The following is a 106,730-nucleotide window of genomic DNA, read 5'->3' as shown; positions in this document are numbered from 1 at the left end:
AAGAACTACTTCGAAAACGCCGGGTACGCTTCCGTCAAAACATGAAACGCTCTAGATAGCCTCCCGAACTGGTCAGCCAGTACGGCCATCACTGACGAAACGGCAGAGCCTCACCTCGGAAACAGGCTGGGCAGCGGCATGTGCGCCTTGACGATGGGAGACTTCAGCACCACGAAGCTGAAATACTTGTCGATGCCGATATCCATGTCGGTCAGGCGCTCCATGATCGTCTGGTACTCGGCGATGCCGGCGGTCACAAATTTCATCAGGTAGTCGTAGCCGCCCGAGACGAGGTGGCATTCGATGACCTGGTCGATCTTCTCCACCACGGCGAGAAAGCGGGCGAAGTCCACCTGGCGGTGGTTCTTCAAGGTGATTTCGGTGAACACGGTCAGCGTCTGGCCGAGCTTGCCGATATTGATCTGCGCGGAATAGCCTTCGATGTAGCCTTCCGACTGCAATTTCTTCACCCGCATCAGGCACGGGCTCGGCGACAGATGCACGAGATCAGCCAGTTCAACGTTGGTGATGCGGCCGTTCTTCTGCAATTCGTGCAGAATTTTGATGTCGATCCGATCCAGTTTCATGGCCGTCTCCGCAGAACACATGCCACAGCACAAAATGCTGCCGTACGAACATCCATTGACACTACCACAGCCCGCTGGCCTGTCCATGCAAGCCGACACCGCTTTGAAACGCAGTGGCTCCCGATTTTAACCGAGCTACCGGAATAAAATTCTGCTTCGGCCGCAACTGCGGCAGCGGCTGCCTGCGCAACGCGTTAAATTGGCGCTTCACGGTAGAGAGACAATGCGCGCGCCGCTGCAGCAAATCGAGACATCTGGCGAACTGCCACAGACCGCGGACGCGGTGGTGATCGGCGGCGGCATCGTCGGTGTTTTCGCGGCCTACTATCTGGCCAGGCGCGGCATGAAGGTCGCGCTTGTCGAAAAGGGACGCATCGGCGCCGAGCAGTCCTCGAGGAACTGGGGGTGGTGCCGCCAGCAGAATCGCGACGCCCGCGAGCTGCCGATGGCGACCCGAAGCCTCGATCTTTGGGACAGCTTTGCGGCTGAAACCGCCGAAGACACCGGCTTTCGCCGCTGCGGCCTGCTCTATCTGAGCAACGACGAGGCGGAACTGGCCGGCTGGGCACGCTGGCGTGACTTCGCCAGAACGGCCGGCGTCACCACGCACATGCTCGACGGCGCCGAGGCCAGCGAGCGAGGCCGCGCCACGGGTCGGACATGGAAGGGCGGTGTCTTCTCGCCGACCGACGGCACCGCCGATCCGTCGCGGGCCGCGCCCTCGGTCGCCCGCGCCATCCTCGATCTCGGTGGTTCCGTGCACCAGAATTGCGCCGCGCGCGGTATCGAGACGGAAGGAGGGCGCCTGAGCGGCGTGGTCACGGAAAGCGGCACGATCCGGACGAAGATGGCAGTCCTGGCCGGAGGCGCCTGGGCCTCCTCCTTTTGCCACCAGTTCGGGTTTCGCTTTCCGCAGGCGTCGATCCGCTCTTCCATCCTGTCGGTATCGCCCGGTGCGAATGGCCTGCCGGATGCGCTGCACACGGCAAGGATCTCCGCCACGCGTCGCAGCGATGGCGGCTACACGCTGGCCATAAGCGGACGCGGCCGCGTGGACATGACGCCGCAACAGCTTCGCTTCTCCCCGCAGTTCCTGCCCATGTTCCTGAAACGGTGGCGCAGCCTCGCGCCCGGCGGCCTGCAGGGCATGCGCTCCGGACACGAAACGCTCCGACGCTGGCGGCTCGACCAGCCGACGCCGATGGAGCGGATGCGCATCCTCGATCCGGCTCCTGATCGTGCGACCATCCGCCTGACCCACGCTCGGGCGCTCGAGCTGCTGCCGGCACTGCGCCAGACCAGGATCAGCGCGGCCTGGGCCGGCTACATCGACAGCACACCGGATGGTGTGCCCGCCATCGGCGAGATTGATGCCGTTCCGGGATTCTTCCTGGCCGCCGGGTTTTCGGGACACGGGTTTGGCATCGGACCCGGCGCCGGGCACCTCGTCGCCGATCTGATGAGTGGCTCCAAACCGATCGTCGATCCGCAATCCTATGATCCTCGGCGCTTCGACGCTTCGGCTTGGGGGAAGGTAGCCGACTTCTGATCCAAAGCTCCACATATTCCGACACCCTCGGGAGATCGCCTGTGAAACCGCATCAAGCGTCCCGCAGAAAGGCGCCGATAGGGGCTGGCCGGACGGGCGCCTGCGCGCGAAATCGGCCGACGGCGCCGGGTGTGCAACCGGCCTGCCCAGCCACAAGTTCGACCGCAGCCAACTGACAATAGCGCCCCTGGCAGCGGCCCATGCCGACGCGTGAGAGCGCTTTCACCCTGTTGGCCTCGCCGCCGCCGAAATCCGCGCCCTCACCTATGGATCCTGCGGTCACATTCTCGCAGCGACAGACGACCGCGTCGTCGGGGAGTGCCCGCACCATCGCAGCCGGCCAGGGAAAAGCGCAAGCCAGGCCGCGGGCGAAGCGTTCGAGCCGCGCAAGCTTGCGCAGATAGGCGCCGGTGGAGGGCGCCGGACGTCCGAGATCGGCAAGGCATGCCGCCGCAGCGAGACACCCAGCGATCTCCGCGCCGTCCGCTCCCAGAAGACGAACCCCATCACCCGCAAGATAGACGCCGTTGCCGGCCCGACCCATCCGGTCGGTCTTCGGCAGCCATTGCCGCCACTGCTCGTCATAGGTGAAGTCGCATCCCGCGAGGTCGGCCAGATGCGTCTCCGCCCTCAGGTGCCAGCCCATGCCGATCATATCACATTCAGTGAGGCGTTCCCGGCCGCCGGCGTCGCGCCAGTGCATCGCTGTGACACCCGTCCCGTCGGCCTCGATCCGCTCGAGCGCAACGCCCGCATGATAGCGGCCGCCGAGCCGCGCCCGCAGGACCAGGCCGCGCATCGCGACGAACGGCCGGGCCGCAAGCTTCCAGAGCCCTCGCATCTGCTGATGCCAGGGAGAAGTGTCCAGCACCGCCGCCACATCCGCTCCAGCCTTTACAAGTTGGGCGCCGACCAGCGTGAGCAAAGGCCCAGATCCGATGAGGACGATCCGCCGCCCCAGCGCCACGCCTTGCGCCTTGAGCGCGATCTGCGCCGCGCCAAGACTATAGACCCCGGCATTCTGCCAGCCAGGGACCGGCGCGACACGGTCGGACGCGCCGGTCGCAAGGATCAGGCGATCGTAGCTGATCACCTGCACGCCACTCTCCCCCAGCACGTGCAGCCGACCTTCATGCACTGCGATGACCGAACTCGCCGCACAATGGGTAAGACGCCCCTCTTCGGCCAGCCGATCGAAGAGCGCATGCAGTGCGCCCGCCTTCGCCGCCTCCGGCCCGTAGAGCTGCTTTGCGGTGCGGGTGAACCCGGCCGGTGGGCGGCGATAGATCTGGCCACCTGCGCGCTGCCCTTCGTCGATCACCACCGGATGGAGCCCGGCCTCAACCAGCGTAGCCGCCGCCCTTATGCCGGCTGGACCGGCGCCCACGATCATGATCCGCGGCGACAAGGCCTGGCTCACGGCCAGTTCTCCGGTGGTGTCGTGCGCAACCGCATGCCTTCAGTGATCAGGGCCGAGCACGCCCGGATGCGCGGTCCCTCCTCCTGCCACACCCAGCAATCCTGGCAGGCTCCCATCAGGCAGAACCCGGCTCGCGGCTCGGGTCCGAACTCGGACTTTCGCAACGCGTGCCCTGATGCCAGCATGGCGGTCAGCACCGTGTCGCCCGCAAGCGCGCCACACATCTGCCCATCGAGAGAGAAATGCACCGCTGCCCGGTCGCTCTCTGCCAGCCGGACGACGCGGCCAGCCGTGATCATTCCGCCGCCTCTCGCACCGGGCCAGGACGAGGCAGTTCTGGGAACCGTTCGCAGACAGCATCGAACGCAGCCTGGACGCCATCCGCCCCCGAGCGCCCCTTCATGCGACGGAAGATTTCCGTCTTGGTGAAGAACCGCCAGTGGATCGGCAAGTCCCTTAGTATGGCCGTGAGACGGTCATAGGCGGCTGGCGTCCACTGCGCTTCGTAGCCTTCGCGCTCCGGACCGAAATGAAAATGGCCGCCGGCCGGCACTTGCCGCTCGCGCAGCCCTTCCGTCGCCTGTTCGTCGACCTGGCCGCCGCGGATGACGACCCCATAGTCGCGTTCGGCCGCAGCCAGCGAGACATAGCCGCGCCGCACATCCTGCGCGACCCGCCAGGGTTCGCGTTGATGCGGATCGCCGCGCCCGCCACCTCCGGCGGAGCGGATCTCGAGCACGTCGCCGGGCTGCAGCACAGTGGTGTCAACGTTGCCCAGCCGCCGCTCGTGCTCGGTCGCCGGATTGACGACCATGTCCGACAGGCCGGCCGCCTTGCCGCCCAGCACGCCCCAGGGACGAAAGAAGCTGCGGTCGCGGTTGCGCGCCGTGATCCTGGAATCAGGGGCAAAGACTCGGAACGCCATCTCGGTCGCCAGTCCGCCGCGCCAGCGACCCGCCCCGCCGCTGTCCTTGGCGAGCCCGTATTTCACGAATTCGACCGGGGTCTCGGTCTCGGTGATCTCGATCGGCGTGTTCTTGAGATAGGCGGCATCCGCGCCCGATCCGTTGGTCCCGTCACGATGCGGCATCGCCCCGCCGCCACCGACCACGGGATTCACCGCTGTGATGACGGTCCGGCTGCTCCGCTCGTCCGTGGTCATGACGTTGACGATGCAGTTGTTGCCGGCCGGAGCCGCGGGCAGGCGCTCCGGCACTGCTTGCGAGAAGGCGCCGAAGATCACCGACCGCAACCGGGCGCAGGTGAGCGAGCGCATGCCCACGGCGGCGGGGTGTACCGGGTTCAGCACCGAACCCCGAGGGGTGATGCAGGTGAACGGCCGGGTAAGGCCGGTGTTGAGCAGGATCTTCGGGTTCAGCGTGTAGAGCACGTAGTAGACCCCCACCAGCAGCATGGTGTGTCGCGGGTCGCCGCCCGAAGGAACGTTGAGCGAGGAGCCGAGTTGCGGATCTGAGCCGGTGAAGTCCAGCACCGCCTCCTCGCCCTTGATCGTCAGCGTGAGCTTCAGCCGGCAGGGATTGGCCTCGACCGAATCCTCGTCGGCATAGTCGCAGAATTCCCATCTGCCGTCGGGCATGGAGCGCAGCACGTCGCGCGCCTGTGCCTCGGCATGGTCGAGAAGCGCGGAAACGCCCTCGATGAAACCGGCCTTGCCGAACTTCCTCACCATTGCCTGGACCTTGCGCTCACCGGTGTTGAGCGCGCCGACCAGCGCCTTGATGTCGCCGATGTTGAGGTCGGGCTTGCGCACATTGGTGCTCATGATCCGCAGGATCGTCTCATCCAGCACGCCTTCCCTCACCAGCTTCATCGGGGGAAAGCGGATGCCTTCCTGATGGATTTCGGTCAGCGCCCGGCTGAGCGAAGCCGGCACGGCCCCGCCCATGTCGGTGTTGTGGATGTGCCCGCCAGTCCAGGCGACGATCTCGCCATCGACAAAGACCGGCTTCCACAGATGCGTGTCGGGTGCGTGCGTGGCAACGTGGCCGGAATAGGGATCGTTGGTGAAGGCAATGTCTCCCGGCCGGTAGTCGTCGACCATCGCGATGGCGCGGTGATACGAAAGCCCCGGATACCAGGTGGCGCCGAGTTCCATCGGCACGGCGAAGGTCGCGCCTGAACGGTCCATCAGCATCACGGTGAAGTCCTGCGTCTCCTTGACGAAGGCGGAGTGCGCGGTGCGGTGCAGCGTGTGGGCCATGTTCTCGGCGGCCGCGCGGGCATGATTAGCCAGAACCTGAAGGTTTGTGCGGTCAAACAAGGCATCACTCCGGGAAGGTCAGCAGAAGGTTGAGATGGCGGTCGACCCGTGCCTGCGCTCCAGCGGGAATGGCGAAGGTGGTGTCTTCCTGAACGACCACGGCGGGCCCGTGGAACGTACTGCCGGGTACGAGCGTCTGCCGGTCGTGAAGGTCGACGGTTTCGACGCTCAGGCCCGTATAGACCGGGAGCCGGCGCGCCGGAATGGCCGGGACATCGATCTCGTCGATCTCCGGGAAGGAGAGTTTCGGCCCCGCGCCTACAGCCGATAGCCGAACATTCACAAGCTCGACCGCACCGTCCGCGTCGTGGAAATCGTAGAGCCGCTCATGGGTAAGATGGAAGGCCTGCTCGATGGCAGCCACATTGCCGTCCGTCAGCCATTCCGGAAGAAGGACGACCTCGATTTCATAACTCTGCCCGATATAACGCATGTCGCAGGAGAGATTGAGTTCCGCCGCCGCATCGTGCCCCTGCGCCGCAAGCCAGTCGCGGCCCTCACGCGCGAGCGCCTCGAAGGCGTCGCGAATTGCGAGGTGCGTCGCGCCCGTCAGCGGGCTGAAGATGGTGCGAATAAAGTCCCCGCGCAGGTCCGCCACCAGTCCGCCCAGCGCCGACACCACGCCGGGACGGCGCGGCGCCATGACACGCTTCATCCCGAGTTCGCGGGCAAGGAAAGCGCCGAGCATCGGGCCGCCGCCGCCGAAAGGCATCAGCGTGAAATCGCGCAAGTCCACGCCGGCGCGTGAGGCAAGTTTCTCAACCTCGACGAACATCTCCGACACCGCGATGTCGAGGATCGCCTGCGCGGTCTGCTCGATGGGACGGCCGAGCCGGGCGGCAAGCTCGCCGACGGCGCGATGCGCCAGGCCGGTATCGATCCGCAACTGGCCATAGGCCATTTCACTGTGGCCGAGCCATCCGCACACCACCATGGCATCCGTCACCGTCGCCCGCTCGCCACCTCTGCCGTAGCACGCCGGGCCTGGCGTCGAACCGGCCGACTCCGGCCCGACCCGCAGCACCCCTTGCGCATCGACACTGGCGATCGAGCCGCCGCCGACACCGATCGAGCTCACCGATACGGAGGGGATATGGAGCGGAAATTCCCCGATCAGTTCGCCGGTGCCGAACTGTGCCTCGCCGCCGATGATAAGCGCGAAGTCGGCCGAGGTGCCGCCGATGTCGAGGGTAAGAACCTTGTCTTCGCCTGCCTGACGCGCCAGCCACGAGGCGCCGATGACGCCGGAGGCCGTTCCCGACAGCAGCATGTTGACGCAGGCGCGCTTGCCTTCTGCAGCGTTCATCAGCCCGCCGTTTGACTTCGTCAGCATGGGGCGGGCCGGCACGCCGTGGTCTTTCAGCCGCTCTTCCAGTGCCGTCAGATAGCCCGAGACGCGCGGATGGACATAGCCATTGAGGATGGCGGTCGAGCTGCGCTCGTATTCGCGGATGACCGGCCAGACCTCGGCCGAGGAGAAGATGAAGAGATCGGGCGCAAGACGCGCGATCGTCGCCTTCACGGAAGCCTCCTGCGCGGCATTGCGCCAGGAATGGAGGAAGGACACGATGATCCCTTGCGCCCCGTTCGCTTTCGCCACTGCCACCGCCCTTTCCACCACCGCCATGTCCGGCGCCTGGGATTCGCTCCCATCGGCGCGCATGCGCGCCGGAATGCCGAAAACCATGTCGCGCGAGATCAGCGGGTCCGGCCGCGAGCAGAACAGCGAATACATGTCCGGCATGCGAAGCCGCGCCAGTTCGATGACGTCCTCGAAGCCGGCATTGGTGAACAGCGCGAGCGCTGCGCCTTTGCGCTGGATGATCGTGTTGATGCCAACGGTCGTGCCGTGCACGAAGCGCGTCATACGGGTAGGATCCAAGCCTTCGCGTTCAGCAAGAAGCCTGAGACCCGTCATCAGCTCGGCGCCCGGATCCTCCGGCGTCGTCAGCACTTTCAGCGAGGCTACCCGTCCGGAACGGGCTTCCAGCGCGCAGAAATCGATGAATGTCCCGCCGATATCGACGCCGACCTTCCAGTCGGTTTCGTTTTGCGCCTCATCCGCCGCGCAAGCGATGGCACCGTCCATGACGCGTCCCTTCCTGTCTGCCTGCCGGAAGCTGGCATGGCCGGGTGGCAGCGGTCCAAGACGTATGATGGGCAAGGATATAAGTCTTGCTTATGCCTTTGCCCTGTCACCGCCCAGCACGGCGGAACAGGCCGCACGGATCTGGTCGCGCATCATCTCATCGGCCCGCGAAAGGGCCCGTGTGCGCGAGGTCAGCAGCGCGATCGGAAATTCCGGCCCCGCTGCGAGCGGCCTGACGGCAAGTCCGGCAAACTGGTGCCATGGCAGCAGCGCGTCGACCAAGGCGATGCCCAGACCGGCCTGGACAAAACCGACCGCGGAGATCGACACGTCGATCTCGAGCGATGGCGAAAGCGTCACGCCTTGCGCGCGCGCAGCATGGGCCAATTCGTCGGCGGGGCGGGTGTTTCCGCGATAGGATATCAATTCTTCGCCGACGAGATCGGCGAGCGTCAGCTGGGTCTTCCCGGCCAACGCGTGCCCGGCGGGCAGCAGGCATGCGAAGCCGACACTGCCGATCACCTCCGCCTCGATATCCGGAGGGAGCCGGTCGTCCATGGCCACGCCGAGGCTGGCGTCGCCCGCTCGCAGCATGTCGACGATCGCGGCGATCGGCGCGCTATGAGCACGCAACATGATGTTGGGATGCTGGGCCCGGAATTTGGTGAACGCACGCGGCAAGATAGCCATGGCTGGCGGCGGTGAGGCAGCGACCCGCACCAGTCCTGCCCGACCAAGGCGTAGATCGGTGGTCTTGCGGCGCAAGCCTTCAAGCCCCGCCGACAACCTCTCGGCATCGGCGAAAATCTCGAGCGCCTCCGGGGTCGGCCGCAGCCGGCCCTTGACGCGCTCGAACAACGTGAAGCCGAGTTCGTCCTCGGTGTGGATCACGATCTGGCTCAAAGCGGGCTGGGAGATGTTCAGCATCCGGGCCGCGCCAGTCACGGTGCCCGCGCGCATGACGGCGATGAACACTTCGAGTTGCCGGGCCCGCATTGCCACTCCATAGGTAAAGCTTATGGCTCTTGTCCAAACCCATCTTTGACGCAATGCCACGGCGCCGACAAGATTGGTCAAGGATTCACTGCAAGAGGGCGCCATGGATGTGATCGTTCTGGGCGGCGGACTGATGGGAACGGCTTCGGCCTATTTCCTGGCCCGGCGCGGCGCGCGCGTGACGTTGATCGAGCGCAACCGGATCGGTGCTGGAGCCACGGTTGCCTCCTTCGGCAACATCCGGCGTACGGGGCGTCATCTGTCCCAGCTTCCGCTGGCCCATCGCTCGCTCAGGCTATGGGGCGAGGCCGAAAAAATGCTCGGCCGCGACGTGGAATTCCGTGCCACCGGCCATCTCAGGCTGATCTTCGATGAAGGAAGCCTTGCCGACATGCAGGCCTATGCTGGTGCAGCGTGGCCTTGGGGGCTCGAGCTGGAAGAACTCGGCCCGCGTGAGATCCGCTCCCGGTTTCCCGGCCTCGGCCCCGAAGCGATCGCCGCGTCGTTCTCTCCGCAGGATGGCAGCGGAAATCCGCGGCTGATCGCGCCCGCCTTTGCCGAGGCAGCCCGCAAACTGGGGGCGCAAATCATCGAGGGAGCCGAGGTCGAGAAGATCACTCACACGGGCTCCGGTTTCCTTGTCGCCAGTTCGCAAGGTGCATTCGCCGCCGACTGCTTGCTCAACACCGCCGGAGCCTGGGGCGCGCGCATCGCCGCGCAGTTCGGCGAAGAGGTACCGCTCGACGCCCGCGGCCCGCAGATGGGCGTAACCGAGCCGCTGCCGCATCGGATCCTGCCCGTGGTGGGCATCTGGACACGCTACAAGGACCACGGCGCCTACCTGCGTCAGGTCGAGCGGGGCAACATCGTCTTCGGCGGTGCGGCCGAAAGAGTAGCGGTGGAGCTCGATCCAGGCCACGCGGCCGCCAACCCCATGCGCCTGCCGACGCAGTTGCGCGCCGTCGCGCGACTGCTGCCGGCGATCGCCCAGGCTACGGTCATCCGCACCTGGTCCGGCTGCGAGGGCTATGTCAGGGACATGCTGCCGGTCATGGGACGCTCGGCGACGACGCCAGGCCTGTTCCACGCCTTCGGCTTCAGCGGACACGGCTTCCAGCTCGGTCCGGGCGTGGGCGACGCCATGGCCGAACTCATCACGACCGACCGTTGCGAAACGCCGCTCGACGATTTCAGGGTCGATCGCTTCAGCCGCACTGCCTGAAGGAGCAACTTCCGACATCCGCGCAACGATGGCTCCTTTGGCCGCGAAAGGCAGGGGATCACTCTCGCATGAGCCTTCGAGCATGACGGTCTCAAGCGAGCGGGCCGATCTAGGCACGAAGATTTGTCGATGATCTTGGCCACCAGCGGCCAGTCCTCGCACCGGAGGGCGTGCACGACCGAAGTCAGAATCCGCCTAATTGCACTTCGTTGCCGCCGATCACCGCATGCATCGCTGGAAGGTCTTTCGACGCCGGTGTTGAGTTACGTGTGACGGGTGCCATCAACGAGACGGAGAAAATTGACGAAAGGGCCCAAAACCATTTCACCTAAGAGGCAGAGACTTACCCGACAACGCTCAATTAAAACTCAAATGAGCGGAAGACATTGATTTATAATAAGTTGGTGGGCCCGGAGGGTCACCGTTTTCCACACAAAATCAATACGTTAGCGGATGGTTCGCCAACCCGTTTCCTTCGTATTCTCTCGTATGGTCTGGCGAACCTAAGGATCAGGAGGAGGACTAGTTTCCATGCACGCGGTGTCTCTTTCATCCCACAAAAAGGGTCGATGAACCCTGTTGACCATAAGGGTGCGAGCGTGGCTGTTTTTGGGCCGCAGAACGAACCCGCTGCGCGGGATGGGTCGCGTGGGGTGAGGTATAGATCACGAACCGGACGTCGCGCTCACATTGAGGGTGGTTCGGCAGCGGCAGAGCATCACGGGCTTCTTCAACAAGGAGCCTGACCATGCCCTATCCTATTCTTGATGCACCTATCAGTCCACTTCGTCAGCGGTGCCCAGTGGACGAGCGAGATATGTAGCGACCTTTCTGGTTGCGAAAACCGCTAGAAACGCGAAGCCTGTCCTCAGCAAAAACCTAGAGCAGACCCGCGGTTAGCCACGCTCGCGATACGCCAATATGCAAACGTCCGGTTTTGGCAGTTCGTGCGACGAGTTAAAGGCGCAACAGGTCGTTCGCCATTCGATGCGTCGGAGGACCCTGTGGTCGTCAAATCCGCCGCTCCGATGCCGCCGAAAAGAGGGATGCCTTGGCCATGTTGAAGCGGAGGCCGACGTCCGTTTGCATCGCCCGTGCTTCGTTCACACCAAGCCGAACACTGAAACGCTTGCCCAGGCATTCGAACCAGCCGAGCGCATCCGCGCCTAGCAGTTCGGTAAACGCAAGCGCTGCGGGAATACTTTCTGGCGCCCCCTGCCCCACCACGCTTATATCCTCGCTGCGGATGCCAAGCACCACATCGCGCTCTCGCGATGAATCCTCGAAACCGTAGGCTGACGTGTCGATCCCAATATCGCCAATCTGGAACCTGCCAGCGTGGTCCAGTCGACCTTGCAGAAAGTTCATCGCCGGCGAACCCACGAAGCCCGCGACGAACAGGCTCGCTGGCTTTTCGTAGATCGATTGCGGCTGGGCAAATTGCTCGACTTTGCCCTTGTGCATCACCGCGACACGATCGGCCATTGTCATGGCCTCGATCTGGTCATGCGTCACGTAGATCATTGTCGACTTAAGAGCCTCGTGCAACTGCTTGAGCTCAACGCGGGTCTCCGCGCGCAATTTCGCATCGAGGTTGGAAAGCGGCTCGTCGAACAGGCAAATGCTCGAGGATCGAACCAGAGCCCGGCCGATCGCCACGCGTTGGCGCTGGCCGCCGGACAGTTGGCTTGGCTTGCGGTCTAGAAGCGCTTCGATCTGCAGGAGCTTTGCCACCCAGGCAACCTTCTCTGTAATTGTCGTCTTGGGCCTGCCAGCGATCTCCATGCCGAAGGAGAGATTTCGCCGCACCGTCATTGCGGGAAAGAGCGCATATGACTGGAACACCATGGCAAGGCCGCGCTGGCTGGGGTCCAAGTCGCTGACATCGGTACCGTCGATAAAGATCTGGCCGGAGTCGCATTCGTCGAGGCCGGCGATCACGTTGAGAAGCGTCGACTTCCCGCAGCCGGACGGGCCGAGGATGACAACGAACTCGCCGGGTGCGATTTCCATATCGACCGAATTCAGAACGGTGAGGCCCGCGAAGGACTTCCTGATCTGGCGGACGGATACACTGGACATGTTCAGCCTTTCACCGCGCCAGCGGCAATGCCGCGCACGAAATAGCGACCCGAGAGGAAATAAACGAGCAGCGTCGGAATGGCGGTGATCAGGGCTGCTGCCATATTGACGTTCGGGAATGCGGCGCCACGTGAATTGTTGACGATATTCGTCAGCTGCACCGTCATCGGCATGCTGTCGTTGCCGGCAAAAATCAGACCGAGAAGGTAGTCGTTCCAAATGCCTGTGAACTGGAGAATGCCCACGACAACGAGGATGTTGGTCGAAATCGGCAGAATAATCGACCAGAAGGTCCTGAGAAATGTCGCGCCCTCCATGCGTGCGGCCCGGCTGATCTCATCCGGCACGCCGATGTAGAAATTGCGAAACAGCAGTGTGGTGTATGGCAGGCCGTAGATCACATGCACGAAGACGATGCCAGCGTAGGACCGAAACATGCCGACGTTGCTGAGGATCTTCACCGTCGGGTAGAGCATCGCCTGATAGGGTATGAAAAGTCCGACCGTCACCAGCAGCATGATCAAGTTCGCGTGCTTCGATTTCCATTGCGCCAGCGCATATCCATTCAATGCGCCGGTCAGCGTGGAGAGCACCACGGCGGGGACGGTGATCTTGATCGAGTTCCACAAACCCGGACGGACCCCTCCGCAGTCGAGACCGGAACATGCACTTTGCCACGCCGCGACCCAGGCGTCGAAATTCGGGTTGATCGGTAGCGCCAACAAATTGCCCTGACGGATTTCCTCCATCGGCTTCAGCGAATTGATGAGGACCAACAGAAGCGGCAACAGGAAGAAGATCGCCGAGACGACGAGGAATACGTACATGCCGATACGCGCGGCACGAGACCGGACACTGGAGTTGCGGGACGAGACAGCATAGCTCAAGTGCGCCTCCTGAACTCTGTGTAGAAGTAAGGCGCGAGCAGAACCAGAGACAGCACCAGCATCGTGATCGATGCAGCGGAAGCCAGGCCGAGATTAACGCGGGCGAAATAGAAATCGACGGCGAATTTTGCGGGCATTTCCGTCGAGATCCCGGGACCGCCCTTAGTCATAGCAATGATCAAGTCATAGCCGCGAATGACTTCCGACATCAGCAGCACAACGCAGGATGCCATGATCGGTCGCATGCCGGGAAAGATAACCTGCAGATAGGCGCGCCAAAGCGGTATGCCTTCCATGCGGATGGCTTTCCATAAATCGTTGTCGATGCCACGCAGACCAGCAAGCACGATGACCATCACAAGGCCGGCCGAATGCCAAATACTGGCAATGACCAGCGTATAGATTGCTCGGTCGGGATTGGTTAGCCAATCGAAGGTGAAGCTCTCCCAGCCGGCCTGGCGAACCAGCGCCTGCAGGCCGTTGACGGGCTCGAGTACCCAACGCCAGGAGAGGCCGGTGACGATCAGAGAGACTGCAAGCGGATAAAGGAAGATCGTTCGGAACAGGGATTCCGCCGCGATGCGACGGTCAGCAAACACAGCGAGCAGCATGCCGAAAGCAAGCGTACCGACGATATAAAGCACACCGAAGATCACCATGTTGAGGCATGAAACCAGCCAACGGTGGTTGGTGAACAACTTGATATATTGGTCAAACCCGATCAGCTGGTAGTTCGGCATCAGCGTCGAGCGCGTCAGCGACATATAGAAGGTCCAGAAGATCGAACCGTAGAAGACGATGGCGACCACAGCGAAGAACACTGCAACAGCAAAGTCGGGCCGATAGACTTGTCGCTGCAACCAGCTTGTCATCTCGCCTCCTGTCGTGGAGTGTGGAGCGCACGCATCGCATTCATCCCGCATTGATCTTGAATCGAAGTCTTTGTCGCGCTGCCTGCTCCGGCCCGATCTGGCAACCATCAAAGCCGGGCAGGCTTATCGCCACACCCGGCCGAGATCATAGTATTACTCGCTCTGCAGAATAGCCGTCAGGCGCTCGACCGCGGCTTCGCTGGTCATAGATGGATCGGTCCAGAACTGCGTTGCCAGATCAGTCATCTGGCCATTCAGGTCGCCCGGCAGCGCGTCATAGGTTCCCGAAACCGCTACGCCCGGTGTGGCCAACGCCTTCACGCCCTTGGCGGCGCAGACATCCAGCGTGCTGGTGTCAACGTCGGAGCGGGACGGAACAGAGCCCTTGACGGCGGCGATCTTGGCCTCGATCGCCGGATCCATCACGGTCTCCGCCAGCATGGCCTGGCCCTTGATGCGATCCTCGTCCGAGTTGAGCGGGAAGGCGAAGATGTCGACGATGATAGCGTAGGCGGGTTTGTCGGTCGGCACGAGGAGACAGCCAAAATCCTTGCCGGCCACCTGGTTGGCGGCCAGGAATTCGCCACGCGCCCAATCACCCATGAACTGCATGCCCGCCTTGCCGGTGACCACCATATTAGTGGTGTCGTTCCACGAGCGTCCGGCGCTGGCCGGGTCGGCATAGGTCGAGACCTTACGGTATAGCTCGAAGGCCTTTGGGATGATTGGCGACTTCATGGCTTCAGGATCGCGCTTGACGAACAGCTCGTTCCAGTATTCGGGGCCACCTAGCGCGAGGATGAAGTTGGTAAGGATGGTGACCTCCTGCCAAGGCTCGCCGCCCACGGCAAAGGCTGTATGTCCGGCGGTCTTGAGCTTGTCTGCGGCCGCGAACATCTCGTCGAGAGACTTGGGCTCTTCGATCTTCAACTCGTCGAAAAGCGGCTTGGAGTACCAGATCCAGTTGTCGGCATGGATACCGACCGGCAGGCCAACCAGATGGCCGTCAACGTTGAGTTTGTCCCAGACCAGCGGCGGCATCACCTTCTGCCATCCATCTGCTGCGGCCATATCGTCGAAGTTCCGCAACTGGCCCGACTTGGCAAGATCGCGCATCGCTGCACTCGGCGTCATCAGCACGGCTGAGGCGGGTTCGCCGCCAGCAATACGGCTGGTGGCCGCTGCGAGCGTCGAGTCAAAATCGGCAGACGGGCTGTCAATCCACTTGCCGCCCTTGGCCTTGTAAGCGTCGGCGATGGTATTCATCGCCTTGGATTCACTGGCGCTGGTCCAATATTGCTGGACATCGACTGTCTGGGCGTAGGCGGAAGTGGAGGCCGCAAGCAAGCCAAGAAGCGCCATCGTGGATGAAAGATATCGGAAATTCATATCAATTCTCGCTTTCCCTGGTGTTGTTGTTGATTGTAAATTTCAAACTTTCCTGGACCCGGCCCAATATACGACAGGCGTGGGGAGCCAATGACTGCCCCCGTGTATTGGGTCATGCAGCCTTGCTGATCGTCACTCCCATTTCCTTGTTCAAACCGTCGAGGAATTCCGCCATGTCCACCTTGGAGATCTTGTCTCCGGCAACCCAAGCGACTGTGTTGTAGATCCCAAGAAAGGACCCCGCGCAGTACTCCATCATCTTCTCGGCCTTTTCGTCGTCGATATTCAATTGGTCCTTGAGAAAGGCGCCAAAACGCTTGCGAGCGAATTCCTGCTCAAGCACCATGAAGGGCTGGCTTTCGACATTGAGGATGGTCGAGGGCCGTGCTGCCGCATCCACGTCGAGGGTCTTTTCCAGCCGGATGTCGCGGGAGGATGCGCCGATCTCAATCGACAGCTTGCCCGCATCGAGCAGCCATTGGCCATGATCCGGGTCATAGTAACGGAGATCACGCGCCTCGATGACGATATCGACCCGCTTGGTCTCGCCTGGATCCAGGTTGACCTTGGCGAATCCCTTGAGTTCGCGCAGCGGCCGAATGAGGCGCGGCGCATGGACCCGGCAGTAGAGTTGGGCGATCTCCTTGCCGGCCACCCTGCCCGTGTTGGTGACATCGAACGACACCTTGATCGTGCTCGCCGCATCGATGCGATCCGCGTCGACCGAGATGTTCGAATACTCGAAGGTCGAATAACTCATGCCGAAACCGAAGGGGAACAGGGGCGCAAGCTTGCGCTTGTCGTAGGAGCGGTAGCCGACATGGATACCCTCGCTATAAACGTGCCGGTTGTTTTCGCCGGGATAGGTGAGGAAGCCAGGTGTGTCTTCGAGTTGGACAGGAAAGGTGACCGTCAGCTTGCCGGAGGGATTCTGCTTGCCAAACAGCACCTCGGCAACCGCGCGGCCTGCCCCCTGCCCGCCGAAGAACACTGCCAAAACAGCCGCTGCCTGGTCGATCCATGGCATCACCACTGCATCAGGCGTCGCGAGTATTACAGTGAACTCTGGGTTGCGCCTGGAGAGCGCGGCGATGAGTTCGTCCTGGTCATCGTTCAGGCCGAGATGCGTGCGGTCCGAACCTTCGCCATCGTAGCCGACTTCGGTGTTGCCGAAGAACAGCACGACATCGGCGGCATCAATATCCGCAAGAGCCGCCTGTTCGGTGTTGCCGCCTGCGGCGAAGTCACCGATCGTGTGATAGCTGACCGAAGCGCCTGCAGCGAGACGGCGGATTTCATCGAGCGGTATATCAACCTCGCTCGGCCGTGTCGTCGCACAGCCCGAGCCTTGGATGACAGGATCGGTTGCGGCGGCACCGACGATGGCAATCTTGCGGGTCGTTTCGGGGTTGATCGGCAGCAGTGTGTGCTCGTTCTTCAGCAACACAATGGATTCTGCTGCTATGCGCTGTGAAAGTGCGTGATGCTTTTTGTAATCGGCGATCGCGTTCGGCTTGATGCCGTTCCGGGCCTTGCGCACGAGCTTCAGTATGCGCAGGCAGGAGCGATCAAGGGCCTGCATCGGCATACGTCCGGCTTCGACCGCCTCGAGCAATTCCTGCTTGCGTGCGCCGCTTTCCGGCATGTCGAGATCGTTACCCGCGATCATCGAGGCAGGCCGATCCTTGATGCCGTGCCAGTCGGAAACGACAACGCCGTCATAGCCCCAATCGTCGCGCAAGATTTCCGTCAGCAGCCAGTGATTTTCCGCCGCCTGGACGTCGTTAAGCCGGTTGTAGGAGCTCATGACGGTCCAGGGATTGCTTTTACGGATCGCCCGCTCGAAGCCGGCCAGATAGATCTCGCGCAGCGCCCTCTCCTCGACCACCGAACTCATCGTTGTGCGCTGAACCTCGGAATTGTTGCAGGCGAAATGCTTGAGCGACGCACCTACGCCATTTTCCTGCAGGCCATCGATCACTGCTGCGGCGATCTCGCCGGTTAGCACCGGATCCTCCGAATAATACTCGTAGCTGCGGCCCGCGAGCGGCGTGCGGCGGATATTGATCCCCGGACCGAGAAGGATATTCACACCAAAGGCCTGGCACTCGGCGGCAAGTGCCTCTCCTAATTCATGGGCAAGTTGGACATCCCAGGAGCAGGCGAAGGAGGAACCATTTGGAAAGCAGGTGGCCGGACGGGTCGAACCAAAAGCACCTTCCACGCTGCGCGATACGTCAGCGTTGACCACGCTGAGGAACATCGAGAGTTGGCTGTCGCTGTCCTGCGCGCCGTCGATCTGCTCGATTGAATAACGCACGCCGTAGGTGCCGTCGGTCATGAGTACTTCTGGAATATTCAGTCGATAGTTCGCTGCCGTGCGCCAAAGGCCATGGCCGCTCACCATCCCGATCTTCTCCTCGAGGGTCATCTGACCGACGAGCGCAGCGAGTTCCTTGTCGGAGATATTCCACGTCATTGACATTCCATCCCACACTGTCTCAGCGAGTATCTGGCAGCCGCTAGGGGCTTCCTCGCCTGGAAGCCCTGCGGCCGCCTCGAAGAGTGACGAATTCATTGCACAGCAAAACTGCACCTTCTAGTCGCGAGAATTGCACTGGCGGTACGACAGTTTTTGATATTTATTGCAGTTGAAAGCAGGGAGAATGCGGATGAACATCGCCTATATCCGGTCCGATCCGTGCCTCGAAAAGCGCGATTGCGGCTTTCAAAGCAAGGCGCCAGCTGAGAGTTCGCACTGTCGGGTTTTTGTGCACGGCTATGCCGATGTCCCCTATCACTGGCATCGTGAAATGGAGATCCTCTTCGTGTTGCGCGGCAGCTTCCGGCTGGTGGTCGATGGGCAAGTTTGCGAGATGAGTGAGGGCGATGTGATCATCATCAATGCCGACGTTCCTCACAATTCCACGTCGATTTCGCGCGATGCCCTTATTTGTGGTGCGCACCTGGATGTCGCCCATTTCGAGCGTATGGGGTTGCCCGGCTTTGCCTCTCGCCAGTATCTCTGTCGGACATTTCTGCACAGCCGCCCCTTCATGAACAAGGTCGCTGCGATCAAAGCTTTCATGGCAAGACTCGCGCTGGATCAATTGAACCATCCCGAAGAGGGAATGGTACGCGAAACGATAGCCAATCTGCTCGCTTGCTACATCTACCGCTCAATGCGCCACGAAGAGACAGATTCCTCGACAGCTCAACTGCGTTCGGACAGCCGGGCGCGTATTCTGCGGATCATGGATACACTCAGCAGATGCGAAGACGTCCAACACCTGGGCGAGATCGCCGAAGCCGAGGGCCTAACACTCAGCCACCTCTCCCGTCTCTTCAAGCGCCATCTTGGCATCGGTTATCGCGACTATTCGCAGAACCTTAGGCTCGACAACGCCGCCGAGGAACTGCGGACAACAGACAGTACGATCGCCATGATCATGGAGCGTAACGGCTTCGGCAATCCGGCTGTTTTCTACAACAAATTCAGGTGTCGCTTCGGCTTTAGCCCAGCCGAATTCCGCCGCGGCAGCCGTCCGCTGAAGCCGCAAAGTGTATTGACCCATGAAGACGCGGCCGAAGCGCAGAAAATCCTTGCCTCTCACGCCACCGGCTTGGGCAAGGCAGCGGAACTTGCTGTTGGTCTCTGTGGAACAGGTCAAAAGCAGATAGTGCTCAGCGCTCCCCACAACGCAAGTGCAAACTGAACCATCGTTCTGCATCACTTTTTGCACTCATATTAGCTCGCAATAAACTTTGGATGATTTGTTGCTATCACGAAGGAGGAGCCACTTGCAGTGTTGGCGTTTGTGGGCGACGCAAGGGGTCGACAGTGGTATTTGCGACGGCAAATCTTGCCCCTGGTGCAGTCAGGCTCTCTCACGCTGCAGGCATGGCAGTCCCGCGTGAGTCACAAGGCGCTTATCGGAATCAGGATTGAATAATCCGGCGACCGACTTGGGTCGCTCCCGATCGGGTTACCCTGTCCTCAGCAACCGGGCGATGCACCACAGTCACCAGACGCGCCTGTGTCCAACGACGGGAATGGCGTTACGAAACTGCTGCGGATTCCTTCGCGCGCGGTGCGCTAAGGCCTTGGCGGGATTGCGATTCGTGGCGCATGAGAAAACGCTCTGTGGAGCGGATGATCGCAATCAACAACAGATTGATGACCAGATAGAGCAATCCAGCAATGGCGAAGATTTCGAAAATCGCGAAGGTCTGGCTCATGAGCCGCTTCGCATAGCCGGTGATTTCGAGCACTGTGATTGTCGACGCAAGGCTTGTACCCTTGACGACCAGAATTAGCTCGTTGCCATAGGCTGGCAGCGCCTGGCGGATTGCGAGCGGGAATTCGATGCGACGAAACCGCAGCATGCGCGACATGCCGCACGCCTGAGCCGCCTCGACGAGGCCGACAGGAACGGACATCAATCCGCCCCGTAGAATCTCGGATGTGTAAGCCGCCGTGTTGAGCGCGAGCGCCATCACGGCGCAGCGCGAGCCATCGCTGACCACCCACCACAGGGCCGCATTGTCCTTGATCAGGGACAGCTGACCGAGCCCATAGTAGAAAAGGAAAATCTGAACCAGCAGCGGCGTTCCGCGAAACACATTGCTGTAATATTTGGCGAAGCCTGACAGGAGGCGATTTGACGACAGTCTCATCAACGCCAATCCCAGGCCAAGATTGAAGCCGATCAGCACCGAAACGACGGTCAATAGCGCCGTCGTCCCCAGGCCTTTGAGCAGAACCGGAACCGCAAGCTGGATAAGGTCCATCGTCCTACTTTCTTGTCCGGAGCCTGAGCAGGCGCTCGATCCCGTCGAAACCGGCCTGGCTCACAAGCGTGATGATCAGATAAACGGCCGCCGCAATCAGATAGAAGATGAACGGATGGCGCGTCGAGTTTGCACCGATGAACGAAATGCGCATCAACTCCTGAAGGCCAACCACCGAGACCAGGGCGGTATCCTTGATGGTGGTCTGCCAGACATTGTTGATGCCGGGAACCGCGATGCGCAGCATCTGCGGGGCGATGATACGGCGAAAGATACGACCGCCCGACAGTCCAAGAGCGCGGGCCGCCTCGATGTGGCCGTTGGGAATTGCGGCCAATGCCCCGCGCACGACCTCGGTCGAATATGCGCCGGAGATCGCGCCGATAGCGATAACCGCGATGACGAATGCATAGCCACTCTCCGCCACGCCGGCGTAGCCGAATGCGGTCACGACCTTCGTCACGAATTCAACCGAGCTGAAAAACAGCAGGTAGATGATGAGCAGCTCCGGCACGCCTCGCACCAGCGACGTATAGGCATCGACGAGAAGCGAGAGTGGAAATATCCGGGCCCATTTGATTAGGCCGCCGGCAATGCCGATCACCAGTCCGGCCGCCATGCTGACGAGCCCCACGAGGATTGTTATCGACGCGCCGCGCAGAATAGCGGTCACCCAACCCGCTTCCCAAACCTGCCAGAGACCGAATTCCATTTGAGTGCCCTAGTCTGTCGTGCCAACGAGGCGCATGCGCCCGGCTTTCCGGGCGCATGCGAGGATTCCAAGGCTTACTTGCAGGGCCGGGAAATATCCGTCTTGAACCATTTCTGGCTGGCCTTGCCGACCGAGCCATCCGCGATCAACTCGCAAAGTGCCTTGTCGATCTTGGCTTTCAGCTCGGTATTGTCCTGGGCGATGCCGACGCCGATTCCTTCGCCAAGCGTCGGATCGAACGTGCTCTTGATCTGCACGCCGACCAGCTGGAAATTCTTGCCATCCGGCTTGTCCAGAAAGTCCTGCAATGCGGATTGATCCGCGAAAGCAGTGTCGAGGCGGCCACTCGCAAGATCGATCTGCATCTGGTCGAGCGTGTCGTATGTTTTCAGGTCGGCATTCGGCGCGCGCTTCTCGAGAAAATGCGCATGGGTTGTGCCGGCCTGTACGCCGACCTTCTTGCCGTCGAGCGATTTCAGCAGAGTGTCGACGTCGGTGATGGCGGCCAGATCAGAACCCTTGGCCGCGACGAACATATTGGCCAGTTCGGCATAGCCGACGCTGAAATTGATCTCCTTCTTGCGGTCGGCGGTGATCGACATGCCTGAGATGATGACATCGAAACGCTTGGCCTTCAGCGCGGGAATGAGCCCGTCGAAAGCCTGCACGACGAAATGGCATTTCAGTGCAAGCTTGGTGCAGAGCAAAGCGCCGACATCGGCGTCGAAACCGGTGACGTTGCCGTTGGCGTCGGACATGCTCCATGGAGGATAGGCGCCCTCGGTGCCGATGGACAGTTCACCGTCGGCGGCAACGGCGTTTGCCATGCCCCCCACGAGACCTGCGAGCAGCATCAAGATTTTCAGTTTCATCGTTAGTTCCCCTTGTTGTTGATCTTCATTGTCGATGTCCGGTGAACCCGAACGCTTCGAGGACGCGGGCCTATACTCACAATGTCCGCGCCAGGAATTGACGCAGACGCTCCGAGCGCGGGCTGCCGAACAGCGCCGCGGGTGCGCCCTCTTCCTCCACCTTTCCCTGGTGGAGAAACAGAACCTTGTGGGAGACCTCGCGCGCGAACTGCATCTCGTGCGTCACGAGGATCATGGTGTTGCCTTCCTCCGCCAGTTGACGGATCACCCGCAGCACCTCGCCGACCAATTCGGGATCGAGCGCCGATGTCGGTTCGTCGAAGAGGATGACTTTGGGACGCATCGCCAGCGTGCGGGCGATCGCGGCACGTTGCTGTTGGCCGCCTGACAACTGGCCCGGATAGTGGGCGTGCTTGTCGGCGAGCCCGACCTTCTTCAACAGAGCGTGCGCATGGTCGATGGCCTTGTCGCGAGGCTCCTTCAACACATGCCGAGGGGCCTCGACGATGTTTTCCACCACCGTCATGTGCGGCCACAGATTGAAGTTCTGGAAAACCATGCCGACGCGGGCACGGATGCGTTCGACCTGCGCCATATCGGCTGGCCCAAGACGGCCGTTCGACAGCGGCTTCATCTTGATGACCTCACCGTCGATGGCGACCTTGCCGCCGTCCGGCTGTTCCAAAAGATTATGCAGCGCAGGAACGTGCTCTTGCCCGAGCCCGACGAGCCGATCATGGAAATGACTTCGCCGGCGTGCGCCGTGAGGTTGACGCCCTTCAACACCAGAAGCGAGCCGAAACTCTTGTGAAGCTCGTCGATCTGCACGGCCGGCGTGGCGATCTTCGCCTCTTCAGCGAGCGCCGGATCCGCCACCAAGGCGGGAACGGTTGGCCGCGTCTGTTCGTTGCCGATGGCCGCGTCCTGGGTTACCTCGACAGTCCCTAGATCCGCCAGCGCACGGTCGAAATAGCGCAGGCTGCTGGACAGGCAGGTGCGTTGCCAGTCCGGGTCATCCGGAAGGAAGGCAGCGCGCAGCGTGTCCCGGATCCGCTTACCCAGCGGCGATTCGATCTTGCCGAAAAGGTGCAGCCAGTTGTCTGCCTGCACCGCCTCCATGACGGCAGGCCCGTCCAGCGTTCCGCACTCGACGACAAGCGGCAGCACGCGCGCGCTCGGCATCGCCTTGCGGACGGCGTCGGAGACGTAGCCGGTCGCCGTGGCCGCAATGCCGGTGCCGGTCCTGGCGCCTGGGCCGGTCAGCACTGTTACCAGCGCCGGCCCGAAGATGGATTTGCCCCAGGCGAGGCCGGCATGCTCGGAGCTCGCGACCGAAAGCAGAGCCGGATAGCCATATGGCCCTGCTCCGGTATGCAGGTCGAAGACGATGACCTGGCGTGCCGCGCCGGCAAAGGTCTTCAGGATTTCGTTCAATGTGCGGTTCGACCAGACCGGGCCACCACCGCCGTAGAACATGCCGTCGGCGAATTCATACTGGCCGGCCTCGACGATCGCCGCCAGCCCGGCATGCCCAAGCCTCTTGCGCGCAGCCGCGAGCTTCTCGTCGGCTGCTATGCGGTCCGGCCCTTCCCACTCGCGATACGCCACCGCGTCGTGCAGGCCCGCATAGCCATTGTTGACCGGAGTGCTCGAAGACCAGTCGATGAAGTTGCGGTTGAGGTCGACATTGTCCTCGTTGACGCGCCGCGACCATGCCGTGCCCCAGGGATTGATGAGGTGAATGGCAAGGATCGCCGTGTCGCCGGGCAGGCGCCGCAGGTTCTTCTGGCCGAGCCAGGCGGTCTGGCAGGTCGAGCCGAACGGGCCCTCGACACCATGCGTGCCGGAGATCAGGACGATCAGCTTGCGCGCATCGCGGCGGCCAAGCAGCGCCACATCGGTCGCCAGCGTCTCGCCATCCGGGCCGTTCAGCGGATGAACATATTCAGACAGTTCCGCGCCCGCCCGCTCAGCGGCTTCGCGAAATCCCTGGCGCAGGGTGGCGAAATCACTGGCGTAGGCTGGTGCTGGCTCATCATGGCGCATGGTCGATCCCACTGGACCGCTGGCGGTTGCGGTCAATCCGTTCATTCCCTGTCGTTCCACCGTGGGGCTATTCATCGTTGTGGTCGCTCGCGTGCTGAGGTGGCAATCGGCCCTCATTACCGGAAAGGTGCGGCCTTGAGGACCGGACGAACCAGGCGTCAGAGGGAAGCACCTTGCCGGGGTTCATGATCGACTGATCGTCCAGCGCAAGTTTCATCCGCTCCATCACCGCGAGCTTCGTCGGGTCGACCGTCGCGAGCAGCGAATGAATGCGCTTGGACCCAACACCGTGCTCGGCGGAAAAGGAACCGCCGATCTCCCGCAGTCGGTGATACAGGACGCCCTCGACAGCCTTCGCCACGTCAGGCGCCAGCGGACCCTGACGGTTGAGGATGATATGCAGGTTCCCATCGGCCAGGTGCCCGAAGACATAGGGCGCCAGACCCGGTTCGATCGCGGCTAGCCCGGGCAGGATTCTGTCGAGATAGGCCGGCATTTCCGACAGAGGCACCGACACGTCGAAGGAAGGCGCGTTGGGATGGACGCGATAGAGCACACCGGTGTCCTCGCGCAACCGCCACAGGTCGTCCTCTTGCCGCCGCGAGCCGGCGATGATGCCGGTGGCTTCGGGATAGCGCTCCATCACTTCCGAATAGATCCGCGCGAAATCCTCGCGCAGCGCCTCTTCGCGCGCGCCGCCAAGCGACAGCAGCAGGAACAGCGGCTGGTCCAGCGGCACGCCGGGTTCGGACCATTCATGCGCGGCGGCGGCCAGGCTGAAAAACGAGGTCCACATCGCCTCCGCCGCGCGCAGATGCCCGGCATCCGATTCAAGCGCCAGGCGAATGGTTTGCAGCGCCGCTTCGACAGACGGCAGCCCGAAAAGCGCGGTGGCCGTGGCTCGCGGCGAAGGGTCGAGCTTGACGACCACGCGGGTGACGATGCCAAGCGTGCCCTCGGCGCCGATGAAGAGATGCTTCAGATCGTAGCCGGCGGAATTCTTTACCACCCGGGTCAGATCGGAATAGACCGATCCGTCGGCCAGCACGGCCTCCAGGCCAAGCACGCGGTGGCGCATGACGCCGTGGCGAAAGGCCATCACGCCCCCGGCATTGGTGGACACCATGCCGCCTATCGTCGCCGAGCCGCGGGCGGCAAGATCGATGCCCGGTTCCAGCCGGTGTTCGAGCGCGGCCATCCGCAGGGCTTCGAGGGTGACGCCGGCGCCGACCACGGCCACGCGTTCGAGCGGATTGAGCCGCTCGATGCGGTTCATGCGTACCAGCGAAAGAACGATCTCGCCCGGCCGCGAAACACTGCCGCCGACCAGACCGGTCTTCCCGCCTTGCGGCACGATGGGAATCTCGTTCTGGCGGCAGATGCGCACCACCGCCGCAACCTCGCCAGTCGATGAAGGCGCAACGACGATGCCGGCGCCGCAATCCGTCCCGTTCGAACCAAGGTCGATCGCCCCGGCATCATCACCGGTGCGGACATTCGGGGCGCCAACGACATCGCGGATCGCTTCGACAACCGACAACGGCACCGCTTGCTCGATCCAGTTCGTTTGCCTGGGAGACGCGAGGCTGCTCATTGCCCCGTCAATTCCCGAAGCGCTGCAATCAGCCGATCGTTGTCAGCCGGCAAGCCGATGGTGGCGCGCAGATAGTGTTCGTAGCCGGCTTCGCGCCACGCCTTGACGATGATCCCCTGTTTCAGGAGACCGGCGGCAAGGCTGGAGCTGTCGCCCTTGCAGTCGAAGAACAGAAAGTTCGTTTGCGACCGGGCAACCGCGAAGCCGAGGCCGGCAAGCGCGGCGGCCGTGCGCACGCGCTCGGCTCTGACGCGGCCCGCCGACGCCTTCATCCAGCTTTCGTCTACAAGTGCCGCGATGGCGGCGGTCTGCGCCGCCGCATTGACGTTGAACGGCGTCTTGGCGGCCGCGATCACCCTTGCCAGTTCGAGGCCGGAACAGACGGCATAGCCAACGCGCAGTCCCGCAAGGCCATAGGCCTTCGAGAAGGTCCGCAGCACCACATGGTCGATGCCGCTGTCGCGCAGGACTTCGATGCCGTTGGGCGCGCCGGGATTGGCGAATTCGAAATAGGCCTCGTCCAGGACAAGAAGCGTGCCGGGCCGCACGGCGGCGATCAGTCGATGCAGGCTGGGATGGTCGAGACCCGGCCCGACCGGGTTCCATGGCGAGGATATGAAAACGATCCGCGGCCGGGCGGCGATCGCCGTCTCGAGCGCGGCAAGATCGAACCCCATTTCGGGTGTCATCGCAATCTTGACGACATCGGCACCGGCAGCCAGTGGCTCTATCTCATGCAGGCCGAAGCTCGGCACCGTCGTGACGACCGATGCGCCCGGCACCAGGACGGCGCGTGAGATGGCGGCGATCATCTCCTCGGAACCATTGCCGGCAACGATCAAGCCCGGATCGACCGCCAGTTTTTCGCCAAGTGCTGCCCGCAGCGCCGTGCAGGCCGGATCGGCATAGCGCCATGGCTCGAAGGACGAGGAAGCCAATGCGGCCATGACGGCGGGAGAACACCCATCCGGGTTCTCGTTGCTGGCCAGCCGCGCGATGTCGTGGCGGCCACTCAGCGCCCGCGCCATCGCAATGTTCATGCCGGCATTATAGGGCGGCAAGGCGGCGATATGTGGATTGAGCGGCAGGCTCGACGCTGGTTTGACCGACTGTTCCAATCCCGACTTCCGTTTCCCCGCGCCCATGCGCGGCATCACAATCTTGTCAAATATCCAGGACGACTGATCCGCGCGGCTTCGAGCAGCACAGCAGCACTTCGCCTGCCCCAAGCTCATCCAGCGGGTCTTCGAAATAGGTGACGTCGCCCAGGATCAGCCGCGACTTGCATGTGCCGCAGATGCCGGCCCGGCAGCTGAACTCCGGCAACAGACCCTGGTTCTCGGCGAAGTCGAGCAACGACGCAGCCGAGCCATCCCAGACGGCCGTCAGGCCCGACTTCCGAAATTCCACGGTTGTCGCCTCCCCGGCCGGCTCGATCCTTGCCTGCTGCGCCGGCACAGCGGGAGCTCGCACGGCATCGGGCTCAAGCACCGTCGCCGGGCCGAAGAATTCGTAGGCAATGCGATGCTTCGGCACGCCAAGCTCGCGCAGCAGGGCGTAGACCGCCTGCATGAAGGGCGGTGGGCCACAGAGGTAGAAATCATAGTCATCGATCGGCAGCAGGCGCTGCAGCACCTCGCGCGAAATCATGCCTTCGCTGTGGAAGCGTTGCTCGGCTTTGTCGCGCTCGGACGGGAACCGGTAGCAGTAGTGCGCGGTCAGGCCGGGCCGGGTCGTGACCAGGCCTGTCACCTCGTCGCGCAAGGCATGCACACCCCCGTTCTCGCAAGCGTGGATGAAGACGGCTCGTCGATCCGGTATCGAAGCCAGCGCATGCAGCATCGACACCATCGGCGTCAACCCGACGCCGCCGCTGAGCAGCACGACTGGACGGTCGCTGCCCTTGTCGAGCACGAAATCGCCGCGCGGCCCTTCCGCCTGAAGCACATCGCCGACCTCGATCCGGTCATGCAGGAAGCACGAGCCTGCCCCGTCGGGCAGCCCCGGCGCGGGTGCTGCTTCGCGCTTCACGCTGATCCGATAGCGAGTGCTGTCTGGGGAACAGGAGACGCTGTAGTTGCGCAGCGCATATCCGCTTTCGCCGGCTGCCTCCCGCGCTACCGGAATCCGGAACACCAGGAACTGGCCCGGCTGGAAGTCGCGCCAGTCCTGTGGATTGACCGGCTCGAGATGGAACGACGTGATGACGGCGCTCTCGCGCACCTTCGCGACCACCTTCAGGTCGCGAAACCCGCTTTTTGCGATGGTGTGGCGGGCGGTGAATGCGTTCATTCAGCGGCCGCCAATTGCTGGCTCTCGCTGGCGATCAGCTTGGCCAGGTTGCGGCGAAAGCGCAGCGGCCCGACATCGATCTTGAGGTCGAGATTGGGCGTGCGCTTGTTGGCCATGCCTTTGTGCACTGCATTGAGCACGATGCGGTCCTCGTCAAAGGCGCCGCGCACGGAGGTGGCGAACCGACGCGAAACCTCCAGATCGTCGGGCGCGAAATTGCGCATCTGGAACCAGTAATATTTCGTCTGGTTCTCATCGACCGGCGTCATGAAGTTGTAGCTGTCCATGAGGAACACATCCTCGTGCAGCGGCTTGCCCTCGCCGCCGGTGCGGGCCGGCACGAAGATCGCCTTGATGATGGCGTTGGAGGGGTAGCGCACCTCGTAGTGCTGCTTGCGGTCGCAATTGCCGGAGAATTTGAGGAAAGGCGCATAGAAGGGCGCCGGCGCGGCATCCACCACCCAGCGCCACACGGTTACACCGTCTGTCCCCACGGTGGTTTCGAGCGGCGTGTCCTCCATGGCCGGAACGCCACCGAAGGAGGACTGGTGGACCCAAGACACATGCGAGGGGTCGAGCAGATTGTCGGTCATGTAGAGGTAATTGCAATCGAGCAACATAGACTCGCCGCGATTGACGCCCCAAGCCGGATCGCCCCAGTGATCGACCTCGAAAATCAGAGCAGGATCCGCTTTTTCCGCTTCGCCCATCCATATCCAGAGCAGTCCGTAACGTTCGGCGATCGGATAAGAACGAACGCATGCAACATGCGGTATCTTTTCAGCACCGGGCACGCGCGTGCAGGTTCCGGCGCTGTCAAAAGTCAGGCCGTGATAGCCGCATTCGACTGTGTCGCCCTTGATGCGGCCCATGGACAGCGGCAGCTTGCGGTGAGGGCATGCGTCTTCAAGCGCGGCCACGGCACCATTCGTCCGGCGATAGAGGACGATATCTTCGCCAAGGATTCGGGTGGGCTTCAGCTGGTCCGTGACCTCATGGTCCCATGCGGCAACGTACCAACAGTTTCGAAGAAACATGGCGTCCTCCCGAGCTTGTGAATGCGAAAACGAATAGTTCTCGAGCGAGAGACGACATAGGGCTTGCATCTGCGTTCTATTTTAGAAATGCTAAAGCAAGCCGACCCCAGGATCATACCCAGGTGAATAAAACGCTCCCCCTGCGCGCGATACAGGCCTTCGAGGCTTTCGGTCGATGCGGCAGCGTAACGGCCGCGGCCAACGAGCTTGGCGTTTCCGTCGGTGCGGTCAGCCAGCAAATCCGCAAGGCTGAAGATGTGCTCGGGCTCAGTTTGCTCGAGCGCCGTGGCAGGAACGTCGCCCTGACGTCTTGGGGGCGAACCTACCATGCGGCCATTTCGTCAGGTTTCGACCAGATCCGCGACGCCCAATACATCGTCGAGCGGGCGCGATCGGAAAGCGCGCTGACCATCTCCTGCCTTCCCTCGCTCGCCAGCAAATGGATCGCGCCAAAGCTTCTGGATTGGCAAATAGGCCACGCCGGCGCGACGGTGCGTCTCGTCGGCGCCGAGCAGGAGCCACGCTTTGACAAGGATCAGGTTGATTTCCGAATCTCATACGGCACCAAGGTTCACGACTACGATCACTATGTCGAACTGTTCACGGATTGGGTGGTTCCTGCTTGTGCTCCCGGGTTGCTGGCCAATCGGCCTGTCCGCAAGCCCTCGGATGTTCTTGATTTTCCACTCCTGGGCATAGAATGGGCACGAGATCATCAATCGCCGCCAAGCTGGGCTGAATGGGCAAGCAAGATCGGTGCGTCACATCGAAAGACGTCTGGCGAAGTTGCCTTTTCCTTGTCGAGCGCCGCGATCGACGCTGCGATAAATGGAAAGGGGTTTGTGCTTGCGCAATTGTCCATGGCCGCTGACGATATCATCGCGGGCCGGCTTATCGTGCCGTTCAATCAGCGGATAAGGCTGCCCGACGCCTATTTCCTTGCCTGGGACCGTGCATCACTGGAAAAGCCATTTGCGCCGGAACTTCGTACCTGGATCGTTTCTATCTCCAAACGCCTGGATGCTTCTCCAGCCGATTGAGATCGGTGAACGACATATCTCCAAGGCAACGGGCTTGTTACCCGAAATCAGAACCCGCCTAATTGCACTTCGTTGCCGCCGATTACCGCATGCATCGCCGAAGGGTCTTTCGAGATCGGGAGGCCTGAGCTACGTGTGATAGATGCCATCAACGAGACGGAGAAAATTGACGAAAGGGCCCAAAACCATTTCCTCAAAAACCCGCTGACTTATCCGCTAACGCTCAATTCAATCTCAAAGAATTAGGCGTAAGCCGCTGATATATAATGGTTATGGTGGGCCCGGAGGGACTCGAACCCCCAACCAAGCGGTTATGAGCCGCCGGCTCTAACCATTGAGCTACAGGCCCCACGCGGGCTGGATTAATGTTTTTCGCATCGCGGCACAAGGCTTTCCCGCCAGGCTTTCCGAGATCGCCCAAATCAACCCATAATCGCGCTCTACGCGAGCCGTGTGACTTGATCGCGGACCAAGGAGATTTTCATGACCAGACACCTTTTGCCCCTCGCGCTCGCCGCCGCGATCGCTTTTCCGGCGATGGCTGGAGCCGCCGACTTGCCGACGCCGCCCCGCATCATTGTCAGCGGCGAAGGCGAGGCAACCGTGGCCCCCGATCTGGCGGTCCTGACGCTCAGCGTCATGCGCGAGGCCAGGACCGCGCGCGCCGCGCTCGACGCCAACAACGACGCCATGGCCGCCGTGATCGCGGCGATGAAGTCGGCCGGCATCAAGGACCGCGACCTGCAGACCGCCGGCATCCAGATCAATCCGCGCTACAACTACACCAACAAGCCGGACGGCAGCCAGGAAGCCGAACTCGTCGCCTATCAGGTGACCAACACGCTGTCGGTGCGCGTGCGCGACGTCGACAAGACCGGCGAGATTCTCGACAAGGCGGTGTCGCTCGGCGTCAACCAGGGCGGCGGCATCGCCTTCACCAATGATGACCCGGCGGCTACCGTCACCGAGGCCCGCAAGAAGGCGGTCGCCAACGCCATGGCCAAGGCCAAGACGCTGGCCGAAGCCGCCGGCGTCAGCCTCGGCCGGGTGCTCGAGATCACCGACCAGAACATCGCGCCGACGCCGATGCCGATCAACGCCAAGGCCTTCGACGCCGCGGCCGGCGCCCCGGTTCCGGTGCAGGCCGGCGAGAACTCCTACAACGTCCAGGTCACCGTCACCTTCGAACTGAAGTAACCCGCTCTGACGACCCGTGGCCGGGTTTTGTTCGGCCACGGGCGGGGTCATCGACCGATGTGCATGAAAAACCCCGCGGGATTGCTCCCGCGGGGTTTTTCGAGCCACACCCTTCAAGTGGAAAGGGGCTCTGCTAGTCCAAGCTCATCTTCGCAGAAGATGATGCTTCCGGGCTGATCCTCGCAGAGGATCATGCCGCTACCGACCTTCGCAGAAGATCGTGTCCGGGCTGATCTCTAGAGAAGATCATGCCTCCAAACTCCCGGCTGACCCTCGTCGAGGGTCATGCCTCAGGCTGATCTCTAGAGAAGATCATGCCCTTACGATCAAGCCGAACCGGCCTTACCGATAAATAACCGGGCAGCCACGCTCGTTGGCGAACACGATGACGACGCGGTCGCCATCCTGGCGGCCCATCACCTTGACCGTGCGGCGGTTCACGTCGACGATGCGGGCCCGGTAGAGGCCCATGCGCTCGGCCTTGTCGAGGGCGCGCTCCGGCGAACAGCCACGGCGCCAGTCACGGCGTTCATCACGGCGATGGCGGTAGCCATCGTCACCGGCATAGACGCCGAAACGCGGGTCGTTGTTGTTGCCGAAGCCGAGATAGAGGCTGTCGGCATGGGCGGGCATGGCCGCCAGCGTGCCGAGGCCGACCAGGGCCGAGAGGGCCGCCGTCTTTATCGTATTGAACATGATCTTCTCTCCTTGTTGCGGGCCTTCGCCCGTCCTCGTGAAATCGATGGGGGGAGAATGCGCCAGCCTGTCTGAACCATTTACGAACTCGCCGTTCATCCGCGGTTCATGTGGCGGGAAAAGGGAATTGCTGGCCGCTTCTCGATCTTCGCCGGTTTTCGAACAATGGCCGCCAACGCTTTTTCCCCGCGCCCGGTTCCCGACGTACGGCGGCTTCCTGCGTCGATGGCGCAAGATCAGGGCCGATCGTCCCGACGCCAGGCCCTACGGCTCCTCGTCCAGCATATAGTCGAAATAATCTTCCGGCTCGGCAAGGTCGGTCTCGCTCGCCTTGACCCGGCCGCGCATCGAGATGCCGGCCTCATGCACGGTCTCGGCACTGCCCGACACCAGCCGGTGCCACCAGTAGAGATCGCGGCCCTCGGCCACCAGCCGGTAGGCGCAGGTGCTGGGCAGCCAGCTGATGGTGCGCACATTGCGTGGCGTCAGCCCGACGCAGTCGCTAACGCGCGCCAGCCGGTTGGCATAGTCCGAGCAGCGGCAGCTCTGTGCGTCGAACAACCGGCAACCGACGCTGGTCCAGTAGATTTCGCCAGTATCCTCGTCCTCGAGCTTCGACAGGCAGCATTTGCCGCAGCCGTCGCACAGCGATTCCCACTCGGCCGGGCTCATCGCCTCCAGCGCCTTGGTTTTCCAGAATGGTGTTTCCATTTCCCGGATGTGGCCCCGGCCGCCGGCAAGGTCAAGCGCCACGGCCGCCAGAATGCGGCGGTCGCCAGCCAAATGACACGAAGTTGCCTTCAAAACGCCGGCCAATCGCCCCGTACGGCCTCTAATCCGGCGAAACCGGAACCAATCGGCGCAAGATCGGTTACGGCAAGGATGGGACCCCACAAGGAGAATTCTCGATGAAACGCCAACCACGGATTCTGGCAGGCACCGCACTTGGCCTGTTGATGGCATCCGCGCCGTTGGGCGCGTACCCGCTGCAAGGCAATGCCGCATTCGGCCCAGCCCAGCGAACGTCAGCCCCATTCATTTTGGCGCAAACCGCGTGCGCCGAGGGCGAATCAGCCGAAGCCTGTGCGCAGAAGCAAAGGGGCCCCAAGAAAGTGCAGGAGCAGGCCCAGCCCGCGCAAGGCGAGCAGCCGCCGCGCAAGAAGCGTGACCAGCAGCAGCAGACCGAGCAGGCCCCCGCCGATCAGCAGGCGCAGCCCGAGCAGCAGCCACGCAAGAAGAAGCGCGATCAGCAGCAGCAGATCGAAGCCGCGCCTGCCGAACAGACCGCTCCGGCCGCCGAACAACAGCAGCCGCGCAAGAAGAAGCGTGACCAGCAGCAGCAGACTGAACAGGCGCCAGCCGAAGCCGCGCCAGCGCAACAGGCTGCTCCCGCTGTCGATGAACAGCAGCCGAAGCCGCGCAAGAAGAAGCGCGATCAGCAACAGCAGATCGAAACCGCTCCGGCTGGACAGGCCCCCGCCGGCCAGGTGGCACCCGCCAACGACAACCAGCCGGCCGATCAGGCCAATCCGCGCAAGAAGCGCAAGCAGGACCAGCAGACCCAGCCGACCCAACCGGCCGTCGCGCCGACACCGACCCAGAAGGCAGCTCCTGCCGGGGAAGCGGTTCCCAAGGTCGAACCGGCTCCTGCCGGCGAACAGCCCGCGCTCCAGAGCGACCAGCCGCAGGACAAGAGAAAGAAGCACGGCAAGAAGCCGGTTGGCGAGCAGCCGGCCACGGGTGAACAGCCCGCCACTGGTGAGCAACCAGCCACTGGCGACAAGGCTGCTCCTGTCCAGGGAGAAAACCCGGTGCAGGGCGAAGCACCCACCGATCCCAATGCGGCCCCCATTCTGGACAGCCAGAAGGATGCCGTGCGTAAGGGCGTCAGGAAGCAGAGCGACAAGAACGTCCAGCAGAATGGCGAGCAGCAGAATGGCGGGCAGAACGCCCAGCAAGGCGGCACTCAGGTCCGCAAGCCGGCGGTCGCTCCCGTCGACCAGGGACCGCCGCCAGCCGACGACAAGGCCGCTCAGCAGGAGATCAAGCCCGAGAAGATCGTCCCCGTGACGGAAGAAAAGGGCAAGCGTCTCGATCGCGCGCCCGACGAGAACATCCGCGACCGCCGCCGCCCGAAGGGCGTCGACGTGCTCAAGGAGATCGGCGACCGCGTCATCATCCAGCTCGGCGGCCAGACGATGGTCCAGAGCAACGATGCCCCACGCATGAACCGCGGCGCCAAGGATGTCTACTACGAGGATCTGCCGCAGGGCCGCACGCGCGAGACCGTCGAGCGCAGCAATGGCGTGCGGATCGTCACCATCCGCAACCGCTACGGCGATGTCATCCAGCGTTCGCGCATCACGCCCGATGGCCGCGAATATGTGCTGAGCTATGTCGACGAGCGGAGCTATCAGGATGATGGCGACTGGCGCGATCCCGGCGACGACCTGCCGCCGATGCGGCTGACCATCCCGCGCCGTGACTACATCCTCGATTCCGAGGACGTCGAGAGCCCGGACGACTACTACACCTTCCTCGACCAGCCTCCGGTTGAGAGGGTCCAGCGTCTCTACTCGATCGACGAGGTCAAGCGTTCGGCCCGTGTGCGCGACATTGCGCGCCGCGTCGATCTCGACACGCTGAACTTCGAATTCGGTTCGGCCTCGATCTCCGACACCGAAGTACAGAAGCTCGAAGGCGTTGCCAGCGCCATGGAGAAGCTGTTGAAGAAGAACCCGGCCGAGACCTTCCTGATCGAGGGCCATACCGACGCCGTCGGCACGCCGGAGGCGAACCTTGCTCTGTCCGACCGTCGCGCCGAAGCGGTGGCGGAGGCGCTCACCAACGCCTTCGGCATTCCGCCGGAGAACCTGACGACACAGGGCTATGGCGAGGAGTATCTGAAGGTCGACACGGCGTCGCCAAACCGCGAGAACCGGCGCGTCGCCATCCGCCGCATCACCTCGCTGGTGGCGCCTGTCGCCAGCAACAATTAGGGCGCGTTTCCAAAGGCTTGAAGCAGCTTCTGGAATCGAACCCCAGAGAAAAGTCCATCCCGGCTTGCCGGGATGGACAAGGCTACGAGCGCAATCCGCGGTTCAACAGGAATTGTATCCGGGCATTGAATCGCAGGCTTGCCTACCCCAGATTCAGGACTGGGCGTTCCCTGCCCCGTCCCGACTCCAGCGGGACGCATTGAGCCCCGCCGGTCCCTCTCCGGCGGGGCTTTTTTGGCTGGCAAACTTTGTCTTGCAAACAGGGGCGACCTGACCGAAATACGGCCCAAACCCCAAGGAAAGCCAACCGGAACCACTCCATGAAGCGTCTCGAACTGGCCATTGAATCGATCATTCTTGCCTCGCGCTGGCTGCTGGTCGTCTTCTATCTTGGCCTTGGCGTCGCGCTGGCCATCTACGCACTGTCGTTCGGCAAGAAGCTCTACGAGTTCGTCACCGTGGCCTTCACGCTCGGCGACACCGACACCATCCTGAAGATGCTCGGCCTGATCGATGCCGCACTGGTCGCTTCGCTGGTGGTGATGGTCATCATCTCGGGTTACGAGAATTTCGTCAGCCGCTTCGACGAGAATGACGGCAAGGTCCACTGGCTGGGCACGATCGATGTCGGCTCGCTGAAGGTCAAGGTCGCCTCGACCATCGTGGCGATCTCGTCGATCCATTTGCTGCAGGTGTTCCTGAACTCGGTCTCCTATACGACCGACCAGCTGAGGTGGCTGACCATCATCCACCTCGCCTTCGTCGTCTCCGCGCTGATGCTCGCCTATATCGACCGGCTGATGGGCCTGGGCAAGACCAGGAAGGGCGAGGGCTGAGCGCCTGCCGGATGTTGAATCAGTCCGGCAGGATCGACGCCCTATCGCCTTGTATGAGCAAGGCTTTCCCTCGGCTCAGCAACTTGCAGGTGGCAAGCCGGCCTGCCTTCAATAGATGCTCTTGATCTTGCTGTCCGTCCGGGCAAACACCTCGTCCGGCACGAAAAAGTCACCAGCCAGCGGCCCGGTCGCGCCCGGCGCATAGATCGAAAAATCCGTGACGCCCTCGGCGCGCAGCACCTCCTCGTCGATGTAGAAATTGCCGGTCGTTTCGCGCGATGGCCGCATGAAGATGGCATGCGCGGCGTCGGCCATGATGTCGGGCGAACGGCTCATCGCCGCGACCGTCGCGCCACCCAGCAGATTGCGTACCGCCGCCGTGTCGATGGTCGAGATCGGCCACAGCGAATTGACCGCGATACCGTCCTTGGCGAACTCCGCGCTCATGCCCAGCGTGCACATCGACATGCCGAACTTGGCCATGGTGTAGGCAACATGGTTCTTGAACCACTTGGCCTTCATGTCGAGCGGCGGCGCCAGATTCAGGATGTGAGCATTTCCGGCCAACTTCAGGTGCGGAATGCACATTTTGGACACCAGGAACGTGCCGCGTGTATTGATCTGGTGCATCAGGTCATAGCGCTTCATGTCGGTCTCCAGCGTTCCGGTGAGCTGGATGGCGCTGGCATTGTTGACGCAGATGTCGATGCCGCCGAATTTTTCGACGGTCCTTGAAACCGCCTCGGCGACCTGTGCCTCCTCGCGGATGTCGCACAGCACCGGCAGCGCCTTGCCGCCGGCCTGCTCGATCTCCTGCGCCGCCGTATAGATCGTGCCCGGCAGCTTCGGATGCGGCTCGGCGGTCTTGGCGGCGATCGTCACATTGGCGCCGTCGCGCGCGGCGCGCAGCGCGATCGCCAGCCCGATGCCGCGCGACCCGCCGGAGATGAACAGCGTCTTTCCCTTGAGCGACATTTTTCCTCCGCCTCCCTGTGCCTCTGTCACGCGATCCTTGCCCGCGCCGCTGCCGGATACAAGAGCTTGCGGCGGGAAGCCATGGTGACGCTGCGGAGGGGTCCCACAGAACTCGGGTTCCTCGCCCCCACGAATGTGGGGGAGAAGTGGCTCGGCGAAGCCGAGACGGAGAGGGGGACTACACGCGGCCCTGCGTTACTTTTCAATGTACTCGGAAGGTAGCCAATTTCGCTCGCTGGCGCTGCCCCCCTCTCCGTCCGCTACGCGGCCACCTCTCCCTCGCTCTGCGGGGGCGAGGAACCCAAGCTTTCCATGGAAGGCGCTCGATCGATAGACGCTCAGACCAGTACCAGGCCCTGCCGCATGGCGATGGCGATCGCATCGGTGCGGTTGGCGGCACCGAGCTTGATCAGGATCGCCGCGACGTGGAACTTCGCCGTGTGCACGGAAATGTTGAGCCGCCGCGCGATCACCTTGTTGGGCGCGCCTTCGGCCAGCAGCGCCAGCACTTCCGCCTCGCGCGGCGACAGCGTCGGTCGGGCGGCATGCTCGTCGGAGGTCTCATCCTCGAACGGCTCGCCCTCGCCGGCATGGAAATCCTCATGGCGCCCGTTTCCGCCATCGCCCGAGACGCGATAGCCGGCCGCCGCCAGCCGCGCCGCCGCGGCGATCAGCAGATCATCCGCGCCTGCACGCAGGATGGCCATCACCTCGCCAGCAGGCCGCTCCATGTCGGCATGCCCCGACAACAGCACTCGTGGCATGGAGGCCGGCACGGCATCACCGCTCCTGTCGTCAACGATGGCGACGTCGGCGGTGCCGGCCACGACCGGCAACAGGTCATCGCTGGCGGCAAGAGCGGCGGACAGGCCCTCGGCGCGCACGGCGTCGCCGAGCGCAATCAGCACCACCAGCCGCCGCGAGGCGGTGCCGTCACCCATGATCCGGTCGCTGGCGAGCCCGTCCATCGATCCTCTCAGGAAAGCGGCTTTTCGCCGATGGTCAGCGCGACATCACGCTGTTCGCCGCCGCGCACCACGCCAAGCGTCACCGAAGCGCCGGCGCTGTCGGGGCCGAGCCTGCGGATCAAGTCGCGCGGGCCATGCACGGCCTCGCCGTTCCACGCCACGATGATGTCGCCGAGAGAGAGGCCGGCCGCCTTGGCCGGGCCATCGTCGTCGAGGCTCATCACCATCGCGCCATGCGCGTCACGGTCGCGCACCGGGTGCAGGCCGGCGCCGAGATAGCCGCGCGCGACATGGCCCTTCTCACGCAGCGTTGCCACCGCCCGCTCGATCGTCTCGTAAGGCATGACCAGCGCCCGGTGGCGCGGCCCGAACAAGAGCATGCCGATCAGCGCGCCCTTGGCGTCGAGCACCGGCCCGCCTTCGAAGCGGCCGCCGGCGCCGATGGCAAGATTGAGCCGCCGGTCGATGGTGCCGCCTCGCATCGAGCGCCAGGCCGGGCCGACTTCGCCGACCGAGCCCGACACAGCCAGAGCGGAACCGTCGCTATTGCCGATGGCGATGGCGATGTTGCCGGGCCGCACCGCATCCGCCTTGGCGAGGGTGGGCACAGTGGCCGTAGCGGCGGGCTTCAGCAGGGCGACACCGGTGGAAGGATCGCGGCCGACCAGCTCGGCCTTCACTGTCTCGCCCGAAGCCAGCGTCAGCTCGATCTCCTCGCCAGCCTCGACGGCTTCCTCGGCGGTGACGAAATAGCCGTCGCGCCAGTGGAAGGCAGTGACCGTGCGGTGATGATGCGTGGTGAAGCTCGCCGTCGCCGGCGCCGCCTTGGCGGCCAGATCGGCGATGGCGTCGGAAAATGCGCTCAGATTGAAATCGCTCATATTGGTCTCCTGGGTTCTGTCATGCCCCAGATATCGCTCGGCGGCGTGTTCAGAGGTACTCGCCTGACGGCTAGTTGCTGGTTTGACTGGCCATCTGGTCAGGTCGCGGCCGATTGGACTGCTCCGCACATATAGTCACGATCAAGCCTGAAAACACGGAGCCCGCCCATGGCCCTCGCCGCCGCCAAATTCCAATCCGACGACACGCTGCTCGACGCCTATTCGACGACGGTCGCCGACGCCGTCGACCGCATCGGCCCGGCCGTCTGCCGCATCGAGCGCATCGGCGGTCAGGGCGGTCATGGCTCCGGCTTCGTCATCGCGCCGGACGGCCTTGTCGTCACCAATTTCCATGTCGTCGGCGACGCCAAAACGGTGCGCGTCTCGATGCCCGACGGCGCCTCCAGCGAAGGCCGTGTGCTTGGCCGCGACCCCGACACCGACATCGCGCTGGTGCGCGCCGACGGCAGCTTTGCCGATGTCGCACCGCTTGGCGATTCCAAGCGCCTGCGGCGCGGCCAGATCGCCATTGCCATCGGCAACCCGCTCGGCTTCGAATGGACCGTCACCTCCGGCGTCGTCTCGGCGCTCGGCCGCTCGATGCGCGCCTCGACCGGCCGGCTGATCGACGACGTCATCCAGACCGACGCGGCACTCAACCCCGGCAACTCCGGCGGGCCGCTGGTGTCGTCGGCCGGCGAGGTCATCGGCGTCAACACCGCCATGATCCATGGCGCGCAGGGCATTGCCTTCGCGGTCGCCTCCAACACCGCCAATTTCGTCATTTCCGAGATCATCCGCTTCGGCCGCGTGCGCCGCGCCTTCATCGGCGTTTCGGCCGACACCACCAATTTGCCACGCCGCGCCGCCCTTCTGTCGCAGGTGTCGACCAGCACGGCGGTACGGCTGCGCAGCGTCGAGAAGAACGGCCCGGCGGCCAAGGCAGGCCTCAAGGAAGGCGACATCATCGCCGCCATCGACGGGCGCCCAGTCACCGGCGTCGACGACCTCGTGCGCATGCTCGACGCCGAACGCATCGGCCGCGAGACGCTGTGCACGGTGGTGCGCCGCACCGGTGTCAGCCAGGTGACGGTGACGCCGGTGGCGAGGGCCAGTTGAGGCCGCTGCTCAGGCCCCCGCCGCCCCATCCGCGTACTGCGCCAAAAACTCCTCGCTCGGCGGGATCGGCTTGATGACGTCGATCAGCACGCCATTGGGGTCCTTGGTGATGAAATGGCGTTGGCCGAAGGGCTCGTCGCGCAGGGAACGCAGGATGGGCAGGCCGGCGGCCAGGATGCGCTCATGCACCGCATCCGGGTCGCGAACCTCAAAGTTGATCAGCAGGCCCGATGCGCGGCCCCGCCCCTCTTCCGGGATCGTCTCATGGTCGCCCTGGACGATGCCGAGATTGACGCGTTTGCTCTCAGCCGATTGCAGATGCACGTACCAGTCGCTCTCGAACAGCGGCTGGAAGCCGAAATGCTCGACATAGAAGGCCGCCGTGCCGGCAACGTCGCCGGTCATCAGCACCGGATAATAGCTCGTGGTCTTCATCTTTCCTTCTCCCGCCAACCAACATACAGTCTGCATGTAAATTGAATTAACATACAGGCTGTATGTATGCAACAGGAATCCACGCGCCGCTCCAACCGCGACCGCACCGAGGCAACGCGTGCGGACCTGATCGCCGCGGCGCGAAAACTGTTCACCGAAAAATCCTATGCCGAGACCGGCACGCCCGAGATCGTCGCCGCCGCCGGCGTCACGCGCGGCGCGCTCTACCACCATTTTGCCGACAAGCAGGCGCTGTTTGCCGCCGTGGTCGAGCGGGAAGCGGCGGCGGTGGCGGAAGAGATCGAGCGCGCCTCGCCGTCCTCGCTCAATGCCCGCGACGCGCTGATAGCCGGCTCCGATGCCTATCTCGCCGCCATGCGCGCGCCCGGCCGCACGCGGCTGCTGCTGCTCGATGGCCCGGCCGTGCTCGGCCGTGCCGCCATGGACGCGATCGACAACCGCCATGGCAACCGCTCGCTGCGCGAGGGCCTTGTCGCGGCGATGCGGACCAACACGATGACGAGACTACCGGTCGAGGCGCTGACCGCGCTGCTTGCGTCCGCCTTCGACCGCGCCGCACTGGCCATCGAGGCCGGCGCCTCAGCCGAGGACTATCGCGCCGTTCTCATGGCGCTGATTGATGGATTGTCTCCGGCTCTTCGTCAGGCACCTGGCCCGGCTCGAACTCGTTGAAGCAGCCGAGCTGGCGCTTGAACTGGTCGATCAGCCAGGCAGCCGCCGGCTTCGGGCTGCGGTCAGCACGATGCATGGCAAACAGCGGCGAGCGCACCTCGCTGTAGGGCTCCAGATCCAGCTCGACCAGCCGGCCGCTCGCCAGGTCGTCGGCGACCAGCCATCGCGGCAGCCCGCCCCAGCCCAGCCCCTCGCGCATCAGCGCATGCTTGGTGCGCACATCGGTCAGCCGCCAGGTGCGATAGGCGAACACGCCGTAGTCGTGTCCCTTGGTGCGCTCCGACTGGTCGGAGACGACCAACTGCGTGTATTCGCGCACATCCTCCAGTGGCACCGGTTTGGGCAGCAGCGCCAGCGGGTGGCTGGGTGCCGCAACCGGCACCATCGAGGTGAAGCCAATGCGCAGAAGGTGCACGTCGGCGTCGCCCGGAATGCCGCCGACGCCAAGATCGGCCTCGCCGTCGACAACATGATCGATGATCAGCCCGAGCGAGCCGATATGCAGCCGCAGCATGACCGTTGGAAACTGCGCCTCGAACGCCTTCAGCACACGCACCAGAACCGGCGACGGCAGCGACATGTCGACCGATATCGCGACTTCGGCCTCCAGGCCTTGTCTATGACCATCGACGCGCGAGCGGATGCGCTGCAGCACGCCGACCATGCGACGCGCATCCTCCAGCGTCGCCCGCCCGACATCGGTCAGTTGCGGCTCGCGCGTACCCTCGCGCTCGAACAGTTTCAGGCCAAGCTGCGCCTCGAGATTGGCAATGCCGTAGCTGATGACCGATTGCGCCCGGTTGAGCTTGCGGCCGGCGGCCGAAAAACTGCCGGCATCGGCGACGGCAACAAGGATCTGAAGCTGGTCGAGCGTCGGGTTCGGCTGCATGGTCATATCCAGTTTATAGATGGATAGTATAGAAAATATACCAGTTTTTCAGATGAGATGGTAGCCCCATATCTGGCGGGACAATTCAATTCCCACTGGAGAGACCCGCCATGTCCATTCTTCTTGTAACCTCGAGCCCGCGCGGCGCCGCCTCGCACTCGACCCGCATCGCCACTGAATTCGCCGAGAAGCTGCTTGCCGCCGATCCGTCGAACACGCTTGTCGTGCGCGATCTCGTCGCCAACCCGCTGCCGCACATCGATGCCGACTATGCCAGCGGCATCTACACGCCGGCCGAATCCCGCACCCCGCGCCAGGCCGAAGTGGTCGGCGTTTCCGACGTCGCGCTCGACGAGCTGTTCGCCGCCGACACGGTGATCCTCGCCACCGGCTTCATCAACTTCAACATCTCCTCGACCTTGAAGTCGTGGGTCGATCACGTCGCCCGCTCCGGCAAGAGCTTCTCCTATAACGAGAACGGCCCCAAGGGCCTCGTCACCGGCAAGAAGGTCTATATCGTGCTGGCTTCCGGCGGCATCTACTCCGAGGGTGCGGCCGTGCAGATGGATCACGCCATTCCTTACCTGCGCAGCGTGCTCGGCTTCATCGGCATGACCGATGTCGACGTCATCCGCATCGAAGGCGTCGGCATGGGCCCTGACGCGGTGACCGCAGCACTCGCCAAGGCGACCGCCAAGGTCGATGCCGTTGTCGCGGCCAGCCGCGATGTCGCGGCAGCCGCGTAAAAATACTGATCGTATCCCCATCGGAAGGCAGGCGCGGTGCGCCTGCCTTTTTCGTTCTAGCCGATGAAATGCCTGAGCCACCCCGCCGCGGCGACCCCGATCAGAACGGTCGGCAGCATGGAGAGCCGTGTCGCGGCGGCGAAAGTGATCGCCAGCGCCAAAAGGTCGGCCGGATGCCTCGACACGAAGGCCGGTGCGATGACCGAGATCAGCACGCAACCGGGCGCCGCTTCCATCACCGCCGTGGCGCGGGCGCTGAGCACGCGGTTGCGCAGCACGACATAACCGCCGATCCGCGTCAGATAGGTGACGCCGGCCATCAGCACGATAGTGAGAAGGGTCGCGGGATCGATCATGCATCACCTGCCATAAGCCAGGCCGAGACCAGCCCCGACACGGCGCCGGCGGCGACATACCAGGCGCCCGGAATGAAGAGATAGACCAGCGCCGCGACAACCAGGCTGACCAGCCAGGGCCGCGCCGCCGCCATGCCCTTCCACATGCCACGCATCAGCACCAGGAAGACAGCCGGAAACGCCATGTCGAAACCATAGGTCTCGACATCACCCAGCATCGGGCCGAGCAAGGCCCCTGTCGTGGTGAAGGCCACCCAGGTGAGATACATCGCCAGCGCCGCGCCCATGTAATAACGCCGGCTGAAGGCTGGCGTTATGCCCGCTGCGGCACGCTGCCTGGCGTCGGCAAGGCCGAGCGCCCAGCTCTCGTCGCATAGGAAGAACAGCGCCGGAAACATCTTGCGTCGCGGCAGATGACGCAGGAACGGCGCCAGGGCCGCGCCCATCAGCAGATGCCGGCTGTTGACCAGGAAAGTGATGGCAACGATGAGCACGATGTGCGGCGGCGACGTCCACAACTGGATCGCGGCGAATTCCGAGCCGCCGGCGAAATTCAGCCCGGTCATCGCTGACAGTTCGACGACGCTCAAGCCCTTCTGCGTGGCCTGGGCGCCGAGCACCAGCGCATAGGGGATGGTGCCGAACAGCACCGGCGCGCATGACGCCACGCCACGGCGGAACTCGGATCTCGAACCATCGCCAGTCGTCTCGACCGCCTGTGAAATGCTCATGGCTATCCATGGGCTGGCCTCTCGGCCGCCGCTTCCCTGCGTTTGAAATCTCGTGATGTCGGCAACCAACATACCCAAGCCTGTCCGCAATTTGGTTGCGAAGATGCGCGTGATCTGCAAAAAATTGGCACCATGCATCACGATTTCGAAAAATAGTGGAATCTAAAACCAATGAAACTGGATGAGATCGACAAGCGGATCCTGCGGGCGCTGCAGCGCGACGGTCGCATGGCCAACAACGACCTGGCCAATGAAGTCGGCCTGTCGCCCTCGCCATGCCTGCGGCGCGTCAGACTGCTGGAGGAGGCCGGCGTCATCGACCGCTACGTCGCGGTGCTCGACCCGGCCAGCATCGGCAAGGGCCTTACCTTCTTCACCCGCATCTGGCTGAAGACGCAGGACGAGGACACGATCGAGCACTTCGCCACCGAAGTGGCTAAGCTGCCGCAAGTGATGGAATGCTACCTGATGCTCGGCGACTGCGACGCCATGGTGCGCGTGGTGGCGGCCGACATCAACGACTATCGCCGCTTCCAGTCGGAGCATCTGAGCCGTATCAAGGGCGTGCAGAACGTCAAGACCGACGTTCCGAGCTGGACGATCAAGTACACGTCGGAGCTGCCGATCTGACGGCAGTCGTCCAAAAGTGCGCAGCGGATTTGGGGCAGCCACCAACACGGAAAGCGACCAGGAGCGGCCGGAAAAACGAGGCCATTCCAGACTGGATAAAAAATGCAACCGGATTGTAGGATCGGCCTCGGTGTCAGCGTCCTTCGGATGCAAGCAGCGCGCGGCGCTGCCCTCTGGCATGGGAGATTTGAATGAGCCTTTCCTATCGTTGGGTCATCGTCGCAGTTGGCGCGCTGATGTCCTGTGTCGCCATCGGCACGATGTTTTCGCTGGCGATCTTCCTCGAGCCGATGGCGCTCGACACCGGCTGGTCGCGCGCCGGCATTTCGAGCGCCATGACGCTCAACTTCCTGGTGATGGGCCTTGGCGGCTTCGCCTGGGGTGCGCTGTCGGACCGCTTTGGCGCCCGCATCGTCGTGATGATCGGCGCCGTGCTGCTCGGGCTGGCGCTGGTGTTGGCCAGCCGCGCCGGCTCGCTCGTAACCTTCCAGGTCACCTATGGCGTGCTGGTTGGCCTCGCCGCCAGCGCCTTCTTCGCGCCGATGATCGCGCTGACCACTGGCTGGTTCGACACCCATCGCGGCCTTGCCGTGTCGCTGGTCTCGGCCGGCATGGGCGTGGCACCCATGACCATCTCGCCCTTCGCCCGCTGGCTGATCTCGGCCTATGATTGGCGCACCGCAATGTTCGATATCGGCATCACGGCCTGGGTGCTGCTGTTGCCGGCAGTGCTTCTGGTGCGCCAACCACCAAGGCCGGTTGGGCCCGGGACCGGTTCCGCGCCTGTTGCCGAAGGCGCCGGCATGACAGTCGGCCAGGCGCTGCGCTCGCCGCAGTTCATCGTGCTGGGACTGACCTTCTTTGCCTGCTGCGCCGCCCATTCCGGGCCGATCTTCCACATGGTGAGCTATGCCATGCTGTGCGGCGTCGCCCCCATGGCGGCGGTCTCGATCTACAGCGTCGAGGGTTTAGCGGGCCTTGGTGGCCGGCTTCTCTATGGCGTGCTGGCCGACCGGCTGGGTGTCAAGCCGGTGCTGATAGCGGGCCTCGCCATCCAGGCGATCGTGATTGCCGCCTATCTCTCGATCAGCAAGCTCGAGCAGTTCTATATGCTCGCCGTCATCTTCGGCGCCACCTATGGCGGCGTGATGCCGCTCTATGCGGTGCTGGCGCGCGAATATTTCGGGCAGCGCATCCTCGGCACCGTGTTCGGCGCCGCCACCATGCTGTCCAGCCTCGGCATGGCGCTCGGACCGCTCGCCGGCGGCATGGTGTTCGATGCCTACGCCAGCTATTCCTGGCTGTTCATCGGCTCGGCCATCATCGGGCTTGGCGCGGCGGGCATCGCCATCGCCTTCCCGCCTCTGCCGCGCAGGGCGTTGCAGGCAGCGTAGCGGTGGCCGGCATGAGCTCTGCCTTGACCAGGCCGACGGCCGGCCTGGACCCAAGCGGACCGTCGCCCAGGCAACCCTTGATACCGGCACGACCTTTGAGGCCTTGCCACGGGAACATCGGATGACATCAACGCATTCTAGTTCCGCATGCACCGTCGAGACTGACTGTGAACCGACTTGGACTGCGTCGTAAACCGGGCCAGAACGGCTTCAAAAGCGAAAGGACAAGCAATGGCAATCGCCAAGAACACAATCTGCGTTTGGTACGACAAGGACGCCGAGGCCGCGGCCCGGTTCTACGCCGAAACTTTTCCCGACAGCTCGGTGAGTGCCGTCCACCGCGCTCCCAGCGACTATCCGTCCGGCAAGGCGGGCGACGTGTTGACGGTCGAGTTCACGGTCGCCGGCATCCCCTGTCTCGGCCTCAATGGCGGGCCCATGTTCAAACACAACGAAGCCTTCTCGTTCCAGATCGCCACCGACGACCAGCAGGAGACGGATCGTTACTGGAACGCCATCGTCGGCAATGGTGGCCAGGAGAGTGCATGCGGTTGGTGCAAGGACAAATGGGGCGTGTCCTGGCAGATCACGCCGCGCGTGCTCACCGAAGCGATGGCTGCCGGCGGCGATGAAGCAAAACGCGCCTTTGACGCGATGATGGACATGAAGAAGATCGACGTCGCCGCGATCGAGGCGGCGCGGCGCGGCTGACGGTCCTGGGTTGACCCCAGCCTAGCCTATCCGAAAATCCGCTCGCCCTGCTCGTCGACCAGTTGCATGCCCTTCTTGATCGAGATGTCGACGGCGTCGTCGAGCCCGGCGAAGCGATCGGCGCGGATGAATTTGTGTTCCTTGATGACGCCGTCGATCTCCTTGGAGACGACGCCGCAGGTCTGGTACTGGCCGTCCGTCTTGTAGGGCGTGGCGCTGATCAGGAATCCCTTGTGCTCGACCTGCTTGGCCGGCGCGGCACTCTTGGGCTCGCCCGCCTCACCGCTGCCGCCGCCACCGCCGAAAAGACGCTTCAGAAAAGACATCGGGCTTCCTCCAACAGCATTCATCCCACACCATGTAGAGTGGCGTGGGATGAATTTCACTATCGGTCCTTGGCCTGGCGGGCAAGTCCGGCCGTGCCGGAAGGCGTCACTTGCGCGACAGCGCTTCCAATGCCTCGGCGGCGCCTTCGAGGATGGCGATCGCCTCGGCCTGCTTGTCGGCCGGGGCATCGACGAAGTCGCCGAGAGCCGCCCGCAAGCGGTGGCGCACGGAGCGGAACTCGTCACGCGCGTCCGAACGCTCCCCGCGACCGCCACGGCCGCCGCGACGCCCGCCCTCTTCGCTCTCGTCGTTCCAGCCAAACCAGTCGCGCGCCTTGGCCATCTTGCGGCCGAAGCGCTCGAGATGGTCGAGCACGCCGTCGATCATCTCGCGGTTGTCGGCAAGATGTGCCTGCCCGGCCTCGGTGATCGAGAACACCTTCTTGTTGCCATCGGCGGCGGAGGCGGCATAGCCGGCCTCTTCGAGGAAAGTCAGCGTCGGATAGACCACGCCCGGGCTCGGGCTGTAGATGCCGCTGGTGCGCTCTTCCAGCGCCTTGATGATGTCGTAGCCATGGCGCGGCGCCTCGGCCAGCAGCGACAGCGTGATCAGCTTGAGATCGCCGTCGGCCAGCATGCGCCCGGCGCGGAACATGTCGCCCGGACCGCCGCGTCCGCCGCCACGGCCGCCGTGCCCGAACGGGCCAAAGCCGCCGCCGCGTCCACCGAATTTGCCGGCCATGTGCATGAACATGCGCTCGCCGAAATGTTTGTGCCCGAAATTGTCGTGCTTGTGCATTGATTGCTCCTTGAGTTGTATCTTACGATATATCTTAATTAGGCATGTGCCGCTGTCGAGTCAAGATATATCTTACGATGTATCTGAATGATGCCGCAAGCCGCTTGCCTTCGCCGGAACGCGCGGCTAGAAGGCGCTCGAGGGTCGACGACCGCTCCGTAAGCGTCTGACGTCAAGCAACGCATCCACACCCGGTCTTTCCGGGCAGTTACGCCGAAATGGGCGAACGGATGCCGAATGCGATCGACCGGACACTTCAGGGAAATCTCAAAATGACTGCAAGACATCGGCGCAGGAAACTGCCTGCGCGCTATGCCGCGATTCTCAGCCCATTAGTGCTGTCGCTGTTGATGACCTTCATCGTCTCGCTCATCTCGACGTTGAAAAGCCTCGGTTTCCATCCCAACCTGGCCGCCATCTGGATGACCGCCTGGGGCCTGTCCTGGCTGGTGGCGTTTCCGACGCTGCTGCTGGTTCTGCCGCTGGTGCGCCGCATTGTCGGTTGGCTGTGCGAACCCTCGACCCGGTAGGTGGCTGCGCGGAAAGGCCCGAAGGCAACTTCGGGCCCTTCGGCCTGCAGTGGCGCCTAGAGCATGATCCCGAAAAGTGGAATCCGGTTTTCGGGAAAGATCTTGCTCAAACAAAGAGATAGAGCCCCATCCCGATTCCATCGGGATGGAACAGGCTCTAGTCTATCGTTTCTTGACCGGCTGGCGGATCACCGTTCTCAGCTTTTCTGGTGCCGCCTTGCGAGGGTCACCCAGGTAGATCTCGTGGTGCTTGCCGTTTTCCACGAGACCGTTGGCGGGCAGGAATTCCTCGTGCAGGCGCAGGATCGTCGGTCCTTCCGCGCTATAGGGTCCGATATGCATGATCTGCACCGCCAGCCCTTCGTGGAAGGACTGCAATCTGAGGCTTTCGGGCGGCTCGCCGAGCTTCGCGCGTGCCTTGTCGAGGGCCGCCTGGAACATCTCACCGCTGATCCAGTCCGGCTGCATGATCATCATGGTCCACGACCAGAGATGCTTGTCGCCCGTCAGGAAGCTCGACATGTCCTCGGCCCACCACAGCCCCTCCAAGGGAGCGACGCCATAGTCCTTGCCGAGTTCCTTTTTCGACATGAACTTCAGCGGGTAGCTGACCGAGTAGAGCCATTCGATCGCGTGCCGGTACTCCTCGGAAGTGTTCGGGTCGCCCTTGCCATCGATCATGGCAAACTGCAGCTTGGGAACATCGACCAGGGAAAACACGCCCGCCGGAGGTTGCCAGAACGCCTTCATGGTTTTCTTGAAGTCGACCGTCTCCATCACATGCCCCCATCAAAAGCGATGGTTCCACAATCGAGGCTACCGACAAGGGCGGCATTGATTGAGGTCAATGCTACGACCGGCGACAGGCAGGGCAAGGATTACCAGCGGCCGTTGCGCCGGTTCCAGGCGTAGAGCAGGTCGGCGAAACGGTCGTAGGCAAAGCGGGTCAGCGGCAAGGCAATCGGATTGCCGAACAGCTTTGCCAGCCAGCCCTCGCCCGGCGTTGCCTTCCAGACGGCAATTACCACATCGGCGCCGACCAGCAGTTGGCCCTGTGCATCGGTGGCGTGCAGCCGGCGGCGGATATCCTCGAGCGAGGCTCCAAATCCGGCAAGTGCTGCTGGTTCAAAGTTGATGTCGCGAAATTCGATGCGCCCAGCCTTGACCGCCTCGATCAGCCGCCGCTTCTGCCGGCTGATACCCGCATCGCAGACCGGGCAGCGCGTGTTGTACCAGACAGTCAGTTCAGGCTTGCTCGCTTGCTCGAGCGTCATGCTCAGCCGTGGCCATGCCGGTGATGCAGGTCGGGATAATGCGGATGCCGGTGGCGCATCGGCGCATGCCGGTGCCAGTGCGAATGCGGCTCGCTCACCGGCCCGTCATGGTGATGCTGGTGGTGCTCGTCATGGACATGGCTGTGCTCATGCTCGAGCTCTTCGTGGTCGTGCTCGTGCTCATGGCGCTCAGACAGATGCAGCCAGAGGCCGAAGCCCATCAGAAGCCCGGCGACAGCCAGCTTGAGCGTGATGGCGTCGCCGAGGATGGCGATCGCCAGCAACGCGCCGATAAAGGGGGCGAGCGAGTAATAGGCCCCTGTCCGTGCCGTGCCGAGATGGCGCAGCGCCACGATGAACATCACCAGGCTGACGCCGATGCCGAAGAAACCGACGGCCGCGGTGATGGCGACGATTGACGCAGGGGGAAACGAAGCCCCGGCGACAAGCGCCAGGCCGACATTGACGACACCCGCCACCAGCCCCTTGAGCATGGCGATCACCACCGGGTCGGTGGCCGAGATCCTGCGCGTGAAATTGTTGTCCAGCCCCCACGCCAGGCACGCCCCGGCGACGAGCACGGCACCCAGGTTGAAGGCGACGCCCTCGCCTTGCCACGACAACAGAACAGCTCCGGCAAGGATAGCGAAGGCGCCCAGAAGCAGGCGCCGGTCGACATTCTCGCGATAGACGAGCCAGGCGATCGCCATCGTCGCCAACCCTTCGAGATTGAGCAGCAGCGCGGAACTGGACGCGGTGTTGAGGCTGAGGCCGAACATCAAGAGCACGGGGGCGACGATGCCGCCGGCGCCGATCGCCAGCGCCAGCCATGGCATGTCCCTGGCGGTCAGTTGCGCCTCGCCGGCGCCGGTGCCGCGAGCCAGGCGATAGAGGGCCAGCCCGATCCCGGCGCCGAGATAGAGCAGGCCGGCCAGCATGAAGGGGTTGACGCTGTCGAGCAGCAGCTTGCAGAGCGGCGGCGCCGCGCCGAACAAGGCGGCGGAGCCCAGGGCAAGCGGCACGCCGGGCCACAGATGCGCGTGGGAATTCGGTTCGGACATGGCCACATCCTAATGCATGTCTCCGAGGCGCGCAGCGGTTTTGGGACAACGACACGCATAAAACCAAGCCTGAAGCGCGTCGATTGAACCCCTGGATCAGGCGCCGTCCAGACAGCGCCTGATCGTCGGCCTCCGCGCTGTTTTCAGGGCTCTATCCGAGTGAGGTGATGATCTCGCGATAGGCGAGTTCGGGGAAGGCTTTCAGCGTCCGCGTCCTGACGTTGCCGCCCGCCGCCAGCATCAGCGAGAAACGCGCCAGGACCGCATCGTCGGGCGCTTCGACCACAGCCACCATGTCGTATTCGCCCATGGTCAGGTAGAACGCCTTGAACGATCCGCCCATGTCCCCCAACTGCTTCCTGGCGGCGTCGAGCCGCTTCGGTGACTCGCGCACACTTCTGGCCCCCTGCTCCGTCCAGTTCATCAGCACGATGTAGCTTGTCATGGCACACCTCCCTCCGGGGCCACGGAGCACGGCGGCTTCGCCGGGGCGGGCATCCGGGTTTGTCGCCCAGAAAATGCATCCGACGCGAGATTATCCTCCCGAAGGGTATGAGCCGCAAGAGTATGTGCCGCGAACGAAAAAGGGCGCCATTGGCGCCCTTCAAATCGTGGTTGTTCGTGAATATCAGCTGTCGAGGAAGCTGCGCAGCTTGCGCGAGCGGCTCGGGTGCTTGAGCTTGCGCAGCGCCTTAGCTTCGATCTGGCGGATACGCTCGCGGGTGACCGAGAACTGCTGGCCGACCTCTTCCAGCGTGTGATCGGTATTCATGCCGATGCCGAAGCGCATTCTGAGCACGCGCTCCTCGCGCGGCGTTAGCGAGGCCAGCACGCGCGTCGTGGTTTCGCGCAGATTGGCCTGGATCGCCGCGTCGATCGGCAGGATCGCCATCTTGTCCTCGATGAAATCGCCCAGATGCGAATCCTCCTCGTCGCCGACAGGCGTTTCGAGCGAGATCGGCTCCTTGGCGATCTTCAACACCTTGCGCACTTTTTCGAGCGGCATGGCGAGCTTTTCGGCCAGTTCCTCCGGCGTCGGCTCGCGGCCGATCTCGTGCAGCATCTGGCGCGAGGTGCGCACGATCTTGTTGATCGTCTCGATCATGTGCACCGGAATGCGGATGGTGCGCGCCTGGTCGGCGATCGAACGCGTGATCGCCTGCCGGATCCACCATGTCGCGTAGGTCGAGAACTTGTAGCCGCGGCGGTATTCGAATTTGTCGACCGCCTTCATCAGGCCGATATTGCCTTCCTGGATCAGGTCGAGGAACTGCAGGCCGCGATTGGTGTATTTCTTGGCGATCGAGATGACGAGGCGCAGATTGGCCTCGACCATTTCCTTCTTGGCGATCGCCGCTTCGCGCTCGCCCTTCTGCACCTGGTTGACGATCTTGCGGAATTCCAAGATCGAGATCGCGGTTTCCGTGGCCAGATGCTGGATCTCGGCGCGCAGGTCGCGGATGGCGTCCTTCTCGTTCTTGGTGAATTCCTTCCAGCCGCGCGAGGTCAGGTTGCCGATCGAGCGCGTCCAGTTCGGGTCGAGCTCCGAGCCCTGATATTCCTTCAGGAACTCCTCGCGGCGCACGCCATAGCTTTCGGCCAGCCTGAGCAGCTTGCCTTCATTCTGCACCAGGCGCTTGTTGATGTCGTAGAGCTGCTCGACCAGCGCCTCGATGCGCGCCGTGTTGAGCGACAGCGACTTCACCGCCTTGATCAGCTGGTCCTTCAGCTCCTTCAGCCGGCGGTCCTGGCTGGGCGACAGCGTGCCGGCGGCGGCCAGCCGGTTCTCGACCTGCTGGTCCTGCAGCTTGCGCAGCTTCTTGTAGGTGTCGGCGATGACGTCGAGCGTCTCCATCACCTGCGGGCGCAGTTCGGCTTCCATCGCCGCCAGCGACAGGCTCGCCTCGTCCTCGTCTTCCTCGTCGTCATCGACCAGGCCGCGCGTGTCGGCGCCGACATTGGTGATGTCGTCTTCCTCGTCGCGCGAACGGCGCGGCTTTTCCTCGACCTTGGCCTCCTCGATGCGCTCGACCACCGGCGCCTGCTTGGCTTCGGGGCCGGCATAGGTGGCTTCGAGATCGATGATCTCTCGCAGCAGGATTTTCGATTCGTTGAGCTCGTCGCGCCAGATGATGATCGCCTGGAAGGTCAGCGGGCTTTCGCACAGGCCCGCGATCATCGTCTCGCGGCCGGCCTCGATGCGCTTGGCGATGGCGATTTCGCCTTCGCGCGACAGGAGCTCGACCGAGCCCATCTCGCGCAGATACATGCGCACCGGATCGTCGGTGCGGTCGGTCGGCTCTTTCTTGGTGGTGGTGGCGGCAACGGCGGTGCCGGTCTGCTCGGCCAGTTCGTTGGCGTCTTCCTCGGCATCGGCGGCGGTGTCGCCGCCTTCGGGCTCCTCGCCCTGCTCGTCGTCCTCGACCACGTTGATGCCCATGTCGGACAGCATCGCCATCGTGTCCTCGATCTGCTCGGAGGTGACTTCCTCCGACGGCAGCACCGAATTCAGCTCGTCCATGGTGACATAGCCGCGCTTCTTGGCGGCCTTGATCATCTTCTTGACAGCATCATCGGAAAGGTCGAGCAGAGGGCCATCGGTGGCGCCTTCGCGTTCGGTTTCTACCTCTTCCTTTTCCTTTGTCGCCATAGTCTTTTTCTTCTCCTAGCGGCCGAACATCGAAGCCGCGTAAGCTGCCGGACCAGTCAAATTGGATGCGTTCGCTTGTGAAACGCGCTTCACCGGGCCAGTAACTGCATCTACATTAAGTCCAGATTAACCCTGATATCTGTGGCAGGCAGCCTGCCTGTCCAGTGACCAGTACCTCACATCGCTGCATTTCCCGTCGACGCGGGTGCGGGTTAACGTTTCGAATCGTCCTGATTCCGCCATTCTGTCGGAAGGTCAAGCGCCTCTCGCATGATTCGCATGAAAAAAGCGAATCAATTACCCGACTTAGCCCGCCACGCGCCGATTGCACGCGCAACAACGCTTTCACATTTCACTCTCATGCCTGAGCCCCTTCCGCCCCGGTGGGCCGGAATCGGCGCTATCTTTCTTTTGGTGGAAGCATGATGTTTTCCCACTTTTCGGGATCATGCTCTAAGCCCGCCCGGCCCTGCCCGAGGACACGCCGAATCCTTCGATCAGCGCTTCCGTCGCCTGTACATCCTGAAATTGCGCCTGAATTTCGATCAGGTGCCGATAGTTTTCGTCCGTGGGATCGGTGGCGAGCGCCGCTTCCGCCTGTTTCAGCTCCTTATGTAAGGTACGCGCGCTGCGCTGCAAGTGCAGCGCCTGGCTGAAAGCGTCGCGGGCATCTTCAAGCGCGGCGGTCTCCAGCGCCGGCCACTGCCGCGCCCGCCGGATCAGGCCGACGGCGCGCTCCCAGATCTCCGCGCAGCCGGCGCGCTCGATTGTCGCGATCACGGCGTGGCGGTCATTGGCCATGTCATGCGCCATCGCGTCGAGAATGGCGGCGTGCAGCCGCTGCAGGTCGGAGTTGGCAAGATCGAGAAATTCGATATGGGCGAAATTCTCGTCGATCAGCGCCGGATGGTTGACCAGCGCGACGATGATCGTCGCCTCACGCATCGACATCCCCTCGCTGCCGCGTTTGACCAGCGCCGACTGGCCGAGGCTTTCAGTGATCGCGATGCGGCCGCCACCGCTCTTGGCGAACTGCCCGCCGGGCGGGGCCGCCTTGCCCTGGCCGCGCTCGCCCGGCCGGCCGCCATCTTGACGCCCATGGCGCGCACCGCGCTGCGAACCGAAGAAGCTCAGCACGCGCTCGCGCATCTCCTGCTGATAGTGGTAGCGCAGGCTCTCGTCGCGGATGCGGCCGGTCAGCTCGCGCAGCGTCTTCTCCAGTTCCGCCCGCCGCTCCGGCGTGTCGAAGACGCCGCCCGCCGTCTCGCGCATCCACAGAAGGTCGACAAGCGGCCTCGCGTCGGCCAGTACGGCACGGAACGCATCCGGCCCCTCGGCCTTGACCAGATCGTCGGGATCCTTGCCTTCCGGCAGCAGCGCAAAGCGCGCCGAGCGGCCGGCCTGCACCGACGGCAGCGCCATGTCGGCGGCCCGCCACGCCGCCTTCAGCCCGGCCTTGTCGCCGTCGAAGCACAGCATCGGCTCCGGCGCCATGCGCCAAAGCAGCTCGAGCTGGTTTTCTGTCAGCGCGGTACCGAGCGGCGCCACGACGTTCTCGAAGCCGGCCTGCGCCAGCGCGATCACGTCCATGTAGCCTTCGACGGCGATAACCGTGCCGCCCTTGGCCAGCGCCTTACGCGCGCGGGCGAAATTGTAGAGCACATTGCCCTTGTGGAAGAGCTCGGTGTCGGGCGAGTTCATGTACTTGGCCAAGGCATCTGGCGCCAGCGCCCGCCCGCCAAAGGCAATGATCTTGCCGCGCGAATCCGGGATCGGGAACATGATGCGGTCGCGGAACCAGTCATAGGAAACCGGAATGTCGTCGCCGTGGCGCACCAGCCCGCAGGCCTCGATGTCGGCCTTCGGAACGCCTTTGGCGGCGAGATGCTCCTTCAATGCATTGCGGCTGTCGGGCGCGAAGCCGAGCCGGAACGATTGCTGCGTCGCCGGTGTCAGCCCACGGTCGCGCAGATAGGCGCGGGCTTTCGCCCCTTCAGGCCCTTGCAGCCGTTCCTGGAAGAACGCGGTCGCCATCTCCATGACGTCGGTCAGGCTGGCGCGCTCCTTCTCGCGCCGTTCCTCCTGCGCATCGCGAACCGGCATCGGCACGCCGGCCATGTCGGCGATCTTCTCGACCGCTTCGGGAAAGCTCATCCCGTCGAGTTCGGTGAGGAACTTGAAATGATCGCCCGAGACCGAGCAGCCGAAACAGTGGTAGCGGCCCTTCTTGTCCTCGCAGTGGAAGGACGGGCTCTTCTCGCCATGGAACGGGCAGCAGGCCCAATAATCGCCACGCGGCGCGTTGGTCTTCTTCCTGTCCCACGCGACACGCTGGCCGATGACCGATGAAATCGGCACGCGGTCGCGTATCTCGTCGAGGAAGGCGGGCGGAAAGCGCATCGGGTAACTCGTTTCCCGCTCATATAATCATGCCTGTGGGGGCCGACGACCCCTAATGCGGACCATACCCGGTTTCCACAGGACAAAAAAGAAGGCGGCCGTTGCCGGCCACCTTCTCTTTTCAGTTCCAGCATGGTTGCTGGTCAGCCGGGATCTACTGCGCGGCGAGCGCGCCGAAGATGACGCCGGAGACAATGCCGACCAGAACATAGTCGTTGCCGACGCGAATCCATTCCTGGCCGCGGCCGGGGCGATGCAGGCCGTAGCGGCCGTAGTCGCGGATCGGCTGATGGCGCTTCCAGCTCGAATACTTCTGGCCATTGCGCCAATGGTTGCGCTTCACGACGACCTTCTTCTTGAAGACCCGCTTCTTCACATCGGTGTGGTGGCCAGGCTTCTGCCAGTCGACCTGGCTGTAATTCGACTGCGGGGCGCTAGGGGCATTGATCGGCGCGGCCTGGCCGGCGAGCGAAGTGGCGGCCAGCATCGTGAAAGCGAGGGCGGAAAGGACAATGCGTTTCATAAGAAGTCTCCTTGGTTGTCGATGCCCAAGGGATAGTCGCCACGGGATGAACCGAAACTGAATACCCACATTACAATTGTGTAATGAATTCCTCCATTTACCGCTGATAATTGAACATCGTCGCAAAGCCAGGCGCCAGAACCGCGGCGACGTTGCCATCCGCGGCACGACCGCGGCTTGGCGATGCAACCATTTGCGCGTCCGTCCATTTTCCGACACGGCCTGTCGCGCCGTGGCGGACCCTTGAAATCGACAAGATTTTATTATCCGGCTAAAATATTCGAGCTATTATCGACGACTGCCATGGTCATGACTCGTAATCCTGTCTTTCACCTCGCCCGCCACGCTGCCCGCGTCGCGCCCCCTGCCTGCGTGCGGGCGCCGCGATGAGCGGTTCGGTCGTCCTTCTGCATCTGGCCGGCGCCGTGGCGCTGATGCTGTTTGCCACCCGCATGGTGAAGACCGGCGTCGAACGCGCCTATGGCGACGTGCTGCGCCACAAATTGCGCGCCACCATGCGCAATCCGATCATGGCGGTGCTGGCTGGCACCGGCCTCGCCATCGCCCTGCAGAGCTCCACCGCCGTCACGCTGCTGGTCGGCTCCTTCGCCGGCTCCGGCATCGTCTCGGGCGCCGCCGGCCAGCTTGCCGTGCGCGGCGCCGAGATCGGCTCGGCGCTGGTGGTCAAGCTGCTCACCTTCGATCTCACGCTGCTGGTGCCGCTCTGCCTGATCACCGGCACGGTGATGTTCATGGCCACCGAGCGGCGCGACTGGCGCCAGTCCGGCCGCATCCTGGTCGGCATCGGCCTGTTGATCCTGTCGCTGGAAATGATCGGCCAGGCATCGGAACCGCTGCGCAACAGTCAGCTCCTGCCGGTCATCATCAATTACTTTTCCAGCGATTCCATCACCGCCTATCTGCTGGCGGCGCTGATCACCTGGCTATTCCAGTCGAGCATCGCGGCGGTTCTCCTGATGGCAACGCTGGCCGGCCGTGGCCTGATCACGCCGGAACTCGGCGTCGTTCTCGTCCTCGGTGTCAATCTCGGTTCTTCGATCATCGCGCCGATGCTGACCCGCTCCTCGAGCCCCGAAGTGCGCGTCGTCCCGATCGGCAACCTCCTGATGCGCGGGCTTGGCTCGCTGCTCATGCTGATCGTGGTCATGATCTTCAGGCCGCACTTCGGCTTCCTCGGTTCGACGGCGGCGGACCAGATCGTCAACGCCCACATCCTGTTCAATGTGCTGATTCTTCTGGCCGGCCTGCCGCTGGCCGGGTTCGTCTACCGCGCCTCGGAGAAGATCGTCGCTCTGGGCACCAGGCCGGCACAGGCTGGCACGCTCGACGTCGTCGAGCTGTCGGCGCTCAACGAAAGCGCGCTCGACGTGCCGAGCCAGGCGCTGGCCAACGCCACGCGGGAGGTGGTGCGGGTCTGCGAGACGGTCGAGATCATGCTCAAGCGTATCATCGAGCTCTATGAGAGCGCCGACGCCGACAAGATCAAGGCGCTGGCAGCCCTTGACGACCGTGTCGATCGCAAGCATGCGGCGATCAAGCTCTATCTGGCCAAGGTCACCAAGAACCCGCTGACCGAGGACGAGGCGCTGCGCTGCCAGGAGCTGATCGGCGCCTGCGTCAAGCTGGAGCAGGTCGGCGACATCATCGTGCGCAACATGCTGGTGCATGTGAAGAAGAAACTCGAACGCGGACTGGAATTCACCGACGAAGGCTGGCGCGAACTGTGCGCCTTCCACGCCTCGGTGCTCGCCAATGCGCGGCTTGCCTTCAACGTGCTGGTATCGCGCGATCCCGAGACCGCCCGCCAGCTGGTGCTGGAAAAGGACCAGTTGCGTGATCGCGAGAAGGAAACCAGCGCCAGCCATTTCGTGCGCCTTCGCGACGGCACCGCCAAGAGCGTCGAGACCAGCTCGATCCACCTCGACACCATCCGCGACTTGAAGCAGATCAACTCGCTGCTCGCCTCGATGGCCTATCCCGTGCTGGAAGAGCGCGGCCTGCTCACCGGATCGCGGCTGAAGGCGAGCTGATTCACGGCCATCGCGCACCCGTCCTCGTTTCGGCGGCAAAATATCTTTGCGCTGTTTCCATCAGTCGGGATAAGGGTCGGTTGGCCCAGCCTTTCGGAGGAAATCGATGGACACCCATTCGCGCAGTTTCGCCAAGGCGCTTTCCTGGCGCGTGACCGGCACCATCGACACGATGATCATTTCGCTGGTCGTGACAGGAAGCCTCAAGCTCGCCGCGACCATCGGCCTGACCGAGGTCGTCACCAAGTCGCTGCTCTACTATTTCCACGAACGGGCGTGGCTCAAGATTCCATACGGACGCAAGACCCCGGTGTAGCGACCCCGGCGCGACAGGCGACGCCTTACAAAGCCGCCGCGCGTCTGGTGACACGAGAATTCGATCAAGAAAAGCTAAAGCGGCGTCCATAATTTCTGGATTGCCCGCGAGGCCCATCCATGGTTTGAGGCCGCACTCGGGGATCGCTCCCCGCCATGTCGCTGCCGCTCATCGCCCTGTTCATCGCCGCCTTCGCGTTCGGCACCACCGAATTCGTCATCGCCGGCGTATTGCCGCAAGTGGCGGAAGGGCTTGGCGTTTCGGTTCCCTCCGCCGGCTATCTCGTCTCCGGCTATGCCTGCGGCATCGCCATCGGCGGCCCGCTGCTGGCGCTCGCCACCAAGTCGCTGTCGCGCAAGACCTTGCTGCTCGGCCTCGCCCTCGCCTTCACCATCGGCCAGGCGGCCTGCGCGTTGGCGCCCGACTTCACCTCGATGCTGCTTTTGCGCATTGCCGTCGCGGTAGCGCATGGCGCCTATTTCGGCGTCGCCATGGTGGTCGCGGTCGGCCTTGTGCGCGAGGACCAGCGCGGCATGGCGGTCGCCGTCATCCTGTCCGGCCTCACCGTCTCCAACGTCATCGGCGTGCCGGCTGGCACTGCGATCGGCAACATCTGGGGCTGGCGCGCGACCTTCTGGGTGATGTGCGCGCTCGGCGTGGCGGCAACGCTTGCCATGGCAGCCCTTTTGCCGCGCACCACAGGATCGTCGGCCAGGCCCGCCGGCCTTGCCCGCGAGGTTCGCGTGCTGGCGCGACAGCAGGTCTGGACCTCGCTGATCCTCATGCTGATGCTGATGATCGGCCAGTTCGGACTGTTCACCTACATCACGCCGACGCTGCTGGAGGTCACCGGTCTCGACGAGGGCCTGGTGCCCTGGGTGCTGCTGCTCAACGGCGTCGGCGCCACGCTCGGCGTCTTCCTCGGCGGCAAGCTCTCCGACTGGAAGCTGATGCCGTCGCTGATCACCATGCTGGCCCTGCAGGCGGTGACGCTCGCCGTCATCTATGCCGTCAGCCCCTATCCCGTGCCGATGGTTGTCGCCATCATCGTCTGGGGCGGTCTCAACTTCGCCATCGGCACGCCGATCCAGACCCGCATCCTGGCCTGGACGGCCGACGCCTCGAACCTCGCCTCGTCGCTCATTCCATCCGGCTTCAATGTCGGCATCGCGCTGGCCGCGTCGCTGGGCGCCGCCATGCTCAATGCCGGCTTCGGCTACCGCAGCCTGCCGCTGCTTGGGGCCATCGCAATGCTGGTCGCCGTCGCGGTGGCGCTCGGCTCGTATGTCTGGGAGTGGCGCAGCAACGCCACCCCGCCGCTGACAGCCCCAGCCGAGTAGACCACCATCCGGAAAGTGACCGGTTTTCCGAAAAGATCGTGGTCAACCAAAAGCCTCACCCCCGCCAGCGCAGCAATCGCATGGCGTTGGCGGTCACCAGCACGGTGGCGCCCGTGTCGGCCAGGATCGCCGGCCACAGGCCGGTGATGCCGGCAATAGTGGTGACCAGGAACACCGCCTTCAGCCCGAGCGCCACGGTGATGTTCTGGCCGATATTGGCCATCACCGACCGCGACAGCCGCACCATGCGCGCGACATCCGTGACGCGGCCATGCAGGATCGCCGCGTCCGCCGTTTCCAATGCCACATCGGTGCCGCCGCCCATGGCGATGCCGATATCGGCGGCGGCCAGCGCCGGCGCGTCGTTGATGCCGTCGCCGACCTTGGCCACTTTCAGCCCCTCGCGCTGCAATTCACCGACGATGCGCTGCTTGTCCTGAGGCAACAACTCTGCCCGCGCCTCGATGCCGAGCGAGGCGGCGATGGCTCGCGCCGTGCGGCGGTTGTCGCCGGTCAGCATCACCGTGCGGATGCCCTCGGCCTTCAGCGCCATGATGCCGGCCGCCGCATCCGGCCTCGGCTCGTCGCGCATGGCGATCAGCCCTGCCACCACCCCATCGGCCACCAGCACCGAGACGGTCTTGCCCTGGCCGTTGAGGCTGTCGATGGCAAGGCGTTGCGCGTCGGTCATCACCACCCGCTCGCTCGCCGCCTGGCCGGAGCCAAGGAAGACGGCGACGCCGCCGACGCTGCCTTCGACACCCTTGCCTGAGATCGCCTTGGCAACCAGCGCCGGCGGCACCGGCGCCTTGTCGGCCTTGGCCCTGTCCAGGATAGCCGTCGCCAGCGGGTGGCTGGAGCCCTGCTCCAGTGCCGCCGCCAGCGCCAGCACGGTGCGTTCATCGCGCCCATACGCCACGATGTCGGTCACCACCGGCCTGCCCGCGGTCAGCGTGCCGGTCTTGTCGAAGGCGACGGCCGTGATCCGACGAAAGCCTTCCAGCACCGCGCCGCCCTTCATCAACAGGCCACGCCGCGCGCCGGTCGCCAGACCGGCGGCGATCGCCGCCGGTGTCGAGATGACCAGCGCGCAGGGGCAGCCGATCAACAGGATCGCCAGGCCCTTGTAGATCCATTCGTTCCAGTCACCGCCGGCGACGAGCGGTGGCAGCAGCGCCACCAGCGCGCCGACCGCCAGCACTCCCGGCGTGTAGTAGCGCGAGAAACGGTCGATGAAGCGCTCGGTCGGCGCCTTGGATTCCTGCGCCTCCTCCACCAGCCGCACCACCCGGGCGATGGTGTTGTCGGCGGCGGCGGCGCTGACCCGAACCTTGAGCACGCCGTCGCTGCAGATCGTGCCGGCGAAGACGGCTTGCGCGATTCCCTTGCGCTTCGGCGTGCTCTCGCCGGTCACCGGCGCCTCGTCGATATCGCTCGACCCCTCCACAATCTCGCCATCGGCCGGAATGCGGTCACCCGGCCGCACCACGATCACATCGCCGACCACAAGCAGGTCTGCGGGAACTTCGATCGTGCCGCCCGGCCGCTCGACCAGCGCCGTCTTCGGCACCAGGTCGGCAAGCCCCTGGATGCTGGCCCGCGCGCGGCCGGCGGCGACACCTTCCAGAAGTTCGCCGATCAGGAACAGCACCACCACCGCGGCCGCTTCTTCCGTGGCGCCGATCATCACGGCGCCGGTGGCGGCAATGGTCATCAACGTCTCGATCGAGAACGGCGTGCCGGCCAATGCCGCCATCAGCGCGCGCCGCGCGATCGGCACCAGGCCGACCAGCAGCGCGGCCAGGAAAACCCAGCGCTCGGTCACCGGGAACAAATGGCCGATGCCGTAGGCGGTAACAAGCGCTGCGGCGCAAGCCAGCGTCAGCGCCGCGCGGCGCGAGCGCCACCATGCCTGTCCCGGCTCGGCATCGCCGTGGAGATGAGATGAGCCCGCGGCCGCCTTGGCGACCTGTTCGCCGCCATGGCCATGGTCCCTGTGATCGTGGCCTTCATGGTCATGGTCGGCATGGTCATGCCCCGGCGATGCGCGTCCATCGGTCACCGCTCCGGCCTTGACGATGCCGTAGCCCAGCCGCGCCACCTGCTGCAGCACCTTGTCGTCGTTGAGCGAACCGCCGTGGCTGACGGTCATGCTGGCGCCGGTCACCGAAACCGAGACATCGGCGACGCCGTCGAGGCGGCGCACCGCCGTATCGATCTTGGCCGCGCAGGAGGCGCAGTCCATGCCGCCGATCCTGAACCGCGTCTGCTTGAGGGGGGCGGTCATTGGGTCACCTGTCTGTCTTGCTCGCGAACCATTCGGCTCGCATGTCTTGAACCTTGATGTCAGGCACTATAATTGCTCTAGTCACTAGAGCTTCAAGGGGCAAAATTCATGTTTTCGATCGGTGATCTCTCGCGCCGCACCGGGGTCAAGGTGCCGACCATCCGCTACTACGAGCAGATGGGCCTGGTCGCGGCGCCCGAGCGCTCGGAAGGCAACCAGCGCCGCTATTCCAGGCAGGAGCTGGAGCGGCTGGCTTTCATCCGCCACGCCCGCGACCTCGGCTTCGCCGTCGAGGACATCCGCTCGCTGATCGAACTGAGCGGTCACCCCGAGCAGCCCTGCGGCCACGCCGACCGGATCGCCGAGGAACAACTGATTTCCGTGCGGGAAAAGATCGCCCAGCTGAAGCGGCTGGAAACCGAGCTGGAGCGCATCGCCTCCTGCTGCGACGGCAAGACGGTCGGCGACTGCTACGTCATCCGCGCGCTGTCCGACCACGCGCTGTGTGCCGACGAGCACATCTGACACATGACCAGGACTGTCGGTGACTACGGCTTGACCTGCGGCATCCTGCCGGCGGGCTCTCACAACGCGATCATCGACGTGCCTGGCGTACGCGTCGGTCACTGCACGGTGCGCAATGGCGACATCAACACCGGTGTCACCGCGATCCTGCCGCATGGCGGGAATCTGTTTCGCAGGAAGGTGATGGCGGCAAGCCATGTCATCAACGGTTTCGGCAAGACTGTCGGCCTGACGCAGGTGCAGGAACTCGGCACCATCGAAACGCCGATCCTGTTGACCAACACGCTCTCGGTCGGCACCTGCGCCACGGCGCTGATCCGCGACGCGATCCGCCTGAACCCGGATATCGGCCGCACGAGCGGAACCGTCAATCCGCTGGTCGGCGAATGCAATGACGGCCCGCTCAACGATATCCAGGCGCTGGCGATAACCGAGGAGCACGCCCTCGCCGCACTGGCGGACGCTCACGAAGGTTCGGTCGAACAGGGCAATGTCGGCGCCGGGACGGGGATGAGCTGCTTCGGCTTCAAGGGCGGCATCGGCTCGGCGTCGCGAAAGATCAATCTGGCTGGCGGACGCCATCTTGGCGTTCTCGTCCTGTCGAACTTCGGCAAGGCCGGCGACCTCATTCTGCCCGATGGGCGCAGGCCCGATCCCAGGCAACCGGATCAGCCCGAACGCGGCTCGATCATGGTCGTGCTGGCAACCGATGTGCCGCTCGAACACCGCCAGCTCGAGAGAGTAGCGCGCCGCGCCGGAGCAGGCATCGCCAGGCTTGGCTCCTTCTGGGGCCATGGCAGCGGCGATATCGCCATCGCCTTCAGCACCGGCAATTTGGTCGATCACGATGAAACCCGCGACCTGGTGCCGCTGGTGACCCTGAACGAAGCGCGCATCGACTTGCTTTTCCGGGCGGCGACCGAGGCCACGCAGGAAGCCGTGTTGAACTCCATGCTTTCAGCCGACGCCTTCACGGGCCGGGCCGGTTTGCATCGCGCGTCGCTCGCCGACTGGCTGCACGATCAGGCCGAAAACCGATAAGGCGAGCTACAGTTCGATCCGGAACCGCAGGCTCTCCGCCCCGCCATAGGCGGCGTCCTCGAAGAAGCGCCCGACGAGCTTGCCGCCATTGGCCAGGATCACCTTGTGCGACGCCGGATTGCCCGGCTTGGCGGTGATCTCGACATGGGCCAGGCCGACCGCCCTCGCCTCGTCCAGCATCAGCCGTAGCGCTTCGGTCGCATAGCCGCGCCGCCGCTTCCAGGGCACCACCGCGTAGCCGATATGGCCAAGCACATGCGGCGGCAGCTCTGCCGTGCCTGGTTGCCAGCGAAAGCCGATCGAGCCAGCGGCTTCGCCATCCCAGATCCAGCGGCGGAAGCCCGGCAGGCGCGGCACTTGCTTGCCGTCGGGCAAGGTGATCGGGCCGCCCCTGGCTTCAGGATCGTCGAGGTCGGCGAGAAACGCCACTGGATCCTTTTCGATCGCGGCAAGCTGCTCGCGCGTGGCTTCCTTGAGCCGCACATTGTCCGGCGACCAGCCGCGCTCGAGCGCTGCCTTGTAGGATGGCAGATGCTCAAGCGCGGGTTTGACGATTTCGACCATGCTGCACCGGTGGAGACGCTGTGCCGACAAAATAGCAGCGTCGCTCGGGAAGGAACGTACCACCGGGGCGTAGCCTCTTGCGACAGGGCCGCGTTCCCATCGCTGGAAACGCGGCCCTGGTCCATGTCGTCGGGAGCAGTCGGCACCCCGACGCGGCTGTTGAGCCGCGTCAGGATTGCCTTTGCCGGCTCAGGCGATGTCGAAACGGTCGGCGTTCATCACCTTGGTCCATGCCACGACGAAATCCCTCGTGAATTTCGCCTTGGCGTCCGCCGTCGCGTAGACTTCGGCCAGCGCGCGCAGCTGCGAGTGCGAACCGAAGATCAGGTCGGCGCGGGTGCCGGTCCATTTGACTTCGCCGGTCTTGCGGTCGCGGCCTTCGAACACGTCCTTGGCGTCCGAGGTCGCCTTCCACTCCGTGCCCATGTCGAGCAGGTTGACGAAGAAGTCGTTGCTCAGCGTTTCCGGCCGCCTGGTGAAGACGCCATGCTTCGACTGCCCGGCATTGGCGCCGAGAACGCGCAGGCCACCAACCAGAACGGTCATTTCCGGCGCCGTCAGCGTCAGCAGCTGCGCGCGGTCGACCAGCGCCTCCTCGACGGTCAGCCGCTGCTTGCCGCTGACATAGTTGCGGAAACCGTCGACGGTCGGTTCAAGCGGCGCGAAGGAATGGATGTCCGTCTGCTCCTGGGAGGCGTCCATGCGTCCCGGCCAGAAGGGGACGTCCACGCTGTGGCCGGCATCCTTCGCGGCTTTCTCGATGGCGGCATTGCCGCCGAGAACGATCAGGTCGGCAAGCGAGACCTTCTTGCTGCCGGTCTGCGAGGCATTGAAGTCCTTGGCAATGGCTTCGAGCTTGTCGAGCACCTCAGCGAGTTCGGCCGGCTGGTTGACCGCCCAGTCCTTCTGGGGTGCCAGGCGAATGCGCGCGCCGTTGGCGCCGCCGCGCTTGTCGGAGCCACGGAAGGTCGAGGCCGAAGCCCACGCCGTCGAGACCAGTCGCGACACCGACAGGCCGGACGCCAGGATCTTGGCCTTGAGCGCTTCGGCGTCCTGTTCGTCGATCAGCACATGATCGACCGCCGGAATGACGTCCTGCCAGGGAAGTTCTTCCTTCGGCACGAGCGGGCCGAGATAGCGGGCGAGCGGGCCCATGTCGCGGTGGGTCAGCTTGTACCAGGCACGCGCGAACGCGTCGGCGAACTGATCCGGGTTTTCGTGGAAGCGCTTCGAGATCGTCGCGTAGGAAGGATCGAACCGCAGCGCGAGGTCGGTGGTCAGCATCGAGGGCGCATGACGCTTTCCAGCATTATGCGCATCCGGCACCGTGCCGGCGCCGGCGCCGCCCTTCGGCGTCCACTGATGCGCGCCGGCCGGGCTCTTGGTCAGTTCCCATTCGAAGCCGAACAGATTGTCGAAGAAATTGTTGCTCCACTTGGTCGGCGTCGTTGTCCAGGTCACTTCCAGACCGCTGCCGATGGCGTCGCCGCCCTTGCCGGTGCCGAACTTGCTAGCCCAGCCGAGGCCCTGCAGCTCGATATCGGCGGCTTCCGGCTCGGCGCCGACAAGGGCTGCATCGCCCGCACCATGGGTCTTGCCGAAGGTGTGGCCGCCGGCGATGAGCGCGACGGTCTCCTCGTCGTTCATGGCCATGCGGGCAAAAGTGTCGCGAATGTCACGCGCCGAGGCCAGCGGATCCGGATTGCCGTTAGGGCCTTCCGGGTTGACGTAGATCAGACCCATCTGCACGGCGGCGAGCGGGTTCTGCAGGTCGCGGTCGCCAGCATAGCGCTCGTCGGCCAGCCACTTGCCTTCCGGGCCCCAGTAGATGTCTTGCTCTGGCTCCCAGACGTCGGCACGGCCGCCGGCGAAACCGAAGGTCTTGAAGCCCATCGATTCCAGCGCGACGTTGCCGGTGAGGATCAGAAGATCGGCCCAGGAGATCTTGCGGCCGTATTTCTGCTTGATCGGCCACAACAGCCGGCGGGCCTTGTCGAGATTGACGTTGTCCGGCCAGCTGTTCAGCGGCGCGAAGCGCTGCTGGCCGGCTCCGGCGCCGCCACGGCCGTCGGCGATGCGGTAGGTGCCGGCGCTGTGCCACGCCATGCGGATGAACAGCGGCCCGTAATGGCCGAAGTCGGCCGGCCACCACTCCTGCGAATCCGTCATCAGCGCATGCAGGTCCTTGATGACGGCGTTGAGGTCGAGGCTCTTGAACTCCTCGGCATAGTCGAACGCCTCCCCCATCGGATCGGACAGCGGCGACTGCTGATGGAGAACCTGGACATTGAGCTGATTCGGCCACCAGTCGCGGTTGACCCTGCCAACGGCAGTATGCACGACCGGGCATTTGCCCTTGCTGTTGTCGTCGGTGTTGGCGTCCATGTCTTTCTCCGATCGTGGCTGTGTTGGGCGTTGCCTCAACTGCTGCGTGAACAAGGGTCAGGAATGCCCTTGGAAGACGGTCCGCTCCATGGCCGGCGCGATGGCCAGGAGCCCGAATATGCGAAATGTCCTACTGCCGGAAGCTTGCCATGGACAAGACTGTCTTGAAAACAAAACAGGCCCCATCACACCACTCATGCCCATGAGGTCGGGCCTGTGTGACACCGGCTGCTCCTATCTCCCTTGCATCTCCTATAGCAAAGCAGCTTGATTAGTTTAAGTTGGATTTCCTGATTACAGCGATAAGATGACATTATGGCGAACCTGACGCTGAAGCAGTTGCGCTATTTCGAAGCGCTGGCGCGACATAACCACTTCGGACGCGCGGCGGATGCCTGTGCGATCTCGCAGCCTGCGATCTCGGTGCAGATCAAGGAATTGGAAGAGACGCTTGGCACGGAGCTTTTCGAAAGAGGCGCGCGCCAGGTGCGGCTGACCAATTTCGGCGAGGAATTCGCGCTCCGCGTCCGCGACATCCTGCGCTCGGTGGATGAACTGGCGGACCTGGCGCGGGCCTCGCGCGACCATTTGGTGGGACGGCTGCGCATCGGCGTGATCCCGACGATCGCGCCATATCTTCTGCCCGCCATCATCGGCAACCTTGCCCGCATGCATGACGGCCTCGATATCCACGTGCGCGAGACGCAGACGCAGAAGCTGATCCAGGAACTGGCCGACGGCCGGCTCGACGCGGCCATTGTCGCGCTGCCGGTGTCGGAACCTTCACTGACGGAAATCGTGCTGTTCGCCGAGACCTTCGTGCTGGTCCGGCCCGGCGAAGACGAGGGCAAGCCGGTGCCCAATCGCGAAATGCTGCGCGAGATGCGGCTGCTCCTGCTGGAAGAAGGCCATTGTTTCCGTGACCAGGCACTGTCGTTCTGCAACATGCATTCGGCGCGACCAAGGGAGTTGCTGGACGGCAGCTCCCTGTCGACCCTCGTCCAGATGGTCGGCGCCGGCGTCGGCGTCACCTTGATCCCGGAAATGGCGGTGCCGGTGGAGACACGCTCGGCGTCGGTCTCCATCGCCCGCTTCGCCAGCCCGCAGCCCTCGCGAACGATCGGCATGATCTGGCGCAAGACGAGCCCGATCGCCAGGCAGCTCCTGCGGATTTCCGAAGTGGTTCGCCAGTCGGCCGACGCAATGCGCGAGCAGCACGATCGGGCACCGGCCACGCAGCCCCTCAACCTGGCGGCGGCGGCGCAATCGCAATGAGGACTGCCTGACCAGATCTTCAGCGCGCTGCCTGGAACCTGATTTCGCCCTTGTTCAGGAAACAGGTCTTGTTGAACAGCGACAGATCCAGCGGGTTCGGCAACCGGACATCGCCGATATCGGGACACGGCTTCTTCGCCGGATCGTATGAGCGGTCGATCTGCGAAATGAAGACGAGGATCAATCCCCTGTCGCGCGCAAAGGCCTTCAGCGTGCGGACCTGAGCCATCAGGTCCGGGTTTTCCCGTTTCTGATCGAGCAGCTGCAGATAGTCTATGACCACCAGCGTGCCGCGCGGCGCCGCCCGCAACGCCCTGACGATGTAGTCGGCACTGATCGCGTCGGAATTGTCGAACTCGAACAAGTGGTTGAAATGGGCCGGCTCCACCCCGATGGCGCGAAACCTGTCCAGCACGTCCTTTTGCGTATACTCCAGCGTGAACAACACACCCCGATTGCCGGACTTCATGGCCTCCACCGCGAGTTCGAGGCTCATCAGGGTCTTGCCGTGCCCTGGTCGCGCACCCACCAGAACCAGGTCGCCGGGCGCCAGTTGCGCGAACAATCCGCCGGCAGGCGCCGTTTCGGCTGCCCTCCTTGCAAGCAGGCTCCAGCTGGCAAAGCCTTCTTGTGCCGCAATACGGTCGAGCGCTTCATGGAGCGGAATCTTGCCCTCGCGGGACAACAGCCTGGCTTGACGTTTCAGGCGGTAGACAGGCGCGGATAGCTTCATCACAACCTCCCATTGCGAGCCGTTTTCGCAACCCCTCCTTATGCCTGGCGCTCGAACGGTCGGTTCGGTGATCGGATAGCCCCGCATGAATGATGCTTTCCCGGTGGAGGGAGGAGGCGCGGGCCGCGCCAGAATCAAATCATAGCCCAATCCTTGAAGATCGAAAATCGAGGATGTTCACAGCGGGCAATTTCGGCATCGACATGCGGGGCGCTGAACAAGATGTGTTTCGCCGATTGGCGCGAGGTCATTTATGATCGATTCACGGCGGCAACACCCGCAAGGACTCTGGAATGACCTCGACAGGAGAATTGATCCGGTGCGGTTGAGATCTGTCCCGCTGGGTGTCGTCACCAGCCTCCTCCTCGTCGTCATCGCCTTGACGGCATCAGTCCGGTCCTTTGCCGCATTGCGGCCATCTGGCGTTCCGGCATGGCTGCAAGCCCATGTCGGCGAAGGGGAAGGTCAAATCGCACAAGTGGTGCTTGAGCGGGCCCGCGCGCTTTACCTGAAGAAGGTAGGCGAAGGCGCCGTCAAGAATCCCTGCTACTTCGCCATGGACGCGACACGCCCCGGCGATCTGGGCAATGGCGAACTGGGGCGCCGCTACTACATCATCTGCGAAGCCAACCAGTCGTTTCGCGCGGTTTCGGCGGGTCACGGCGGCGGCCGGAACTTGAAAGGCGTCGTCGATTTCGCGAATGGAAGACGGTGCGCGAAGAACTTCGGCAATGCGATGGATTCGGAATTGACGGCCGGCGGGGCCTATATGACCGGCGAGGAGAAGACATCGTTCAAGGGCTACTACCGCGTCGGGGCGAAACAGGACGCGGTTTTCCAGCGCACCTTCGTGCAGTTTGACGGCGAAGGCGAAGCCGCCAATGCCAGACAGCGGGTGATCGGCGGCCACGCGGCCCAGGTGCTGCGCGGCATGTGTCTTCGGAAAAGTCCGAACCGCTCATACGCCGACCATGATGGTTACGTGCCGTTTGGCAAGCTAGTGGACTACGCCGGCGGCCGCAGCAATGGCTGCACCAGCTGGTCACCGGCGGATGCGGAGCGGATCGTCCCGATGGTGAAGGACAATCCGACCACGCTCTATATCTATCCTGAATCACGCGACATCGCCGCCATCGCCCAAGCGGCGGCGACCGGTCGTTCGCTGCCGGCCGCCGGGCCCTATTGGAATGCATCCTGCCTGAAGGAAATCGGCTCTCCGAAATTCTGGCCGCGAAAGACCCTCGAGCCAATCATCGCGCAATACAAGAAGGATCATCCGAAACCGCCGCCCCAGCCGGTGCCGATTTGCAAGGAACCGTGAGGTTCGCGCACCGATAAACCGCGAACCTCACGCACTGTGTTGGCTACGCGCTCCCGTTCGGCGCAGAAAATCGAGCACGGCCTGCATGAACTCTGCGGGGTATTCAATGTTCGACAGCTGAACCGCCGGCAGAGAGCGGGAAATCGCCTACTGCAGCAGGCCCTTGACGATGCCGCTCGCCTTGCCGAAATCCATCTGGCCGGCATATTTCTGCTTCAGCGCGGCGATCACCTTGCCCATGTCCTTCTGGCTGGCCGCTCCCGTCGCCGCGATCGCCTCGCGCGCCGCCGCCGCTATTGCGGCGTCGTCGAGCTGCGTCGGCAGGAAGTCGCGGATGATCTCCATCTCGCCGCGCTCCTGCGCGGCCAGCTCAGGCCGCTTGCCGTCGTCGAATGCCTTGGCCGATTCCTCGCGCTGCTTCACCATCTTGGCCAGGATCTGCAGGATCTCCTCGTCGCTGGCCGGCTGCTTGCCGGCGCCGCGATTGGCGATATCGCGGTCGTGGATGGCGGCCTGGATCAGCCGCAGCGTCGGTAGCCGGTGCTTGTCCTGCGCCTTCATCGCGCTCTTCAGGGATTCGGCGATTTTTCCGCGCATGGTGCTTTCTCCTTCGATCGGCGCGGACAATAGCGCCGGGGGCAAGTCAACGCAAACTCTGAGTTTGTCTGGCAAGCCTCTGATATTGCTTGATGAAATAAATCCAGATCCTGTTTCGCATCATCATTGACCGCTCTGCCCCCTTCCCCTATGTACTGGGCCTTGCATGAACTGAAGCTTGAGTGCGTGGAAGCTGCGAAATCGCTGCTTTGCGCCGTTTGCTGCGCGGACGGCCCGCCGGGCCGGCTGAAGCGCGCAGCCTGATAGGAGTGCCGCCATGGCCACGATGACCGCTGCGTCGACCCCCGCTTGGGCCACCGAAAAGCCGACCGCCCTTTTGGTGCTGGCCGACGGCACCGTCATCGAGGGTCGCGGCCTGGGCGCCACCGGCTCCGCCGTCGCCGAAGTCTGTTTCAACACCGCACTGACCGGCTATCAGGAAATCCTCACCGACCCGTCCTATGCCGGCCAGATCGTCACCTTCACCTTCCCGCATATCGGCAACATCGGCACCAATGACGAGGACATCGAGGATCTCAATCCGGCCGCCCGCGCCGGCGCCGTCGGTGCGGTGTTCAAGGCCGATGTCACCAATCCCTCCAACTATCGCGCCGGCACCGGTCTCGACCAGTGGCTGAAGAAGCGGGGCATCGTCGCCCTGTCGGGCATCGACACCCGCGCGCTGACCGCGCTGATCCGCGAAAAGGGCATGCCCAACGCCGTCATCGCGCATGCGCCGGACGGCGTGTTCGACCTCGACGATCTGAAGCGCCGCGCCGCCGCATGGTCCGGCCTGATCGGGCTCGATCTCGCCAAGGAGGTCACCTCCGGCCAATCTTCCGTATGGCGCGAGACGCCATGGGTGTGGAACGAAGGCTTTGGCGAACAGGCCGAGCCGTCCATGCATGTCGTGGCCATCGACTATGGCGTCAAGCGCAACATATTGCGCCTGCTCGCCGGTCTCGGTGCCAAGGTCACCGTGGTGCCGGCCAGCACCGGCGCCGAGGAGATCCTCGCCATGCAGCCGGACGGCATCTTCCTCTCCAACGGCCCTGGCGACCCGGAAGCCACCGGTGACTATGCCGTGCCGGTCATCCAGGACCTGCTCAAGACCGACATCCCGGTGTTCGGCATCTGCCTCGGTCACCAGATGCTGGCGCTGGCGCTGGGCGGCAAGACCGCCAAGATGCATCAGGGCCATCACGGCGCCAACCATCCGGTCAAGGACCACACCACCGGCAAGGTCGAGATCGTCTCGATGAACCACGGCTTTGCCGTCGACGCCGACTCGCTGCCCGAGGGCGTCGAGGAAACCCATGTCTCGCTGTTCGACGGCTCGAACTGCGGTATCGCGCTTACCGGCCGTCCGGTGTTCTCGGTCCAGCATCACCCCGAGGCCTCGCCCGGCCCTCAGGATTCGCACTATCTGTTCCGCCGCTTCGTCAACCTGATCCGCGAAAAGCGTGGCGAGGAATTGCTGGCCGAGCGGGCTTAACCCGATCCGTTAGCGCTGCCCCTCACGGCTCATATCTGTGCTCCGTCCTTCGCCACGCCGGTCGTGACATTTGTGATCGCCACCGGCCTGGCCACTTTCGTGACGAAGACGATGAGCGCCAGCATCAGGAAACATGCGCCGACGAGATAGGGCGCGCCGCCGAACACGACCGGCGCGTTCGACCCCGTGAACCAGGAAAAGATCGCCGTATAGAGCAGCGGCGTGATGATCGAGGTGATCGAGAAGATCGAGGTCATCGCGCCCTGCAGTTCGCCCTGCGCCGAAGGCGGCACCTTGGCGGCGGCAAGGCTCCTGAGCGGCGGGTCGGCCAGCGCTTCGAGACAGCCGACGACGATCACCGCATAAATCATCCAGCCTTGCGTCGCGAAGGCGTAGCCGAAGGCGCTGAGCGCGGTGAACGCGAGACCGATTGCCGCCGTTTTCCACTCGCCAAGCCTGGGGATCACGCGCGGCAGGACCGTCGCCATGACGATCGCCCCGCACAGGCCGAAGGCGCCGAGCGAGAAGCCGATCTGCTGCTGGTTCCAGCCATAGCGGTAGCTGGAAACGAACGACCACACCGCCGGATACATCATGTGCCCGAGCGTCATCAAGAAGAAGACAAGCCCGATCCAGCCGATGCCTTCATACCTACGCATCTGGAGAAGCGTGCCGACCGGGTTGGCGCGCTTCCACTCGAAGCGGCGGCGGTGCTTGTCGTCAAGCGTTTCCGGTAGGAAGAACAGCGCGATCAGGAAATTCACGAACGCAAGTCCGGCGGCGAAATAGAACGGCACGCGCGGCCCGAATGTGCCGAGCAGCCCGCCCAGAACCGGCCCGATGACGAAGCCGACACCAAAAGCGATGCCGAGCAGGCCGAAATTCTTCGCCCGGTTCTCATCGGTCGAGATGTCGGCGATGAAGGCCGATGTCGTCGAATAGCTGGCGCCCGAAATGCCGGCCAGCACACGCCCTATGAACAGCATCGAGTAGGACCAGGCGACGGCGCAGATCAGATTGTCGATAGCGAACGTCAGCACGGAGGCGAGCAGGATCGGCCGCCGTCCGAACCGGTCGCTCAACCCTCCCATGACGGGCGCGAAGAAGAACTGCATGGCCGCATAGACGAAGAACAGCCAGCCGCCTTCGATCGCCGCCTCGCTGATGCCGACGCCGGTCAACTCCCTGAGATAGGCGGGCAGCACCGGCATGATGATGCCGAAGCCGATGATGTCGAGCAGCAGCGTGGTGAAAACGAGCGCAAGGCCCCGCCTGGCGGTTTTGGGATCGATCATGGTGGGTCAAGCTCCTCTGCTCGCCCTGGGGCGCAGGCGGACGCACCTTATAGGCGAGCCCGCCGCAAGGAACAATAAGGGAACAGGCAGGAATCGTTGATCCTGACTCTCCCTGACGGCGTCTTACCGTTAGATCAGCGTTGGGAAACGCGTGCCCGAGACTGTTTCGAAATTCGCTGTGGCGAGCCATATGGTGGTGGTTTCGAGAACCGGTGCGCAGCGGACATTCGGTCCGCGGGCACCGGAAGCGCAGAAAACGCCCCTGGATGGCCGCCAGAGTAGAAATTCAAACAGTCTCCTCAGATCGGGCCGCTCAGCGTGTTGCAGTCCGAAAGCTTGCCGCTCTTGTAGCCGCGCGCCAGCCAGGTCTGCCGCTGCTGCGAGGTACCGTGGTTGAAGCTTTCCGGCACGACATAGCCCTGCGTCTTCTTCTGCAGCGTGTCGTCGCCGATCTGCTTGGCGGCGTTGAGCGCGCTCTCTATGTCACCCTGCTCCAATATGCCCTTCTGCGCGGTGTAATGCGCCCACACGCCAGCGAAACAGTCGGCCTGCAGCTCGATGCGCACCGACAGCTGGTTGGCATCGGCTTCGCTCATGCCTTGCCGCATCTGGTTGAACTTGGACATGATGCCGGTCAGGTTCTGCACGTGGTGGCCGACTTCATGCGCGACGACGTAGGCCCGGGCGAATTCGCCGGAAGCGCCGAACTGCTGGTCGAGCTGCTGGAAGAAGGTCATGTCGAGATAGACCTTGTGGTCGCCGGGACAATAGAACGGACCGGCCGCCGCGGAGGCAAAGCCGCAGGCCGAGCGGACCTGGCCGCTGAACAGCACCAGCTTCGGGTCCTCATAGGTCAACCCTTGCGACTTGAAGATGCCGGTCCAGGTGTCTTCGGTCTCGGCCAGCACGGTGGCCACGAACTGCTTCATCTCGTCGTTGGCGGGCGTTCCCGCGCCACTGTCCTGTTCGCCGCCGTTGTCGGTGATCTGGCCGCCGCCGCCCGGCGCCAGTCCGCCATCGCCACCGCCCAGGATCGTCGACGGATCGAAGCCGAAATACCATCCGGCAAGCACCACCAGGATGACGAGGAAGATGCTGCCACCGCCGCCGGCACGGCCGCCGATCGGGATGCGGAACTGACCGGGGCTGCCGCCGCCGATACCGCCGCCGCTGTCGCTGCGGTCGTCCTCGATATTGTCACTCTGACGACGGCCTCTCCAGAGCATGGCAACTCCTCGCGCTGCGAACTTCCCATTGTGCCGGCAAGGCCGGTCCAACCCAACAAACAATTATCGCAATGGTTGCGCCAAGTCACAGCATTTTTCGTGACTTGGGATGTTGCTGGCATGCGCGCTTCACCGCTCTGGCCGAGCCCGGGGAAGGCCTGTAGCATCGCCCGCGAATGGAGGGACGAAGGCGCTTGCGAACGATCGGCCGGATGATGTTCTTGCTGGCATTGAGCTGTCTTGGCTTGCGGGCCGCCGGCGCGGTGACGCTCGATTCCAGCGTTGCCGTCACCGATCCCGCCACCTTGCAGGCGCTGGAGCGCGGCGGCCTGTCGATCAGCCGCCTGCTTGGGCCCGCCCTCGGCCTCACCCGCGACGTCGACAATCGCGGCCTGTTTTCGGTGCCGGCGCTGGCCACGGTGCGCGACACCGTCAAGCAACAGATCGGCGACGAGCCGAAGACCAGCCCCGACCCCTATGTCGCTGATATGGCGAAGTCGAACGACACCAGCCAGAAGTTCAATCCAAAGTACATCGATGACGACGGCTCGACGCTGGACCTGACCGGCGTCGTCAACCGCATGGATCGCGGCTATCTCGGCCATACCGAATGCGGCGAGATCCGGCTGATCTACCGCTTCCATTACTCGGTCGCGGAAAAGGCAGCCAAGGGAAAGGGCACGCAGCGCATCTCCTCGCGCCTGCCGCTGACCATGAGTCTCGTCTTCAACGCCAAGCCGAGACAGGCGCAGGCCCGCGCCTCGAAGGACCTGCCAAGCGCCACCGACTTATCCTGCGCCGACATAGCCAAGCGCTGGCTGGCCGCAGGTCAAAAGGACCTGCCGCCCGAACAGCTTGCCGCCTGGCTGCGCTCCAGCGAAGGGCCGCTGTCCGGCGCCATGCTGAATGCGTCGCAGATCATGCGGCTCGAACTCAACATGCAGGTGCTGCGCCTGTCGGCCTCGACGCGGCGCGATTTCGGCGGCCACGCCGAGTACCTGCTGAAGATCTTCAAATGGGATCCGGCCACTTCGAGCTTCCATGAATCGAGGATGGAGAACCAGATCGACCGGGCAACCGTGCTCGCCGACAAGCCGGCCTTTGCCAAGTGGCTGCTCACCGACCGCAACATCTACGACCTCGACCATGGCCGGCTGGTCATCGACGAAAAGTTCCTGGCCAAAAGCGCCGTCTCGGTCGCGCCCGGCGGGCTGAGCCGGTCGCAGAACAACATCGCCTACGGACTGGTCGACGACGACGCCGTAGACAAGGCGTTGAAAGACTACGTCGCCAGGGGCAACACGCTCGCCACCATCAAGTCGGTGGCCGGCTTCGATTTGCGGCTCAACGAGATGAGTTGCACCGGCTGCCACCAGACGCATGGCATTGCCGGCTTCCACTATACCGGCGCAGATCCCGCCAGCGAGCCGCGCCGCAACGCCGTCTTCGTGCCGGGCTCGGCCGTGTTCTTCGCCGACCTGCCGCGCCGCCGCGCCATCGTCGAGCAGTTCGCCTCCGGCGGGCATCCGGATTTCAACAAAGGCTTCGCCGCTCGCCCTGACCAGAAATATGCCGAGGCGCTGAAAGGCACCGACCTCTACAATGGCTGGGGCTCGATCTGCTATCGCGGCGAGGATTTGAGCTTCAAGGACTGGACCTGCGGCGCCGGCCTGCGCTGCGCCGGCGTGCACGAAAGCGCCATCCATCCGGGCTTCGGCACCTGCGTCAGCGAGGCCGGCACGGCGGTCGGCGATCCGGTCGAGTTCGGCGAGATCAGGATGTCGAGCTGGGGCAGCGACAAATATTGCCGCCTGTCGCCGACCACCGCCAAGGACTGCGCCATCGATCCGGCGCGCGACAAGAAGCCGGTGGTGAAGCTTGCCGGTTACGGTGCCGCGCGCCAGCGCTACGACAACCCGCAACAGAAGACCGGCGGCTTTCCCGGCGGCATGCTGCGCAAGGCAAGCTGCGACAAGCTTCCCGACGAAGCGACGTGCGGCCGGCTGGCCAAGACCGGCTTCAACGACTGCGTCGCGTCGGGCAAGGACCACAAATATTGCACCAAGGAATTCACCAAGACCGCCGGCCTGCGCGCCTGCGACAAGGCGCATCCTTGCCGCGAGGACTATATCTGCACCGCCGGCTACGACGACCTGCCGCAGGCGAAACCGGGGGAAGGCACCTGCATCCCCCCCTATTTCATCTTCCAGTTCCGCGTCGACGGCCACCCGCGCAGCTGGGTGCAGGATGTCAGGGAGTGAGCGAACGGTTTGCCGCAGGCAAATTGAAAGGTCCAGTGGACCTTTCAGAGGGCTCGAACGCCCGCAGCCATAGCGAAGGGCCAAGCGCCCGACAGCCATGATCTGCTGGTGTCATCGTCGATCAAAGGCATAGTGACGACCTCCAGGCAGGCGGCTTTTTGTGAAGCCTTCAGCTCGTTGAAAAAGATCGCTCAGCCCTTCTGCTTGGCCCCGGCGCTCTTGCCGTCGGAGCTTTTCGAACGCTCCTCGAAACGCGCGGCACCCTTCTTCAGCGGATGGCCGGTTTCGGCCTCGGTCTTGCGCTCGTCCTTCGCCGCCGCCTGTTTCAGTCCCTTGGCAGCTTGCTTGCCCTTCGCGGTCGGTGCCTGTTCAACGCCCATTGGTTCCTCCATTGCCGCGCGACAATCGCGCGATGTTAGAAGCAACGTGCATAACATCGGGTGGTTCCGGCAGCCTCTCTTTTGGAAATGGCTAATGCGACTTAGCGCGGCGCCGTCATCGCCTTGCGAAACGCTTCCAGCGTCTCGGCGCTGACATGGTGCTCGATACCCTCGGCATCGATGCGCGCGGTCTCGGCGCTGACGCCGAGCGAACGCAGGAAGGCCTCCACCGTCTGATGGCGGATACGGCTCTCCTCCGCGACCTTGCGGCCGGCATTAGTCAGGAACACGCCGCGATAGGGTTTTCTCGACACCAGCCCGTCGGCGCACAGCCTGGTCAGCATCTTGGCCACCGTCGGCTGGGCAACACCGAGCCGGGCAGCGATATCGACCTGGCGCGCCTCGTTGCCGTCCTCGATCAGATCGGCGATCAGCTCGACATAATCCTCGACCAGCGCACTGCGACGCGCTTCGCGCGTATGCCGGAATCCTTCCGAATGAACGTCGGCGTCAGGCAGCGGCTTTTCGCGCGGGACCGGTCTGTTCTTCAGCGCCAATGCGCGCTCCTCCTGGGGACTTTGCCCTGCATGCATTTATAGCACGGGCTCTGATTCTTCAGGCCGTTTATTTGCATTCCGCCGCAGGTGCAACCGGCGTTCCCGTTTGCCCCTTTCGCACATCGATCAGCGTCAGCTAAAAAGCACCGACAATGAAATATAGCATATTGCATAATGTTGAGCCATGGCATAGCTTAGGGCAACATCGACCAGTGTCGCGGAAAGCGTTCTTTCATGTCCGAAGCCGAAGTCTCCCGATCCACATGGCAGTTTGCCAGGCCCGAGGACGACGACCAACCCAGCCTGCGCGAGGTCAATTCCTCCATCGCCGTGCCGAGTTCGGGCGTCTGGTTCCGCCGCCTGTTCGCCTTCCTGGGGCCGGGCTACATGGTCTCGGTCGGCTATATGGATCCGGGCAACTGGGCGACCGACCTCGCCGGCGGCGCCCAGTTTGGCTACACGCTGCTGTTCGTCATCATGCTGTCCAACCTGATGGCGATCCTGTTGCAGGCGCTGGCGGCGCGGCTTGGCATTGCCACCGGCCGCGATCTCGCCCAGGCCTGCCGCGCCTATTATCCCCGCCCCGTCAATTTCGTGCTGTGGATCGCCTGCGAACTGGCCATCATCGCCTGCGACCTGGCCGAGGTCATCGGCACCGCGATCGCACTGCAGCTTCTGTTCGGCATTCCGTTGGTCGGCGGCGCCATGCTGACGGCGCTCGACGCCTTCCTGGTGCTGCTCCTGATGAACAAGGGGTTTCGTTACCTCGAAGCCTTTGTCATCGCGCTTTTGATCATCATCTTCAGCTGCTTTGCCATCCAGATCTTTTTCGCCGCCCCGCCGGCCGGCTCGATCCTGCATGCCATGTTCGTGCCGTCATCCGAGATCGTCACCAACCCGGCTATGCTCTACATCGCCATCGGCATCATCGGCGCCACCGTCATGCCGCACAATCTCTATTTGCACTCCTCGATCGTGCAGACCCGTGCCTATGAACGCACCGACAAGGGCAAGCGCGACGCCATCAAATGGGCAACCACGGACTCGACCATCGCCCTGATGCTGGCGCTGTTCGTCAACGCCTCGATCCTGATCGTCTCGGCCGTCGCCTTCCACGGCACCGGCCACCAGGATGTCGCCGAGATCGGCCAGGCCTTCGAGCTGCTGTCGCCGCTGCTTGGCCTCGGCATCGCCTCGATCCTGTTCGCCGTGGCGCTGCTCGCCTCCGGCCTGAATTCGACGGTGACGGCGACACTGGCCGGCCAGATCGTCATGGAAGGCTTCCTGCGCCTGCGCATCCCCAACTGGGCACGCCGGCTTCTGACGCGCGGCATCGCCATCGTCCCGGTGGTGGTGGTCACCGCGCTCTATGGCGAAAAGGGAACCGGCCAGCTGCTGGTGTTCAGCCAGGTCATCCTGTCGATGCAGCTGCCCTTCGCGGTCATCCCGCTGGTGCAGTTCGTGTCCGACAGGAAGAAGATGGGCAACCTCGCCATTCCGCGCGGCGTTGCCGCGCTCGCCTGGGTGGTCGCGGCCATCATCCTGGTGCTCAACTTCAAGCTGCTCTACGACACGATGTTCGGGGTCGGCTGAGTCCCGCCTCGCCGGGAAATCGACGCCTCCTGCCACCAAGTGGTCTCGCGACAAACCGGCAATCCGCACTATCATCCTGCGCACCATGAGCAAGATCGAAGATGTCAGGAAATTCTACGCCCGGCTGATGGCGGCCAATGCGGCTTCGCCCGACCCGCGCCTGGAAGCGGTTTTCGCCAGCGTGCCGCGTGAAGCGTTTCTCGGTCCCGGGCCGTGGACGGTCATCGCCAACGGCGGCAAGATCATCACGCCGAGCGCCGATCCGGCTCACATCTACCAGAACGTGCTGGTGGCGCTGGACGCCGACAAGGGCATCAACAATGGCGAGCCATTCCTGCATGCCATGTGGATCGGCAAACTTGCGCCAAAACCCGGCGAGGCCGTCTGTCATATCGGCGCCGGCACCGGCTACTACACCGCCCTGCTGGCCAGGCTGGTTTTATCAGGCGGCACCGTCACCGCTTTCGAGCTGGACGAAAAGCTGGCCGGTCTCGCGCGGCAAAACCTCGAGACCTATGGCAATGTGACGGTCGTCCATGGCGATGCCGTCACGACGCCCTTGCCGCCGTCCGACATCATCTATGTCAACGCCGGCGTCGCAACACCCCCGGCCGGATGGCTGAGGGCCTTGCGCCCCGGCGGCCGCATGATCTTTCCCTGGCGCCCGGCCGAGCGCGTCCCTCTGGCGGTCCTGGTGACCCGCACCAAAAAGGGCTTCGCCTGCGATCCGTTCATGCGCTCGTGGTTCATCCCATGCTTCGGTGCCTCGGCTGCGGACCTCGCGGCGAAAATCCCGACGCGCAACCAGGCCGCCCGCAGCCGCTCGATCTGGCTGACGCGGGACAAGACGCCGGACCGCACCGCGACAGCGATCTTCGGCGACGTCTGGTTCTCATCGCGCAGCCTCGATGCCAAGCCTCACGATTGAACCACCGATGGCGGCTTTGCCAAAAAATCCGCATGGCGCTGTCGGACCGGCGGCCGGTCGCCCGTCCTTGGGCTGAAGTCCGGCCACGACGGCGTGGATTGAATTAAAGGGAGAGTAGGATGAGAAAGATCATCGCCGCGACATTCGTCAGCCTCGACGGCGTCATGCAGGCGCCGGGCGGGCCGGAAGAAGATCCGGTCGGCGGCTTCAAGTTCGGCGGCTGGACCTTCCATTACTTTGACGAGGTGGCGGGCGCGGCAATGGAGGAACTGTTCTCCAAACCCTTCGACCTGCTGCTCGGCCGCAAAACCTACGACATCTTCGCCGCGTACTGGCCCTATCAGAAAGATCCGATCGCCGATGCCTTCAACCCCGCGACCAAATATGTGGCGACGCATCGGCCTGACACACTCACCTGGCAGAACACGCAATCGCTTGGGGCGGATATCGTCGCGACGCTGCGCCGCCTCAAGCAGGAAGATGGACCTGACCTGCTCATCCAGGGATCGGGCAATCTGATCCAGACGCTGCTCGCCAACGGGCTGATCGACGAGATCCGGCTGATGATCTTCCCGCTGTTGCTGGGCAAGGGCAAGCGATTGTTCGGCGATGGCGCGATGCCGGCCGCCTTCAAGCTTGTCAAGTCGCAGACTTCCAGCACCGGCGTCATCATGGCGACCTACGAGCGCGCGGGCGAAATCGAGGTCGGCTCCTTTGTCACGGGCGAGCCATCCGACGCCGAACTCGAGCGGCGCAAGAACTGGAAGTAGCGGGACGGCCTTGCCACCTTTCCTCTCCCTACGGACGGGGGAGAGGAAACCAAGTTCTCTCAAGCCGCCTGTGGCCGCCGCGTCAGCCCATCGCGGATATGGCGCGCGAACTCCTGCGCGGCGGGACCGATGCCATGCTTCGGCAGGTGCAAATTGATGGCAAAATTCGGCAGCGGCGGCAGCCCGGACTCGAGAGGCAAGATGTCGAGATCGGCCGGCACGGTGGAGGCCAGCCATGTGGTGACGGCGAGGTCCGAGCGGACCGTCGCCGTCGTTGCGTCGATGTTGCCGTTCTCGAACACGGTGCGCCATTCCAGCCCATGCTCGCCGAGCGCCGACAGCACCGCTGGCCGGAAGGCGCAGGTATCGGCGACGATCGACACCGGCAGCGGCCGCTTGGCGCGGGCAACGCCACCCTTGGCGCCAACCCAGACCAGCCGGTCTATGGCCAGGCACTCGCCGGCCGACGGGCCGACCCGCTCCTCTATCACCGCGAGGTCGATGGTTCCGGCCGCAAGTGCCGCGGCCAACTCCGGCGACGAGGCGCAGACCAGCGAGATTTCGACCTGCGGATAGGTCTCGGCATAGGTCTTCAGCACCGGCGCCAGCAAGGTGCCGACAAGATCGTAAGGCACGCCGAGCCGCACCTGGCCGGCCACCGGGGTGCCCACCATGTCGGCCCAGATCTCGTCATTGAGGCCAAGCAGGCGCTTGCCCTTGCCGAACAGCCGTTCGCCGGCGCGCGTCAGCCGCAAGCCGCGCCGGTCGCGTTCGAACAGGATCGAGCCGAACGCCTCCTCCAGCCGCTTGACCTGCTGGCTGACGGCGCCTTGCGTCAGATGCAGCGCGTTGGCGGCCGCCGTCATGCTGGCCTTGTCGGCGACGGTGACGAAGGTACGGATCAATGCCATGTCGAGGTTTCGGATCATGGTCGGCATTATGCTTGCTAATGCCGACCATGGCAAACATTGCATTTACTGAAGTCGATGCGCAGCTACGATGGCAGGCCTCCGACAGAGGAAGCTGCATGTTCGAGCCCATCATCCCCCTCGTCCTGTTTGCGATCGTCGCCACCACCACGCCCGGCATCGCGACGACATTGTCGACGGCATCCGGCGCGCAGTTCGGCTTTCGCCGTTCCGTTCCCTTGCTGGTCGGCAGCGCCGCCGGCCTCGCCACCGTGACGGGCGCCGCCGCCGCCGGGCTCGCCGGTCTGCTGCTTGCCGTGCCCTCGCTGCAACTGGCGATGAAGATCGCCGGCTCGCTCTATCTCGTCTGGCTGGCGATCAGGATCGGCCGCAGCGGGCCGCCCAATCTGGACGTGGCCATGGCCAGACCGAACAGCCTTCTCGGCGGCGCCGGCATTCAGTGGATGAACCCCAAGGGGTGGGCGATGGGGCTGGGCGCAGCGGCCTCGTTCGCGGCTCTCGCCAGCGGCCCGCTGCAGCTTGCGCTTTTGCTCGGCGCCACTTTCGGCCTCGCCGCCGCCGCATCCCTGTCGCTGTGGTGCGTCGCCGGCATGCTGCTTGCAAAACTGCTCAAAACCGAGTGGCAATGGCGCGCGCTCAACATCGTGCTGGCGCTGGTGCTCGCCGCCTCGATCATCCCGATGTGGCGGACGCATTAGAAACGTCGGCCTTGCAGAACCTGGGTTTCTTGCCCCGCTACGGCATGCACACATTTCCAAGCAGCTGGTCCTTGGCGACAGCGTGCATGGCAGCTTGGCGCATGCATTGTCTTATGCGGCGCCGGTCGACCCCCACTCCGTCTCGGCTTCGCCGAGCCACCTCTCCCCCGATCGACGGGGTAGAGGAAAGACGCCAAGCTTTTTGCCGTCAACGCTTGTCCAGCAACGCTCCCTTCCTTTCCCTCCGGAGGGGGGAAAGGTGGCGCTGCGAAGCAGCGACGGATTGGGGGAACCACGTGGTAATCAAGCCTCTGGCCGATCAGTCACGCCACTCACAGAAGATACGTGCATAGCGTAGCGCCAGAGCGGGGGACAGACGTGGCTTCAAACCCCGTAGCGCGCCGCCGGCTTGTTGGCGTGCAGGCTGCCGAAAAAGCCCTGCCTGGCGCCGAGGAAGGCATCAAGCTTGGCCGCATCGGCAAGCCCAGGCGCGGTCACGGCTTCGCCCCTGGCCAGGCCGACAAGCGCGGCATCGACCAGATCGTCGGCGCTCATCACGATCTCCTGCGGAACGTTGTTGATGTCGCTTCCGGCGGCTTCCCAGAAATCGGTCCGGGTCGCCCCCGGCAGCACGACCTGCACCGTCACCTCGGTCCCCGCGACTTCGCGCTGCAGGGCCTCGGTGAAGTTGACGACATAGGCCTTGGTGCCGCTGTAGATGCCACCGAACGAGGTGTCGAAGGCAAGCACCGAGGCGATGTTGACGATGGCGCCGCGATTGCGCGCGATCAGGCCGGGCAACACGGCGCGGGTCAGCCGCGTCAAGGCGATGACATTGACCTTGATCATGCGCTCGGCGACATCGGCGTCCGCCGTCGCGACCACTTGCGCACCGCCTAGGCCGGCATTATTGACCAGCAGCGTCACGCTGTCGTCGCCGGCGATCGCCTGCTCGACGCGGCGGACGTCATTGTCGTCGGCGAGATCGGCGCTGATCACGCCGACCTTGCGGCCGTATGCATAACGCAGCGTCTCCGCCAGTTCCTCGAGCCGGTCGGCGCGCCGCGCCACCAGCACCAGATCATAGCCCTGCCCCGCCAGCCGGTCCGCATAGACCGCGCCGATGCCCGACGAGGCTCCGGTGACGACCGCCGTGCCCTTGTTGCTCTGTCTACTCATTGTCCTGTTCCTTCTTCGATTGATTTGCCTGGCTGCTAGCACCGTGGGCAATCGCCCTCGCCTTGCCGGCAAAGCCCTCTGATTTCATTTAGTGGCATATACCACTAATATCGAAGTAGGCATATGCCACTATCTTGTCAATGATCGCGTCGGAGATTATTTGTGGGACTGCGATCCGACATCACGCCGCCGTCGCCGAGGGAAACATCATGTCGAAAGACGCCCTGCCCGGCCTGACGCTCTGCAACAACGCGCTGCTGCGGCGCGCGGCGCGCAAGCTTGGCCAGTTCTACGATGACGTGCTGGCGCCGTCGGGGCTGAAGGCCACGCAGCAGGGCCTGCTCTACCAGATCCATATCGGCGACGAGCCGACGATGGGCGCCATTGCCGCCGCTTTGGTCATGGACCTGTCGGCGCTCGGCCATACGCTGAAGCCGCTGATCCGCGACGGCTATGTCGAGACCATCGCCGACCCCGACGACCGCCGCATCAAGCGGGTGCGGCTGACGCCTCGGGGCCTCGTCAAGCTCGATGAGGTCATGAAGCTCTGGCACGTCGCCCAGCAACGTTTTGAGGACGTGGTCGGCAAGGATCAGGCGGCAAGCCTGCGCGCGGCGCTGGACGGCATCGCCGCGCTGGATTTCGATCTGCCGCCGGCCGGCTGAGCAATCTCAGGAAAAGTGTGAAACGGTTTTCCGTCCGGAATTGCGTCAAATAGATCGGTTCCACGTTTCCGTGAAACGGTGACCGATCTAGCTGGCCGGCATGACACACAGACCCTATTCCGCCGGCATGGCGACCGGCCTCGCCAGCATCCGGCCGGCGAGCACGATGCCGAGCCCGACGACCGGGAAGGCCGCGGCGACCAGCCCGAGATCGGCCGGCGCGCCGTAGCGCAGCACGGCACCTCCGACAACGGCGCCCAGCGCCACGCCGAGATAGAGCGCCGAGCCGTTGAGCGACAGCACGATCGGGGCGGCGTCTGGCGCCAGCTTGATGATGCGGCTGGCCTGCGCCGGCGGGAACGCCCAGCCGACGATGCCCCACGGCACCATCATCGCCATCAGCGCCGGCCCGGCAATATGCTGCGGCAGGAAGGTCGGGATGACCGAAAGCATCACCAGCATGGCGGCGCTCAGCGTCAGCGACCAGCCGACGGTGCGGGTGGCGCCGAAACGGTCGGCCGCCTGCCCACCTGCAATGTTGCCGATGACGGCGCCGACGCCGAAGGCGAGCAGCATGCCGGGCAGCGCGATCTGGCTGAGCCCGCCGCCCTCGATGGCAAGCGGCGCGACGTAAGCAAAGACGGTGAAGGCGCCGGTCAGCGCCAGCAACGTCGTCACGAGGATCGGCATCACGCCGGGACGCATGGCCGCGGCAAGCCGCCGCCTGAGCGGCAGCCTGGTGCCGACGATGCCGCGCGGCAGCCGGTACCACAGGATGGCGCCGGCGAGCGCGCCAAGCCCGGCGATGGCGTAGAACGTGCCGCGCCAGCCTGCGAAGGCCGCCACCAGCGCACCAAGCGGCGCCCCGACGGCGACGGCCACCGTGGTGCCGCCGACGACTACGGCAATGGCGCGGGCGCGGTGGTGGTCATCGACAAGCGCCACCGCCGTGCCCTGCGCGGTCGCCGCGAACAGGCCCGACGACAGCGCCATGACGACGCGCGCGATCAACAGAAGTTCGAAGGAAGAGCTCATGGCCGCGGCAATGTTGCCGATGACGAAGAACACCAGCGTCCACAGGATGACGCGCCGCCGGTCCCATTCGCCGGTCAGCGTCGCCAGGATCGGCGTGCCGACCGCATAGGCGAGCGCGAAGGCGGTGATCAGCGTGCCGGCCAGCGGAATGGAAATTCCGGCATCCCGGGCGATGTCGGGCAGAAGGCTGGAGATGACGAAGCCTTCGGTCGAGATCGTGAACGATCCGAGCGCAAGCCAGAAGAGGCGCTTGTCCATGGCTGATATCCTTAGTTCAAAAGTTATTGAACAATTGGACATAACAGGGCATGTTGTCAATGAAGCCAGGGGAAAATAGCTGAACCGTCCTGACAGCCCTGTGTCAGCATGGATCGCGAAACGGAGAAGCAGTGTGTGCGGCCACGGCGGGACTGACGCGTTGAAATCGGCAGGAACTGTGCTTAGGTTCCAGCCATGACCTTGCCTCACCCCAACACCGACCAGATCAGCCTGCCCATCGTGCTCGGCGTGCTGGGCGACCCGACGCGCCTGGCGATCGTGCGCTATCTCGCCAGCAAGGAAGGCGTGCCGCTGAACTGCAGCCAGTTCCTCGATCTCGGCTCGAAGACCAATCTCAGCTATCACCTCGCCAAATTGCGCGAGGCCGGCGTCACCCGCGCCGAAGTGGTCGGCACCAGCCGGATGATCACGCTGCGCCGCGCCGACCTCGACGCCCGCTTCCCCGGCCTGCTCGACAGCGTCATTGCCGCCGCCGGAGACGATCCGGCGCTGCCGGCGGTCGGCGGCCACGACCTCGAGATTTCTGCCTAACCTTTTCCTCTCCCTCGCGAAGCGGGGGAGAGGTGGCCGCGCAGCGGCCGGAGTGGGGGCTGCACGAAGCTGCGGTCTTCTTCTAAATCCCGAGAGGCGGCGCTAAGCCCCTCTCCGTCTCGGGCTTCGCCGAGTTACCTCTCCCCCTCTCCCGTGGGGGCGAGGAACCCAGGTCCTGCAAGTCCCCGTCCCCGACCCGTCATCGGTCAACCCACGGAGCTCCCCTAATGCGCATCGCCGTCCTCGCCGATATCCACGGCAATGTCCTGGCGCTGGAGGCAGTGCTCGAGGATCTGCGCCGGCGCGGTGGCGCCGAGCTGACCGTCAATCTCGGCGACAGCGTTTCCGGCCCGCTGTGGCCGCGCGAGACATTTGAGCGGCTGCAGGCGCTCAACCTGCCGACAGTGCGCGGCAACCATGACCGCCGCGTCGCCGCCGATCCGGCCGACGAGACCATGTGGGCTTCGGACGCCTATGCGCAGGAGCGGCTGACAGAGGCGCAGCGCCAGGTGCTTTTCGCACAGCCCCTCACCCTGGAAATCGCGCCCGGCATCATCGCCTTCCACGCCCGCCCCGACCATGACGAGAAATACCTCGCCGACGCAGTCGTCGACGGGCAACTGTTGCGCGCGCCGCTGGCGGCGATCCGGCGGCGGCTGAAGGCGCTCGACCCCGCCTGCCGCATCGCGCTGTGCGGCCACAGCCACCGCGCGGAGCTGATCCGCGTCCCCGACGGTCCCATCATCTTCAATCCGGGCAGCATCGGTTGCCCCGCCTATGACGATGCGACGCCCCCGGCGCATGTTTCCGAGCAAGGCTCGCCGCATGCGCGCTACGGCATCGTCACATTGGGTGGCGCCGGCCAGCCCGACCGCTTCGATTCCATCGCCGTCGACTACGATCACGAAGCGGCCGCGCGCCAGGCCGAACAGGCGGGACGGCCGGAATGGGCGCACGCCCTCAGGACGGGGTTCATGCCCGGCTGAATGCCCTTGCATTCATGCCGCCAGGCTGAGCGAAGCTCATGCCGGGCTGAATGCCCTTGCATTCATGCCTCAGGCTGAAACTTGTTTCATGCCCGGCTGAACGCTCTTGCGTTCATGCCGCCCAGGCTGAGCGAAGCTCATGCCAGGCTGAACGCACTTGCGTTCATGCCCCCCCGCTGATCCGGGTCAAACCGGGCCGACACAGACCCCGGAATTTTCGGGCTTACATGGCGCCGTATCGTCCCTTATAAAATCGTCCGGGCATGTGGCGCGGCTCCCCCCTGCCGCCGCATGGTGTCTTGATTATCAGCGCACGGCCACATGATGAGGCGCACAGTTACCCTCCGAACAACCCTGCATGCGCTGATTGCCGCCCCGTTGCTGATGGCGGCATCGCCGATCATTGCCCCCGCGCTGGCCGAAGAAGCGCAGGACATCGTCATCTCCATCGTGACTGGCCTGGCGCCGAACGATCTCCTCAATGTCCGCGTCGCCGCATCGGCGATCGCCAAGGTCGAGATGCGGCTGGACGCCGGCGCCAGCGTCACCAATCTCGGCTGCAACGACGTCAACGGCCACAAATGGTGCAAGATAGCGGCCACCGACAACCCGAAGCTGAGCGGCTGGGCGCCCGCGCGCTACCTGATCCCCCTCAATCCGGCCACCTATGTCGAAGCCGCCGACGGGTCCGCCGCCGCTTCCAGCCAGCCGGCGCCGGCACTGCCGCCAGACCTCTCGGCGCGGCTGGGTGGCGAGGGGCAGGCCGTCTCCGAATCGCCGATGAAATCCGCCGCCATCACCGCCATGCAGGATGCCTACGGCCTGGCGCTGGCAGCGAATGAAACCCCGCCGACCGGAGAGATCCAGGATCCCGCGCCAGCCCAGCCGCAGGATGCCGCCGCCCTTGCCTCCGGAGCCGTGGAAATCCCCTGCGCGCGCTATGTCGGCCAGCCGATGACCGGCTGCCAGGCGAGCGTCACCCGCAACGGCTCCGACAAGGCCGACGTGACCGTCACCTGGCCCGATGGCGGCACGCGCATAATCTCCTTCTCCGCCGGCCTGCCCACCGGCTCGAACGCCGACAGCGATTTCCGCTTCACCCGCGAGGGCAGCCTGAACATGATCCGCGTCGGCGTGTCCGAACGCTTCGAGATCCCGGATGCGGTGGCGTTTGGAGACTAGGGATTAGGCAGTAGGCAATAGGCAGTAGGGGTGTACGTTCAAGGCGCTTGAAAAGCCCTACTGCCTACTGCCCAATCCCTACTGCCTAATCCCACTGCCTAATCCCTCATTTTCGGGGTTACATCGGGCGAACTCTTCCCTATAAGGCCCTCCTAGCCTGATACCAGAATCGCGAGCACAACCGGCCGGGTCTTCCCGTCCCGGTTTTTTGTGCAAGCCGCCCGCCGAACGGACCTACGCCATGCCAAGACGCACCGACATCAAGTCGATCCTGATCATCGGGGCCGGCCCCATCGTCATCGGCCAGGCCTGCGAGTTCGACTATTCCGGCACCCAGGCCTGCAAGGCGCTGAAGGAAGAAGGCTTCCGCGTCATCCTGGTCAATTCCAACCCGGCCACCATCATGACCGACCCGGAACTGGCCGACGCCACCTACATCGAGCCGATCACGCCTGAAGTGGTGGCCAAGATCATCGCCAAGGAACGGCCCGACGCCCTGCTGCCGACCATGGGCGGCCAGACCGCGCTCAACACCGCGCTGTCGCTGCGCCGCATGGGCGTGCTCGACCGCTACAATGTCGAGATGATCGGCGCCGACGCCACGGCCATCGACAAGGCCGAGGACCGCGCGCTGTTTCGCGAGGCGATGAAGAAGATCGGGCTGGAAACGCCGAAGTCGATGCTGGCCAACGCCACCGACGTCAAGAACGCCGACCGCAAGACGCATGAGGCCGAGCGCGCGGCGCTGAAGGCCGAGAAGCCCGAGAACCTCGACGCCGCGCTCGACGCGCTGGAAACGCGCTGGAACCTCGGCGAAGGCGACCGCAAGCAGCGCTACATCAGCCACGCCATGGCGATCGCCGCCCAGGCGCTCGACCATGTCGGCCTGCCCGCCATCATCCGCCCCTCCTTCACCATGGGCGGCACCGGCGGCGGCATCGCCTACAACCGCGCCGAATTCTACGACATCGTCCAGTCCGGCCTCGACGCCTCGCCGACCACCGAAGTGCTGATCGAGGAAAGCGTGCTCGGCTGGAAGGAGTACGAAATGGAGGTCGTCCGCGACAAGGCGGACAATTGCATCATCGTCTGCTCGATCGAGAACATCGACCCGATGGGCGTGCATACCGGCGACTCGATCACCGTCGCCCCGGCGCTGACCTTGACCGACAAGGAGTACCAGATGATGCGCAACGCCTCGATCGCGGTGCTGCGCGAGATCGGCGTCGAGACCGGCGGCTCCAATGTGCAGTTCGCCGTCAATCCGGCCGATGGCCGCCTCGTCGTTATCGAGATGAACCCGCGCGTCTCGCGCTCGTCCGCCCTGGCCTCCAAGGCGACCGGTTTCCCCATCGCCAAGATCGCCGCCAAGCTCGCCGTCGGCTACACGCTGGACGAGCTGGAGAACGACATCACCGGCGGCGCGACGCCCGCTTCGTTCGAGCCGAGCATCGATTACGTCGTCACCAAGATCCCGCGTTTCGCCTTCGAGAAATTCCCCGGCGCCGAGCCGGTGCTGACCACCGCCATGAAGTCGGTCGGGGAAGTCATGGCCATCGGCCGCACCTTCCAGGAATCGCTGCAGAAGGCTTTGCGTGGTCTCGAAACCGGCCTGACGGGTTTGGACGAGATCGAGATCCCCGGCATCGGCCACGGTGCCATGGCGGCCAACCATGCCGACGACCGCAACGCCATCCGTGCCGCCCTGGGTACGCCGACGCCCGACCGGCTGCGCATGGTGGCGCAGGCGATCCGCATGGGCACGTCGCTCGAAGACGTGCACGCCATGTGCAAGATCGACCCGTGGTTCCTCGAACAGATCGCCGGCATCCTGGCCATGGAAGCGCGCATCCGCGAGCATGGTATTCCCGAGGATGCCGTCAATCTGCGCATGCTGAAGGCGATGGGCTTCTCCGATGCCCGCCTCGCGTCGCTGACGAAGACCGACGCCGAAGTGATTGCGAAGATTCGTGAAAAGCTCGACGTTCATCCGGTTTATAAGCGCATCGACACCTGCGCGGCCGAGTTCGCCTCGCCCACCGCCTACATGTACTCGACCTATGAAGTGCCGTTCGCCGGCCACCTCGCCAACGAGGCGAAAGTGTCGTCGCGCAAGAAAGTCGTCATCCTCGGCGGCGGTCCCAACCGCATCGGCCAGGGCATCGAGTTCGACTATTGCTGCTGCCACGCCGCCTTCGCGCTGCGCGACGCCGGCTATGAAGCGATCATGATCAACTGCAACCCCGAGACCGTGTCGACCGACTACGACACCTCGGACCGTCTCTATTTCGAGCCGCTGACGGCGGAGGACGTGCTGGAGATCCTGCGCGCCGAACAGGCCTCTGGAGAGCTGGTCGGCGTCATCGTCCAGTTCGGCGGCCAGACGCCGCTGAAGCTGGCCGACGCGCTGGAAAAGGCCGGCATCCCGATCCTCGGCACCTCGCCCGACATGATCGATCTGGCCGAGGACCGCGACCGCTTCCAGAAGCTGCTGCACAAGCTCGGCCTGACCCAGCCGAAGAACGGCATCGCCTATTCGGTCGAGCAGGCCCGCCTCGTCGCCGGCGAGCTCGGTTTCCCCTTGGTGGTGCGCCCCTCCTATGTGCTGGGCGGCCGCGCCATGCAGATTATCCATGACGAAAGCATGCTGCAGTCCTACCTGCTCGACACCGTGCCCGGCCTGGTGCCGGAGGACATCAAGCAGAAATACCCCAACGACAAGACCGGCCAGATCAACACGCTGCTCGGCAAGAACCCGCTTTTGTTCGACACCTATCTGTCGGGCGCCATCGAGGTCGATGTCGACTGCCTCTGCGACGGCAAATCGACCTTCGTCTCCGGCATCCTGGAGCACATCGAGGAGGCCGGCATCCATTCGGGCGACAGTGCCTGCTCGCTGCCGGTGCACTCGCTGCCCTCGGAGCTGGTCGACGAGCTGGAGCGCCAGACGGCAGCCCTTGCCCGCGCGCTCAACGTCGGCGGCTTGATGAACGTGCAGTACGCGATCAAGGACGGCACGGTCTATGTGCTGGAGGTCAACCCGCGCGCGTCGCGCACCGTGCCCTTCGTCGCCAAGACCATCGGCCGTCCGATCGCCAAGATCGCCGCCCGCATCATGGCCGGCGAGACGCTGGAAGACGCCTTCGCCCATTACGGCGCCATGCCCGACCCCAGGAACCCCGGCCACATAGCGGTCAAGGAAGCGGTGTTTCCCTTCGCCCGCTTCCCCGGCGTCGACATCCTGCTCGGGCCGGAAATGCGCTCGACCGGCGAGGTCATGGGCCTCGACCGTGACTTCGCGCTCGCCTTCGCCAAGAGCCAGCTCGGGGCGGGTGTTGATCTCCCCCGCGCGGGCACGCTGTTCGTCTCGGTGCGCGACGAGGACAAGAAGGGCATCCTGCCGGCGGTCAAGCGCCTGGCCGGCCTCGGCTTCAAGGTGCTGGCCACCTCGGGCACGCAGCGCTTCCTCGCCGAAAACGACGTCGTCGCCGAAAAGATCAACAAGGTGCTGGAAGGCCGCCCCCACATCGAGGACGCCATCCGCAACCGCCAGGTGCAGATCGTCTTCAACACCACGGACGGCCAGAAGGCGGTGTCGGACTCCAAGTCGCTGCGCCGAGCCACGCTGATGCAGAAAGTGCCGTACTACACGACGCTGTCGGGCGCGGCGGCGGTGGCGGAAGCGATCGCGGCGCTGAAGGCGGGAAGCCTGGAGGTCAGGCCGCTGCAGGAGTATTTTGCTTAGGGGTTAGCTCTCTTCTCCCCGTCACTATACGGGGAGAAGATGCCGGCAAGCAGATCAGGGGCAGCGCTAATCAAGCCCATCGTGAGCAGGAATTGGCAGTTCACGTAAGGTCTTTAAGACGTCATCGGAATGCGACTTCTGCAACACTCTCATTCCGCTTGATGAGCGAAAGAACCGGAGTTCCTTCCATACGATTTTGGAAGAAACGAAGAACTTGCCAGCGGCGCCGAGAACAGCAGCGTTTGTGGTATTAACCAGCTTGTCTTCTGTCAATGACAGCTGAAATCCGATGGCTATGAATGCGCAATCTCTCGAAGCGCCACTCTACAATCGTGAAACGCCTTCACGTTGCCGCCACGTGTACGACCGTTTGAACCTCTGTGCTAAATCTAACTAGGAAGTGACACAGCCAAGATTCAAGTTACGGTAATGCTTTGATTCTTTGGGTGGGCACATGTCAACAAAGCTGGTACGCCAGAAGGTTGCAGAATTCCTGAAAACAAATGACCCAGGAGTGCTCTGTATCCGAGGCAATTGGGGTACCGGAAAGACCTACACCTGGAACGATGAGCTGGAGAAAGCTGCAAAGGTCAAGGGTGGGATAGGTTTAGAAAAATATGCCTATGTGTCTCTGTTTGGGCTGAACAGCATCGAGGAAGTGCAGCGCCAAATTGCGACGCAGACGATCAAGCGAGAACGGATAGGCCAGCCTTTCGATGCGACCAACCTTAGCGCAGCGTACGAAGACGGTGTGACGCTTGTAAAGAAGTTGGCCGGCCGTTTCGGCGGTTTCTTAGGCGATGGTTATTATGGTGCCGCCGCATCGCTAATGACACTGCTTATTCGCAATCGCCTCATTTGCATAGACGACCTTGAACGCAAGGGAGTGCACCTACGGAGCGGGGACGTTCTTGGGCTAATTTCGCAGCTAACGGAGGAGCGCAATTGCAAAGTAGCCCTTCTGTTGAATGACGAGCGACTGGATGATCGCCCGCAGTTCGAGGGATTCCTTGAAAAGGTCGTCGACCTCAACCTGCGCTTCATACCCTCCGCAAGTGAATCTGCTGCGACCGCTCTCGATAACCTGAAAGCTGCTCCAATTCCAACGGATGACGTTCGCGAGCAAACCATCCTGCTCGGAATCGATAATATCCGCGTCATTCGGAAGATTTACAGCATCGTAAGCGACATAGCTCCGATGCTCAAAGATTATAAGCCTGGCGTTTTGAAGGCGGTAACGAAATCACTGGTGCTATTCGGATGGTGTAACTACCAGCCTGAGATGGCTCCGACCCTGAATTTCTTAAAGGCGATTGGAGAGTATTCCTTCGCGACGCAGCCCCCGAACGAAGAGGTTGCCAAGCTGCGGGAAAAATGGGAGCCGAAATTAAGGCAGTATGGCTACACCCACACTGACGATTTTGATCTGGTCCTGATGGACGGCATTATCAATGGGTATTTCGATCCAACGGTGGTGGCTGTCTACGCGACCGAACTCAACAAAATCGAGCAGTCCGCTGAGGCGAACGCCAAGCTGGAAAAGGCGTGGGATTCATATCGCAACTCGTTCGATGACAATGGAGAGGAATTAGTCGCTGAGCTTATGGAGTGCTTTGAGGCTAACGCGCAGTTTTATTCATTGGGCACTACATCGCAGCTCATCGACTTGTTTGGCAGGATTGGGCACCAGGAAGAGGCGAAAAAGGTTTTTGACCTCTATGAAAAGGCGCACGATGGCGATGTAAGTGCTTTTGACGTTGAGCGCCTTTTCCGCTTTGGCATGGAATTGCCTAAGGACATCCTTGCAAGGGTGGTGAAAGCTAGAGAGGGCGTGAAGCCTGATCTCTCCAATGATGCGCTTTTCCTGGGTTTGAAAGAGGCAGGATTCGGTTCGGATATTGCAGCGCAATTGGCAAAACTGCCGGTAGAGGAATACGTGCGGGTGCTTACGAGCCATCGCGGCGAGGAGCTTCTGAAAATACGTGAAGGCCTCACGGACTATCTCAATGTCTCAAACCCTACCAATATCGCTATTGAAATCATGTCCCGGGCAGCCGATGCGCTCCAGGTGATAGCAGCACGAAGCCCACTGGACAGCGCCAGAGCCCACACTTGGCAGCTGATCCAATGGCAGAAAAAGTTTGGACGGCTGCACGATGTAGAGCCGCCTGTCATTCCAACGGCGAAGGACGCACCGGTAGAGGGTGCGCCTACCGCTTAATTGGTTGGGCGCCTACGGCGAAGTGCATTTGTTGGTGACTAGGGCAGGCAGTTCTCCGATATCTTTACCCCACCGCCACGCACTCGATCTCGATATCAAACTCCATCGGCCAAGACGCCACCGGCACGAAGCTGCGCGCCGGCGGGTTGGTCGAAAAGTACCTCGCATAGACCCGGTTGATGGCGTTGTAGAAGCCGGAATTGACGGCGTAGATGCGCACCATCACCACATTGTCGAGCGAGGTGCCGGCCGCTTCCAGGCAATGTTTCAACGCCTTCAGCGACGCCTCGGTCTGCGTTTCGATGTCGCCGCGCACCATCTCGCCGGTCACCATGTCCACCGGCGGCGTTGCCGAGATGAACACGAAGCCGTTGGCCCTCACCGCTGTCGAACAGGGAAGGCCGAGCGCCCGCACCTTGGCCGACATGACCGGCACCTCGATGACTTCTTTTTTCATGATGATCTCCCTTTGTTTGCGAGGGAGCTTATCTCGGCACTGGCGGAACGCCAGCGGCGTTCCTCCCTTCTCCCCTTGTAGGAGAAGGTGGATCGGCGCGTTAGCGCCGGCATGGCTGCTCCCTCGGATTGATGGCCGCAGTCTAGTTCACGGCAGGCGCAGGCACAGAGCCAGCTTGCGGCGGTCGGTTCGCCAGGCTGTTGCAACCGCCGGAGAGAGCCGAAGGACCCAACTTCGTCATCCCAGGGCGAAGCAGCCGCGAAGCGGCGTCGCGGAGACCCTGGGATCCATGCCGCGACATCAATCAAGGATCGCAGCGGAGCAGAATTCCGCACCGTCGCAACGCTCAGGAGTCCCGGCATGGATCCTGGGGTCTGCGCCGCGTCGCTTCGCTCCTTGCTACGCCCCAGGATGACGAAGTGCGAGGTGGCTCAGCCAGTCTCGGGCGCAGTTCCTCGCTGAGAACCTAATGCACCGCCGCCACGTCCTTCAGATGCATCTCGTGCATCTCCAGCGTTTCGAGGGTCTTCTTGGCGAACTCCTTCAGCGCCGGGTCGTCGTCGGAGCGCGCGTAGGTGGAAAACATCGCCACCGCTTGCTTGTGCGCTTCGGTCTGCAAGGTGATATATTTGGCCTGGAAGGCGTCGCCGTCCAGCGCCTTGAGTTGGTCCAGCATCGCATGGTCTGTCCATCTTGACGCTATGGGCGACGAGGCCCCAGCAGAAAGGCTGTCATCGTTGCACTCACGCACGCCACCGCCAACAACGCAACGGCGCCCGAAGAGCTGGCCTTTCGGCGAATTGAAACAGTTTGTTCTGGAGTGGGCGCATTTTGAACCAGCCCGTCCAGGTCGGACCTGCTGCCATGTCGAACGGAATAGGCGCGGGTCAACTCTGCACCGAGCAGAAAGATTTCCGATGAATAGTAGACCCAGAGCAGGATGACGAGCAGCCCTCCGGCCGCACCATATGACGATGCGATCGCACTTGTGCCGATATACCAACCGATAAGCGACTTCCCCAATGTGAACAGTGCGGCGGTGACGACAGCACCGATCCCGACATCCCGCCATTCCAAGGCACGATCCGGCAAGACTTTGTAGATAGCGGCAAACATCACGGAGATCAGGGCAAAGGAAATCAAGGTGTTGATCGCGCTCAGAACAAATTCGCCGAACGGCAATCGAGCGCTGATCATGTCGCCCAGAGCCGAGATCGCGGCGCTCGCCACCAGGGATACCAGCAACATGAAGCCGAGTGCGGCGACCAGGCCGAGACTTGCTGCGCGCGCCCGCAACAGACGCGACAGCGAACTCCCTTTCGTTTCAACCTTCCATATTGCATTGAGGGCCTGCTGCATCTCGCCAAAGACCGCGGAGGCGGTGACGAGCAAGGTGGCCACGCCAACGATGGCCGCCAGGGTCCCCGATGACTTGCTGGATGCCCCTTCGAGCGCCGTCTGAAGGAGCGCAGCACTTTCTGAACCCATCAGCCCCGATATCTGGGCAGACAAAGCCACCTGCGCTGCCTGATGACCAAATGCGATGCCAGCTATCGCGACGACAATTATCAGAACCGGGGCCAGCGACGTGGCGGCATAAAAGGCCATCGCCGCGCCATGACTAAGGGCATTGTCGTTGACAAAGCCAACCACGCTTTCTCGCACCAAGTCCCATGCGTTTCTAATTGTGAGTCGCACTTCGAATCCGTGAAGGGGGTCGCAAACCGTCTCCTATCAATGCAGCCGATCTTCCGATGTTCCGGCCGACTTGAGCGAGAGCTTCACCAGCGATGTGAGGCACACGATCAATGGTGCGGAAACCGTGCGCAAGGCGAGCCGGCAAGAACCCGCCCATCTCATCGAGCAGGCGGATGGCGACCATATGCTGAAAAGCCGCTCCGAACTGAAGCGCGGCGGCTGAACCAGCCGGCTGTCAGTGGCAGCACGCCTCCCCATACTGCAGCTGCTCATTCCAATCGGGCCTGCCCTCCGGCGTGAAATCCATCAGGTTCCACAGGATCTCGCAGGTGCCGATGGCGCGCGGGTCCTGGCCGGGCTCCGTCGGCGCGAAGCCGAGCTCGGACGACCAGAAATGGCGGATGCCGTCACCGTCCCGATGGAACACCGACAGCAGCGGGATCTGCGCGCCGTCGGCATCCTCGGCATTGTAGTCGCGCTTGAAGCTGTTGGCCGCCGACGACACCAGCCGCATGTTGCGCCAGCCGCGATCGCGGCCGAGCGTGACGAGGTTGTCGAGCGCGGTCTTGGCCACCACGGCGAAGTTGAAGCCGGCCGCTTCGAGATGGCCGACCGCGCCGTCGAACTGGTCGAGCAGCGCCGTGCAGGATGGGCATGGCTGGTCCGGCCTCGCCAGCTTCGCCGTCCCGCCGCTGGTCGCCACGTCGCGCGTCTCCTGCGGATGACGCGGAAACATCATGTTGTACAGGATGAGGCAATCCTTGCCCGGCGCGAACAGCTCCGAAAGCCTGACCTTGGCGGGCCTGCCATCGGCGTCCAGCGCGTCGAACACATAGTCCTGGCGGATCAGCCCGCCCGGCGGCAGCGCGCGCCGCGCGACGGCGACGTCCTCCATGGCGCGGCGCAGCTCGATTTCCTTCCGCAACAGTCTTTCGCGGGCGGTGCGATATCGGGCGGATTCGTTGGGAAAGGTGATCATGATCAGCTCCTTGGGTCACGACGCCGGCGTCCCGGCGCGGTTGCTCTGCGACCCAAGGACGTTTCGCGACGATCCCTTCCGACATTTTTGCGCATGGCGAGACGGCGTTGTATCTGTTCGGCACCGCGATCCGGGGACAACCATGCACGACGACGAAATCGACCTGCGCTGCCCGCAAGTGGTGGCCGACAATGCCGCCAAGGGCCTCAGGCTGCGCAAGCAGTTCGGCCGGGGCGGCACCGAGATCGGCGTGGCGCGGGCGACCGAACTGAAGAACCGGGAAAAGCTCGCTCCTTCCACCATCCGCCGCATGGTCAGCTACTTCGCCCGCCACGAGGTCGACAAGCGCGGCAGGAACTACGGCAACGAGGCGAACCCGTCGGCGGGCTATATCGCCTGGCTTTTGTGGGGCGGCGACGAGGGCCGCGCCTGGGCGCTCGATCTCAAGCGGAAGATCGGCAACGCACCGGATATCTAGCAGGGCGGTCGCATATGGATTCTTACGAAGATAGACCCCCACCCTAACCCTTCCCCACAAGGGGGAGGGAATGCCGCCGCGCGCTCTTACTCGGCGTCAAAACGTCGGCAATCTGCCAATGTCAGCGCCAACGGAAGTCTCCCTCCCCCTTGTGGGGAAGGGTTAGGGGTGGGGGTAAATCGTAGAGCGAAAGCCCCGGCCTCCTATGCGATTGACCTGGGATATCTAGGGAGAAGATCGTGCATGAAGGCGGGTCCCGAAACCCCGCCCCGGAACCCGCCACGGAGGGGCCGACACATGCCGGTGCAGCCTCCTCCTGTGCCCAGCCGATCGACGATCCCGGATCGGCTGAATGGCGTCATGACGTTGCGTTAGCACGGGCCGGCTGCCGCCTATGTGAAGCGGCTCACAATGCGCTGGCGGTTTGCGCTCGGCGGCGGGAAAATCCGCCGGCGCCAATCGACAGGACGCGATCGGCCTAGCCTTCCCAGGCGACCGGCGTCATCCCCAGCCGCTCATAGAGCCGGACGGCGGCGGCGTTCTCCACCGTGTTGGTCTTCAGGTCGACACACTCGGCGCCCCGTTCGCGAAAGGTGGCGAAGCTGTGCCACATCAGCGCCTCGGCGATGCCCTTGCCGCGCGCCTCGGGGTGAACGGCAAGGTCCTTGACGAAGGCGCGCGACCAGCACAGCGCCGCCGCCGCCAACCGTCCCTTGGCGTCGATGACCAGGAAACACAGCGCCGGATCGAATTCAGGGTCGTTGGCGACACGCGGCCACCACTCCTCGAACGGGCCATCGGAGCCGTCGTCGAACACTTCGCTCAGCAGCGCATGCAAGGCCGGCGCGTCACCGGGCTCGAAACAACGCATGACGAAGCCATCGGGCCAGCGCGGTGGAACGAGCGTCTCGTCGAGGATCTTGCGCAGCCGGATGTCGTTCGGGGCCGGCGGACGCGGTTCAGGCATCGCGCTCAGGCGTCGGGCTGCGGACGCCGCTTGCGGTCGGTGCCGAGGCCGGTCGCCTCGAGCAGGCCCTTGCGCTTGGCGTCGAAGTAATAGCCGGTCTGGTAGAGCCAGTCGGCGCGCTTGGCGTTGCCGCCGGCCACCAGCCAGGCGCCGCGCAGATATTTCACCGCGTATTTCAAATTGGTCTCGGCGTCGAACAGGCCCTTGGCCGGCCCGTCATAGCCCATGCCGCGCGCCGTCGCGTGCTTGATCTGCATCAGCCCCCAATGGCCGTTGTTGTAGGCCTTCGGGTTGAAGGTGCTCTCGCGGTTGACGACATGGCGCACCAGATCCGCCGGCACCTGGTAGAGCGCGGCGTATTTGACGATCAGCCGGTCGACGTCGCCGCGCATGCCGGTCGCATGCTCTTCTTCGGCCGGACCAACCGGTGCGGCCGGGAACTGCACCAGGGCAGCCGGGTTCTGCGGCACGACATAGGCCACCTGCTGCACGCCGGGCATCATCGACGCCTGGGACACCGTGCCGCCGGCGAGCGGGGGCAGCTTGCCCGCGGCCGGCGTGACGCCGGCGATGGCATAGGCGGTCGCGGCCGTGGCGTTGGTCCTGACCACGGCGGGCGCCGCATTGGCGGTCATTACCGCAGGCACGGCCGGCGCTGCCGGGGTCGATCCGGCAAAGGCGGCGGTCGCGGCAGCCGCCGGTTGGGCGGCGGGATCGAGTGCCGGCGCGGCGGGACCAGCCGACAGATCGGCGGTCTGAACGGGGGCAATGCCGGATGATTCCGGCAGCACCGAAACCGTCTCCGGCAAAGGGATGGTGAAGCCGGCATCGGCGCCCGCGGCGGTCGCGGTTTCGGTCAGGGCAGGCGCGGATTTCATCTGCGAGGTCGACGTGCAGCCACTGAGGCCGGCAGCGGCGACGATGACGCCGATCGCGATAAGATTGAATTTTGCTGGCAAGCCGCGCTCGGGTCCGGTTCGTCGGGTCGTTAAGGAATCCCTTACACCAGCGATTCCTGGTGGGCAATCGGGGCTATCAGGTGGTTTTCGGGTGGCGAGACTCGGGGGCCGATGCCATATTGTTCTGGATATGTACCGGCACCAATGCCGGTTTCCGCCACTTTGCGGAAAGGAGCGCATCATGGAAACGACATCCCAGATCACGGCCGGCCACGCAGTGTTAGAAACAGTGATCGGTTTCATGGGCATCGCCTGGAGCGAAAAGGGCCTGATCCGACTCTGCCTGCCCGAACGCAGCCGCGAAGCGGTCGAGCGGCGGCTGATGCGCCATGCCGGTGTTTCAGCCTCGACGGCGCAGCCGCCATGGGTGGTCGAACTTATCGCCTCGATCAAGGCCTATGCGGCGGGCGAGGACGTCGACTTCACTGGCGTGCCGGTCGATCTCGCCGGCGTCGACGATTTCCGCCTCGCCATCTATGACGTGGCGCGAAAACTCGCCTTCGGCGAAACCACCACCTATGGCGAGTTGGCCAGGACCGCCGGCCATGCCGGGCTTGCTCGCGAAACCGGGGCGGCACTTGGCGCCAATCCGGTGCCGCTGGTCATCCCTTGCCACCGCATCCTTGCCGCCGGCGGCAAGATCGGCGGCTTTTCGGCGCCCGGCGGTTCCGCCACCAAGGAAAAGATGCTGGGCATGGAAGGCGTGCGCGTCGGCCCGCCGCCGCCGGCGCAGGTTTCCTTCGGGTTTTGAACCAGGGCCGCAAGGCAGGCTCGGACAAGGTGCCTAGTTGGTGTGGAAGAACCGCCGGCGGAAATGCCGCTCGTTGTCCGGCCGCTTGCAATTATAGACCGGGCAGGACTTCGTATCGGCGCTCGGCACGTAGGCGCGCGTCCTCACCTCACCCATGGTGCAGAATTGCTGGCTCTGCACATAGCGGTCGTAGAGCGGCAGTCCCGGCACCCGCGTCGACTGGTAGCGCAGGATGACGGCGCCTTGGCGAGCGATCGTCGCCTGGACCTTGCCGCAGCTCATATGCGTCGGGTCGTAGCGCGAGATCGCCTGCGCCTCGGCGGCTACCAGCGTCATGCAGGCGGCAAGCAGAATGGTCTTCATGGTCCTCTCCCAAACCCTGATCCACCGCGCGAAAACGGCACGATCCGTGGCAACGGTTTCACCAGATTGGGGCGGCCATTGGGCGGCATCTCGATCACGGCTTTCTCACGCAGTCTTGTTTTTTATGCGAAAGCAGCCTATATGCGTTCCATTGATATTTCGGCCGATCGATCCGGGCCTCGCGATCTTCGCGTTTGCTGACGTCTATCTCCAAAATCTCGATGCACACCGGCTGGACTTCGGTTCGGTCAAACTAAAGCAAATGTTGAAGGACTATCTAAAATGGCAACTGGAACGGTCAAGTGGTTCAACGCCACCAAGGGCTTCGGCTTCATTCAGCCTGACGCGGGCGGCGCGGACGTGTTCGTCCACATCTCCGCAGTCGAGCGTGCTGGACTGTCGACCCTGGTCGAAGGCCAGAAGATCAACTTCGAGATCGAGCAGGACCGCCGCACTGGCAAGTCGTCCGCTGGATCTCTGAGCAAGGCGGCCTGATTTTGCGAATGGCGCGCGCCGGGCGAGAGCCCGGGGCGCGCGGCAAGTCACGGATGTACTGACAGTCGCGCGAGAAGCGCGCCGGAGCGGAAAGACCCGACAAGCTGGATCAGCAGATAGCTGCCAGCCCGGACCAGACGCTCCCGATCAGGCTACCGGAAATGGGAAGGCGGGATTTATCCCGCCTTTTTGTTTGTCTGGACTTCAGTGAAACGCTGCCTTGGCCCATGGTACCAGTCATGGTATTTTTGGCCCGATATTGGTACTTTTAACCCATGACAAAGCTCGAACAGATCGAAAAATCCGTCGCAGCCCTGAGTCCCGAGGACCTGATGGCGTTTGCCGCATGGTTCGAGGCGCTTCAGGCGGATATGTGGGATCGGCAGATCGAAGCCGACGCGAAGTCGGGCCGATTGGACAAGCTTGCAGAACAGGCACTGGCTGACCATCGCGCTGGCCGGACCCGGCCACTGTGAATCATCTGGCCTCTCCATCATTCTGGGAGGCTTATCAAAAACTGCCATCATCAATCAGAGCAAAGGCGGACAGGCGTTTGCCAGACTGCGCTCCGACCCTTTTCATCCATCATTGCGCTTGAAACAGGTAGGACGTTATTGGTCGGCACGAGTCGACGACAACTACCGGGCTGTTGCTATCCGCGACAATGAAGACGTGATCTGGTTCTGGATCGGCACCCACGCCGACTACGACCATCTCTTGAAGTAGCCAACTATCTTACCCAGGCAGCAATTCGCCGGCCGAAGGTCGCAGCCGACCGGGCGTCGCGCCTGTTGGTGCGCCCCGTCCGGAGCAGCCGCCAAGCGGCGACGGCGTGAGGACAAGAACTACGGCAGCCACTCGATCGGCACGTGCCCCGGATCCGCCTGCACCCTGTTCAGCCAGGCGGCAACCGCCGGATAGGCGTCGAGCTGGAAGCCGCCCTGCTCCGCCGCATGCGTATAGGCATAGAGCGCGATATCGGCGACGCTGAACGCGCCGCCGGCGAAGAAGGCGTTGTCTTCCAGATGCCTGTTCATCACGCCGAGCGCCTTGTTGCCGCGCTCCAACGTTACCGCCAGCCGCTCCGGCGTCGCATCCCTGGCTCGTTCGGGGAAAGTCAGCAGCGCCTTGCGCACGGCAATGTAGGGCTCGTGGCTGTATTGCTCGAAGAACAGCCACTGATAGGCCAGCCCGCGTTGATACTTGTCCGCCGGCAGGAAACGCGTGCCTTCGGCGAGATAGAGCAGGATGGCGTTGGATTCGGCCAGCCGCCGGCCATCGTCGAGTTCGAGCAGCGGCACCATGGCATTCGGATTCTTGGCGACAAACTCCGCTTTTCGCGTCTCGCCTGTATGCGAGCTCACCTCGACATTGGTGAAGACAAGGCCGAGCTTGGCCATCAGCAGGCGCGGCTTGTAGCAATTGCCGCTGTCGATCATGCCGTAGAGTATCATTGCCGTTCCCCGAAGCGCTGCCTGTTCCTGGCGTGATTATCGCAGCGGCGGCAGCCGCAACCAGTGATTTGTTTTGGCAAGACCATCAGCGCCGCTAATGTGTGGAGCGCGGTCGTTCAAGGGCGTGTCGAGATTCTGGTCAGGCCGAGCCGAGAACGATGGTCTTTGAGAACCGGAGCGGAGCGTACTTGTGGGTACGTGAGCACCGGAAGCGCAGAAGACCGCCGTTCGCAGGCCGGCATCACCTGAATATCGGCACGCCCTAGCCGAACAGCGGAATGACCTTGCTGTCCCTGCCGAGCAGCGTGTCGACGGACAGCGGCTTTTCCTCGAAGATCGTTCCGGCCGGGGCGGGGCGAGCCAGATGATAGCCTTGCAGCAGGTCGACGCCGCCTTCCAGCGCAACGCGCAGATGGGTCGGGTTCTCGATGCCTTCGACCAGCACCTTGGCGCCACGGTCGTGCAAGGTGGAAACCAGCGGGCGGAAGAACCGCTCGGCGGCGGCGTGACGGCAGAACTCCGCGAACCAGGTGCCATCGATCTTGACGATGTCGGGTTTGAGCAGGCTCACCCGCTCCTCGGTGGAGTGACCGGTGCCGAAATCGTCGATGGCGATGCGGATGCCGTCGCGCCGCATTTCGCGCACCAGCCGGGTGAGAAGCGCATCGTCGGCCGACTGCTCGGTGATTTCGCAAACCAGCATGGCCGGGGCGAGGCCGAAGTCACCGAGATGCCTGGTCATCAACCGGATCTCGGCCAGCGCCCGTCCGGGATGGTCATTGATCAGCGGATTGTAGTTGAAGAACAGATCGAGCCCTTCAACGCCGATGTTGTGAAAATTCCGCAGATGCAACACCCGGCACATGGTCTCGACAAACAGCCGATCCGAAGCGGCAACGCCATCGAAGAACACCCGCGCCGCACTGGGCCGGCCGGCACGGTGCGGCTCGATGAGGGCTTCGACCGCCACGGCGTGAAGGAAGCGGCCACGCGGCGAAAAGATCGGCTGATAGGCGCTGCGCAGCCGGAATTCGCCATGGATACCGTACTCGATACCGACTTCGTCGATCTGGATCGCATCGTCGACATTGCGCCGCCGCTCCAGCCTCATGTCGCCACCTTGCGCCCGAACGCTTTCGCCGGCCGCGTCGAATGCGCTGCCGCGGCAGCAAAAGGCGTGTCGCCGGCAACGGCGGGAGCCGGTGTCTGCCTGTCCTTGCCGAAGACGCGAAAGCTGGTCGGCGCCAGTTCGGGCCGCGCCAGCACGAAACCCTGCACCATCGAGGCTCCCGATTTCTCGGCGAGCTCCAGCTGCCACGCCTCCTCGATGCCCTCGAACACCGTGTGGATGCCTTGTTCCTCGAAGCTTTTCACCATGGTGGTCAAGAGCGCGAAACCGGCGCCGGACTCCATCAGCTGCGTGATCCAGTAGGCATCGAACTTGACGATATCGGGCTTCAGTTCCTTGATGCGGTTGATGTCGGAATCATCGGCGCCATAGTCGTCGACGGCGATGCGAAAGCCGTTGGCTTTGAGTGTCGCGACGAAGCTGTGCAGGGTTTCCTGCGACGCCGACCTCTGCTCGGTCACTTCGCAGACGACACGGCGTGGATCGATGCCCGCCTCGTGCAGCACCAGGCGCATTTCGCGCAGGGCCTTGTCGGCAACGCTGCGTTCGGTGAACACCGACGGGTCGAAATTAATGAAGATCGACGCCTCCTGCGGCAGGCAGGCGCCGGCGTTCAGCAGATGCAGCGTCCTGGTCAGCGCCTCGACATGCAGGCGGTCGGCGGACGGGCAGGTGCTGAAGAAATTCATCGGCGATTGCGGCTCGCCGTCGCGGAATGGCCGGATCAGCCCTTCGAACGCGACGACCGCCAGCTTGCCTTCCTTGAAGGCGAAGATCGGCTGGAAGGCGCTTTGCAGCGTGTAGATGCCCCAGACACCGGTGGAGGTGCCGTCGTCCTGACGGATGATGTGGGCAAGCCCGATGCTGCGCGACACGGTCCCTCGCTCCGCGGTTGGATTGCCATCCTGCCACTCAAGCCTCTACCGCCCGTTAATGAATTTATTGTTGCCGATCACGGGTCCTTGAGATCTGGATCAGCCGACAATGCTTGCACTGCGCGAAATCATGCGACATGAGAAGCGCCGCGGCCAATCCTGGCCGCGCCGATCCTCTGTTGGAGACGTTCAAGGTCATGGCCTTCCTTGCCGACACCCTTTCCCGCGTGAAGCCTTCCGCCACCATCGCGGTGACGCAGAAAGCCCGCGAGCTGAAAAATGCCGGCCGTGACATTATCGGCCTGGGCGCCGGCGAGCCGGATTTCGACACGCCCGACAACATCAAGAATGCGGCGATCGAGGCGATCCGCCGTGGCGAGACCAAATATCCGCCGGTTTCGGGCATCGCACCGCTGCGCGAGGCGATCGCCAAGAAATTCAAGCGCGAGAACAATCTCGACTACAAGCCCGAGCAGACCATAGTCGGCACCGGCGGCAAGCAGATCCTGTTCAACGCCTTCATGGCGACGCTGAACCCTGGCGACGAGGTCATCATCCCCCGCCCCTACTGGGTCAGCTATCCCGAAATGGTGGCGATCTGCGGCGGCACCTCGGTGTTTGCCGACACCTCGATCGACAACGGCTTCAAGCTGACCGCTGAAGTGCTGGAAAAGGCGATCACACCGAAAACCAAATGGTTGCTGATGAACTCGCCGTCTAACCCGTCGGGCGCTGCCTACACGCAGGCCGAACTGCGGGCGCTGGCCGATGTTCTGTTGAAGCATCCGCATGTCTGGACGCTGACCGACGACATGTACGAGCACCTGACCTATGGCGACTTCGTCTTCAAGACCATCGCCGAGGTCGAGCCGGAGCTCTATGAGCGCACGCTGACCATGAACGGCGTGTCGAAGGCCTATGCGATGACCGGCTGGCGCATCGGCTATGCGGCTGGCCCGGTCCAGCTGATCAAGGCGATGGACATGATCCAGGGCCAGCAGACCTCCGGCGCCTGCACCATCGCGCAATGGGCGTCGGTGGAAGCGCTGAACGGCCCGCAGGACTTCATCGCCAGGAACAAGGCGATCTTTCAAGGGAGGCGCGACCTCGTCGTCTCGATGCTCAACCAGGCGCGCGGCATCACCTGCCCGTCGCCGGAAGGCGCCTTCTATGTCTATCCGTCCTGCGCCCAGCTGATCGGCAAGAAGACCAAGGCCGGCAAGGTGATCGACACCGACGAGGCGTTCTGCTCGGAACTGCTCGAGGCCGAGGGGGTCGCTGTCGTGTTCGGCTCGGCCTTCGGCCTCGGGCCCAACTTCCGCATCTCCTACGCCACCTCGGAGGTGCTGCTCGAGGAAGCCTGCACGCGCATCCAGAGGTTTACCGCGTCGCTGACCTGATCAGATACGCCATAGTGGAGATGAAAAACCCGGCGCAACGCCGGGTTTTTCATGAGCTCGGCCCGGCGCTCAGCCGTCATATTGCGCTGACGTCACCGCTTCCAGCCAGTCGGCATGGACACCGTCGAGCGCCTCCTGCATGGCGATATGGGTCATTGCCGATTTCGGCGCCGCGCCATGCCAGTGCTTTTCGCCAGGCGCGAACGAGATGACGTCGCCGGCCCTGATCTGCTGGACCGCCTCTCCCCATGTCTGGGCAAGGCCGGCGCCCGCGGTGACATAGAGCGTCTGGCCAAGCGGATGCGTGTGCCAATGGGTGCGCGCGCCCGGCTCGAAGCTGACCAGCGTCGCCCGCAGCCGTGCCGGCGCCTCCTTCTCGATGATCGGCGTCTGCAGCACCCGGCCGGTGAAATATTTTTCCGGCGCTACGACGGTCGGCACGCTGCCACAGGCAATGATCTTCATGGTCGGTGGGTCCTCGATCTGATGGCGGACTGGCGGCGGAAGGCCGCCTCCCCTGGCATTGGCGCAAGCCGGCACTTTCCTCCGATATGCCACGCCGTGCAACTGCCATCGAGCTTCGCCATTGGCCTACCCGGTCTCCACACCAGGCTTCTTAACCATGAACGTTGGATCGCCGGCGCGGGTGCCCAAATCGCTGGCCAGGCGTGGCTGCCTCAAGGGCTTTTTAACGGCTGCCAACTAAAGCGTGTCGCGATTAATTGGCCTCATATCCGGCAGCCTTGAAGAAGTTTCTG

General features: G+C 63.5%; 98 protein-coding genes, 1 tRNA gene and 3 pseudogenes. 40 read left to right on the top strand and 62 right to left on the bottom strand.

Features of this window, described 5'->3' with window-relative positions:
* Window positions 1-110: 110 nt before the first annotated feature.
* Window positions 111-587, bottom strand: coding sequence for an Lrp/AsnC family transcriptional regulator (locus NR193_RS27155; protein ID WP_256753778.1), 477 nt, complete (start codon window positions 585-587; stop codon window positions 111-113).
* Window positions 588-810: 223 nt separating this feature from the next.
* On the opposite strand from NR193_RS27155, the gene NR193_RS27150 reads away from it, so the two are divergent.
* Window positions 811-2,136 (top strand): FAD-binding oxidoreductase, encoded by a 1,326-nt coding sequence (locus NR193_RS27150; RefSeq protein ID WP_256753777.1) that lies wholly within the window; start codon window positions 811-813, stop codon window positions 2,134-2,136.
* Window positions 2,137-2,188: 52 nt separating this feature from the next.
* Here the strand turns inward: NR193_RS27150 and NR193_RS27145 are convergent, their stop codons facing one another.
* The 5 genes from NR193_RS27145 to NR193_RS27125 form a co-directional block, all read right to left on the bottom strand.
* Complete coding sequence (locus NR193_RS27145; RefSeq protein WP_256753776.1) at window positions 2,189-3,556, bottom strand: FAD/NAD(P)-binding oxidoreductase; 1,368 nt, start codon at window positions 3,554-3,556, stop codon at window positions 2,189-2,191.
* A complete protein-coding gene (locus NR193_RS27140) occupies window positions 3,553-3,855 on the bottom strand; it encodes a (2Fe-2S)-binding protein (protein WP_256753775.1) in 303 nt (100 codons plus the stop codon). The genes NR193_RS27145 and NR193_RS27140 overlap by 4 nt, the downstream gene beginning before the upstream one ends.
* Window positions 3,852-5,837 (bottom strand): hydantoinase B/oxoprolinase family protein, encoded by a 1,986-nt coding sequence (locus NR193_RS27135; protein ID WP_256753774.1) that lies wholly within the window; start codon window positions 5,835-5,837, stop codon window positions 3,852-3,854. The genes NR193_RS27140 and NR193_RS27135 overlap by 4 nt, the downstream gene beginning before the upstream one ends.
* 4 nt (window positions 5,838-5,841) lie before the next feature.
* A complete protein-coding gene (locus tag NR193_RS27130; RefSeq protein ID WP_256753773.1) occupies window positions 5,842-7,926 on the bottom strand; it encodes a hydantoinase/oxoprolinase family protein in 2,085 nt (694 codons plus the stop codon).
* A 90-nt stretch (window positions 7,927-8,016) separates the two neighbouring features.
* A complete protein-coding gene (locus NR193_RS27125) occupies window positions 8,017-8,922 on the bottom strand; it encodes a LysR family transcriptional regulator (RefSeq protein ID WP_256753786.1) in 906 nt (301 codons plus the stop codon).
* Window positions 8,923-9,025: 103 nt separating this feature from the next.
* On the opposite strand from NR193_RS27125, the gene NR193_RS27120 reads away from it, so the two are divergent.
* A complete protein-coding gene (locus tag NR193_RS27120) occupies window positions 9,026-10,144 on the top strand; it encodes an FAD-binding oxidoreductase (RefSeq protein ID WP_256753772.1) in 1,119 nt (372 codons plus the stop codon).
* Window positions 10,145-11,155: 1,011 nt separating this feature from the next.
* Here the strand turns inward: NR193_RS27120 and NR193_RS27115 are convergent.
* The 5 genes from NR193_RS27115 to NR193_RS27095 all read right to left on the bottom strand — a co-directional run bounded on the left by NR193_RS27115 (window position 11,156) and on the right by NR193_RS27095 (window position 17,853).
* Window positions 11,156-12,157 carry an ABC transporter ATP-binding protein gene (locus NR193_RS27115; RefSeq protein WP_306280557.1) on the bottom strand — a complete coding sequence of 334 codons (1,002 nt, stop codon included), beginning with the start codon at window positions 12,155-12,157 and terminating at the stop codon, window positions 11,156-11,158.
* A gap of 71 nt (window positions 12,158-12,228) precedes the next feature.
* Window positions 12,229-13,053, bottom strand: coding sequence for a carbohydrate ABC transporter permease (locus tag NR193_RS27110; protein ID WP_256753784.1), 825 nt, complete (start codon window positions 13,051-13,053; stop codon window positions 12,229-12,231).
* A 56-nt stretch (window positions 13,054-13,109) separates the two neighbouring features.
* A complete protein-coding gene (locus NR193_RS27105) occupies window positions 13,110-13,985 on the bottom strand; it encodes a carbohydrate ABC transporter permease (protein WP_256753771.1) in 876 nt (291 codons plus the stop codon).
* A 153-nt stretch (window positions 13,986-14,138) separates the two neighbouring features.
* A complete protein-coding gene (locus NR193_RS27100) occupies window positions 14,139-15,374 on the bottom strand; it encodes an ABC transporter substrate-binding protein (protein ID WP_256753770.1) in 1,236 nt (411 codons plus the stop codon).
* A gap of 112 nt (window positions 15,375-15,486) precedes the next feature.
* A complete protein-coding gene (locus tag NR193_RS27095) occupies window positions 15,487-17,853 on the bottom strand; it encodes a beta-glucosidase (protein ID WP_256753769.1) in 2,367 nt (788 codons plus the stop codon).
* Window positions 17,854-18,046: 193 nt separating this feature from the next.
* On the opposite strand from NR193_RS27095, the gene NR193_RS27090 reads away from it, so the two are divergent.
* The gene (locus NR193_RS27090; protein ID WP_256753768.1) at window positions 18,047-19,090 is read left to right on the top strand and encodes an AraC family transcriptional regulator; all 1,044 of its coding nucleotides are present in this window, start codon (window positions 18,047-18,049) and stop codon (window positions 19,088-19,090) included.
* 343 nt (window positions 19,091-19,433) lie between these two features.
* Here NR193_RS27090 and NR193_RS27085 read toward each other — a convergent pair whose 3' ends face one another.
* The 9 genes and pseudogenes from NR193_RS27085 to NR193_RS27045 form a co-directional block, all read right to left on the bottom strand.
* The gene (locus NR193_RS27085) at window positions 19,434-20,165 is read right to left on the bottom strand and encodes an ABC transporter permease (protein ID WP_256753767.1); all 732 of its coding nucleotides are present in this window, start codon (window positions 20,163-20,165) and stop codon (window positions 19,434-19,436) included.
* 4 nt (window positions 20,166-20,169) lie between these two features.
* Entirely contained in the window at window positions 20,170-20,877 is a 708-nt protein-coding gene (locus tag NR193_RS27080) for an ABC transporter permease (RefSeq protein WP_256753766.1), read from the bottom strand.
* A 74-nt stretch (window positions 20,878-20,951) separates the two neighbouring features.
* Window positions 20,952-21,749, bottom strand: a complete 798-nt coding sequence (locus NR193_RS27075; protein WP_256753765.1) for a transporter substrate-binding domain-containing protein — start codon at window positions 21,747-21,749, stop codon at window positions 20,952-20,954.
* Window positions 21,750-21,825: 76 nt separating this feature from the next.
* Window positions 21,826-22,592, bottom strand: a pseudogene (locus tag NR193_RS27070) (ABC transporter ATP-binding protein).
* Window positions 22,593-22,793: 201 nt separating this feature from the next.
* Window positions 22,794-23,795: pseudogene (locus tag NR193_RS27065) on the bottom strand (DUF2817 domain-containing protein); the annotation flags it as partial.
* Between the two features lie 67 nt (window positions 23,796-23,862).
* Window positions 23,863-25,389: an FAD-binding oxidoreductase gene (locus NR193_RS27060; protein WP_256753764.1), complete on the bottom strand. Its 1,527-nt coding sequence runs from the start codon at window positions 25,387-25,389 to the stop codon at window positions 23,863-23,865.
* The gene (locus tag NR193_RS27055) at window positions 25,386-26,507 is read right to left on the bottom strand and encodes an aminotransferase class I/II-fold pyridoxal phosphate-dependent enzyme (RefSeq protein ID WP_256753763.1); all 1,122 of its coding nucleotides are present in this window, start codon (window positions 26,505-26,507) and stop codon (window positions 25,386-25,388) included. Before NR193_RS27055 ends, NR193_RS27060 begins: the two co-directional genes overlap by 4 nt.
* Window positions 26,508-26,553: 46 nt before the next feature.
* Entirely contained in the window at window positions 26,554-27,681 is a 1,128-nt protein-coding gene (locus tag NR193_RS27050; protein ID WP_256753762.1) for a 2Fe-2S iron-sulfur cluster-binding protein, read from the bottom strand.
* Window positions 27,678-28,718, bottom strand: coding sequence for an aromatic ring-hydroxylating dioxygenase subunit alpha (locus NR193_RS27045; RefSeq protein WP_256753761.1), 1,041 nt, complete (start codon window positions 28,716-28,718; stop codon window positions 27,678-27,680). The genes NR193_RS27050 and NR193_RS27045 overlap by 4 nt, the downstream gene beginning before the upstream one ends.
* A gap of 122 nt (window positions 28,719-28,840) precedes the next feature.
* Here NR193_RS27045 and NR193_RS27040 point away from each other — a divergent pair, with 122 nt between their 5' ends.
* The gene (locus NR193_RS27040) at window positions 28,841-29,758 is read left to right on the top strand and encodes a LysR substrate-binding domain-containing protein (RefSeq protein ID WP_256753760.1); all 918 of its coding nucleotides are present in this window, start codon (window positions 28,841-28,843) and stop codon (window positions 29,756-29,758) included.
* A gap of 273 nt (window positions 29,759-30,031) precedes the next feature.
* Here the strand turns inward: NR193_RS27040 and NR193_RS27035 are convergent.
* A tRNA-Ile gene (locus NR193_RS27035) sits at window positions 30,032-30,107 on the bottom strand.
* A gap of 134 nt (window positions 30,108-30,241) precedes the next feature.
* Between NR193_RS27035 and NR193_RS27030 the strand changes: the two genes are divergently transcribed.
* Window positions 30,242-30,955: an SIMPL domain-containing protein gene (locus tag NR193_RS27030; protein ID WP_256753759.1), complete on the top strand. Its 714-nt coding sequence runs from the start codon at window positions 30,242-30,244 to the stop codon at window positions 30,953-30,955.
* Window positions 30,956-31,297: 342 nt separating this feature from the next.
* Here NR193_RS27030 and NR193_RS27025 read toward each other — a convergent pair whose 3' ends face one another.
* Complete coding sequence (locus NR193_RS27025) at window positions 31,298-31,651, bottom strand: hypothetical protein (RefSeq protein ID WP_256753758.1); 354 nt, start codon at window positions 31,649-31,651, stop codon at window positions 31,298-31,300.
* 264 nt (window positions 31,652-31,915) lie between these two features.
* Complete coding sequence (locus NR193_RS27020; protein WP_256753783.1) at window positions 31,916-32,362, bottom strand: YcgN family cysteine cluster protein; 447 nt, start codon at window positions 32,360-32,362, stop codon at window positions 31,916-31,918.
* Between the two features lie 197 nt (window positions 32,363-32,559).
* On the opposite strand from NR193_RS27020, the gene NR193_RS33580 reads away from it, so the two are divergent.
* Both NR193_RS33580 and NR193_RS27005 read left to right on the top strand, forming a co-directional pair.
* Window positions 32,560-34,650, top strand: a complete 2,091-nt coding sequence (locus tag NR193_RS33580) for an OmpA family protein (RefSeq protein WP_375162744.1) — start codon at window positions 32,560-32,562, stop codon at window positions 34,648-34,650.
* Window positions 34,651-34,970: 320 nt separating this feature from the next.
* Window positions 34,971-35,486, top strand: a complete 516-nt coding sequence (locus tag NR193_RS27005; RefSeq protein WP_256753755.1) for a TIGR00645 family protein — start codon at window positions 34,971-34,973, stop codon at window positions 35,484-35,486.
* 108 nt (window positions 35,487-35,594) lie between these two features.
* Here NR193_RS27005 and NR193_RS27000 read toward each other — a convergent pair whose 3' ends face one another.
* The 3 genes from NR193_RS27000 to NR193_RS26990 form a co-directional block, all read right to left on the bottom strand.
* Window positions 35,595-36,461, bottom strand: a complete 867-nt coding sequence (locus tag NR193_RS27000; protein WP_256753754.1) for an NAD(P)-dependent oxidoreductase — start codon at window positions 36,459-36,461, stop codon at window positions 35,595-35,597.
* Between the two features lie 338 nt (window positions 36,462-36,799).
* Window positions 36,800-37,429 carry a helix-turn-helix transcriptional regulator gene (locus NR193_RS26995; protein WP_256753753.1) on the bottom strand — a complete coding sequence of 210 codons (630 nt, stop codon included), beginning with the start codon at window positions 37,427-37,429 and terminating at the stop codon, window positions 36,800-36,802.
* Between the two features lie 8 nt (window positions 37,430-37,437).
* Entirely contained in the window at window positions 37,438-38,310 is an 873-nt protein-coding gene (locus tag NR193_RS26990) for a S1C family serine protease (protein WP_256753752.1), read from the bottom strand.
* Between the two features lie 168 nt (window positions 38,311-38,478).
* Between NR193_RS26990 and NR193_RS26985 the strand changes: the two genes are divergently transcribed.
* Entirely contained in the window at window positions 38,479-39,429 is a 951-nt protein-coding gene (locus NR193_RS26985; protein ID WP_256753751.1) for a S1C family serine protease, read from the top strand.
* Between the two features lie 9 nt (window positions 39,430-39,438).
* On the opposite strand, the gene NR193_RS26980 is transcribed toward NR193_RS26985, so the two are convergent.
* The gene (locus NR193_RS26980; RefSeq protein ID WP_256753750.1) at window positions 39,439-39,864 is read right to left on the bottom strand and encodes a VOC family protein; all 426 of its coding nucleotides are present in this window, start codon (window positions 39,862-39,864) and stop codon (window positions 39,439-39,441) included.
* Between the two features lie 66 nt (window positions 39,865-39,930).
* Here NR193_RS26980 and NR193_RS26975 point away from each other — a divergent pair, with 66 nt between their 5' ends.
* The gene (locus tag NR193_RS26975; protein WP_256753749.1) at window positions 39,931-40,557 is read left to right on the top strand and encodes a TetR/AcrR family transcriptional regulator; all 627 of its coding nucleotides are present in this window, start codon (window positions 39,931-39,933) and stop codon (window positions 40,555-40,557) included.
* Here the strand turns inward: NR193_RS26975 and NR193_RS26970 are convergent.
* Window positions 40,490-41,446, bottom strand: coding sequence for a LysR family transcriptional regulator (locus tag NR193_RS26970; protein WP_256753748.1), 957 nt, complete (start codon window positions 41,444-41,446; stop codon window positions 40,490-40,492). The genes NR193_RS26975 and NR193_RS26970 overlap by 68 nt on opposite strands.
* Before the next feature lie 110 nt (window positions 41,447-41,556).
* On the opposite strand from NR193_RS26970, the gene NR193_RS26965 reads away from it, so the two are divergent.
* Window positions 41,557-42,192 (top strand): FMN-dependent NADH-azoreductase, encoded by a 636-nt coding sequence (locus NR193_RS26965; RefSeq protein ID WP_256753747.1) that lies wholly within the window; start codon window positions 41,557-41,559, stop codon window positions 42,190-42,192.
* Window positions 42,193-42,248: 56 nt separating this feature from the next.
* On the opposite strand, the gene NR193_RS26960 is transcribed toward NR193_RS26965, so the two are convergent.
* Together NR193_RS26960 and NR193_RS26955 are read right to left on the bottom strand one after the other, a co-directional pair.
* Window positions 42,249-42,548 (bottom strand): AzlD family protein, encoded by a 300-nt coding sequence (locus NR193_RS26960; RefSeq protein WP_256753746.1) that lies wholly within the window; start codon window positions 42,546-42,548, stop codon window positions 42,249-42,251.
* Window positions 42,545-43,279, bottom strand: coding sequence for an AzlC family ABC transporter permease (locus tag NR193_RS26955; RefSeq protein ID WP_256753745.1), 735 nt, complete (start codon window positions 43,277-43,279; stop codon window positions 42,545-42,547). Before NR193_RS26955 ends, NR193_RS26960 begins: the two co-directional genes overlap by 4 nt.
* Before the next feature lie 171 nt (window positions 43,280-43,450).
* Here NR193_RS26955 and NR193_RS26950 point away from each other — a divergent pair, with 171 nt between their 5' ends.
* The 3 genes from NR193_RS26950 to NR193_RS26940 all read left to right on the top strand — a co-directional run bounded on the left by NR193_RS26950 (window position 43,451) and on the right by NR193_RS26940 (window position 46,014).
* On the top strand, window positions 43,451-43,909 hold the full coding sequence (locus NR193_RS26950) for an Lrp/AsnC family transcriptional regulator (RefSeq protein ID WP_256753744.1): 459 nt from the start codon (window positions 43,451-43,453) through the stop codon (window positions 43,907-43,909).
* A 191-nt stretch (window positions 43,910-44,100) separates the two neighbouring features.
* Entirely contained in the window at window positions 44,101-45,303 is a 1,203-nt protein-coding gene (locus tag NR193_RS26945) for an MFS transporter (RefSeq protein WP_256753743.1), read from the top strand.
* A 237-nt stretch (window positions 45,304-45,540) separates the two neighbouring features.
* The gene (locus tag NR193_RS26940; RefSeq protein WP_256753782.1) at window positions 45,541-46,014 is read left to right on the top strand and encodes a VOC family protein; all 474 of its coding nucleotides are present in this window, start codon (window positions 45,541-45,543) and stop codon (window positions 46,012-46,014) included.
* A gap of 26 nt (window positions 46,015-46,040) precedes the next feature.
* Here NR193_RS26940 and NR193_RS26935 read toward each other — a convergent pair whose 3' ends face one another.
* Together NR193_RS26935 and NR193_RS26930 are read right to left on the bottom strand one after the other, a co-directional pair.
* Entirely contained in the window at window positions 46,041-46,340 is a 300-nt protein-coding gene (locus NR193_RS26935; protein ID WP_091582075.1) for an HlyU family transcriptional regulator, read from the bottom strand.
* A gap of 106 nt (window positions 46,341-46,446) precedes the next feature.
* Entirely contained in the window at window positions 46,447-47,139 is a 693-nt protein-coding gene (locus NR193_RS26930; protein WP_256753742.1) for a PadR family transcriptional regulator, read from the bottom strand.
* 272 nt (window positions 47,140-47,411) lie between these two features.
* Here NR193_RS26930 and NR193_RS26925 point away from each other — a divergent pair, with 272 nt between their 5' ends.
* On the top strand, window positions 47,412-47,669 hold the full coding sequence (locus tag NR193_RS26925) for a DUF2798 domain-containing protein (protein ID WP_256753741.1): 258 nt from the start codon (window positions 47,412-47,414) through the stop codon (window positions 47,667-47,669).
* Between the two features lie 162 nt (window positions 47,670-47,831).
* Here NR193_RS26925 and NR193_RS26920 read toward each other — a convergent pair whose 3' ends face one another.
* From NR193_RS26920 to NR193_RS26890, 7 genes are all read right to left on the bottom strand, one after another.
* On the bottom strand, window positions 47,832-48,446 hold the full coding sequence (locus tag NR193_RS26920; protein WP_256753740.1) for a GyrI-like domain-containing protein: 615 nt from the start codon (window positions 48,444-48,446) through the stop codon (window positions 47,832-47,834).
* Window positions 48,447-48,547: 101 nt separating this feature from the next.
* Window positions 48,548-48,943, bottom strand: coding sequence for a thiol-disulfide oxidoreductase DCC family protein (locus tag NR193_RS26915; RefSeq protein ID WP_256753739.1), 396 nt, complete (start codon window positions 48,941-48,943; stop codon window positions 48,548-48,550).
* Window positions 48,944-48,945: 2 nt separating this feature from the next.
* Complete coding sequence (locus NR193_RS26910) at window positions 48,946-50,004, bottom strand: DMT family transporter (RefSeq protein WP_256753738.1); 1,059 nt, start codon at window positions 50,002-50,004, stop codon at window positions 48,946-48,948.
* 151 nt (window positions 50,005-50,155) lie between these two features.
* Window positions 50,156-50,449, bottom strand: coding sequence for a GYD domain-containing protein (locus tag NR193_RS26905; protein ID WP_091581675.1), 294 nt, complete (start codon window positions 50,447-50,449; stop codon window positions 50,156-50,158).
* Window positions 50,450-50,632: 183 nt separating this feature from the next.
* Window positions 50,633-52,654 carry an RNA polymerase sigma factor RpoD gene (gene rpoD, locus NR193_RS26900; RefSeq protein WP_091579413.1) on the bottom strand — a complete coding sequence of 674 codons (2,022 nt, stop codon included), beginning with the start codon at window positions 52,652-52,654 and terminating at the stop codon, window positions 50,633-50,635.
* A gap of 453 nt (window positions 52,655-53,107) precedes the next feature.
* A complete protein-coding gene (gene dnaG, locus NR193_RS26895) occupies window positions 53,108-55,054 on the bottom strand; it encodes a DNA primase (RefSeq protein WP_256753737.1) in 1,947 nt (648 codons plus the stop codon).
* 154 nt (window positions 55,055-55,208) lie between these two features.
* Window positions 55,209-55,577, bottom strand: a complete 369-nt coding sequence (locus NR193_RS26890) for an RcnB family protein (protein WP_256753736.1) — start codon at window positions 55,575-55,577, stop codon at window positions 55,209-55,211.
* Window positions 55,578-55,963: 386 nt separating this feature from the next.
* On the opposite strand from NR193_RS26890, the gene NR193_RS26885 reads away from it, so the two are divergent.
* The 3 genes from NR193_RS26885 to NR193_RS26875 all read left to right on the top strand — a co-directional run bounded on the left by NR193_RS26885 (window position 55,964) and on the right by NR193_RS26875 (window position 59,284).
* On the top strand, window positions 55,964-57,628 hold the full coding sequence (locus NR193_RS26885) for a Na/Pi cotransporter family protein (RefSeq protein WP_256753735.1): 1,665 nt from the start codon (window positions 55,964-55,966) through the stop codon (window positions 57,626-57,628).
* A 106-nt stretch (window positions 57,629-57,734) separates the two neighbouring features.
* Window positions 57,735-57,944: a DUF2061 domain-containing protein gene (locus tag NR193_RS26880; RefSeq protein WP_256753734.1), complete on the top strand. Its 210-nt coding sequence runs from the start codon at window positions 57,735-57,737 to the stop codon at window positions 57,942-57,944.
* Window positions 57,945-58,099: 155 nt separating this feature from the next.
* Window positions 58,100-59,284 carry an MFS transporter gene (locus tag NR193_RS26875; protein WP_256753733.1) on the top strand — a complete coding sequence of 395 codons (1,185 nt, stop codon included), beginning with the start codon at window positions 58,100-58,102 and terminating at the stop codon, window positions 59,282-59,284.
* Window positions 59,285-59,339: 55 nt separating this feature from the next.
* On the opposite strand, the gene NR193_RS26870 is transcribed toward NR193_RS26875, so the two are convergent.
* Window positions 59,340-61,571, bottom strand: coding sequence for a heavy metal translocating P-type ATPase (locus NR193_RS26870; RefSeq protein ID WP_256753732.1), 2,232 nt, complete (start codon window positions 61,569-61,571; stop codon window positions 59,340-59,342).
* A gap of 108 nt (window positions 61,572-61,679) precedes the next feature.
* On the opposite strand from NR193_RS26870, the gene NR193_RS26865 reads away from it, so the two are divergent.
* On the top strand, window positions 61,680-62,096 hold the full coding sequence (locus tag NR193_RS26865; RefSeq protein ID WP_256753731.1) for a helix-turn-helix domain-containing protein: 417 nt from the start codon (window positions 61,680-61,682) through the stop codon (window positions 62,094-62,096).
* A gap of 3 nt (window positions 62,097-62,099) precedes the next feature.
* Window positions 62,100-63,137: a P1 family peptidase gene (locus NR193_RS26860; RefSeq protein ID WP_256753730.1), complete on the top strand. Its 1,038-nt coding sequence runs from the start codon at window positions 62,100-62,102 to the stop codon at window positions 63,135-63,137.
* 6 nt (window positions 63,138-63,143) lie between these two features.
* Here NR193_RS26860 and NR193_RS26855 read toward each other — a convergent pair whose 3' ends face one another.
* Window positions 63,144-63,701 carry a GNAT family N-acetyltransferase gene (locus NR193_RS26855; protein ID WP_256753729.1) on the bottom strand — a complete coding sequence of 186 codons (558 nt, stop codon included), beginning with the start codon at window positions 63,699-63,701 and terminating at the stop codon, window positions 63,144-63,146.
* 189 nt (window positions 63,702-63,890) lie between these two features.
* Window positions 63,891-66,086: a catalase/peroxidase HPI gene (katG, locus tag NR193_RS26850; protein WP_256753728.1), complete on the bottom strand. Its 2,196-nt coding sequence runs from the start codon at window positions 66,084-66,086 to the stop codon at window positions 63,891-63,893.
* A gap of 315 nt (window positions 66,087-66,401) precedes the next feature.
* Between katG and NR193_RS26845 the strand changes: the two genes are divergently transcribed.
* Window positions 66,402-67,361, top strand: a complete 960-nt coding sequence (locus NR193_RS26845; protein ID WP_256753727.1) for a hydrogen peroxide-inducible genes activator — start codon at window positions 66,402-66,404, stop codon at window positions 67,359-67,361.
* 19 nt (window positions 67,362-67,380) lie between these two features.
* Here NR193_RS26845 and NR193_RS26840 read toward each other — a convergent pair whose 3' ends face one another.
* Window positions 67,381-68,094, bottom strand: coding sequence for a DNA helicase (locus tag NR193_RS26840; RefSeq protein ID WP_256753726.1), 714 nt, complete (start codon window positions 68,092-68,094; stop codon window positions 67,381-67,383).
* A 319-nt stretch (window positions 68,095-68,413) separates the two neighbouring features.
* Between NR193_RS26840 and NR193_RS26835 the strand changes: the two genes are divergently transcribed.
* On the top strand, window positions 68,414-69,415 hold the full coding sequence (locus NR193_RS26835) for a murein L,D-transpeptidase catalytic domain family protein (protein ID WP_256753781.1): 1,002 nt from the start codon (window positions 68,414-68,416) through the stop codon (window positions 69,413-69,415).
* Between the two features lie 147 nt (window positions 69,416-69,562).
* On the opposite strand, the gene NR193_RS26830 is transcribed toward NR193_RS26835, so the two are convergent.
* Window positions 69,563-70,012, bottom strand: coding sequence for a GatB/YqeY domain-containing protein (locus tag NR193_RS26830; RefSeq protein WP_256753725.1), 450 nt, complete (start codon window positions 70,010-70,012; stop codon window positions 69,563-69,565).
* Window positions 70,013-70,289: 277 nt separating this feature from the next.
* Between NR193_RS26830 and carA the strand changes: the two genes are divergently transcribed.
* The gene (gene carA / locus NR193_RS26825) at window positions 70,290-71,507 is read left to right on the top strand and encodes a glutamine-hydrolyzing carbamoyl-phosphate synthase small subunit (RefSeq protein ID WP_256753724.1); all 1,218 of its coding nucleotides are present in this window, start codon (window positions 70,290-70,292) and stop codon (window positions 71,505-71,507) included.
* Window positions 71,508-71,536: 29 nt separating this feature from the next.
* Here the strand turns inward: carA and NR193_RS26820 are convergent, their stop codons facing one another.
* Both NR193_RS26820 and NR193_RS26815 read right to left on the bottom strand, forming a co-directional pair.
* The gene (locus NR193_RS26820; protein ID WP_256753723.1) at window positions 71,537-72,802 is read right to left on the bottom strand and encodes a TCR/Tet family MFS transporter; all 1,266 of its coding nucleotides are present in this window, start codon (window positions 72,800-72,802) and stop codon (window positions 71,537-71,539) included.
* A gap of 299 nt (window positions 72,803-73,101) precedes the next feature.
* On the bottom strand, window positions 73,102-74,028 hold the full coding sequence (locus tag NR193_RS26815) for a neutral zinc metallopeptidase (RefSeq protein ID WP_256753722.1): 927 nt from the start codon (window positions 74,026-74,028) through the stop codon (window positions 73,102-73,104).
* Between the two features lie 212 nt (window positions 74,029-74,240).
* On the opposite strand from NR193_RS26815, the gene NR193_RS26810 reads away from it, so the two are divergent.
* Window positions 74,241-76,289 carry a hypothetical protein gene (locus NR193_RS26810; RefSeq protein WP_256753721.1) on the top strand — a complete coding sequence of 683 codons (2,049 nt, stop codon included), beginning with the start codon at window positions 74,241-74,243 and terminating at the stop codon, window positions 76,287-76,289.
* A gap of 191 nt (window positions 76,290-76,480) precedes the next feature.
* Here NR193_RS26810 and NR193_RS26805 read toward each other — a convergent pair whose 3' ends face one another.
* Window positions 76,481-76,669 carry a hypothetical protein gene (locus NR193_RS26805; protein ID WP_140774647.1) on the bottom strand — a complete coding sequence of 63 codons (189 nt, stop codon included), beginning with the start codon at window positions 76,667-76,669 and terminating at the stop codon, window positions 76,481-76,483.
* A gap of 101 nt (window positions 76,670-76,770) precedes the next feature.
* Window positions 76,771-77,226, bottom strand: coding sequence for a manganese-binding transcriptional regulator MntR (gene mntR / locus NR193_RS26800; RefSeq protein WP_256753720.1), 456 nt, complete (start codon window positions 77,224-77,226; stop codon window positions 76,771-76,773).
* Between the two features lie 234 nt (window positions 77,227-77,460).
* On the opposite strand from mntR, the gene NR193_RS26795 reads away from it, so the two are divergent.
* The 3 genes from NR193_RS26795 to NR193_RS26785 all read left to right on the top strand — a co-directional run bounded on the left by NR193_RS26795 (window position 77,461) and on the right by NR193_RS26785 (window position 80,517).
* A complete protein-coding gene (locus tag NR193_RS26795) occupies window positions 77,461-78,819 on the top strand; it encodes an Nramp family divalent metal transporter (RefSeq protein WP_256753719.1) in 1,359 nt (452 codons plus the stop codon).
* Window positions 78,820-78,904: 85 nt separating this feature from the next.
* Complete coding sequence (locus NR193_RS26790; protein ID WP_256753718.1) at window positions 78,905-79,747, top strand: protein-L-isoaspartate O-methyltransferase; 843 nt, start codon at window positions 78,905-78,907, stop codon at window positions 79,745-79,747.
* 119 nt (window positions 79,748-79,866) lie between these two features.
* Entirely contained in the window at window positions 79,867-80,517 is a 651-nt protein-coding gene (locus NR193_RS26785) for a dihydrofolate reductase family protein (RefSeq protein ID WP_256753717.1), read from the top strand.
* A gap of 59 nt (window positions 80,518-80,576) precedes the next feature.
* On the opposite strand, the gene NR193_RS26780 is transcribed toward NR193_RS26785, so the two are convergent.
* Window positions 80,577-81,446 carry a LysR family transcriptional regulator gene (locus NR193_RS26780; RefSeq protein ID WP_256753780.1) on the bottom strand — a complete coding sequence of 290 codons (870 nt, stop codon included), beginning with the start codon at window positions 81,444-81,446 and terminating at the stop codon, window positions 80,577-80,579.
* Window positions 81,447-81,544: 98 nt separating this feature from the next.
* Here NR193_RS26780 and NR193_RS26775 point away from each other — a divergent pair, with 98 nt between their 5' ends.
* Window positions 81,545-82,144, top strand: a complete 600-nt coding sequence (locus tag NR193_RS26775; protein ID WP_256753716.1) for a LysE family translocator — start codon at window positions 81,545-81,547, stop codon at window positions 82,142-82,144.
* A 384-nt stretch (window positions 82,145-82,528) separates the two neighbouring features.
* Here NR193_RS26775 and NR193_RS26770 read toward each other — a convergent pair whose 3' ends face one another.
* Window positions 82,529-83,323: an SDR family oxidoreductase gene (locus tag NR193_RS26770; RefSeq protein WP_256753715.1), complete on the bottom strand. Its 795-nt coding sequence runs from the start codon at window positions 83,321-83,323 to the stop codon at window positions 82,529-82,531.
* A 209-nt stretch (window positions 83,324-83,532) separates the two neighbouring features.
* Between NR193_RS26770 and NR193_RS26765 the strand changes: the two genes are divergently transcribed.
* Window positions 83,533-83,988, top strand: coding sequence for a MarR family winged helix-turn-helix transcriptional regulator (locus NR193_RS26765; protein ID WP_256753714.1), 456 nt, complete (start codon window positions 83,533-83,535; stop codon window positions 83,986-83,988).
* A gap of 114 nt (window positions 83,989-84,102) precedes the next feature.
* On the opposite strand, the gene NR193_RS26760 is transcribed toward NR193_RS26765, so the two are convergent.
* The gene (locus tag NR193_RS26760; protein ID WP_256753713.1) at window positions 84,103-85,281 is read right to left on the bottom strand and encodes an MFS transporter; all 1,179 of its coding nucleotides are present in this window, start codon (window positions 85,279-85,281) and stop codon (window positions 84,103-84,105) included.
* 195 nt (window positions 85,282-85,476) lie between these two features.
* On the opposite strand from NR193_RS26760, the gene NR193_RS26755 reads away from it, so the two are divergent.
* The 5 genes from NR193_RS26755 to NR193_RS26735 all read left to right on the top strand — a co-directional run bounded on the left by NR193_RS26755 (window position 85,477) and on the right by NR193_RS26735 (window position 93,967).
* Window positions 85,477-85,833: a helix-turn-helix transcriptional regulator gene (locus NR193_RS26755; protein ID WP_256753712.1), complete on the top strand. Its 357-nt coding sequence runs from the start codon at window positions 85,477-85,479 to the stop codon at window positions 85,831-85,833.
* Between the two features lie 227 nt (window positions 85,834-86,060).
* A complete protein-coding gene (locus tag NR193_RS26750) occupies window positions 86,061-86,819 on the top strand; it encodes a metallophosphoesterase (protein ID WP_256753711.1) in 759 nt (252 codons plus the stop codon).
* Between the two features lie 321 nt (window positions 86,820-87,140).
* Entirely contained in the window at window positions 87,141-88,001 is an 861-nt protein-coding gene (locus NR193_RS26745) for an SH3 domain-containing protein (protein ID WP_256753710.1), read from the top strand.
* Window positions 88,002-88,242: 241 nt separating this feature from the next.
* Window positions 88,243-91,746 carry a carbamoyl-phosphate synthase large subunit gene (gene carB, locus NR193_RS26740; RefSeq protein ID WP_256753709.1) on the top strand — a complete coding sequence of 1,168 codons (3,504 nt, stop codon included), beginning with the start codon at window positions 88,243-88,245 and terminating at the stop codon, window positions 91,744-91,746.
* Between the two features lie 454 nt (window positions 91,747-92,200).
* Window positions 92,201-93,967 carry a hypothetical protein gene (locus NR193_RS26735; RefSeq protein ID WP_256753708.1) on the top strand — a complete coding sequence of 589 codons (1,767 nt, stop codon included), beginning with the start codon at window positions 92,201-92,203 and terminating at the stop codon, window positions 93,965-93,967.
* Window positions 93,968-94,031: 64 nt separating this feature from the next.
* On the opposite strand, the gene NR193_RS26730 is transcribed toward NR193_RS26735, so the two are convergent.
* The 3 genes from NR193_RS26730 to NR193_RS26720 all read right to left on the bottom strand — a co-directional run bounded on the left by NR193_RS26730 (window position 94,032) and on the right by NR193_RS26720 (window position 96,077).
* Window positions 94,032-94,424 (bottom strand): Rid family hydrolase, encoded by a 393-nt coding sequence (locus tag NR193_RS26730; protein WP_256753707.1) that lies wholly within the window; start codon window positions 94,422-94,424, stop codon window positions 94,032-94,034.
* 466 nt (window positions 94,425-94,890) lie between these two features.
* Complete coding sequence (locus tag NR193_RS26725) at window positions 94,891-95,100, bottom strand: DUF4142 domain-containing protein (protein WP_309145402.1); 210 nt, start codon at window positions 95,098-95,100, stop codon at window positions 94,891-94,893.
* 23 nt (window positions 95,101-95,123) lie between these two features.
* The gene (locus tag NR193_RS26720) at window positions 95,124-96,077 is read right to left on the bottom strand and encodes a YihY/virulence factor BrkB family protein (RefSeq protein WP_256753705.1); all 954 of its coding nucleotides are present in this window, start codon (window positions 96,075-96,077) and stop codon (window positions 95,124-95,126) included.
* Between the two features lie 115 nt (window positions 96,078-96,192).
* Between NR193_RS26720 and NR193_RS26715 the strand changes: the two genes are divergently transcribed.
* Window positions 96,193-96,345 carry a hypothetical protein gene (locus NR193_RS26715; protein ID WP_256753704.1) on the top strand — a complete coding sequence of 51 codons (153 nt, stop codon included), beginning with the start codon at window positions 96,193-96,195 and terminating at the stop codon, window positions 96,343-96,345.
* Between the two features lie 12 nt (window positions 96,346-96,357).
* Here the strand turns inward: NR193_RS26715 and NR193_RS26710 are convergent, their stop codons facing one another.
* On the bottom strand, window positions 96,358-97,101 hold the full coding sequence (locus tag NR193_RS26710; RefSeq protein ID WP_256753703.1) for a DUF899 family protein: 744 nt from the start codon (window positions 97,099-97,101) through the stop codon (window positions 96,358-96,360).
* Window positions 97,102-97,243: 142 nt separating this feature from the next.
* Between NR193_RS26710 and NR193_RS26705 the strand changes: the two genes are divergently transcribed.
* Entirely contained in the window at window positions 97,244-97,579 is a 336-nt protein-coding gene (locus tag NR193_RS26705; protein ID WP_256753702.1) for a hypothetical protein, read from the top strand.
* 478 nt (window positions 97,580-98,057) lie between these two features.
* On the opposite strand, the gene NR193_RS26700 is transcribed toward NR193_RS26705, so the two are convergent.
* Window positions 98,058-98,546 carry a GNAT family N-acetyltransferase gene (locus NR193_RS26700; RefSeq protein ID WP_256753701.1) on the bottom strand — a complete coding sequence of 163 codons (489 nt, stop codon included), beginning with the start codon at window positions 98,544-98,546 and terminating at the stop codon, window positions 98,058-98,060.
* A 5-nt stretch (window positions 98,547-98,551) separates the two neighbouring features.
* Window positions 98,552-99,505, bottom strand: a complete 954-nt coding sequence (locus NR193_RS26695) for a lytic transglycosylase domain-containing protein (RefSeq protein ID WP_256753700.1) — start codon at window positions 99,503-99,505, stop codon at window positions 98,552-98,554.
* Between the two features lie 181 nt (window positions 99,506-99,686).
* Between NR193_RS26695 and NR193_RS26690 the strand changes: the two genes are divergently transcribed.
* Complete coding sequence (locus NR193_RS26690) at window positions 99,687-100,256, top strand: methylated-DNA--[protein]-cysteine S-methyltransferase (RefSeq protein ID WP_256753699.1); 570 nt, start codon at window positions 99,687-99,689, stop codon at window positions 100,254-100,256.
* 33 nt (window positions 100,257-100,289) lie between these two features.
* Here the strand turns inward: NR193_RS26690 and NR193_RS26685 are convergent, their stop codons facing one another.
* Complete coding sequence (locus NR193_RS26685) at window positions 100,290-100,619, bottom strand: hypothetical protein (RefSeq protein ID WP_256753698.1); 330 nt, start codon at window positions 100,617-100,619, stop codon at window positions 100,290-100,292.
* 282 nt (window positions 100,620-100,901) lie between these two features.
* Here NR193_RS26685 and NR193_RS26680 point away from each other — a divergent pair, with 282 nt between their 5' ends.
* The 3 genes and pseudogenes from NR193_RS26680 (at window position 100,902) to NR193_RS26670 (ending at window position 101,840) form a co-directional block, all read left to right on the top strand.
* Entirely contained in the window at window positions 100,902-101,114 is a 213-nt protein-coding gene (locus NR193_RS26680) for a cold-shock protein (protein WP_010910991.1), read from the top strand.
* Window positions 101,115-101,389: 275 nt separating this feature from the next.
* Complete coding sequence (locus NR193_RS26675; protein ID WP_256753697.1) at window positions 101,390-101,590, top strand: hypothetical protein; 201 nt, start codon at window positions 101,390-101,392, stop codon at window positions 101,588-101,590.
* Window positions 101,587-101,840, top strand: a pseudogene (locus tag NR193_RS26670) (type II toxin-antitoxin system RelE/ParE family toxin). The gene NR193_RS26675 and the pseudogene NR193_RS26670 overlap by 4 nt, the downstream one beginning before the upstream one ends.
* A gap of 119 nt (window positions 101,841-101,959) precedes the next feature.
* Here the strand turns inward: NR193_RS26670 and NR193_RS26665 are convergent.
* The 3 genes from NR193_RS26665 to NR193_RS26655 all read right to left on the bottom strand — a co-directional run bounded on the left by NR193_RS26665 (window position 101,960) and on the right by NR193_RS26655 (window position 104,572).
* The gene (locus NR193_RS26665) at window positions 101,960-102,568 is read right to left on the bottom strand and encodes a glutathione S-transferase family protein (protein WP_256753696.1); all 609 of its coding nucleotides are present in this window, start codon (window positions 102,566-102,568) and stop codon (window positions 101,960-101,962) included.
* 262 nt (window positions 102,569-102,830) lie between these two features.
* The gene (locus NR193_RS26660) at window positions 102,831-103,679 is read right to left on the bottom strand and encodes an EAL domain-containing protein (RefSeq protein ID WP_256753695.1); all 849 of its coding nucleotides are present in this window, start codon (window positions 103,677-103,679) and stop codon (window positions 102,831-102,833) included.
* Window positions 103,676-104,572, bottom strand: coding sequence for an EAL domain-containing protein (locus NR193_RS26655; protein WP_256753694.1), 897 nt, complete (start codon window positions 104,570-104,572; stop codon window positions 103,676-103,678). The genes NR193_RS26660 and NR193_RS26655 overlap by 4 nt, the downstream gene beginning before the upstream one ends.
* A gap of 197 nt (window positions 104,573-104,769) precedes the next feature.
* Here NR193_RS26655 and NR193_RS26650 point away from each other — a divergent pair, with 197 nt between their 5' ends.
* Entirely contained in the window at window positions 104,770-105,972 is a 1,203-nt protein-coding gene (locus NR193_RS26650) for a pyridoxal phosphate-dependent aminotransferase (protein WP_256753779.1), read from the top strand.
* A 69-nt stretch (window positions 105,973-106,041) separates the two neighbouring features.
* Here NR193_RS26650 and NR193_RS26645 read toward each other — a convergent pair whose 3' ends face one another.
* Window positions 106,042-106,437, bottom strand: a complete 396-nt coding sequence (locus tag NR193_RS26645) for a cupin domain-containing protein (RefSeq protein WP_256753693.1) — start codon at window positions 106,435-106,437, stop codon at window positions 106,042-106,044.
* Between the last annotated feature and the right edge of the window lie 293 nt (window positions 106,438-106,730).

The sequence above is a fragment of the Mesorhizobium sp. Mes31 genome (assembly GCF_024519675.1).
Lineage (GTDB): Bacteria > Pseudomonadota > Alphaproteobacteria > Rhizobiales > Rhizobiaceae > Mesorhizobium.
The sequence above is the reverse complement of the archived record's forward strand: the minus strand, read 5'-3'. Positions and strand labels throughout refer to the sequence as shown.

Coding starts and splice junctions, on each gene's coding strand:
- NR193_RS27155 (WP_256753778.1), bottom strand. CDS start 587: ATGAAACTGGATCGGATCGACATCAAAATTCTGCACGAATTGCAGAAG.
- NR193_RS27150 (WP_256753777.1), top strand. CDS start 811: ATGCGCGCGCCGCTGCAGCAAATCGAGACATCTGGCGAACTGCCACAG.
- NR193_RS27140 (WP_256753775.1), bottom strand. CDS start 3,855: ATGATCACGGCTGGCCGCGTCGTCCGGCTGGCAGAGAGCGACCGGGCA.
- NR193_RS27130 (WP_256753773.1), bottom strand. CDS start 7,926: ATGGACGGTGCCATCGCTTGCGCGGCGGATGAGGCGCAAAACGAAACC.
- NR193_RS27125 (WP_256753786.1), bottom strand. CDS start 8,922: ATGCGGGCCCGGCAACTCGAAGTGTTCATCGCCGTCATGCGCGCGGGC.
- NR193_RS27120 (WP_256753772.1), top strand. CDS start 9,026: ATGGATGTGATCGTTCTGGGCGGCGGACTGATGGGAACGGCTTCGGCC.
- NR193_RS27115 (WP_306280557.1), bottom strand. CDS start 12,157: ATGGAAATCGCACCCGGCGAGTTCGTTGTCATCCTCGGCCCGTCCGGC.
- NR193_RS27110 (WP_256753784.1), bottom strand. CDS start 13,053: ATGTACGTATTCCTCGTCGTCTCGGCGATCTTCTTCCTGTTGCCGCTT.
- NR193_RS27105 (WP_256753771.1), bottom strand. CDS start 13,985: ATGACAAGCTGGTTGCAGCGACAAGTCTATCGGCCCGACTTTGCTGTT.
- NR193_RS27100 (WP_256753770.1), bottom strand. CDS start 15,374: ATGAATTTCCGATATCTTTCATCCACGATGGCGCTTCTTGGCTTGCTT.
- NR193_RS27095 (WP_256753769.1), bottom strand. CDS start 17,853: ATGACGTGGAATATCTCCGACAAGGAACTCGCTGCGCTCGTCGGTCAG.
- NR193_RS27090 (WP_256753768.1), top strand. CDS start 18,047: ATGAACATCGCCTATATCCGGTCCGATCCGTGCCTCGAAAAGCGCGAT.
- NR193_RS27085 (WP_256753767.1), bottom strand. CDS start 20,165: ATGGACCTTATCCAGCTTGCGGTTCCGGTTCTGCTCAAAGGCCTGGGG.
- NR193_RS27080 (WP_256753766.1), bottom strand. CDS start 20,877: ATGGAATTCGGTCTCTGGCAGGTTTGGGAAGCGGGTTGGGTGACCGCT.
- NR193_RS27075 (WP_256753765.1), bottom strand. CDS start 21,749: ATGAAACTGAAAATCTTGATGCTGCTCGCAGGTCTCGTGGGGGGCATG.
- NR193_RS27060 (WP_256753764.1), bottom strand. CDS start 25,389: ATGAGCAGCCTCGCGTCTCCCAGGCAAACGAACTGGATCGAGCAAGCG.
- NR193_RS27050 (WP_256753762.1), bottom strand. CDS start 27,681: ATGAACGCATTCACCGCCCGCCACACCATCGCAAAAAGCGGGTTTCGC.
- NR193_RS27045 (WP_256753761.1), bottom strand. CDS start 28,718: ATGTTTCTTCGAAACTGTTGGTACGTTGCCGCATGGGACCATGAGGTC.
- NR193_RS27030 (WP_256753759.1), top strand. CDS start 30,242: ATGACCAGACACCTTTTGCCCCTCGCGCTCGCCGCCGCGATCGCTTTT.
- NR193_RS27025 (WP_256753758.1), bottom strand. CDS start 31,651: ATGTTCAATACGATAAAGACGGCGGCCCTCTCGGCCCTGGTCGGCCTC.
- NR193_RS27020 (WP_256753783.1), bottom strand. CDS start 32,362: ATGGAAACACCATTCTGGAAAACCAAGGCGCTGGAGGCGATGAGCCCG.
- NR193_RS33580 (WP_375162744.1), top strand. CDS start 32,560: ATGAAACGCCAACCACGGATTCTGGCAGGCACCGCACTTGGCCTGTTG.
- NR193_RS27005 (WP_256753755.1), top strand. CDS start 34,971: ATGAAGCGTCTCGAACTGGCCATTGAATCGATCATTCTTGCCTCGCGC.
- NR193_RS27000 (WP_256753754.1), bottom strand. CDS start 36,461: ATGTCGCTCAAGGGAAAGACGCTGTTCATCTCCGGCGGGTCGCGCGGC.
- NR193_RS26995 (WP_256753753.1), bottom strand. CDS start 37,429: ATGGACGGGCTCGCCAGCGACCGGATCATGGGTGACGGCACCGCCTCG.
- NR193_RS26990 (WP_256753752.1), bottom strand. CDS start 38,310: ATGAGCGATTTCAATCTGAGCGCATTTTCCGACGCCATCGCCGATCTG.
- NR193_RS26985 (WP_256753751.1), top strand. CDS start 38,479: ATGGCCCTCGCCGCCGCCAAATTCCAATCCGACGACACGCTGCTCGAC.
- NR193_RS26980 (WP_256753750.1), bottom strand. CDS start 39,864: ATGAAGACCACGAGCTATTATCCGGTGCTGATGACCGGCGACGTTGCC.
- NR193_RS26975 (WP_256753749.1), top strand. CDS start 39,931: ATGCAACAGGAATCCACGCGCCGCTCCAACCGCGACCGCACCGAGGCA.
- NR193_RS26970 (WP_256753748.1), bottom strand. CDS start 41,446: ATGCAGCCGAACCCGACGCTCGACCAGCTTCAGATCCTTGTTGCCGTC.
- NR193_RS26965 (WP_256753747.1), top strand. CDS start 41,557: ATGTCCATTCTTCTTGTAACCTCGAGCCCGCGCGGCGCCGCCTCGCAC.
- NR193_RS26960 (WP_256753746.1), bottom strand. CDS start 42,548: ATGATCGATCCCGCGACCCTTCTCACTATCGTGCTGATGGCCGGCGTC.
- NR193_RS26955 (WP_256753745.1), bottom strand. CDS start 43,279: ATGAGCATTTCACAGGCGGTCGAGACGACTGGCGATGGTTCGAGATCC.
- NR193_RS26950 (WP_256753744.1), top strand. CDS start 43,451: ATGAAACTGGATGAGATCGACAAGCGGATCCTGCGGGCGCTGCAGCGC.
- NR193_RS26945 (WP_256753743.1), top strand. CDS start 44,101: ATGAGCCTTTCCTATCGTTGGGTCATCGTCGCAGTTGGCGCGCTGATG.
- NR193_RS26935 (WP_091582075.1), bottom strand. CDS start 46,340: ATGTCTTTTCTGAAGCGTCTTTTCGGCGGTGGCGGCGGCAGCGGTGAG.
- NR193_RS26930 (WP_256753742.1), bottom strand. CDS start 47,139: ATGCACAAGCACGACAATTTCGGGCACAAACATTTCGGCGAGCGCATG.
- NR193_RS26925 (WP_256753741.1), top strand. CDS start 47,412: ATGACTGCAAGACATCGGCGCAGGAAACTGCCTGCGCGCTATGCCGCG.
- NR193_RS26920 (WP_256753740.1), bottom strand. CDS start 48,446: ATGGAGACGGTCGACTTCAAGAAAACCATGAAGGCGTTCTGGCAACCT.
- NR193_RS26915 (WP_256753739.1), bottom strand. CDS start 48,943: ATGACGCTCGAGCAAGCGAGCAAGCCTGAACTGACTGTCTGGTACAAC.
- NR193_RS26910 (WP_256753738.1), bottom strand. CDS start 50,004: ATGTCCGAACCGAATTCCCACGCGCATCTGTGGCCCGGCGTGCCGCTT.
- NR193_RS26905 (WP_091581675.1), bottom strand. CDS start 50,449: ATGACAAGCTACATCGTGCTGATGAACTGGACGGAGCAGGGGGCCAGA.
- rpoD (WP_091579413.1), bottom strand. CDS start 52,654: ATGGCGACAAAGGAAAAGGAAGAGGTAGAAACCGAACGCGAAGGCGCC.
- dnaG (WP_256753737.1), bottom strand. CDS start 55,054: ATGCGCTTTCCGCCCGCCTTCCTCGACGAGATACGCGACCGCGTGCCG.
- NR193_RS26890 (WP_256753736.1), bottom strand. CDS start 55,577: ATGAAACGCATTGTCCTTTCCGCCCTCGCTTTCACGATGCTGGCCGCC.
- NR193_RS26885 (WP_256753735.1), top strand. CDS start 55,964: ATGAGCGGTTCGGTCGTCCTTCTGCATCTGGCCGGCGCCGTGGCGCTG.
- NR193_RS26880 (WP_256753734.1), top strand. CDS start 57,735: ATGGACACCCATTCGCGCAGTTTCGCCAAGGCGCTTTCCTGGCGCGTG.
- NR193_RS26875 (WP_256753733.1), top strand. CDS start 58,100: ATGTCGCTGCCGCTCATCGCCCTGTTCATCGCCGCCTTCGCGTTCGGC.
- NR193_RS26870 (WP_256753732.1), bottom strand. CDS start 61,571: ATGACCGCCCCCCTCAAGCAGACGCGGTTCAGGATCGGCGGCATGGAC.
- NR193_RS26865 (WP_256753731.1), top strand. CDS start 61,680: ATGTTTTCGATCGGTGATCTCTCGCGCCGCACCGGGGTCAAGGTGCCG.
- NR193_RS26860 (WP_256753730.1), top strand. CDS start 62,100: ATGACCAGGACTGTCGGTGACTACGGCTTGACCTGCGGCATCCTGCCG.
- NR193_RS26855 (WP_256753729.1), bottom strand. CDS start 63,701: ATGGTCGAAATCGTCAAACCCGCGCTTGAGCATCTGCCATCCTACAAG.
- katG (WP_256753728.1), bottom strand. CDS start 66,086: ATGGACGCCAACACCGACGACAACAGCAAGGGCAAATGCCCGGTCGTG.
- NR193_RS26845 (WP_256753727.1), top strand. CDS start 66,402: ATGGCGAACCTGACGCTGAAGCAGTTGCGCTATTTCGAAGCGCTGGCG.
- NR193_RS26840 (WP_256753726.1), bottom strand. CDS start 68,094: ATGAAGCTATCCGCGCCTGTCTACCGCCTGAAACGTCAAGCCAGGCTG.
- NR193_RS26830 (WP_256753725.1), bottom strand. CDS start 70,012: ATGCGCGGAAAAATCGCCGAATCCCTGAAGAGCGCGATGAAGGCGCAG.
- carA (WP_256753724.1), top strand. CDS start 70,290: ATGGCCACGATGACCGCTGCGTCGACCCCCGCTTGGGCCACCGAAAAG.
- NR193_RS26820 (WP_256753723.1), bottom strand. CDS start 72,802: ATGATCGATCCCAAAACCGCCAGGCGGGGCCTTGCGCTCGTTTTCACC.
- NR193_RS26815 (WP_256753722.1), bottom strand. CDS start 74,028: ATGCTCTGGAGAGGCCGTCGTCAGAGTGACAATATCGAGGACGACCGC.
- NR193_RS26810 (WP_256753721.1), top strand. CDS start 74,241: ATGATGTTCTTGCTGGCATTGAGCTGTCTTGGCTTGCGGGCCGCCGGC.
- NR193_RS26805 (WP_140774647.1), bottom strand. CDS start 76,669: ATGGGCGTTGAACAGGCACCGACCGCGAAGGGCAAGCAAGCTGCCAAG.
- NR193_RS26795 (WP_256753719.1), top strand. CDS start 77,461: ATGTCCGAAGCCGAAGTCTCCCGATCCACATGGCAGTTTGCCAGGCCC.
- NR193_RS26790 (WP_256753718.1), top strand. CDS start 78,905: ATGAGCAAGATCGAAGATGTCAGGAAATTCTACGCCCGGCTGATGGCG.
- NR193_RS26785 (WP_256753717.1), top strand. CDS start 79,867: ATGAGAAAGATCATCGCCGCGACATTCGTCAGCCTCGACGGCGTCATG.
- NR193_RS26780 (WP_256753780.1), bottom strand. CDS start 81,446: ATGATCCGAAACCTCGACATGGCATTGATCCGTACCTTCGTCACCGTC.
- NR193_RS26775 (WP_256753716.1), top strand. CDS start 81,545: ATGTTCGAGCCCATCATCCCCCTCGTCCTGTTTGCGATCGTCGCCACC.
- NR193_RS26770 (WP_256753715.1), bottom strand. CDS start 83,323: ATGAGTAGACAGAGCAACAAGGGCACGGCGGTCGTCACCGGAGCCTCG.
- NR193_RS26765 (WP_256753714.1), top strand. CDS start 83,533: ATGTCGAAAGACGCCCTGCCCGGCCTGACGCTCTGCAACAACGCGCTG.
- NR193_RS26760 (WP_256753713.1), bottom strand. CDS start 85,281: ATGGACAAGCGCCTCTTCTGGCTTGCGCTCGGATCGTTCACGATCTCG.
- NR193_RS26755 (WP_256753712.1), top strand. CDS start 85,477: ATGACCTTGCCTCACCCCAACACCGACCAGATCAGCCTGCCCATCGTG.
- NR193_RS26750 (WP_256753711.1), top strand. CDS start 86,061: ATGCGCATCGCCGTCCTCGCCGATATCCACGGCAATGTCCTGGCGCTG.
- NR193_RS26745 (WP_256753710.1), top strand. CDS start 87,141: ATGATGAGGCGCACAGTTACCCTCCGAACAACCCTGCATGCGCTGATT.
- carB (WP_256753709.1), top strand. CDS start 88,243: ATGCCAAGACGCACCGACATCAAGTCGATCCTGATCATCGGGGCCGGC.
- NR193_RS26735 (WP_256753708.1), top strand. CDS start 92,201: ATGTCAACAAAGCTGGTACGCCAGAAGGTTGCAGAATTCCTGAAAACA.
- NR193_RS26730 (WP_256753707.1), bottom strand. CDS start 94,424: ATGAAAAAAGAAGTCATCGAGGTGCCGGTCATGTCGGCCAAGGTGCGG.
- NR193_RS26725 (WP_309145402.1), bottom strand. CDS start 95,100: ATGCTGGACCAACTCAAGGCGCTGGACGGCGACGCCTTCCAGGCCAAA.
- NR193_RS26710 (WP_256753703.1), bottom strand. CDS start 97,101: ATGATCACCTTTCCCAACGAATCCGCCCGATATCGCACCGCCCGCGAA.
- NR193_RS26705 (WP_256753702.1), top strand. CDS start 97,244: ATGCACGACGACGAAATCGACCTGCGCTGCCCGCAAGTGGTGGCCGAC.
- NR193_RS26700 (WP_256753701.1), bottom strand. CDS start 98,546: ATGCCTGAACCGCGTCCGCCGGCCCCGAACGACATCCGGCTGCGCAAG.
- NR193_RS26690 (WP_256753699.1), top strand. CDS start 99,687: ATGGAAACGACATCCCAGATCACGGCCGGCCACGCAGTGTTAGAAACA.
- NR193_RS26685 (WP_256753698.1), bottom strand. CDS start 100,619: ATGAAGACCATTCTGCTTGCCGCCTGCATGACGCTGGTAGCCGCCGAG.
- NR193_RS26680 (WP_010910991.1), top strand. CDS start 100,902: ATGGCAACTGGAACGGTCAAGTGGTTCAACGCCACCAAGGGCTTCGGC.
- NR193_RS26675 (WP_256753697.1), top strand. CDS start 101,390: ATGACAAAGCTCGAACAGATCGAAAAATCCGTCGCAGCCCTGAGTCCC.
- NR193_RS26665 (WP_256753696.1), bottom strand. CDS start 102,568: ATGATACTCTACGGCATGATCGACAGCGGCAATTGCTACAAGCCGCGC.
- NR193_RS26660 (WP_256753695.1), bottom strand. CDS start 103,679: ATGAGGCTGGAGCGGCGGCGCAATGTCGACGATGCGATCCAGATCGAC.
- NR193_RS26650 (WP_256753779.1), top strand. CDS start 104,770: ATGGCCTTCCTTGCCGACACCCTTTCCCGCGTGAAGCCTTCCGCCACC.
- NR193_RS26645 (WP_256753693.1), bottom strand. CDS start 106,437: ATGAAGATCATTGCCTGTGGCAGCGTGCCGACCGTCGTAGCGCCGGAA.